The organism is Pseudomonas sp. RL_105y_Pfl2_101, assembly GCF_963970585.1.
Taxonomy (GTDB): Bacteria; Pseudomonadota; Gammaproteobacteria; order Pseudomonadales; family Pseudomonadaceae; genus Aquipseudomonas.
This window is the reverse complement of sequence record NZ_CAXAPG010000007.1, coordinates 57549-172891: the sequence shown is the minus strand read 5'-3', so window position 1 is coordinate 172891 and position 115343 is coordinate 57549. Positions and strand designations below refer to the sequence as shown.

Genomic DNA, 115343 nt, shown 5'->3' with positions numbered 1-115343 from the left:
AGCGCCATGGGCGCCGCGGCCAACGCCGCCATGGGCTCGTCGAACCCGGTGCATGCCGCGACCGGCGCCAAGGTGCTGGGCCGCGATGAAGAGCTGGACTTCGTTTTGCCCGGTGTTCTGCCAATCGACTGGCAACGCTTCTACAACAGCCGCGACGAACGACGTGGCGGGATGTTCGGCGCCGGCTGGAGCGTGGCCTACGAGGTGCAGGTGGAGATCCTGGCCCATCCCGAGGGTGGCGAGACCCTGCTCTACACCGACGAACAGGCCCGGCCCATCGACATGGGTTCGATCCCGTTGGGCGGCGCGGTGTTCAGTGCTGGCGAAGGCCTGGCCGTGCGACGTCATCTCAACGGGCAGTTGCTGATCGAAAGCGACGACGGCGTGTATCGCCCGTTCGAACCCACGCCGGACCACACATCCCTGCTGCGCCTGAGCCAACTCGGTGACCGCAACGACAATCGCATCTTCCTCGACTACGACGCCGCCGGACGGCTGATACGCCTGCGCGACACCTTCGATCTGGTGCAAGTCGAGCTGATCCGCGAGCGCGAACGCGTCACGCGGATAGAACGTCTCTACCCCGACCAACAACGCGAACTGCTGGTCAGCTATGCCTACGACACGGCGAACAACCTGAGCGAAGTACGCGACGCCACCGGCCAGGTGCAACGGCGTTTCAGCTACGACGCCGGCCAGCGAATGCTGGAGCACCAACTGCCCACCGGGCTGCGTTGCTTCTACGAATGGGCCTTGGTCGAAGACCAGGAATGGCGCGTGGTCCGGCACTGGACCGACGAGGGCGACACCTACCAGTTCGACTATGACCTCAAGGCCGGTGTAACCCGCATCACCGACAGTTTGCAGCGCGTCAGCACGCGCCACTGGAACAGCCAACACCAGATCACCCGATACAGCGACAACCTCGGCCAGACCTGGCTGTTCGAGTGGAACGACGAACGCCAACTGCTCAGCGCCACCGACCCACAGGGCGGGCGCTATGAATACAGCTATGACGAGGCCGGTAACCTGATCGGCGAAACCGATCCGTTGGGCCGCAGCGATTCCACCCTCTGGCTCGAACACTGGGCCCTGCCGCTGGTGGACACCGATGCCGCCGGCCACAGCTGGAAATACCGCTACGATCAACGCGGCAACTGCACCGCCGAAACCGATCCCCTGGGCCACGTCACCCGCTACCGCTACCGCTACGACACCCACGGTCAGGTCATCGAAATCATTGACGCCACCGGCAAGCTTAAAAAGCTGCGCTGGAATCCGTTCGGGCAGTTGGTGGAGCACACCGATTGTTCGGGTTACCCGACACGGTTCAGCTACGACCAGCGCGGCTACCTGCAGACCATCACCGACGCCCTCGGCGAGCGCACCCAGTTCAGCTACGACGCCCAAGGCCGTTTGCTCAGCAGCCAATTGCCGGATGGCCGCACCGAGCACTACCAGCGCGACCTCGCCGGGCAGTTGACCGGCTACACCGACCCGGCCGGGCACACCACGCTCTACCAGCACAACCGTCGCGGTCAGGTCCGCCAACGCACCGACGCCCACGGCCGGCAGGTGCAATTCGCGTACGACAGCTACGGGCGGCTGCAAGCGCTGGTCAATGAGAACGGTGAAAGTTATCGGTTTGCCTGGGATGCGGGTGATCGGTTGGCCGAACAGCGCAACCTTGATGGCAGCGCCAAAGGCTACACGTACGACGTCCTCAACAACGTAAAACGAGTCGAAACCATCGCAGCGCCGCGAGGTGATCATCAGCCCAGTGAAAGGACCATTGTTCATCATCTCGAACGTGATGCCATTGGCCGGCTGACCACCCGAATCACACCTGATGGACAGTCCCGGTACAGCTATAGCCCGTTGAATCAGTTAATCGAAGCCACCGTCATCGCTAACGACGGCAACGAACAACGACTGGGCTTTGCTTATGACGCGCTGGGTTATCTGATTGAGGAGCAGAGTTCAGCGGGCGTTCTGAAGCATCACTACGACGAACTCGGCAACCTGATCCAGACCCACCTACCCGACGGCCGTTGGGTCAGCCGCCTGTACTACGGCAGTGGTCATCTGCACCAAATCAACCTCGACGGCCACGTCATCAGCGACTTCGAACGCGACCGGCTGCATCGAGAGGTGCTGCGCACCCAAGGCCAAATCAGCACACGGAGTGAATATGACCGTAGCGGGCGCTTACGCAGCCGCCAACGCCGGCATACCAGCCAGCCGTCATTGATGCCTGCCGCAGATCAAACCCATTTTGAGTTTGATCCTGGCGACCACCTGGTGGCGCGCCTTGAACGGCAGCCAAAAGGTCAACAACGCCAATTGCTGCACTACGATGTGACCGGCCGCATCCTGGCAAGCCAGGGCACTCGACAAGGCCAGAATGAAACATTTTCCTTCGATGCCGCCGCCAATCTCCTCGACAGTTCACCTGGTACAGGTGGGCGGGTTACGCACAACCAACTCAAGCGCTATCAGGATAAGCACTATCGCTACGATGGTTTTGGCCGAATGATTGAAAAGCGCAGTGGGCGACATGGCCTGCAGCGCTTCAGTTACGACTCGGATCACCGGCTGGTTGAAGTTCGAACCCAGAAATCCGACGGTGAAAACGTCGTCAGGATGCGCTACGACCCGTTGGGTCGAAGGATTGAGAAAACCGAACATGACGACAACGGGCGTCTCATCGCCCGCACGCGTTTCGACTGGGATGGCCTGCAATTACTCAAGGAACATAAAAATAGCCTGACCAGCCTGTACCTCTATATTGGCGACAGTCACGAACCCTTGGCCCGGGTCGACGGCATCGGTGAACATCAACGCATCCGCTATTACCACAACGACCCCAATGGTCAGCCACAGGCCTTGACGGAAAGTGACGGCTATCCGCTATGGCACGCTCACTACCAGGTATGGGGCAATACCACTGATGAAGTCCGTGAGCCGTACTACATCGAAGAACAGAACCTGCGTTTTCAGGGGCAATACCTGGACCGGGAAACAGGCCTGCACTACAACACCTTCCGCTTCTATGATCCCGACATAGGCCGCTTTACCACGCCCGACCCCTTGGGCCTGGCCGCAAGCCTGAATCTTTATCGCTACGCACCGAATCCATTTACCTGGATCGACCCGCTGGGGCTTAAAGAGAATGAGATTATCCGGTACATGGGCGAGAGCGAAACCGTCTCGTCCAAGGCCGCCAACGGAGGCAAAGGTGGGCTTGTTCCGAATATCAGAGGTGAGAAAGCCGTCTGGGTGAATCAGGACAGCAATCCCGGCTTCAATCCGGGCAACGAAAAGTATCGGGTAGTCGCCACCGTCAATAATGAAGGGGTTAGCATGCTCAACGACCACAAGGATATTTCTACCGTTGACTATAAGGAGACGGGCCTTAAGGATGGCGTGCTATCCAAAACGAATGAGCCCAAGGCCAGAGGTATCGGTTTCCGGTTACTGGATAAATTCAATAAAACCATTACGTCATTTCGTGTCGAGAAGAAAGGCCCGAACGGAAAATGGAAGACCTGCGGATAAAGCCAGATGGACATATTCGATCTTCTCTCATACAAACTTGAAAATTTCCTGAACGTCCGGCCGTATCCGAAGGCGTTGGGTGCTGTTTTTTACGAAGAAGACGAGCCTTCGCTACTGAACGTCGTCGCGAAAAAACACAATGGCGCTCCCTTCAGCGTTAGCCGCTGGCGGGACTTGTTTTCCACCAGCGCTTTCGAAAAAGCCATGCTGAAGAACGGCTTCACGGAACCCGACTGCTACGCCCTCCTCCTGGTCCTGTCGCGCTTTGGCTACCTGCTTGAAATCGACAACCGTCAACGAACCAACAAGGATTACTTTATTTTCTTCTACCTGATCCAACTGATCAGCTTGAAGAACAGCACCCTGGATGCGGATGCGCGCCTCAGGAACTACATGCTTAGGTTCCTCCTCTTCGAATTGAGCATCGATGACGAGGCGTATCGTCGTTTCAGCATCGAGGGCAATCAGTTGATGATGGCGAGCGATGGGCTGGGGTCCGTGGCTTTTCTGGATGTGATTGATCTGGTTTACAAAGCGATCAAGGCCGACAGCAGGAAAGAGCATCAACTGCTGAGTACGTTGAAAACGTTTCAAACAAGCACAGTCAGATTACTCAGCGAGCCCGACGATACCCATTACCGCTTCGCGATCAATGATCGTCACAGCGAGCTTATGTACCCCGACGTTTTTTTGCCCACCTATGCTCAGGACAGGCAAAAAATATTTGATGCTTTGATCGACGCGGTCAATCCGCTTCAGTCAACGGCAAACCTGTTCGTCTCCAATATGGTGGTGATGAATTACGCCTTTCACGTCCTGAAAGACAAGCCTCACGAAATTCTAAAACTGAAAAAACACGTCCGTGATGAAGCGCTGTTCGGCCAATTGCTGGAGGTGATCATCATGCGTCGGATGGCAGTCAACAAAGCGCTGTTCGAAAAAATTCCCACGGGGCACGATCTGTCCTTGATCAAGGATGAGCAAACCGCGTTCTACAACATTTTGTACCGCCAGTAGAAACTTGATGCATTTGTGCGCCTGACGCTTCTCTTTGCAGGGCACAAAAATAATCAGAGCCGGGATTCGGCTGTGCTCAAGAAAACCCTGGCGGCTAGATCAAATTGGGAAACAAGCAGTTCGATCTGGCCTTGCGAACAAATGACCAGGCGCAGGTTAAGCGCAAATCCCCGTGGCGAGGGAACTTACTCCCGCTGGGCGGCTGAGCCGCCCCAAAAAGGCTGACGAATTCCTACAGAAAAACCGCTGCGCCACCGAGCGAGAGCAAGCTCCCTCGCCCCGAATCCAGGGCATTACGAAGACGTGTTTATTCTCCCTGCGCAACGCTTCCGCCAAGCTACGAATCCTTGCGCCATTGCCTACAACTACGCCAGAATCCGCCCGCTTGTGCGCCTTGCCCATGGGTTCTATCGTTTGCCTGCCACTGCCCATCAGTGGTCGGGTTTAGTAGCCCTGGTTGGAAATACATAATGGTTGCATGAGTCTCATCAGTCAGGCGTCGCCTGCATTTGATGGTGGCTGTGCGCATGGCGCCTTCGGGCGCGCCGGGTTTTTATGTATTTTCCACCGGTCTACTAACTTGCGCACAGCTGCCACCCCTTCGTTTAGTAGCGAGATGGTTGCGGCCTACTAGAAGGAAAAATGCATATGTTCAAGATAACTCCGAACCCTCCGGAAACTGACTCAACCTCTACCCATTCCGGTCGCAAAAACAAGCAGCACGACGAAACCACCAAACGCGTCTTGGATCACTACCTGCTACCCAAACCGGAAAAGTCCGAAGAAGCATCCAAACCAGACCAGCTCTTCACCGTGAAAAAAAACGCCGACAACGAATGCCTGCTCGCCAACCTCAGCGAAAACTTGGCCTCAGCCGACGCGATGATTAGCAACCTGGCCTTCGACTTGGAAGGCCCCCGCCGCCACATCGCCCTCGGCATCCAGCAACTGATCGAACTGAGTTCAATGCTGGCGAACCGAGTGCTGGATAACGTCGACCCGCGCTAACCGCGACACCACCAACCCGTGACGAGGAAGCCTGCTTCCGCTGGATGGCGAAGCCGCCCCAAAACAGGCCGGCGCATTCTCCAGATAAACCGCATCAGCCGGCTCACGACGGCTGCGCCGCCGAGCGGGAGCAAGCTCCCTCGCCACGGATCGCCTACACCTCAAAAGCAGGCGTGTAACCCGCCTTCACCGACCGGCAAGGCAACGCGCAAACCCTGAGCTTCGCCTACGACGCCACCGGCCAGTTGCTCGCCGAAAACAGCGCCGCCGGCAGCCTGCAACACCACTATGACGAACTTGGCAACCTGATCCAGACCCAGTTGCCCGACGGCCGCTGGATCAATCGCCTGCACTACGGCAGCGGGGCGCTGCAAAAAATCCGCTACTACCACAACGACCTCAACGGCCTGCCGGAACAACTCACCGAGGCCGACGGGCACAACGTGTGGCGGGCGACATATCGGGTGTGGGCACCGAGCCCAGAAGCGCAAATGATTGGAGCTACGATGTACGACCGCCGGGTGGCGAAGCCGCCAAAAATAGCGGCACAAAGCAACCAAACAGGCCTGTCGAACGAGTCGGCAGGCCCTTTGGTTTTTTCGCCAACGCCATGGAATGTCTATAGTCAATTGATCTTGGTCATGACTTGTTACATCTGCTACACCATTCGACCCTTCCCCCCAACGCGACCAAAGGTCGCACCCTTGAGCTAGACCTACAGGCGTATCATTGCGCCACTGCAATACCCTTTCTGACCGTGGTCGGCACGTACTGACCCCGGCACTTTTCCACTGCCGTGGGATGCATTTTGATGAGCAACCAGATTCCGGTACATGACGTCACCCCGCCTGCCAAGGACGCGAACCAAAGCGTCGATCTCTACGCTTCTCGGGAAAAAATCTACACCCGCGCCTTCACGGGCCTGTTCCGCAACTTGCGGATGGTCGGCGGTGGCATGTTGTTCCTGCTGTACTTCGGTACGGTCTGGTTGAATTGGGGTGGGCATCAGGCGGTCTGGTGGAACCTGCCCGAACGCAAATTCTTCATTTTCGGTGCGACCTTCTGGCCCCAGGACTTCATCCTCCTGTCAGGGCTGCTGATCATTGCCGCCTTTGGCCTGTTTTTCATCACGGTATACGCCGGACGGGTCTGGTGCGGCTACACCTGCCCACAAAGCGTATGGACGTGGATTTTCATGTGGTGTGAGAAAGTCACCGAAGGCGACCGCAACCAGCGCATCAAGCTCGACAAGGCGCCCATGAGCGGGAACAAGTTCCTGCGCAAGCTGGCCAAGCACAGCTTGTGGCTGCTGATCGGTTTCGTCACTGGCATGACCTTCGTCGGGTATTTCAGCCCCATCCGTGAACTGGTGTTCGAGTTCTTTACCGGCCAGGCCGATGGCTGGTCGTATTTCTGGGTCGGCTTCTTCACTCTCGCCACCTACGGCAACGCCGGCTGGCTGCGCGAGCAGGTGTGCATCTACATGTGCCCTTACGCACGTTTCCAGAGCGTGATGTTCGACAAGGACACCCTGATCGTTTCCTACGACCCGCGTCGCGGCGAAAGCCGTGGCCCACGCAAGAAGGGCGTTGACTACAAGGCCCTGGGCCTGGGGGACTGCATCGACTGCACCATGTGCGTCCAGGTCTGCCCCACCGGTATCGACATTCGCGACGGCCTGCAGATCGAATGCATCGGCTGCGCGGCGTGCATCGACGCCTGCGACAACATCATGGACAAGATGGATTACCCGCGCGGGCTGATCAGCTACACCACCGAACATAACCTCTCGGGACAGAAAACCCATAAACTGCGCCCACGCCTGATCGGTTATGCCCTGGTGCTGCTGGCAATGATCAGTCTGCTGGTGACCGCGTTCTTCATGCGTTCGCTGGTGGGTTTCGACGTCAGCAAGGACCGTGTGCTGTACCGCGAGAACGCCGAAGGCCGGATCGAGAACGTCTACAGCCTCAAGATCATGAACAAGGACCAGCGCGATCATACGTACGTACTGGAGGCCTCCGGCCTGCCGGACCTCAAGCTGCAGGGACGCCGGGAAATCAAGGTCGCGGCCGGTGAGATCTTCACCCAGCCGGTAGAACTGTCCAGTGCACCGGAGCAACTGCCGTCGAGCACCAACGAGGTGACCTTCATTCTCAAGGATGCCGATGACGACAGCGTTCATGTTGAAGCCAAGAGCCGGTTCATCGGCCCACAAATTCGTTGAGAGAACTGAACATGCCTGCAGCAACCGCCACCAGCCCCTGGTACAAGCACCTCTGGCCGTGGATCATCATTGGGATTTTGGCCTGCTCGGTCACACTGAGCCTGACCATGGTGACCATCGCCGTGAACAACCCGGACAATCTGGTCAACGACAACTATTACGAAGCCGGCAAAGGCATCAACCGCTCCCTGGAGCGCGAACTGCTGGGCCAGACCCTGCAATTGCATGCCAACGTGCAACTGGATGACGTCACCGGCGAAGTGAACCTGCGCCTGAGCGGCGACAGCCGGCCCCAGACCCTGGAACTGAACCTGATCTCACCCACCCAGCCGGAAAAGGATCGCAAGGTCGTCCTGACCCGCAACGACAGCGAACCGGGGCGTTACGTCGGCCAGTTGACGAACAAGATCGAAGGCCGGCGCTTTGTCGAATTGCTGGGGGTCGAGAACGACAAGACCTGGCGGTTGTTCGAAGAAGAGCAGATCAACCATGACCAGGCCGTCCTGCTCGGTGATGAACCGCTGCAAGGCGCTGAAGACCTGAAAAAATAAGCGGGTCAACAGCCCCTGTAGGAGCTGCCGAGCGAAGCGAGGCTGCGATCTTTCCCCGGACAATTGAGTCTCAAGCGAAAGATCAAAAGATCAAAAGATCAAAAGATCAAAAGATCAAAAGATCAAAAGATCGCAGCCTTCGGCAGCTCCCACAATCCGTATACCCCTTGCAAACCCACTATGCCAGGCCTTCATGCGACAACCATGACCACTCCACAGCCCTGCTACCACTGCGCCCTGCCCGTTCCTCCTGGCAGTCGCTTCACCGCCGTTGTCCTCGGTGAAACCCGCGAGCTGTGCTGCCCGGGCTGCCAGGCGGTGGCTGAAGCCATTGTCGCCGGCGGCCTGGAAAGTTATTACCAGCATCGCAGTGAAGCGTCGGCCAATCCCGAGTCCCTGCCCGTCCAATTGACCGATGAACTGGCCCTGTACGATCGCCCCGACGTGCAGCAATCATTCGTACGCCATGAAGGCGAATTGGCCGAAACCACCCTATTGATGGAAGGCATCAGTTGCGCCGCCTGCGGCTGGTTGATCGAAAAACAACTGCGCAGCCTGCCCGCCGTGGCCGAGGCGCGGCTGAACCTGTCCAATCACCGCCTGCATGTACGCTGGGCCGACGCTCAACTGCCGCTGAGCACGCTGCTCGCCGAATTGCGCCAGATCGGCTACGTAGCGCACCCGTACCAGGCCGACCAGGCCTGTGAACAACTCGCCGCACAAAACCGCCTGGCCCTGCGCCAATTGGGTGTAGCCGGTCTGCTCTGGTTCCAGGCGATGATGGCGACCATGGCCACCTGGCCGGAATTCAACATCGACCTGAGCCCGGAGATGCACACCATCCTGCGCTGGGTCGCGCTGTTCCTCACCACACCTATCGTGTTCTATAGCTGTGCGCCGTTCTTCAAGGGCGCGATGCGCGACCTGCGCACCCGGCACCTGACCATGGACGTTTCGGTGTCCCTGGCCATTGGCGGCGCCTATGTCGCCGGGATCTGGACTTCCATCACCGGCGTGGGTGAGCTGTACTTCGATGCCGTGGGCATGTTCGCCCTGTTCCTGCTGGCCGGCCGCTACCTGGAACGCCGGGCCCGGGAGCGCACGGCGGCCGCCACCGCCCAACTGGTCAATCTGTTGCCGGCCTCGTGCCTGCGCCTGGAGGATAACGGCCAGAGTGAACGCATCCTGCTCAGCGAATTGCGCACCGGTGACCGGGTACTGGTGCATCCCGGGGCGGTCCTGCCGGCCGACGGCAGGATCCTCGATGGCCAGTCCAGCATCGACGAATCGCTGCTGACCGGTGAATACCTGCCACAACCTCGGCAAGTGGGCGACGCGGTCACCGCCGGCACGCTGAACGTCGAAGGGGCCTTGACGGTTGAGGTGCTGGCTCTCGGGCAAGACACCCGATTGTCGGCCATCGTGCGGCTGCTGGAGCGGGCCCAGGCCGAGAAGCCACGACTGGCGGAAATCGCCGACCGCGCCGCCCAATGGTTCTTGCTGTTCTCCTTGGCCGCCGCTGCCGTCATCGGGCTGGTGTGGTGGCAACTGGACGCTTCGCGCGCGTTCTGGATCGTCCTGGCGATGCTGGTCGCCACCTGCCCTTGCGCGCTGTCCCTCGCCACGCCGACCGCCCTCACCGCCGCAACCGGCACCTTGCACAAGCTGGGCCTGCTGCTGACGCGCGGTCATGTGCTGGAAGGTCTGAATCAGATCGACACGGTCATTTTCGACAAGACCGGCACCCTCACCGAAGGCCGCCTGGCGTTGCGCGCCATTCGGCCATTGACGGCCCTCGACAGTGATCAATGCCTGGGCTTGGCCGCCGCCCTGGAGAACCGCTCGGAGCACCCCATCGCCCGCGCCTTCGGCCGCGCGCCATTGGCCGCCGAACAGGTGCAAAGCACCCCGGGACTGGGGCTGGAAGGCTTGGTGGCCGAACAGCGCCTGCGCATCGGCCAGGCCGGTTTTGTCTGCGAACTGAGTGGCGCCGCCGTACCGCAAATGCCGGACGAACCCGGGCAATGGCTATTGCTGGGCGATGAATCCGGGCCACTGGCCTGGTTCGTCCTCGATGACCGCTTGCGCGCCGATGCCCCGGCGCTGCTGGCGGCCTGCAAGGCACGGGGCTGGCGGACGCTGCTGTTGTCAGGTGACAGTTCGCCCATGGTTGCCAGTGTCGCCGCCGAACTGGGCATCGATGAAGCCCGCGGCGGTTTGCGCCCGGACGATAAACTGGCCGTGTTGCAACAGTTGCACCAGCAGGGCCGCAAGGTGCTGATGCTCGGCGACGGGGTGAACGACGTTCCGGTGCTGGCGGCCGCGGACATCAGTGTCGCCATGGGCTCGGCCACCGATCTGGCCAAGACCAGCGCCGATGCGGTGCTGCTGTCCAACCGCCTCGACGCCCTGATCCACGCCTTCAGCCTGGCTCGGCGCACCCGGCGGGTGATCATCGAGAACCTGGTGTGGGCAGCACTGTACAATGGCCTCATGTTGCCGTTCGCCGCCCTCGGCTGGATTACGCCGGTATGGGCCGCGATCGGCATGTCCATCAGTTCGCTGACCGTGGTGTTGAATGCGCTGAGGCTGACGCGTCAGCCCAAGGCGCAGGTTTTCGACGCCACGCCCGATACCCGCCCGCAACCGGCCTGAGCCGCGCGGGCATGGAGTTCCGACATGCCAGCTCTCTACGTGATGATCCCGGCCGCGCTGCTGATCGTGGCCATTGCCGTGTACATTTTCTTCTGGGCCGTGGACAGCGGCCAGTACGACGACCTCGACGGTCCGGCCCACAGCATTCTGTTCGACGATCAGGACCCGAACCACAAGGCCGCGGTGGACGAAGCCAGTGGCGAGGCCCGCAAGCCGGACGACAAGGCTCCGCCCCATGCTTGACCTGGCCCCCCTGCTGGTTTCGGCGGTCATCCTTGGCCTGCTCGGCGGCGGGCACTGCCTGGGCATGTGCGGCGGCCTGATGGGCGCCCTGACCCTGGCGATCCCAAAGGACCAGCGCAGTCGGCGCTTTCGGTTGCTGCTGGTATACAACCTGGGGCGGATCCTGAGCTACGCCGCCGCCGGGTTGTTGATTGGCCTCGCCGGTTGGGCCGTGTCCAACAGCCCGGCAGCAATGATCATGCGAGTTCTGGCCGGCTTGCTGTTGATCGCCATGGGCCTGTACCTGGCGGGCTGGTGGAGCGGCCTGACCCGCATCGAAGGTGTGGGGCGTGGCTTGTGGCGACACATCCAACCCGTCGCCAACCGTTTGCTGCCGGTGTCGAGCCTGCCTCGTGCCTTGCTGCTCGGCGCGCTATGGGGCTGGCTGCCGTGCGGCCTGGTCTACAGCACCCTGTTGTGGTCCGCCAGCCAGGGCAATGCACTGGACAGCGCGTTGCTGATGCTCGCCTTCGGCCTGGGCACTTGGCCGGTGCTGCTCGCCACGGGCCTGGCCGCCGAGCGCATCACTGCCCTGCTGCGCAAACGCAGCGTGCGCGTGACCGGTGGGTTGCTGGTGATTATTTTCGGGGTATGGACACTGCCGGGGCCACATCAGCATTGGCTTATGGGGCATTGATCGAGTCACCCCAATCGCGAGCAAGCTCGCACACACTTGATCGTGGGTGTACGCAACACTTTTGTCGGAGCGGGCCTGCTCGCGATTGGCCCTGACTCAACCCTCGCCCGTTGACGCAAATCAAAACGGCCGCGCCCACGCCCCCCTAGACTCGCCCCATGCCAGTCTATCCGGGGAATGCCCGCATGCTCGACACCATTTGTTGGGATTCAGATCTCATCCGCCGTTACGACCTGGCGGGACCACGCTACACCTCGTACCCCACTGCGGCGCAGTTCGGCAGCCAGGTGGGCACCTTTGACCTGCTCCATGCCCTGCGCGACAGCCGAAAGGCCCAGCGGCCGCTGTCGCTGTACGTGCACATACCGTTCTGCGCGAACATTTGCTACTACTGCGCCTGCAACAAGGTCATCACCAAGGACCGCGGCCGCGCCCACGCCTACCTGCAACGCCTGGAACAGGAAATCCAACTGATCGGCTGCCACCTGGACCCCACCCAGCGCGTAGAACAGTTGCACTTTGGCGGCGGCACCCCGACATTCCTCAGCCACGACGAACTGCGCCAATTGATGGCCAAGCTGCGCAAGCACCTGAACCTGCTGGACGACGATTCCGGCGACTACGGCATCGAAATCGACCCCCGGGAAGCCGACTGGTCGACCATGGGCCTGCTGCGGGAACTGGGCTTCAACCGGGTCAGTATCGGCCTGCAAGACCTTGACCCGGCGGTGCAACGGGCCGTCAATCGCCTGCAAAGCCTGGAAGAAACCCGTGCTGTGGTCGAAGCCGCCCGGACCTTGCAGTTCCGTTCGATCAACATCGACCTGATCTACGGCCTGCCCAAGCAGACCCCGGAAAACTTCGCCCGCACCGTCCAGGAAGTCATCCTCCTGCAACCGGACCGGGTCTCGGTGTTCAACTACGCCCATCTGCCGGAACGCTTCATGCCCCAGCGGCGCATCAACAGCCAGGAGTTGCCGACCCCGGAGCAGAAACTGGCAATGCTGCAAGGCACCATCGAACAACTGACCGCCGCCGGTTACCGCTATGTCGGCATGGACCACTTCGCCCTGCCCGACGACGAACTGGCAATCGCCCAGGAAGAGGCCACGTTGCAGCGCAATTTCCAGGGCTACACCACCCATGGCCATTGCGACCTGATCGGCCTTGGCGTGTCAGCCATCAGCCAGATCGGCGATTTGTACTGCCAGAACAGCAGTGACCTGAACCATTACCAGAACACTCTCGCCGACGGGCAACTGGCGACCAGTCGCGGGCTGATCTGCAACGCTGACGACAGGCTGCGGCGCGCGGTGATCCAGCAGTTGATCTGTCATTTCCACCTGCCTTTCGCCGAGATCGAGCAAACCTTCAACATCGATTTTCGCGGTTACTTCGCGCCGCAGTGGCCACAATTGCAGGCCATGGCTGCGGATGGGCTGATCGAACTGGATAACACCCACATCCGGGTATTGCCCGCCGGGCGCCTGCTGGTGCGATCGGTGTGCATGGTATTCGATGCTTATCTGGAGCAGCACAATCGCCAACGCTTCTCCCGAGTCATCTGAGCGCGACAATTTGACGACGAAACCACGCTGGCCGGACTGTCTGCTCTGGGGTACCCTTACGTCCTATGCGTGATTTCCCACAAGGATTTAAGAAATGTCCGAGCCAGTCAAACTGCGCGCCCACAACCAGGCCCATTGCAAGGATTGCAGCCTGGCCCCCCTCTGCCTGCCACTTTCGTTGAACCTAGAGGATATGGACGCGCTGGACGACATTGTCAAACGCGGCCGACCGTTAAAGAAAGGCGAGTTTCTGTTTCGCCAGGGCGATACCTTCGATTCGGTCTATGCGGTGCGCTCGGGCGCCTTGAAGACCTTCAACCTGAGCGACGGCGGCGAAGAACAGCTCACCGGCTTCCACCTGCCCAGCGAGCTGGTAGGCCTGTCCGGCATGGACACCGAATCCCATCCGGTCTCGGCCCAAGCGCTGGAAACCACCTCGGTGTGCGAAATTCCCTTCGATCACCTGGACGAACTGGCCATACAGCTGCCGCAACTGCGCCGCCAGTTGATGCGGGTCATGAGCCGGGAAATCCGTGACGATCAGCAAATGATGCTGCTGCTTTCGAAAAAAACCGCCGACGAACGTATCGCCACGTTCCTGGTCAACCTCTCGGCACGCTTTCGCGCCCGCGGGTTCTCGGCCAACCAGTTCCGCTTGAGCATGTCGCGCAACGAAATCGGCAACTACCTGGGCCTGGCGGTGGAAACCGTATCCAGGGTATTCACCCGTTTCCAACAGAACGAGTTGATTGCCGCCGAAGGCAAGGAAATTCACATTCTCGACCCGATCCAGCTCTGCGCCCTGGCCGGCGGCTCGATCGACGGCTGAGGCGCCTGCGCGGCTGAGAGATGTGCCCAGCCGCGCTATACTGCCGCGTTTGCAGCTCAGCCAGGACACCTCCACGATGGTTTTTGACTCCTTCGATATCAAATCCCTGATTCGCCCGGTGATCGATTTCCCCAAGCCCGGCGTGATCTTTCGCGACATTACCCCCCTGTTCCAATCCCCGACCGCCCTGCGGCTGGTCATGGACAGTTTCGCCCACCGGTATGTCGAGGCCGAGTTCACTCACATCGGCGCGATGGATGCGCGGGGTTTCCTGATTGGCTCGATCCTGGCCTATCAGTTGAACAAGCCGCTGATCTTGTTTCGCAAGCAAGGCAAGCTGCCGGCTGATGTACTGGCCGAGGGTTACCAGACCGAATACGGCGAAGCCTTCCTTGAAGTGCACGCCGACAGCTTGTGCGAGGGTGATTCGGTGGTGATGTTCGATGACCTGATCGCCACTGGCGGCACGCTGATCGCCGCTGCCAACCTGATCCGCCGCATGGGCGCCAAGGTCCATGAAGCCGCGGCGATCATCGACTTGCCGGAACTGCTCGGATCCCAGCGCCTGGAAGACATGGGGATTGCCACGTTCTGCCTGACGCAGTTCTCGCTCAGCGAAAAATAATCAACGAACGATAATCGAACCGAATGTGTGTGTGCGGGGTTGCTCGCGCCCACAGGGGGTTGTGTTGCTGTTACAACGCGATCGGCTTGCGCCCCGCAAACGAATGCGCCAGCGTCCCGCCATCCACCAACTCGAGCTCCCCACCCAGCGGTACGCCGTGGGCGATGCGCGAGGCGATCAGGCCTTTGTGGTTGAGCAGTTGGGCGATGTAATGGGCGGTGGCTTCGCCTTCGACCGTCGGGTTCGTAGCAAGGATGACTTCCGTAAACGTACCCGCTTCTTCGATCCGCGCAATCAACTGTGGAATGCCGATGGCTTCAGGCCCCAAGCCGTCGAGCGGTGACAAATGGCCCTTGAGCACGAAATAACGGCCACGAAAACCGGTCTGCTCGACCGCATACACATCCATCGGCCCTTCCACCACGCAGAGCAGGCTGTCGTCTCGACGCGGGTCGGCACATTGTGGGCAGAGGTCGTCTTCGGTGAGGGTGCGGCATAAACGGCAATGCCCTACGCCTTCCATGGCCTGGCTCAGGGCCTGGGCCAGACGCGAACCGCCGCTGCGATCACGCTCAAGCAATTGCAACGCCATGCGCTGGGCAGTTTTCTGACCCACGCCCGGCAACGTTCGCAGGGCATCGATCAGTTGGCGAATCAAAGGGCTGAAGCTCATGGAGGAAATGTCCGACATAACAACGAGACGCGGTTTATACCTGCGCCTCCGATTAGCGTCAAATACTCAATCCTGCGCGACCCGCACCACCAACTTGCCGAAGTTGCGCCCTTCCAACAGGCCGATAAACGCCTGTGGCGCATTCTCAAGGCCATCGACCACGTCCTCACGGAACTTGACCTTGCCATCACGCACCCAAGGGACCATGGCGCTGATGAACTCCGGCTGACGGTCACCGTAGTCATCAAACACGATAAACCCCTGGATCCGCACGCGCTTGTTCAGCAAGGTGCGCTGTAGTTGCGGCAAGCGATCCGGGCCGCTCGGTGCCTGATGATCGTTGTAGGAAGCGATCAGGCCACAGAGCGGGATCCGCGCCTTGGCGTTGAGCAATGGCACGACGGCATCGAACACCTTGCCCCCGACATTTTCGTAATAGATATCGATGCCCTTGTCGCAAGCCTGCGCCAGCGCCTGGGCAAAACTCGGGCTCTTGTGGTCGACACAGGCGTCGAATCCCAGCTCGTCGACCACGTACTGGCATTTCTCGCTGCCACCCGCGACGCCGACGACACGCAGGCCCTTGATCTTCGCCACCTGGCCGACCACCGAGCCCACCGCACCTGAGGCCGCCGCGACCACCAGGGTCTCCCCGGCCTTGGGTTGGCCAATGTCCATCAGCCCCATGTAAGCGGTCATGCCCGGCATGCCCAGCACGCCCAGGGCCATCGACGGGCTCGGCAGCCCCGAAGGGATGGGCATCACGTTGCGTCCGTCGCTGATGCTGTGGCTCTGCCAACCGGTGGCTCCCACCACCCGATCACCCTCCTGGAATTTCGGGTGCATCGAGCGTTCCACGCGGCTGACGGCGCCGCCGGTCATCACCTCGTCGATTTTTACCGGAGCAGCGTAGGAAGGCGCGTCACTCATTCGCCCGCGCATGTACGGATCCAGGGAAAGGAACTGCGTCTTGAGCAGGATCTGCCCTTGCGCCAGCTCCGGCAGCGTCACGTGCTCCAGACGAAAGTTGTCCGGGGTCGGGGCGCCGTGAGGACGGGAGGCCAGGACGATGCGCTGGTTGGAGGTCGATGCTTGTGACATGGAAGCGTCTCCTTGATCGTTGAGTAGCACGTATAGGGAGCAGACCATTGCCGAGGGGGCGGCGTTCGATGTGTGTTCAGCGGGTACTTGTGAGAGCAAGGCTTGCTCGCGATGCAGACACCTCGGTTCGCCGGAGCCGCACGTCATCGTTCATCGCGGGCAAGCCTGGCTCCCCCAGGTATGATTTCGGCCACCGCCCGCTCCAATGACAGAAACAAAAATGCCAGGCGCGATGCCTGGCATTGTGTGTAGCCCATCCCGACCAGGATGGCGAATCAGAACGGCAGTTTCATGCCCGGCGGCATTTGCATGCCGGCCGTCACGCCAGACATCTTGTCCTGGCTGTTGGCTTCGATCTTGCGCACCGCGTCATTGACGGCGGCGGCGAACAGCGCTTCGAGCATCTCCTTGTCGTCTTCGCTCAGGCCTTCGACCACGCTTGGGTCGATGCTGACGCGCTTGATGTCGTGGCGACCGGTCATGACCACGGTCACCATGTCGCCGCCGGACTTGCCGGTGACTTCGGCGTTGGCCAGTTCTTCCTGCATCTTGGCCATTTTTTCCTGCATCTGCTGCGCCTGCTTCATCAGGCCGGCCATGCCACCTTTCATCATGGAAATCACCTCGAAAGTACTTGGATAAACAACGCGCCCGGCCCGTTCGGCCCGGCGCCTTCAGTTATGAGCCCTGGATGACCGGGGCCTCGACAGGTTCAATAGTATCGTGACGGACCACGGCGCCGAACTGTTGCATCATCTGTTGGATGAATGGATCGCCGTGGATCGACTCCTCGGCTTCGCGCTGACGGTCGGCACGGCGCCGGGACGCGGCCTGGGCCGGGGTCTCCTGCTCGGGCTTGATCAGCTCGATGGTCAGCGTCAGGGTGCGTTGGTGATACTGGTTCAGCGCATCGTTTAGGCGACGTTGCTGGGTTGCGTTGAACAGGGCGCTGTGGGCCGGGTCCAGGTGCAGCAGCCAGTGGTCGCCTTCCACGGCGATCAGCGTGCAGTTGGCGGCGATGCTACCGGTCATGCCGCTGATCGGCAGTTTAGGAAACAGCTCCAGCCATTGCAGGGCCAGCCCGGTGGCCGGCATCGCCGCGGGTTCCGGCTCAGGCTCGGGGGCCGGCTCCGCGGCGTGCTCGCTGGCCAGTTCGTCCAGGTAGCTGTAGGCCGAATCCATGTCTGGCTCGATGTAATCCTCGTCCAGCGGCGGTTCGTCGTCCTGGTCGATGCCTGGCGTGGCGACATCGACGTCGGCCACGGTCGGTTCGGGCACCGCCGCGGCAACCCACTCCGGCGCATCGGGCACCACGCTGTCGGGCGCCGGCAAAGGCATCGGCGGCAACTCAGGCTGCTCGGCGATGGTCTCCAAGACCGGCTCCACGGCAGATTGCTGGGCAACCTCAGGCTCGACCGGATCGTTCCAGGGCAGATCGACGACGGCTTCGGCGACAGAGTCTGACAGCACCTCAACAACCGGTTCAGGTTCTGGCTCAGGGGCCGCAACAACAGGTGTCGGGGCCGGTGGCGCCACAGGTGCCGGTGCTACCGGAGCCGAAGCCACTGCCGGCGCAACGACTGGCGCGCCAGCCACTGGCTTGGCGGAATCAGCTGTGGCCTGGCTGATCCCCACTGGCTTTAGCGCTTGCCTCGGGGCGTCCGCCGTGTCGGCTGGCCGGAACGCCAGCATTCGCAGCAGGACCATTTCGAAGCCCCCGCGCGGATCTGGTGCCAGGGGCAGGTCGCGACGGCCAATCAGGCCCATCTGGTAATAGAACTGCACATCTTCGGCCGGCAACGCCTGGGCCAGGGCCAGTACGCGATCACGGTCGCCGTGGCCGTTGTCGACGCCATCAGGCAAGGCCTGGGCGATGGCGACCCGGTGCAGCACGTTGAGGATTTCCGAGAGCACGCCATTCCAGTCCGGGCCCTGCTCGGCCAGGTGGCGCACCGCTTCGAGCAACGCTTTCGCGTCGCCTTCGATCAGCGCATGCAAAACGTCATAAACCTGGCCGTGATCGAGGGTGCCGAGCATGGCCCGGACATCCGCAGCCATGACCTTGCCTTCACCGAAAGCGATGGCCTGGTCGGTCAGACTCATGGCGTCGCGCATCGAACCATCGGCGGCGCGGCCCAGCAGCCACAGCGCATCATCCTCGAAGGGCACGTTCTCTACGCCCAGTACGTGGGTCAGGTGCTCGACCACCCGCTCCGGCGTCATGTTCTTGAGGGAGAACTGCAGGCACCGCGACAAAATCGTTGCAGGAAGTTTCTGCGGGTCGGTGGTCGCCAGGATGAACTTGACGTAGGGTGGCGGTTCTTCGAGGGTCTTGAGCAGCGCATTGAAGGAATGGCTGGAGAGCATGTGCACTTCGTCGATCAGGTAGACCTTGAAGCGCCCACGGCTCGGCGCGTACTGCACGTTGTCGAGCAGCTCGCGGGTGTCTTCGACCTTGGTGCGGCTGGCGGCGTCGATCTCGATCAGGTCGACGAAACGGCCCTCGTCGATTTCCCGGCAGACCGAGCACTCGCCGCAAGGCGTGGAAGTGATGCCGGTTTCACAGTTCAGGCACTTGGCAATGATCCGCGCGATGGTGGTCTTGCCCACGCCACGGGTACCGGTGAACAGGTAGGCATGGTGCAGCCGCTGGCTGTCCAAGGCATTGATCAGAGCCTTGAGCACATGGGTCTGGCCGACCATTTCGCGGAACGAGCGCGGACGCCATTTACGTGCAAGAACCTGATAACTCATCGAAAACCGTCGCAACGAAGGAACATAAGCGGCTAATGCTAGCGGAGCAGGGGCGAAATTGCATCCGGTGTGCTCGTCTAATCTGACTAAGATTGGATCAGAAACCCGGTTGTCGACACGGTTTTGCACAGTCAGGAGAGTTTATGCGTTCAGCCATGGGGGCTTTGCTGTTGTTGGGTACCAGTTGCTTTGCCGAGCAAGCACCCTTGCGTTTCGCCGTTACCGACAGCTGGGCGATGCCCATGGTGCAGATCGAACGAGGGCGCCCGACCCAGGGCATCCTTCCCGATATAATGACCAGCCTGGCGACCCAGGTGGGGCTGCCGGCGCAATTCCATGTCCTGTCCCGCGCCCGCCTCGACGGCGCGATGAAACACGGCGAAATCGACATGCGTTGCTACGTCAGCCCCGACTGGCTGGAGGACAGTGGCGATTACCTCTGGAGCATCCCGTTGTTTTTCCAGCGCGACCTGCTCGTCGCCACGGCAAGCGCCCCTGCGGCGGTCACAATAGCCACGCTGCCGGAGCAGCCCATCGGCACGGTACTCGGCTATAGCTACCCGACCTTGCAACCCTGGTTCGACCGCAGCCGACTGCACCGCGACGATGCCCGCAGCCAGGAACAAGTGCTGGCGAAACTGCTGGCCGGACGTTATCGCTACGGGATCAGCAACCAATGGGCGCTGGACTGGTTCAATCAACGTCATACCGCTGATCGGCAGCTCCATGAAGTGGCAGTGCTTCAGGAACAGCAGTTGAGCTGTTATGTGCGCAACGACCCGAACATTCCAGCACAACGCATTCTGAGTACCTTGTTGGACATGAAAACATCCGGGGAAATCGACGCGATCATCCAGCTTTACACTGGCCGCAGTGACGCATCGCAGGCCAGGAGCGAGGCGCCCTCCCCCTGATCGCCGGGCCGCTGCTGCCATTGCGAAGGCGGGATGAACCCCTGCACCCAGCCGGGTATCTGTTCGGGTGGCATGGGCCGAGCGATGAAATAACCTTGTGCCACCTCGCAGCCCAGGCTCAACAGCAGTTGACCATGCTCAAGGCTATCCAACCCTTCGGCAACCACCTCACGGCCAAACGCCCGAGCCAGGCCGATCACCGCTTCGGTCAGTGCCAGGTCGTCGCGGTCGTGGAGAATGTCGCGGACAAAGGTCTTGTCGATCTTGATGGTTTGCGTGCGCAGATGCTTGAGATCGTTGAGCGAGCAGTAGCCCGTGCCGAAACCGCCCAGCGAAAACCCCACGCCCAGAGCATGGCAGGCCTGGAGGCAGGCGCTGACGTGGGCAAGGTTTTCCACCGCGACAGATTCGACAATCTGCAGATCCAACAGGCGTGGCGGTACCGCCGGATGCCGTTCCAGCACCTGTCGCAGCCGCTCGACAAAGTCCGCCCGCTGGAAATGCCGCGCCGAGATATTGATGCTCACCGGCCAACCCTGCCCCGCTTGCAGCCATTGCTGCAACTGGGTCAATACCTGCTCCATGACCCACTCGCCGATCTCGACGATCAGGTCGGTCTCTTCCACCAGCGGTAGGAACTCCCGAGGCGGTACCAGGCCGCGTTGCGGATGCTTCCAGCGCAGCAGCGCCTCAAGCCCAACCACGGTGCCATGACGCATATTGACCTTGGGCTGGAAATGCAGCCGCAGTTCATTATCGGCCAGCGCCTGGCGGACCCGCTCGACTGTCTGGTAAGTGGCGCGCACTTCCTTGTCCCGGGACACATCAAACAAGTGGAAACGATTGCGCCCGCTTTGCTTGGCCACGTACATCGCCTGGTCGGCGTGGCGCAACAACGTCTCAGCGTCTTCGTTATCCCACGGAAACAGTGTGACGCCAATACTGGCAAAGACCTTGATGTCCTTCCCGTCAATGCCATACGGCATGGAAACGGCGATCAACACCCGGTTCAAGGCGGCGTGCAACTCATCCTTCCCACGCACATGGCGCAGCACCAGCACGAACTCGTCCCCACCCAGCCGCGCCACCACATCCTCGCCACGCACGATACTGCGCAGGCGCCTGGCGACCTCCACCAGCAGCCGATCACCGCTGGCATGGCCATAACCGTCATTGACCGCCTTGAAGCCGTCGAGGTCGAGCATGCACACCGCCAGGGGCAGGTTCTCCGCCCGGGAAAACGCCAGGGCCTGATCCAACAGATCGGACAGATAAGTGCGGTTGGGCAATCCGGTCAGCACATCGTGACCTACCCGCCATTGCAGCGAATGCAGCAGGCGACGCTTCTCGCTGACGTCGAAACGAATCGCCAGGTAGCGTTCGATTTGCCCTGTCTCGTCATCAATCACCGGCACCAGGGTGGTGTCGACCCAGTGCAGCGTACCGTCCTTGGCCCGGTTGCAAATTTCCCCTTTCCAAACCTGGCCCAGGGCAATAGTGCGCCACATGCTGTTGAAGAATTCGTCAGGGTGCTCACCGGAATTGAGCAGCCGATGATTCACGCCCAGCAACTCATCGCGCCGGTAACCAAAAAGGCTGCAAAATTGATCGTTGACGTAGGTGATGCGCCCGCTCAGATCGGTTTCGGAAAAAATCGCGGCGGCGTCAACGGCTCTGCGGTACTTCTTATCCATCGAAGCAGTCATCCATGAGTCAGGCTCATTTGTCGCGCGCGGTTGCACCGCCTTCAAGACAGGCGAAAATCAACTAGGCTCAAACACTTTGAGAAAAGCTGGAGCGCGGGCTTCTGGCGGTGCTAAGGGAGGGCTTCAGCCCTTGCCTTGTATCACGGCAAGAAACGCAAGACCCGGTCTCTGTACACACTCCGGCGCCTGAAGCAGGTCACCAAATACCCGTGCCAAAGGCCGATTCTACGAAACACATCACACTTTGCAAAGCAAGGTGATGGATCACGCGGTTGCCTAATGCGAAAATCTATCGTTAAGTTCTTGATTCTAAATGGGAATTAAGCGATGCGAATTTCAAGTTTGGGTCCGGCCATCAGACGCTACCGCAAAGTAGCGGGGCTTACTCAGGCTGAACTTGGCGAAAAAACCGGTTTCGACCCCAAAACCATCAGCCGCTTCGAAACCGGCACCTACACCCCCAGCGTCGAAGCCTTGTTCCTGCTTGCCAATGTGCTGGATGTAGAGCTGAAAGCCTTTTTTGCCGACATGGGTAATGAGGACGAACAGCGAGCGTATCTGTTCGGCGTCATACACAAAGCCACCTCCAAGGACCTGGGAAAGCTGATCGCAGCGGTCGATCAGGCCTTGTCCAAGCCTTGATGCAGATGTGAAAGAGAAGCCGGGACTGTCGATGGGAGGCAGGCCGGGTTTCTCTTTGACTTCGGCCTGTCCTGCCTGGCCAAAACCTGAACAGCAGAACGCACTGATCGACTCGATCAGCAACACAAAAAGAAATTTTGAATTTGGCAGACCTTGCGAACGAAGGCCTGAGCGTTATGGAGGCAACCCCACCAGCCACACCCCGGCACACAATGTTCCCGCTGTGGCTGCTTCCTTCCGGATCTGACCAGGTTCACGGGTAATCGTTGCGGGGGGACCGATGGGGTCACCATAACGACGCCCGCCTGACGGCGAGCCGCGCCATTGTACCTATCTGGTGGGAAGTTACAACCGTTCGTGCCGGATTAAAAAACTGAAGGTGTTCAAGCACTTGCCGTGGGAACAAAGCTTGCTCGCGATGACGTCGGCCCATTAGCCATGGTTGCAAGCTGACCCACCGCTTGCTCGCGAAGGCGTCGGTACATTCAACATCAATGCTTGCACTAGTGTCCTGTGTCGCAAATACGTTCGTTTTTTGACGAATGGCTGTTGTCGTCTGGACGCGACGAGTCATGGCCCGCTATGGCGAGGAGCGGCACGCAGCATGACAACAACAGCCACGTCAAAAAGGAACAGCATTTGTGATACCGGACACTAGGCACTCACAACTAACCCTCCAAATAGCTATCAACATTAAACCTCAGCAACTGCCAATTTTATTATTTAACGACCATCAATCGTTTTTCTTTCGCCAGCAGATTGGTTTCCGGCAAAGGCAATAACGCCCACTAAAAATAGTGGACGTTATTGCTGAAATTTCTCTCAATCACGACGAGGTTTTACAGACGACTACCGGGCAGAACGGCCCATACTCGCCATTGAGCGCTTGAGCTCGAACTTGAACATTGAAATAAACCGGCCGGGCTGCCCCGCTGACGCCGATCTCATGTCGATACCAGCCACGGTGATCCGGCCGCACTCTGGTTGCAGGGACAAATTCTCCCTCACCACCCGCCACAGCCTGCACCCTGAAGGTGTGCGCGGCAATCTGGTCGGGGCGGATATTATCCGGGATCTGCCAAGCCAATATGATCGTGTATCGGCTTTGCCCGGCCTGGGAAAGCCTGCGTGGCGCGTTAGGCACTACCACCATTGCATCCATATCATTATTTTCCATCGTATCTTCCCTAATAAAAAAGCCATCATCCATGGCGGCTTTCATGCTAAAGGAAAATATGAACGACAGGTATAATCAAAACAAATGGTATCACTTAACTTTGCCAACCTCTCATGAAGAGCGGGCAATGCACTTGATACGTTCAATACCGACTTGGATGTTCAATCCATTCGCCGCGCGAGCAAAACTACAACAGCACCTCATCCGCCCGGCCACCCTCCTCCTGGATCACCAGATGAATGAAATGCAGCTTGGTAATAACGGCGGCCGGTACGACGAACGGGTAGAAATCCGGTTGACCCATGCTGCGGGACAGTTCGTTGAGCATGCCTGCCAGTTCGATCCAGGCGTTGACGAACGAGAGGAAGGCCGCACCGCCAGCGCGCTCGGAATCGTATAGGGTTTCGGGCGGGAACGGCTGGTAGTCGAAATCCATTTCCCGGGCGCTCATACCGAAACCCAGAGCAGTGTCCACCGCGTCCATCATGTGCAGGTAATGGGCCCAGGTTTCCGCCCAGTCCTCCCATGGGTGCATAGTGGCATAGGCGCTGACGTAGCAGGTTTGCCAGTCCTGCGGCGCGCCTTGCTGGTAGTGCCGTTCCAGGGCTTGAGCGTAGCTGGCGCGCTCATCGCCGAACAGCTCGCGAAACGCCTCGAGCCAATGGCTGTTGGCGACCAGCCGGTCCCAGTAGTAGTGCCCCACCTCATGCCGGAAATGCCCGAGCAAGGTGCGATACGGCTCACGCATCTGCTGGCGCATATTTTCGCGATGGGCGTCGTCAGCTTCCTTGATGTCGAGGGTGACCAGTCCACTAGCGTGACCGGTGGTGGGTGGCGTGCCGTCGGGATCGACACCGATGAAATCAAACGCCAAACCGATGCTTTCGTCGACGGTTTTCGGGATGACCGGCAGGCCAAAAGTAATCAACTGCCCGACCAGTCGACGCTTGGCGGTCTCGACCTTGCACCAGCGTTCGGGATTTTCCGGGATCGACAGGTCAGGAATGGTGCGATTCAGGCTACAAGCGATGCACAGGGTATCGCGCCCATTGTCCGGCAGCAGCCAATTGCAGGCCGCCGGGGTGTCAAGGTTGGCGCAACGGCGAAACAGCCCGGCTTGGGGATCGGCGTCCAGTGTCCAAGTCCCGGCTTGCTCGCCGGGTTGCAAGGAGCTCAGGCGACTCTGCTCGGGTTGATAACCCAGCGCCGCCAGGCAGGCCAGGCATTGGCTGTTGCGAAAGAACAATGACTGACCACAGCGGCACGGCCAGACTTTGCTGTTACGTGAACGATCCCCCAGGAACGGCGCGGCGATGCGTGAGCTCAGTTGTTCGAAGAAGCGGTACATGGCGATCTCTCCCTGGAGCCTGCAAGACTAGATCATCGCCAAGAGCCGATCGTTCCCCGCCCTGCGCCATAGCGCCCAATGAACCGCGGCGAGGGAGCAAGCGTCCTCGCCACAAGAGCATGAATGTCGCCCGAGGGAAAGCTCATGGTTAAACCGTGATGCCATGCTGACTCAGGAAGACAACAAACGCCTCTTCATCCAGCACCTTGAGGCCCAGCTCATTGGCCTTGGTCAATTTCGAACCAGCACCCGGCCCCGCCACCACGCAGTGGGTTTTCGCCGACACGGAACCGGCGACCTTGGCCCCCAGGCTCTCCAGCTTGTCCTTGGCGACGTCGCGACTCATCAACTCCAGCGAACCGGTCAGCACCCAGGTATGACCTGCCTCGGGCAAGCCTTCGACGACTTTCTTCTCGCTCTGCCAATGCATGCCAAAGTCGCGCAATTGTTGTTCCGCTGCCTCGGCCTGCTGACGATTGGCGGCAACGGCAAAGAACTCGCGCACGGCATTGGCCTGCTTTTCCGGCAACGCCTGGCGCATGTCCAGCCAGTCGGCGTTCATCACCGCCTCGAGTGAACCGAATTTATCTGCCAGTTTCTGCGCCCCTCCCGGGCCGACCGAAGGGATGTTCAGCTTGTCGAGAAAGCCGCCCAGGGTCGTGCTGGCGGAGAACTCGGCGCCCAGCTCGCCTTGGTCCTGGATCTCGAGACCGTGGCGCAGCAGGTCCTTGATCACTTGGCGGTTGTGTGGGTCTTCGAAGAAGCTGTGAATCTCGTGGGCCACTTCCAGGCCGACGTCAGGCAAGTAGGTGAGCACCTGGGGCAAGGCCGCCTGCACGCGTTCCAGGGAACCGAGGGAGCGAGCCAGGACCTTGGCGGTCTCCTCGCCCACGTCCGGGATGCCAAGGGCATAGATGAAGCGCGCCAGGCTCGGCTTTTTGCTGTCGACGATGGCGGCCAGCAGGTTCTTGCTCGACAGTTCGGCAAAGCCTTCCAGGTCGACCACCTGTTCGAAGGTCAAGGCATACAGATCGGCGGGCGACCCCACCAGGCCTTCATCCACCAGTTGCTCGACGCTCTTCTCGCCCAGGCCTTCGATGTCCATGGCCCGACGCGAGACGAAGTGAATGATCGCCTGCTTGAGTTGCGCGCCACAGGCCAGGCGACCGACGCAGCGATACACCGCACCTTCGCTGATGGTTTCACGGCCCTTGCTGCGCTTGATCAGTTGCGTGCGCTCGACGTGGGAACCACACACCGGACACTGCCGGGGGATCTCCACGAGGCGGGCATCGTCCGGGCGGCGCTCGGTGATCACTTGCACCACTTGCGGGATCACATCGCCGGCACGGCGGATGATCACGGTGTCGCCGATCATCAGACCCAGGCGCGCCACTTCGTCCATGTTGTGCAAGGTAGCGTTGGCCACGGTCACGCCAGCGACCTTGACCGGTTTGAGGCGCGCCACGGGCGTGACAGCGCCGGTGCGGCCGACCTGGAACTCGACGTCGAGCAACTCGGTGAGTTCTTCTGAGGCCGGGAATTTATGAGCGATGGCCCAACGCGGTTCCCGGGCACGGAAACCCAACTCGCGCTGTGAGGCGATGCTGTTGACCTTGAACACCACCCCATCAATTTCATAAGGCAACGCATTGCGCCGCTCGCCGATGTCGCGGTAGTAATCCTGGCATTCGTCAATACCGTGGGCCAGCTTCAATTCACGGCTGATGGGCAAGCCCCAGGCCTTGAGCTGCTTGAGATTGCCGATGTGGGTATCGGCAATGTCCACGGTCACCTGGCCGATACCATAGCAGCAGAACTCCAGCGGGCGGTTGGCGGTGATCTTGGAATCCAGCTGGCGCAGGCTCCCCGCCGCCGCGTTGCGCGGGTTGGCGAAGGTTTTGCCACCCACTTCCAACTGCGTAGCGTTGAGGCGCTCGAAGCCGGCCTTGGACATGTACACCTCGCCGCGCACCTCCAGCAGAGGCGGCCAGCCGCTGCCCTGCAACTTGAGGGGAATATTGCGCACGGTACGCACGTTGACACTGATGTCCTCGCCCGTGGTGCCATCACCACGCGTGGCACCACGCACCAGCATACCGTCCTGATACAACAGGCTGACCGCCAGGCCATCGAGCTTCGGTTCGCAGCTGTACTCCACCGCCGCACCACCGCCCAGCAAATCGCCCACGGGCAGGTCGAGGCCTTCGGTCACCCGCCGGTCGAATTCGCGCAGGGTGATTTCGTCGAAGGCGTTGCCCAGGCTGAGCATCGGGATCTCGTGGCGCACCTGGCTGAACGCCGACAGCGCCACGCTGCCGACCCGTTGGGTCGGGGAATCACGGGTCACCAGCTCCGGGTGCTGCTCCTCCAGGGCCTTGAGCTCGTGGAACAAGCGGTCGTACTCGGCATCCGGGATGCTCGGTTCGTCGAGGACGTGGTAGCGGTAGTTGTGCTGATCCAGCTCGGTGCGCAGCTGTTGAATACGGGTTTCGACGGCGTTCATGGGTGTTCTCTCATAAAGCAAAAGAGCAGCCTAGGCTGCTCATTCTCAATACTTCGATCGCATGTAGGCGCGTAGGAGCTGACGAGTGCAACGAGGCTGCGATCTTACCACTGACGATTGGGTCGTGAGCGAAAGATCAAAAGCTCGCAGCCTCGTTGCACTCGACAGCTCCTACAGGCCGGCGATCTTTGGCCTCAGCGCTTCTGGGTCAATGCCCTGCGCTCGAATTCGACAATGCGCTGGCGGTAGTGCTCGATCGTCTGGGCGGTCAGCACACTGCGCTGATCATCCTTGAGTTCGCCATTGAGCTCCTGGGACAACTTGCGAGCCGCGGCCACCATCACGTCGAAGGCTTGCTTGGGATGACGCGGGCCCGGCAGACCGAGGAAGAAACTCACCGCCGGCGTGCTGAAATGATCGATGTCGTCCAGGTCGAACACGCCAGGCTTGACGGCGTTGGCCATGGAAAACAGCACCTCGCCATTGCCGGCCATGCTCTCGTGACGATGGAAAATGTCCATCTCGCCAAAACGCAGGCCACTTTCCAGGATGTTCTGCAGCAACGCCGGCCCCTTGAAACCGGCCGGGTCGCGGCAGATCACGCTGATCACCAGCACTTCCTCAGCCTGGGCCTGGTCTTTGTCGGCGCTCGAGGTTTTGTTCTCGTCCGGGAAATCGTTGTCGCGGCTGCTGAAGCTCGGCCCACCGTCCAGGTCGAGGTTCAGGTTCAAATCACCCTGGGATGGCTCGCTATTGCGCTTGCCGCGCTTGGAACCCGACTCCCGTGGCTCACGGGCAGGCGCGCTCATCGACGGCAAGTCGTGTTCGTCCAGCTGCGGCTCCTTGTGGGTGTCCAGCACCCGCGGCGGGCCCAGCAGTTCGGCGCTGTCATCCTCATCGGGCAGGTTCGACAGGCTGCGATCCAGGCGAAACTTCAGTTTCCCCTTGCCGCCGCGCATACGACGCCAGCCGTCGAAAAGAATACCGGCAATGACAATGATGCCGATGACGATCAGCCACTCGCGCAGACCGATTTCCATGTAATCCCGTGCCTCTATAAAAATGCTGAAAAATAAGGGGCTTAGCTATTTGCAAACCGCTTTAAAACGTGGTGCCAACTCTATGTTCTGAATGGCATTTTGCCCACGCATACGAAAAATTGACATTAAACTAGCACGACCAAAGATAACTTTACACCGTCTGTCGCACAGGCTTGTGCCCAAACTGTGATTTGAACGACAGGCCCAGGGTAAAAAATACCTACAGCGTTCCAGGTAGAAACCCTACAAACCCTTTTTCAAGCATCCACCATGGCCATGGCCTCCTCCACATCCACCGCCACCAGCCGCGAACAGCCCGGCTCATGCATAGTCACGCCCATTAACTGATCGGCCATTTCCATGGCGATCTTGTTGTGGGTGATGTAGATGAACTGCACCGTTTCAGACATCTCCTTCACCAGCCGTGCGTAACGGCCTACGTTAGCGTCGTCCAGTGGCGCGTCGACTTCGTCGAGCATGCAGAACGGCGCCGGGTTCAATTTGAAGATGGCAAAGACCAGGGCCAGCGCGGTCAGTGCCTTTTCGCCACCGGAGAGCAAATGGATGGTGCTGTTCTTCTTGCCAGGAGGACGCGCCATGATTGTCACTCCTGTATCGAGTAAATCTTCGCCCGTCAGTTCCAAATAGGCGCTGCCACCACCGAAAACTTTTGGGAAAAGTGCCTGCAAACCGCCGTTGATCTGATCAAAGGTATCCTTGAAGCGGTTGCGGGTTTCCTTGTCGATCTTGCGAATGACGTTTTCCAGAGTCTCCAGCGCTTCCACCAGATCGTCGTTCTGGGCGTCCAGGTAGCGCTTGCGCTCGGACTGCTGCTGGTACTCGTCGATGGCCGCCAGGTTGATTGCCCCCAGGCGCTGGATGCGCTGGGCAATGCGCTCCAGTTCCTCCTCGGCGTCCTTCTCGTTCGCCCCTGTCACCAGGGTGGCGAGCACGCCGTCGAGGTCGTAGCCGTCTTCCAGCAGTTGGTCCTGCAAAGCTTTGCGCCGCACCGTCAGGGCTTGCCACTCCATGCGCTGCTGTTCCATCTGGCCGCGGATCAGTTGCGACTGCTGCTCGGCCTGGCTGCGGCGCTTTTCGGCATCGCGCAGTTCACGGTCGGCATCCTCCAGGGCGATCTGCGCCGTCTTGAGCTCTTCGTCGACGCTCATGCGCTTGTCGAGCAACTCTTCGAGCTTGAGGCGCAGCTCTTCCAGCGGCGCTTCGCCCTCCTCCAGATTGAGGCTCAACTGCTCGCGTTTTTCGGTCAGGCGTTCGGACTGCATTTCCAGCCGTTCCAATGCTTGGCGCGTGGAATCGTGCTGGGCCTTGAGCGAGCCCAAGCGCACCGCCAATTGATGAGCATGGTCCTTGTGCTGGCGTGCTTCCTGGCGCACTCGGTCCAGGCGTTCTCGCAAGCTGTCACGCTGGGCCAGCAGCAGCTCGCGCTGCTCGGTGTCCAGCGCCATGGCATCGAGGGCTTCTTGCAGTTGCAAGCGCGCCTCGCCGATCTGTTCGTGCTCCAGCGCCCGTTGCTCGCCCAGTTCGGTGATTTCTTCTTCCAGACGGGTGCGGCGCAGCGCCAGCTGTTCGACTTTAGCCTTGCCGGCCGACAACTGCGCCTTGAGCTCGCCTTGCTGGCGCGCTTCATCCTGCAGCAGCCGACGCAGGTGTTCGCGGCCGTTCTCCTGCTGACGCTGCTGCGCCCGCAGGTTTTGCAATTCGGTTTCCAGGGCTTCGACGCTGGCCTCGCGCTCTTCGCGCTCGGCACTCAGGCGCTGGATTTCCTGACCCCGAGCGAGCATGCCGCTCTCGGCTTCGCTGGCCCGGCGCACCCGCAGGAAATGCCGACCAACCCAATACCCGTCGCGGCTGATCAGGCTTTCGCCGGCCGCCAACTGCCCACGCAGGGCCAAGGCCTGCTCAAGGCTGTCCACCGGCTTGACCTGCCCCAGCCAGGGCGACAGGTCGACCTGGGCCTCGACCTTGTCCAGCAAACTGCCGGGGATTCGTACGCCGTCGCCAGCCGGGCTGAGCAGGCGCAGATCGCCCTGGGTGAAACCCGACAGGTCGAAGCCAGCGAAGTCATCCACCAGCACCGCTTGCAGGTCGGCACCCAGCACGGTTTCCACCGCCAGCTCCCAACCGGCATCGACCTTCAGGCCCTCGGCCAGTCGCGGACGCTCGGCCAAGTGCTGGTCGCGCAGCCATTCGGCGGTGCCGGTGCCCGGGTCCAGCGCGGCTTGCTGCAAGGCTTCCAGCGAGGCCAAGCGTCCATTGAGCCGCTGCAATTCGCCCTGGGCCTGTTGCTGGTTCTGCAAGGCCAGCAGCAAGGCCTGGCGCAGTTGCTCAAGCCGTTCGACCTGGGCGTCTTCACTGGCTTGCAAGTCTTCGAGGGTGGCTTCGCTGGCCGCCAGTTGCTCACTCAGATCCAGAATCGCCGCGTCTTCCGGATCCGCCGCGAGCAAGGCGCGCTCTTCAGACAGGCGGCGCTGACGGTCGGCCAGGCGCTCCATGCTGGTGTCCAACTGCTGGATGCGCGACTGCTGGACTTCAGCCTGACGCCGTGGCTCGGCCGAGGTCAGGTTGAAACTGTCCCACTGCTCTTGCCAGCCATGCATGGTCAGTTCGGCTTCTTCCAGGGCCGCGGCAGCCTCTTCGGCGGCGGCGCTGGTGATTTCCTGCTCCGGCGTGAGTCGGTCCAGCTCCTCGCCGAGGGTCAACAGCAAGGTGCGGTCGTGTCCCAGGTGTGATTCGGTTTCCAGGCGCGCCCGCTCAGCTTCCTTCAAGTCATCCTGCAACTGCCGCAGCCGTTGCTGACCGTGCTGGATGCTCTGCTCGACCCGGGCAATGTCCCCCCCCACGGAATAGAAGCGTCCCTGCACCAGATTGAAGCGCTCGGACAGGTCATGGTGCCCGTCGCGCAGGCGCTCAATGGCGGCATCGGCGTTGCGCTGCTCGGCCACCAGGGCTTCGAAGCTGACTTCCTGATTGCCGATGATCGCCTCACGCTGGCCGACCTGCTCGTTCAGCGCCTGCCAACGCAGGGCCGAAAGTTGGGCCTTGAGCTGGCGCTCCTCGCCCTTGTATTCCTGGTACTTCTTCGCGGCCTCGGCCTGACGATGCAAACGCTCGAGTTGGCGTTCGAGTTCTTCACGCAGGTCGGTCAGGCGCGCCAGGTTCTCGTGGGTGCGACGAATGCGGTTTTCAGTCTCGCGCCGCCGCTCCTTGTATTTGGAAATACCGGCGGCTTCTTCGATGAAGTTGCGCAGGTCTTCGGGCTTGGCCTCGATCAGCTTGGAGATCATGCCCTGTTCGATGATCGAGTAGCTGCGCGGGCCCAGGCCGGTGCCGAGGAAAATATCGGTGATGTCGCGACGCCGGCACTTGGCGCCGTTGAGGAAATAGCTGTTCTGGCTGTCGCGGGTCACTTTGCGACGAATGGAGATTTCCGCATAGGCCGCGTATTCACCCACCAGGGTGCCGTCGGAGTTATCGAACACCAGCTCGATGCTGGCCTGGCTCACCGGCTTGCGACTGGTGGAGCCGTTGAAGATGACATCGGTCATCGACTCGCCACGCAGGTTCTTGGCCGAACTTTCGCCCATTACCCAGCGCACGGCGTCGATGATGTTCGACTTGCCGCAACCATTGGGCCCGACCACCGCCGCCATATTACTGGGGAAGTTCACCGTGGTCGGGTCGACGAAGGATTTGAACCCCGCCAGCTTGATGCACTTGAGCCGCACGTCAGGCCGCCGTCAGGGCAGAAACCACCAGATCACAACTGCGCTGGGCGTAGGCCGTGAGCACGATGCGGATCTGCGGCAAATCACGGGCCAGCACGGCGGCGAGCAGGCGCTGGAACAGGTCGAGGAACTCGCTCATTTCCGCCTTGCGCTGATCCAGGGCCAGGAAATAGGCACGGCTCATGGCCGGTTGCAGGTTCTCGACGGTTTCCTGCAAATACGGGTTGTTGGCAAAGGGATAGGCAGCGCGCATCACGCTGAAGCTTTCATCGACAAAGGTGCGGATGTCCTGGCGCGCGTAGGCGTCGTTGAGACGCTGCTGGATCGCCACGAACGGCGCCATGTCGACCTGTTCTTTCCAGCCATGGGCTACGGCGTTGCCGAGCAGGATGTACAGCTCGCTCATCAGCGTGCAGAGGCTGCGCACCTTGTGTTCGGTGAGTTCGGTGACGTGGGCGCCGCGGCGCGGCAGGATCGCGATCAAGTGGCGTCGTTCCAGGATCAGCAAGGCCTCGCGGACCGAGCCGCGACTGACGTTGAGCGCCAGCGTGACCTTCTGCTCCTGGATGCGCTCTCCCGGTTTCATTTCGCCGCGAATGATGCGTTCGGCGAGGTGATGGGCGATTTGCTCGGCGAGGCTGTCCGGGGCCTTGAACGTCATGGTTGTCCTTCAAACTCTTCGATTTGCACAAGCGGCGCAGTGTAGCGCACTCGATACGTCATGGCGCAGGGCCTGTACCGGGTTTTTGGCACGATATAAGCAAAAATCCTATGGGAGCCAAGCTTGCTCGCGATAGTGGCATGGCAGCTTGCATCCATACTGAATGTATCGTCGTCATCGCGAGCAAGCTCGGCTCCCCCAGAGTTCTACAGTGTCCATAGACCGTTGCTCATCGATTGAGTGCGATTTCTTGACCCTTAAGTCAGAAAATCGTTGACCGAAAAGTCAGACCTGATAAATTCAGGCCCAAGTCGATACAACAATAATGAGTCTGCGAGGCCTTCCGTGATCCAGTTTTTACTCAACCAGGAACTCCGTAGCGAGCACGCCCTGGACCCGAACCTGACCGTGCTCAACTATTTGCGCGAACACGTTGGTAAGCCAGGCACCAAAGAAGGCTGCGCCAGCGGCGACTGTGGCGCGTGCACCGTGGTGGTGGGCGAATTGCACACGGACGCCGATGGCCGCGAGCGCATTCGCTATCGCAGCCTCAATTCGTGCCTGACCTTCGTCTCGTCCTTGCACGGCAAGCAACTGATCAGTGTCGAAGACCTCAAGCATCAGGACCAACTGCACAGCGTCCAGCAGGCGATGGTCGATTGCCACGGTTCACAATGCGGCTTCTGCACACCGGGCTTCGTCATGTCATTGTTCGCCCTGCAAAAGAACAGCGAACAACCCGACGCCCATAAAACCCACGAAGCCTTGGCCGGCAACCTCTGTCGCTGCACCGGCTACCGGCCGATCCTGGCCGCCGCCGAGCAGGCCTGCTGTGGGAAACAACCAGATCAGTTCGACGCCCGCGAGGCCGAAACCATCGCCCGCCTCAAAGCCATCGCCCCCACCGAGACCGGCGAGCTCAACAGCGGCGACAAACGCTGTCTGGTGCCGCTGACCGTGGCCGACCTGGCCGATCTTTACGATGCGTATCCCCAGGCGCGCTTGCTGGCCGGCGGTACGGATCTGGCCCTGGAAGTCACGCAATTTCACCGCACCCTGCCGGTGATGATCTACGTGGGCAACGTCGCCGAACTCCAGCGCATCGAACGCTTCGACGATCGCCTTGAGATCGGTGCCGCCGCCGCCCTCTCCGATTGCTACGAGGTCTTGAAAGCCGAGTACCCGGACTTTGGCGAATTGCTGCAGCGCTTCGCCTCGCTGCAGATCCGCAACCAGGGCACCCTGGGTGGCAACATCGGCAACGCCTCACCGATTGGCGACTCGCCACCCCTGCTGATCGCCCTCGGCGCGCAGATTGTGCTGTGCAAAGGCCAGACCCGCCGCACCCTGGCCCTGGAGGACTACTTCATCGACTACCGGGTCACCGCCCGCCAGGAAAGCGAATTCATCGAAAAGATCATCGTGCCGCGGGCCAGTGCCGAACAGGCGTTCCGCGCCTACAAGGTGTCCAAGCGTCTGGACGATGATATTTCCGCTGTATGCGCGGCGTTCAATCTGCGCATCGACAACGGCGTGGTCCGCGACGCCCGCGTGGCCTTCGGCGGCATGGCCGCGACCCCAAAACGCGCCAAGCATTGCGAAACGGTATTGATCGGTGCGCCGTGGACCGACAGCACCATTGAACGCGCCTGCGCGGCCCTGGCCGAGGATTTCACGCCGCTGTCGGACTTCCGCGCCAGCAAGGAGTACCGCCTGCTCAGCGCCCGCAACCTGTTGCGCAAATACTTCATCGAACTGCAAACGCCGCACATCGAGACTCGGGTGACCGCTTATGTCTAACCATCACACCGTAGAGAAGCCCCAAGCCGAACTCGCCGAACTGTTCGCCCGCGACCTGACCACCGGCGTGGGCCGCAGCGTCAAGCATGACAGCGCCGCCAAGCATGTGTCCGGCGAAGCACAGTACATTGATGACCGCCTGGAATTCCCGAACCAGTTGCACGTTTATGCCCGGCTATCGGACCGCGCCCACGCCCGGATCATCCGTATCGATACCGCGCCCTGCTACGCCTTCGAAGGCGTGCGCATCGCCATTACCCACCAAGACATCCCCGGCCTGAAGGACATCGGTCCACTGCTGCCCGGCGATCCGCTACTGGCCATCGATGACGTGCAGTTCGTCGGCCAACCGGTGCTGGCCGTCGCCGCCAAGGACTTGGACACCGCGCGCAAGGCGGCGATGGCAGCCATCGTCGAATACGAAGACCTGGAACCGGTGCTGGACGTGGTCGAGGCCCTGCGCAAGCGGCACTTCGTGCTCGACAGCCACACCCATCAGCGCGGCGATTCGGCCACGGCACTGGCGAGCGCCGAGCATCGCATCCAAGGCTCGCTGCACATCGGCGGCCAGGAACACTTTTACCTGGAAACCCAGATTTCCTCGGTGATGCCCACCGACGACGGCGGCATGCTCGTCTACTGCTCGACCCAGAACCCCACCGAAGTGCAAAAACTGGTGGCCGAGGTACTGGGCGTGTCGATGAACAAAGTCGTGGTGGACATGCGCCGCATGGGCGGCGGGTTTGGCGGCAAGGAAACCCAGGCCGCCAGTCCGGCGTGCCTGTGCGCCGTCATCGCGCACCTCACCGGCCAGCCGACCAAAATGCGCCTGCCCCGCGTGGAAGACATGCTGATGACCGGCAAACGCCACCCCTTCTACATCGAATACGACGTCGGCTTCGACAGCTGCGGGCGCCTGCACGGCATCGCCCTGGAACTGGCCGGCAACTGCGGTTGCTCGCCGGACCTGTCGGCCTCGATCGTCGACCGGGCAATGTTCCATGCCGACAATGCCTACTACCTGGGCGATGCAACCATCAACGGCCACCGCTGCAAGACCAACATTGCGTCGAACACCGCTTACCGGGGTTTCGGCGGGCCCCAAGGCATGGTCGCCATCGAAGAGGTGATGGATGCCATCGCCCGGCACCTGGGACTCGATCCGCTGGCCGTGCGCAAGGCCAACTACTACGGCAAGACCGAGCGTAACGTCACCCACTACTACCAGACCGTCGAGCACAACATGCTCGAGGAAATGACCGCCGAGCTTGAAGAAAGCAGCCAGTACGCCGAACGCCGCGAAGCGATCCGTCGCTACAACGCAGGCAGCCCGATCCTGAAAAAAGGCTTGGCGCTGACCCCGGTGAAATTCGGCATCTCCTTTACCGCCAGTTTCCTCAACCAGGCCGGCGCCTTGATTCACATCTACACCGACGGCAGCATCCACTTGAACCATGGCGGCACCGAAATGGGCCAGGGCTTGAACACCAAGGTTGCCCAAGTGGTGGCCGAGGTATTCCAAGTGGAAATGGACCGGGTACAGATCACCGCGACCAACACCGACAAGGTGCCGAACACTTCGCCCACCGCCGCCTCCAGCGGTGCCGACCTGAACGGCAAGGCCGCGCAGAACGCCGCCGAAACCATCAAGCGGCGCCTGGTGGAGTTCGCCGCGCGGCAGCACAAGGTCAGCGAAGAGGACGTCGAATTCCACAACGGCCATGTGCGGGTACGCGATCACATCCTGACGTTCGAGGCGCTGGTGCAGCAGGCGTATTTCGCCCAGGTCTCACTGTCGAGCACCGGCTTCTACAAGACCCCGAAAATCTACTACGACCGCAGCCAGGCCCGTGGTCGACCGTTCTACTACTACGCCTATGGCGCGGCGTGTGCCGAGGTGATCGTCGACACCCTCACCGGCGAGTACAAGATGCTGCGCACTGACATCCTCCACGACGTCGGCGCCTCGCTGAACCCGGCCATCGACATTGGCCAGGTCGAGGGCGGTTTCATCCAGGGCATGGGCTGGCTGACCATGGAAGAACTGGTGTGGAACGACAAGGGCAAGCTAGAGACCTGCGGCCCGGCCAGCTACAAGATCCCCGCCGTGGCCGACATGCCGCTGGACCTGCGGGTCAAGCTGGTGGAGAACCGCAAGAACCCCGAAGACACGGTGTTCCACTCCAAGGCCGTGGGCGAGCCGCCGTTCATGCTCGGCATCGCCGCGTGGTGCGCCATCAAGGACGCCGTGGCGAGCCTGGGGAATTACCAGCACCAACCGAACATTGACGCCCCGGCAACGCCGGAGCGGGTGTTGTGGGGGTGTGAGCAGATGCGGCAGTTGAAGACTGTGAAGCCTGCACAAGCCGCGGCCGAGCCGGTTTCGCTTTAGGCCGCAGTGCGGCCTTCGCGAGCAGGCTCGCGCCCACAGGGGAACGCAATCCAATGTGGGAGCGAGCCTGCTCGCGAAAGCGGCCGAACAGACAACAGAGATGTCGAGGTGAATATGTACAACTGGATCAGCGCCCTCGCCGACCTGCAAACCCGCGGTGAACCCTGCGTGCTGGTGACAATCATCGAAGAGCTCGGCTCCACCCCGCGCAACACCGGTTCGAAGATGGTCATCAGCGCCAGCCAGACGTTCGACACCATCGGTGGCGGGCACTTGGAATTCAAGGCAATGGAAATCGCCCGGCACATGCTCGCCAGCGGCCAGCAGAACACCCATCTGGAGCGCTTCAGTCTCGGTGCGAGCCTGGGCCAGTGCTGCGGCGGCGTGACCGTGTTGCTGTTCGAACCCATGGGCCTGGTTCAGGCGCAAATCGCCGTGTTCGGCGCCGGCCACGTCGGCCGCGCCCTAGTACCGCTGCTGGCGAGCCTGCCCTGCAAGGTGCGCTGGATCGACTCGCGGGAGGCGGAGTTCCCCGAACAGCTGCCCCATGGCGTGCGCAAGATCGTGACCGAAGAGCCCTTGGATGAAGTCGACGAATTGCCCATAGGCAGCTACTGCATCGTCATGACCCACAACCATCAGCTCGACCTGGAACTGAGCGCCGCGATCCTCAAGCGCAACGACTTTGCCTACTTCGGCCTGATCGGCTCGAAGACCAAGCGGGTCAAGTTCGAGCATCGCCTGCGTGATCGTGGTTTTGACAGCAGCACCTTGCAACGCATGCGTTGCCCGATGGGCATCGGCGAAGTCAAAGGCAAGTTGCCTGTGGAAATCGCCATCTCCATCGCCGGCGAAATCATCGCCACCTATAACGCCGATTTCGGCCAGCACACCGCCCGCGCCGAACCGATTGCCAAGCTGCTGCCGGCCTCGCGCCGTAGCCAGGCAAACCGTTGAACACTCGTTGAGAATGCCCATGCCCCTGACACGCAAAGCCTACCGCGCCGCCCTGCTCCACAGCCTCGCCGACCCGACCGAAGTCGGGATCGAGGCATCCTATGAATATTTCGAAGACGGCTTGCTGGTGGTGGAAAACGGCCAGATCAGCGCCATCGGCCACGCCCACGACCTGCTGCCGACCCTGGCAACTGACATCGCAGTCACTCATTACCCGGACGCGCTCATCACCCCTGGGTTGATCGACACCCACATCCACCTGCCACAGACCGGCATGGTCGGCGCCTATGGCGAGCAATTGCTGGACTGGCTCAACACCTACACCTTCCCCTGCGAAAGCCAGTTCGCCGACAAGGCCCACGCCGATGCCGTGGCCGACATTTTCGTCAAGGAACTGCTGCGCAACGGCACCACCACCGCGCTGGTCTTCGGCAGTGTGCACCCGCAATCGGTAAATTCGTTTTTTGAAGTGGCCCAGAAGCTCGACCTGCGGATGATCGCCGGCAAAGTGATGATGGACCGCAACGCCCCGGACTACCTGGTCGACACCGCCGAATCGAGCTACACCGAGAGCAAGGCGCTGATCGAGCGCTGGCACGGCAAGGGCCGCCTGCACTACGCCGTGACCCCGCGCTTCGCCCCCACCAGCACTCCGGAACAACTGGCCTTGGCCGGCCAGTTGCTGGGGGAATACCCCGACCTGTACCTGCAGACCCACATCAGCGAGAACCTGCAGGAAGTGCAGTGGGTCAAGGCGCTGTTCCCGGAGCGCAAGGGTTACCTGGACGTCTACGACCACTACCAGTTGCTCGGCGAGCGCTCAGTGTTCGCTCACGGCGTGCATTTATGTGACGACGAATGCGCCCGCCTGGCCGAGACCGGTTCGGCTATCGCCTTCTGCCCGACCTCAAACTTCTTCCTCGGCAGCGGCCTGTTCAACCTGCCGATGGCGGAGAAACATAAAGTGAACGTGGGGCTGGGCACCGATGTGGGTGGCGGCACCAGTTTTTCGCTGCTGCAAACCCTGAACGAAGCCTACAAGGTGATGCAGTTACAAGGCGCGCGGCTGAGCCCGTTCAAGTCGTTGTACCTGGCCACCCTCGGCGGCGCCCGGGCCCTGCGACTGGAGGACAAAATCGGGACGTTGCAGCCGGGTACCGACGCGGATTTCCTGGTGCTGGACTACAACGCCACACCGCTGCTGGGCTATCGCCTCAAGCAGGCCAAGGACATTGCCGAGCGGTTGTTCGTGTTGATGACGCTGGGGGATGACCGGACGGTGGCGCAGACGTATGCGGCCGGTCAGTTGGTGCATCAGCGATAAACTTCATTCGCCTGTCATGCCGCCAATCGCGAGCAGGCTCGCTCCCACAAGGGTTGTTGTGAACGACACAAATCCCCTGTGGGAGCGAGCCTGCTCGCGATGAAGGCGACTCGGTATGACTGATTCAACCCTCAGAGCTTAGCCGTCGACCGCCCAGGCTTCTTGCTCTGCAGCAGGTGCGAGAACACCGCATGCAAGTCATCCGAGGCACTTTCCTCGTCGAGGTTGAGCTTGCTGTCGATGTGGTCCATGTGATGCATCATCAAGTCCACCGCCAGCGTGGCATCGCGGGCCTCGATGGCGTCGATCAATTGGGTGTGTTCGTCATAGGAACAGTGGGAACGGTTGCCGCTTTCGTATTGAGCGATGATCAGCGACGTCTGGGACACCAGGCTGCGCTGGAAGCTGATCAACGGGGCGTTTTTCGCCGCTTCGGCCAGCTTGAGGTGGAACTCTCCCGACAAGCGGATGCCGGCGCCGCGGTCGCCACGGGAGAAACTGTCGCGCTCATCGCTGACCATCTGCCGCAGCTCAGTCAATTGTTCGGCAGTGGCATGCTGGACCGCCAATTCGGTGATCGCCCTTTCCACCAGGCGCCGGGCCATGAACACCTGGCGAGCCTCTTCGACACTCGGGCTCGCCACCACGGCACCGCGATTGGGTCGCAGCAACACTACGCCTTCGTGGGCCAGGCGCGACAGCGCCCGGCGAATGATCGTGCGGCTGACCCCGAAAATCTCCCCCAGTGCCTCTTCGCTCAACTTTGTACCGGGTGCCAGGCGTTGCTCGAGGATGGCCTCGAAGATATGCGCATAGACAATATCGTCCTGGGTTCCGCTGCGGCCGGCTTTACCAGTTCGCGGTTGTTTCTTGAGGGGCTGCAACTGTTCGTTCATGGGCACTCGAGTCGGGAGAACTGCGGCGAATTGACCGTGACTGTAATACGGCACAGCGGGTCGCTGGCAAGTATCGCGTAAAAAACAGCTCGATTGTACACAACCTCTGATGGCAACACGACTGTACGGCTGTTTGCGGGCATGGCTGTATTGCAATCGGCTACTGCGTTGAGTTTAGGCTTGAAACCCAAAACCTGCGGCGCGATCAAGCCCAGCCACTCTACAACAAGGACCACCGCCCACCATGACCGAAGTCACGACCACGCCACTTCGTCCATTGGCCGACACCTCGCCTTCAGCCATCGTCGCCGGGTTCATTGCGATGATGACCGGCTACACCAGTTCCCTGGTGCTGATGTTCCAGGCCGGGCAGGCAGCCGGGCTGACCAGCGGGCAGATTTCCTCGTGGATCTGGGCAATTTCCATCGGCATGGCGGTGTGTTCCATCGGGCTGTCGCTGCGCTATCGCACGCCGATCACCATCGCCTGGTCGACACCCGGCGCGGCGCTGCTGATCACCAGCCTGGGCGGCGTGAGTTATGGGGAGGCCATCGGCGCCTATATCACCTGCGCCATATTGGTGACGATCTGCGGTCTGACCGGCAGCTTCGAGCGCCTGGTCAAGCGTATTCCTGCCTCGCTGGCGGCGGCGTTGCTGGCGGGGATCCTGTTCAAGATCGGCAGCGAGATCTTCGTTGCCACCCAGCATCGCACCGGCCTGGTGCTGGGGATGTTTTTCACCTACCTGATCGTCAAGCGCCTGTCACCCCGTTACGCGGTTCTGGCGGCACTGTTGATCGGTACGGCGCTGTCGGGCCTGCTGGGGCTGTTGGACTTCAGCGGCTTTGCCCTGGAAGTCGCGACGCCGGTCTGGACCACGCCACACTTTTCCCTGGCGGCCACCATCAGCATCGGCATTCCGTTGTTCGTGGTGGCGATGACCTCGCAGAACATGCCCGGCATCGCCGTACTGCGGGCCGACGGCTACAACGTGCCGGCCTCGCCGCTGATCACCAGCACCGGCATCGCCTCGCTACTGCTGGCGCCGTTCGGCTCCCATGGCATCAACCTGGCGGCCATCAGCGCGGCCATCTGCACCGGGCCCCACGCCCACGAAGATCGCAACAAGCGCTACACGGCGGCGGCCTGGTGCGGGATCTTCTACGGGATTGCCGGGGTGTTCGGCGCGACGCTGGCAGCATTGTTCGCGGCGCTGCCCAAGGAACTGGTGCTGTCCATCGCGGCCCTGGCGCTGTTTGGGTCGATCATCAATGGCTTGAGCATCGCCATGAGCGAAGTCAAGGAACGGGAAGCTGCGTTGGTCACCTTCATGGTCACGGCGTCGGGGCTGACGCTGTTTTCCATCGGTTCGGCGTTCTGGGGGATTGTGGCGGGGGTGTTGACCTTGCTGATCCTGAACTGGCGTAGCGCCTAAAAAAGATCGCAGCCTTCGGCAGCGCCTACATTGGAATGCGTGCATCCTGCAGGAGCTGCCGAAGGCTGCGATCTTTTGACCGGCAACCCGAATAACGGGCTGCCAGTTTCAGACCATCAAGCGACCGGATTGATCGGCTTTTCCGGGTACCAGACGTCCATCAGCGGGCTGACTTCAACGCTGGTCAGCTCAGGACGCGCCTTGAGCCAGGCTTCAACAGCAGCACGTTGCTCCTGAGTGACCGAGCCACGCTTCTGCAGGCAAACCAGACCGTAGTCGTCGCCGCCGACGTAGCCCAGGCCGTTGGCTTCCATGGCTTCTTTCAAGAAAGCGTCGAGGAAAGCGTCAATAGCCTCATCGGCCAGATCTTCTTTGAAATCCAGGTTCAATTCGAAACCCAGCTCTTGAAATTCATCCACGCACAGTTTTTTGCGCAGACGCTGGGAACGGTTAGTCGCCATTGGAACAATCCTCATAAGTAATAACGGCCGGCACTTTACCAGTTTGGTGCGTCGATTGCCCGACTGATCGGGCGTATCGACCTACCGTCGGTAAAAAATAGCAGCTGAAGGGCTCAGGCACGGCCCAAGCCGTTGCGGCTTGGGGCATAATGCCGAGACTTTCATGACCGTTGAGGGCGTTCATTTTCATGCCCTCGTCTTTCCCCCTCGCCTGTAGGGTTTTATTTCAAATGATCAAATCTTTGCGTCCACTGCTTCTGGCCAGCCTTCTTCTTCCCCTGGCCCTCCCTGTTACCAGCCACGCCGCCACGATCAACACCGCCCTGTCGCCCAACGTGCAAAAGGCCCTCAAGGCCAGCAAGCTGCAGAATGACGCACTGTCGCTGGTAATGGTGCCGCTCAACGGTCCCGGCACCCCGACCCTGTACAACGCCGACGTCTCGGTCAATCCAGCGTCCACCATGAAACTGGTGACCACCTACGCAGCCCTGGAAATGCTCGGCCCCAATCACCAGTGGAAAACCGAGTTCTACACCGATGGCACCCTCAATGGCGGGATCCTCAACGGCAACCTGTATCTCAAGGGCGGCGGCGATCCCAAGCTGAACATGGAAAAACTCTGGCTGCTGATGCGCGACTTGCGGGCCAACGGCGTGCAGCAGGTTACCGGCGACCTGGTGCTGGACCGCAGCTTCTTCATCCAGCCGCAACTGCCCGCGTTCAACGACGACGGCAACGACGAAAACAAACCATTCCTGGTCAAGCCTGACTCGTTGCTGGTCAACCTCAAGGCCCTGCGCTTCGTCGCCCGCAACGACGGCGGCCGGGTGATGGTGTCGGTGGAGCCGCCGATTGCGAGCGTTCGCATCGACAACCAGGTCAAGGCCGTTAATTCCAAGCAATGCGCCGGCGGCGTGCGCTACAACCCGGTGTCCCAGGCGGACGGCAGCGTGACGGTGACCGTCGGCGGCCAACTCGCAGACGGTTGCAGCTCCCAGACCTACCTGTCGTTGCTGGACCATCCCACCTACACCGCAGGAGCGGTGCGGGCGATCTGGAAAGAGTTGGGCGGCAGCATTCAGGGCAAGGACCGCCTGGCCGCGACCCCGAGCAACGCCAAGGTACTGGCCCGGGCGTTCTCCCCGGACCTGGCGGAAATCATCCGCGACATCAACAAATACAGTAATAACACCATGGCCCGGCAGCTGTTCCTGAGCCTCGGTGAGCAGTTCCGTAACGAGGCCGACGGTGATGACGCCAAGGCGGCGCAACGAGTGGTGCGCCAGTGGTTGGCGAAGAAAGGCATCACCGCGCCGCACCTGGTGATGGAAAATGGCTCCGGCCTGTCCCGCGCCGAACGGGTCAGCGCCCGGGAAATGGCAGCAATGCTGCAGGCCGCCTGGCGCAGCCCGTACTCGGCGGAGTTCATCAGTTCGATGCCGATTGCCGGTACCGACGGCACCATGCGCAAACGCCTGAAGACCACCGCCATGGCCGGCGAAGCCCACGTCAAGACCGGGACCCTGAACACCGTCCGCGCCATCGCTGGCTACAGCCGTGACATCAATGGCAACACGTGGGCGGTGGTGGCGATTCTCAACGATCCGAAGCCTTGGGGCGCTTCGTCGGTGCTGGACCAGGTGCTGCTGGACCTGTACCGCCAGCCGAAACTGCCGCAGACGGCTTCGGTGCTCTAACCCCCACCAGAGATCAACTGTGGGAGCAAGCCCGCTCCCACACTTTACCCCCATATACCTAGCCAAAGTGGCTAGCCCAACTGCACCTCAACCCGATCCCGCCCGGCCTGCTTGGCCGCATACACGCCCGAGTCAGCCCTTAGCAGCAGTGCATCGGCGCCCTCCCCGGCGCGCCAGGTGGCGATACCGAAGCTGGCGGTGACAAACCCCACATCCTCGATGGGCGCCGCCCGCAAACCTTCCCACAGCTCCAATGCCAAGGTGTAGGCGCTATCGCTGTCGGTGTCCGGGCACAGCACCACGAACTCTTCGCCACCCAGCCGGCAGAACACATCGGTGCGACGCAACCGTTGGGCGACGCGCTGGCAGACCGCCTGCAACACCCGGTCACCCACTGCGTGGCCGTGCTGGTCGTTGATGCGCTTGAAATGATCGATGTCGAGCATGATGACCGCCAGCCCCCCGGAACCGCGCTCGACCCGAGCCATCTCCGAAGTCAGGCGATCCTGGAAATAGCGGCGGTTGCGAATGCCGGTCAGGGCATCGGTGACGGACAAGGCCCTCAGCTCTTCTTCCACCCGCTTGAGGTCGGAAATATCCGAGACATAGCCATGCCACAACACCCCGCCGCCGGGCAGCTCCTCGGGCGTGGCCTCGCCGCGTACCCAGCGCAGGCCGCGCAAGGGCAATTGCACCCGGTACTCTTCCCGCCACGGGCTCAAGGTATGGGCCGAAGCGCGAATCGAAGCGCGGACACGCGTGCTGTCCAGCGGGTGAATACGCGAGAACATCGCCTCGGCGTTCTGCACCAATACATCGGGTTCCAATTCATAGATGTCGCGAATACCGTCGCTGGCATAGATCACGCTGAAGCGACCATTGAAATCCATTCTGAACTGGTAGATCCCCCCAGGCACATGGGCGCTGAGCTTTTTCAGCAACAGGTCACGGGCTGCCAATGCTTCGTGGACGCGCTTGCGTTCGGTGATGTCGATGCAGATTGCCAGGTGCCCGACCCACAGCCCCTGGTCATCGAGCATCGGGGTGGCGAGCATGTTCACGGTCAGGTGGCTGCCATCGCGGCGCACCAAAGTCCACTCCCGCGCCTGTTGCCCACCCTGTTCGCCGCCCTCGAGCAGCATCGCATGGCACGTCGGAATCGGCTTGCCAAAGCGCGCACCGAGCTGCGCGGCGCGCGCCTGGAGTTCGCGTGGTACATGCAGGCCCTCCAGGGTCATGCTTTGCAGGACCTCGCAGCTCGGGTAGCCGAGCATCTGTTCGGCACCGACGTTGAAGGTGGTGATGACACCGCGCAGGTCGGTGGCGATGATCGCGACCTGGGTCGCGGCATCCAACACCCCGCGCAACTGGCCGTGGGTACCACGCAGCTCCTGTTCCCGGGCGCGCAGTTCACGGGTGCGTTGCTCTACCAGTTTCAAGGCCCGCTGCCGCTGGCTGACCAGTACATAGAGCAAGGCGCTGAGCAGCAGGCTGAGTAAGCCGCCGAGTATCACCAGGCTGGTGATCGAAGAATGATTGCTGGACAGGAACACCCGGCTAGGCCGCAACTCCACCCGGTAGGCGCGATCGGCCAGGCGCAACAGGCGAGTCGCCGAAAAATCGCTGCGACCCGGCGGGTTGTGGGATTCGAACAGCGTCTCCTGCGCGTGCTCGGTAGACAGGTCCATGACACGCATCGACAGATTGTCGTGACCGGACGACGGCAGCCCACTGCCCACCAGTTGGCGCATGCTGATGGCCGCCACCACGTATCCGAATGGTTCGTTGGCCGACTCCCGGATGACCGGCGCGACCAACAGTACCCCCCGGGTAAATACCGGGTCGACCCCCATCAGGTCCAATGGCTGCGAGACCACCGGCTCGCCTCGCCGGCGGGCCCGCTCAACGGCGGCACGACGCAAGGGTTCGGAAAGCAGGTCCAGGCCCAGTGGTGCCCCGTAAGGCGCCTGGCTCTGGATGTAGAGCAGCGGTGTGTATTCGTTCCGTTCGGCGGCCTGTTGCAGGCCACCGCCACCGTCCGCCTCACGGATCGTAAATTGCGTGGCGCCTTCGGCCCGCACTTGCTGTTCGAACGCACGCCGCTCGTCGCGCCGCACCCTGGGCGCCCAGGCGAAGGCCCGGGTACGGCGCAACAGCGCGTCGGCGTAGCCACTAAACTCGTTGCTGGAAACCTCTTCGGAGTTGGCAAAGAAACGCCTGAGGCTGTCGAGGCGTAGCTCCTGGTCCTGGAAATGTTCCTCGATGCGGCTGAAACGCTCCTCGGCTTGCAGCTCGAAGCGCAGGCGCAATTGCTGATTGGACAGGCTCATCATCGCCCAGGTCAGCAAGCCGGTCAGGACCGTACCGGCCAGCAGGACCAGCGAAGCCACCAGCCAGGCCGACACGTCTTCGCTGATAAAGCCCAGGATCCTGGGACGCACCTGATGCAATGCCATAAACACAACTCAGAAAGAAACCAGGCATAGATACAGCCCTGGATACAGCCTAAGTTATAGCTATTAGCCATCACTTTGGCCACCCCCAAAACGAGGCCAGAAGCCTTGAATTACAAGGCTTCGTGGATCCAATCAGCCCCGAATCAACGCGCCATGATCTTCCAGGCGCGGTGGATCTTGCCATTGCGGGCGAAATCCGGATCAATCGTCTTGGCGGTGATTTCTTCCACCGCATAGCGCTCGCCGAGGTTGTCCTCGAGCTGGAACTTGCGGAAGTTGTTGGAGAAATACAACACGCCACCCGGGGCCAGGCGCGCCATGGCCAGGTCCAGCAGCTGCACGTGGTCGCGCTGCACGTCGAACACGCCTTCCATGCGCTTGGAGTTGGAGAAGGTTGGCGGGTCGATGAAAATCAGGTCGTACTCGTCACGACTGGCTTCCAGCCAGGCCATCACGTCGCCCTGCTCCAGGCGGTTCTTGTCGGAAAAACCATTGAGCGACAGGTTGCGCCGCGCCCAGTCCAGGTAAGTCTTGGACAGGTCGACGCTGGTAGTACTGCGCGCCCCGCCCTTGGCCGCGTGAACACTGGCGGTCGCGGTATAGCAGAACAGGTTGAGGAAACGCTTGCCGGCCGCCTCTTTCTGGATCCGCAGGCGCATCGGCCGATGGTCGAGAAACAGCCCGGTGTCCAGGTAGTCGGTGAGGTTGACCAGCAGCTTCACACCCCCTTCGTTGACCTCGGTGAACTTGCCCTGGGCACTTTGACGCTCGTACTGCTTGGTGCCGCTCTGGCGCTCGCGACGCTTGATCACCACGCGGCTCTTGTCGATATTCAGTGCCTGGGGAATCGCCGCCAGGGCGTCGAACAGCCGGGCCGAGGCTTTCTCCGGGTCGATGGACTTCGGCGCGACGTATTCCTGGACATGAACCCAATCGTGGTAGAGGTCGATGGCCATCGAATATTCCGGCATGTCGGCATCGTAGACCCGGTAGCAGTCCACGCCTTCACGCTTGGCCCATTTGCTCAGCAGCTTGAGGTTTTTTTGCAGGCGATTGGCGAACATCTGCCCGCCTTCGCTCAACCGTGCCTGCTCGACCACAGGGGCCGGCGCCGGTGTTGGCTTGATCGGGTTGCCATTCTTGTTGTACTGGCGCTCTGGCGGTACTTGCGGGGCCTGATCGTAGGCGGCCTGTTCACGCTCGGCCTGACGCTGTTCCGGGGTGCGACGCTCACCGGTGACGAACTGGTCCGGCAACACCTTGATCAGCAGCAACTTGCACGGCAAGGCGCCGTTCCAGAACGAATACTGCTTGTGGCTGCGAATGCCCATGCGCTTGCCCAGGTCCGGCGCACCGGTGAACACCGCTGCCTCCCAGTTCAGGCACGCCTGGCGCAGGCGTTCGCCAAGGTTCTGGTAGAGGTAAAGCAGGCTGGCCTCATCGCCCAGGCGCTCACCGTATGGCGGGTTGCAGATCACCAAGCCCTTCTGGTTCTGGTCCGGCCGCGGTTCGAAGGTGGCGACTTCGCCCTGATAGATCTTGATCCACTCGCTCAGGCCGGCACGTTCGACGTTGTTACGACCCGGTTGGATCAGCCGTGGGTCAGCTTCGTAGCCGCGAATCCACAACGGTGGCTTGGCCAGGCCGGCGGCGGCGCGTTCACTGGCCTCTTCGTGGAGTTTCTTCCACAGCGCCGGCACATGGCCGAGCCAGGCGGTGAAGCCCCACTGCTGGCGGCGCAGGTTCGGCGCCATGTCGGCGGCGATCATCCCGGCTTCCACCAGGAACGTACCCACACCGCACATCGGGTCGGCCAGTGCCCCGCCTTCAGCAGCAATGCGCGGCCAACCGGCGCGGATCAGGATCGCGGCCGCGAGGTTTTCCTTCAGCGGCGCGGCACCTTGCTGCAGGCGATAACCGCGCTGGTGCAGGCTGTGGCCGGAGAGGTCGAGGGAGAGGATCGCTTCGCCGCGGTCCAGGCGCAGGTGGATGCGCAGGTCCGGGTTGAGCTTGTCGATGGACGGTCGCTCACCCGACGGCGTGCGCAGCTTGTCGACGATGGCGTCCTTGACTTTCAAGGCACCGAAATGGGTGTTGTCGATGCCCGAGCCGTGGCCACTGAACTCTACCGCCAGGGTGCCATCGGCCAGCATGTGGTCTTGCCAGTCAACATCCAGCACACCGTGGTAGAGGTCTTCGGCGTCCTTCATCGGGAAGCGCTTGAGCACCAGCAACACGCGGTTGGCCAGGCGCGACCACAGGCACAGGCGATACGCCGTTTCCATGTCGGCCATGCCGCGCACGGCCGAGGTGTGCTCGCGCGCCTCTTCAAGGCCAAGCCCGACGGCTTCCTCGATGAGCAGGCCTTCGAGGCCCTTGGGACAAGTGAGGAAGAGTTCGAAACGATCGGACATGGGATTTCCAGCGCCTTTGGCTAAGTGGACCGGGCAACGCATTGCCGGGCCGGGTTCAATCAGGTGCTTTTCTCAAGAGCACCCGCGTGGCACGAAAGTGTGCCGTGCCACCCTCGCCGCTCAGGTTAAAAGAGCTTAGATGCGAAGGCAGATAAAAAATTCTGTGCAACAAATTATGAAAACTCGACCCTTTCGTCGAATAGTACCCGAGTGCAACAGGAGGAGATTCTCATCCAAGCCAGACCTCCCCCTTTCGGCGCAGGGCCGATCATACAGGGGTCTAGCTCAAAAGCGGTCAACGAACATCAAGTTACTTATCGCCCTAACATCTTTATTGTTACGTGCTTATGACAAAACGATCATTCCATCCCTGTGACGCTTTGGTTAGAACTCAACACAGGTTGACGTCGCAACGGCGTCAACGCCTTGGCTCGTCACGCCGGCAACGAGCCACCAACGGCAGAATGATTCTGCCCCGGCCTCGATAGAGGTCGACGCTAAGTAACAGTCAACAAGTGAGGGCAACACCCTATGAGAAGACTTAAGCGTGATCCGTTGGAAAGAGCATTTTTACGCGGTTACCAATATGGCGTTGGTGGTAAATCCCGTGAGCTTTGCCCCTTTACTCTACCGTCGGTACGTCAAGCCTGGATCAATGGCTGGCGAGAAGGACGCGGCGACAACTGGGACGGTATGACCGGCACTGCGGGTATCCACAGACTCAACGAACTTCACGCCGTCGGCTGACACAGGGCTTAATACTCAAGAACTCGACAATTTGACACCCCTATCGATTTAACCACGCACGTCCCATCCGGACGGCGGGCTACGGCCCAGGGGGCTCCTTCGAGGAGCCCTTTTTAATGCCTGGGTTTCATGAACTTGGGCTGCAAACACTGTTGTGGCGACACCCTGTGGGAGCAAGGCTTGCCCGCGATGAAGACGACGCGGTCTACCTGGAACCGAGGCGCCTGCATCGCGAGCAAGCCGGCTTTGCTCCCACAACTTGTTCGCATCAATAGATGCCGACCGTTCCTGAATCAACCCAACGCCGCAATGGCATCCACCGATTCACGAATCAACGCCGGCCCCTTGTAGATAAAACCCGAATAAATCTGCACCAGGCTCGCCCCTGCGGTGATCTTCTCGGCGGCGTGGCGGCCTTCGGTAATCCCGCCCGCCGCAATGATCGGCAAACGCCCCGCCAATTCAGCGGCCAGCACCTTCACAGTGTGGGTGCTCTTGTCACGCACGGGCGCGCCAGACAAGCCGCCCGCCTCCTCACCGTGTTCCAGCCCTTCGACACCTTCGCGACCCAGGGTCGTGTTGGTGGCGATTACCGCGTCCATGCCCGTCTCGATCAAGGCCTGGGCCACCTGGGTGGTCTCTTCGTCGGTCATGTCCGGGGCGATCTTGATCGCCAGCGGCACGTGCCGGCCGTGAATTAACGCCAGTTCTGCGCGACGACGGGCCAGGTCGGCCAGCAGTTGCTTGAGCGAATCACCGAACTGCAGGCTGCGCAGCCCCGGGGTGTTGGGGGAGCTGACATTGACGGTCACGTAGCTGGCGTGGGCGTAGACCTTGTCCAGACAGATCAGGTAGTCGTCGACGGCGCGCTCCACCGGCGTGTCGAAGTTCTTGCCGATGTTGATGCCCAGCACGCCCTTGTATTTGGCCGCGGCCACGCGAGCCAGCAGATGATCGACGCCCAGGTTGTTGAAGCCCATGCGGTTGATGATCGCCTCGGCTTGCGGCAGGCGGAAAAGCCGTGGCTTGGGGTTGCCCGGCTGCGGTTGGGGGGTGACGGTGCCGATCTCCACGAAACCGAAACCCAACTGGGCGAACCCGTCGATGGCCGCGCCATTCTTGTCCAGGCCCGCCGCCAACCCGACCGGGTTGGGGAACTCCAGGCCCATGACCGTCACCGGCAATTTCGCCGGGGCCTTGCACAGCAACCCATTGAGGCCCAAACGTCCGCCCGCGCCGATCAGGTCCAGGGACAAGTCGTGGGAGGTTTCCGGGGAAAGTTTGAACAGCAGCTGACGGGCCAGGGTGTACATGGGTGGGTTTGACTCGTTCGAAGAAATGAGGCGCGGATTATAGCGGGGTGGAGGGATGGGAGCGAGCAGCCGATGGTTGTCGGCTCCTCGGTTTCGGTCAAGGAAGGGGCGTATCCAGGGCATAAGTGTTGCTAGTGTCTTTTGAGGTGCCATAGCTGAGAAAGACGTAAAGAAGCATCATCGTCGCAGCAAGACAACAGTTGACAATATGGCCTTGGTTATCGTCGCTGATCTCGGTTCCATTTAGCCATAACCTTACTGCGTCTCCGAACTGGTTGACAGCGAAACCAAACGAGAGACGTAGCCCCAAAAGGATCGCCCCATCCGCCAAATGGGTTCCAGTGGGCTGCCGGAGGCCAGCGCGCACCTTCAATTTCATTTGTTGCAAAGACTCCGGATCAGAAAATACCGAGTCCAGTCCTCGCGAGGGGGATAGCAAACATCTGGAGAAAATCGAGAAGGCCTTATCGCCTATCATTGCGAAACCGTTCAGCCCAGCCTGAATAGCATCCGCACCGAAATCGTAACTCAACTGCGCGGCCGCCCTGGCAGGACCGCTCCACGGCATAAGGCTAACCACTTCCCTCAACGCACCGAAGACTACTCCATGAAACGCAGCTGTAGCCACGTTTGACTTCAAATTCGGAAGTCCTGCGTTGTCAACTTTCAAATGACTGACGAGTTCAGCCGCAGCCCTGGCCCCGTTATAGGCAAGGCCGCCGACTGAGGGGAGTAGCTTCGAGGCCGTGCCCGTCACACTTGCCGCGATCGTACTTCCCATCACCGCGCTTGCCATGCAGAGACACGACACTATCGAAAGCGCGGTCGGTCGCTCCCCAGTTGCGTACCACTCGCCGATTTTTCCCGCCAACATTAGCGCAGGGCCCGTCATCGCCAGCGCAACAGCCGCCCACGCCTGAGAGGCCTCAGGTGTATCACCTTCGCCAATAGCATCCACAACCAGAGAGGCAATGTACTCGCGCAAAAGGGTAGCCAGCACAATGATTGTCCCTGTGTGCATGGCGATATTCAGCGCATTGAGCCCTGGCCCCTTGGCGGCTTCGAGTAATCCCAACCCTGCCTCAAGCACAGCCTTCAGTCGACCCTCTTGGGTTTCGGTGCCTGTGGCTCCTACATTTAAGGTGGCAAAAATCCCGTTTTTTTCATCTCCTTTGGGTATGTCACCGTTGTAGACGTATCGCTCAATTTGCACCACCGCATCCATGTCCGACTCCCCCAAGCCAGTCTTTAATTCCTCAACGTATTGATTTGTCGCGCGGTCCAAAAGCTCGAAACCGGCTGTAATTTCTCGATCTGTTCCTAGCGACTTCACGCTAAAATCCCCAATCACCAACTTCGAAGCATCAAGTGGACTGATCGTAGATTCTAAGGATGAAACGCTGCCGGACGCCGTGGAAGCTATTGAAGGGGTAAATGAAGTATCAACTCGCATATGTGTTTCTCCTTGTTATTTTTATAAGCGTTATTCTTAAGCGTCTCTCACCACTCACTCTTCTCCCAAGCCTCATCCTCCATCGGCTGGAACACCTCCCGCATAAAACCCTTGACGAAAACATCCATCGCAAATGCCAACCCATTGGCACCGCTGACCTCTTTATAAAGCTGCGACTTTTCCAACCCCTCGTCCTTCAATCGCACCAAAACCTGCAGCGTGATCGCCATCAACGCCTGGGCGGTGGGGTACGCAGCCGTTTCACCATCCGGTCCCCGCAGTGTGCGGAGGAATTCATGAATCGCCTTTTCCCCCTGCCCCTCCATCGCCAGTAGCAATTGATACAAGTGCTCGAACTCGGGATTGGGGCGTTTGCTTTCAGGTGTTTGCTCGCGGGCAGCCAGCAGCCGTGATTCCAGTGTCTGGACCGACTCATTCGCGTCGTGATCGAGCAGGCTGGAAACCGTCATGGATTCAATCTTCATGGCAAACCTCGGCTCCGTCGGTCGGCGCGGAATCGGCGAAGCCGGCGTACACGTCGGCAAGCGCCTGTCTTGAGGCCTGATCCAACAAACGCACCGTCTCCGGGAGATGGGCGAGGCTCGCCAGCAACCGGGGTTCCAGCCGTTCCCGGCTCGCCTCGACATCGAACTCCAGCAACTGATCCCCCACCCGCAAGACGTAGCGGTCCTGCGGGTGATATTCCAGGATCAGTTCGCCGGCCCAGCGCTTGCCCAGGCTTTCGCGCAGCTCAAGGCCGCGCGCACGACAATGCAGCGGCAGCAACAGGTGCAACACGGCGCCCGGGTCACCCGGTTGCCCGGCCAGCCAGCGCTCCAGTATTTCATCCAGCCACTCGGGGCGCCTCAAGGCTTGCCCGAGCAGTTCACCAGCGGCTTGGGCGAGAGCGTTGCGCAACTGCAAACCCAAGGTTTGCGTCTTCAGCAACGCATCGGCCAGATGCTCGCTCGCGCGCAGGATGCCTTCGGCGTAACCCTGCTGGAACGCGTGCGCATGCACCGCCTCGGCCTCACGGTGGGCCTGCTCCGTACAATCGCGTGCCCGGCGCTGCACTTCGAGCTGCAAAGCGTGACGACGACGCGCGGCAGCGATGTCTTCGCGGGCCAGGCGCACCTCTTCGCCAGCAGGCAGGTCAGTCAGGGTTCGGATGGAGTCGAGCATGCTGCACCGCCAAAAAAAACAGGATTGGATCGGGTTTCGTAACGGGCCATTGCCGATGCAAGCGGACGACCGACTCGCAGAACTGCAAGTCCAGGCGTTCGAGCAAAAGACCAGGGATGTGCTCGCTCCAGCTCCACAACGCATTGAGGCCGGCCGCTTCGACCTGCGCCATCGAAACCGGCGCGCATTCGGTCGGCAGGCAGCCTCGCGGGCCCAGGTTGAAGCTGGCGAATCGACGAACCGGCCCGGGCAGGCGCAGCAGCGCAGCGCCGCGCGCCAGGTCGGGCATCAAGCGATAGGCGCCCATCAACAGGGCGACGTAAGGTAATTGTCGCCAATGGCGCACCCATTGCTTCACCACGCCTGTCAGCGGCATCGAAGGCCACGGCATTTGCAGTCCCAGTCCCTCGAGCACGATGCGGTTAAGCAACGTGCGGGCCTCGTCCCCTTCGAATCCGGCCGGTATCACCAGACGCTGCGGGTGCAGATAAGCCAAGGGCTCGGCGAGGATGTGCTCCAGGCACTCAAGGTCCGACATGACGCGGCCTTGCCCCTGACTGGCGGTAGAACCAAGCGCCGCCTGCGGCCAACAGCAGCACCGCACTGATCGCCGCCAACCACCATGGCCACGGCGATTGCTCTCGCGCGGCAGCCACTGACGGCGCGACATGCTGGACCGGGGAACGCTTGGACAGCACTACCGAGACGTTCTCGTACTCCACGGTCGCGAAACTGTTCTTGAGGAAACGCTTGATATCGGTGATCAGCAATTGCGGTTCGGCATCGGGCTCATGCAACACCACCGCCGCGAGCTGGACAGGCGGCGACTTGCGCCCGCCCTCGCCGGCATCCAGGTCGTAGCTGACGTGGACCCGTGCCGACACCACGCCTTCGAGCACACTCAGCGACTGTTCGATGCGCTGCTCCAGCGCTGAATACAAGCGGGCCTTTTCAGCACGGGGCGAGGCCACCAGGGAATCGGACGGAAACATCTCGGCCACTTGCAGGCGTGGCCGGGATGGCAACGAATAGAGATTGAGCAGATCGACGGCAGCAGAAAAATCGAGGGCGTCGATTTTCACCGCATACCCGGTTTTGCCGGTGTCGACTTTCACCGCCGCGATGTTGTTGCGTTGCAGCACCGACAGCACTTCATTGGCCTGCTGCTGATCCAGCCCTTCCAGCAGGTTCGGCTGGCGGCACCCCACTAGCGCCAGGCACAACAGCAACGCCAGCACGCCGGTCTTCATGAGGCACGCAACAGCGTTTCTGCCGTGCCCACGGCTTTGCGCACCAGCACGTTGAGCAAGTTGATATCCACGTTGTACTGCCCTGTCAGCTCCTGCAACTGGGCCAATACTTCAGGGTCGGTGATATCCGGGCGCTGCAACAACTGATTGATCGACGAAGCGTCTTGCGCGCTGTCGACGGCGGAACCGGCAAACGCTTCGATCAAGCGCGATTCCAGGGAAACGATCGGGCCTTCCTGCGGACCGCGCAACTCAACAAAGGCGGAGCGGGCGATAAGCGACGGGGCAAGACTCTGGATGGACATACGATGCACTCATGAAAAAGGCCATCGTCACGAGCGATGACCAGTTGAAAGGAAAAGCGTCAGCGAGCCGCCTGGATGATCGCCATGTCGATGTCCTTGAAGCCCTTGATCGTGTTGGTCTGGGCGTTGCGGAACACCGTGTAGGAGGAAAACGCGGTCTGGTAGGCCGCCAACAGTCCGGGATCAGAGGCATCGCCTTGCAGCTTTATAAGCGCTTCGTCCAAAGCTTCTTTGAGTAGCTTTGCCCCTTCCTCGAACGCGGAGGCTTGGTCGCCGAGGAAGTCGTCGGGAAATTTGATGGGTAAACCGATATCAGCCATTGCTCACCTACGGTATCTGTTTGGAAAAATACCAAGACGAAGGACTCGTCTTGACGTAGCCCTGCGGGCCGGTTTGGAACGACTTGCCCTTGAGCGCATCGTTCTTGAGCTCGACCGTGAAGTGCACGTAGCGATCACCCCACTGCCGATAAAAATCTTCGACGTACTGGCGCGCAGCGGCCAGTTCGACGTCCTGCAGATTGCCGCCGATGGCGTACGAGACAGCATCCGTGTGTTCGACCCGGCTGAAGGTCAGTGCGAGACGCTGCAAGCCACCCTGCGCCAGATCGGCGAGCAGTGCGTCGTCCTGCATCTGCACCACGATGTCCCGGGCATACGGTGCCGCCGCGAGTAACGTATCGAGTAGCCTGGCCTGCTTGTCCGGCGTGAGCAGATTGCGTTGCGCGCTGAGCAGCAGCCGCGGCACCGAGGGGTCCTTGAGGTCGAGAAAATGCCAGGCCAGCTGCGGATCGTGATCGACCAACACTTGCTCCAGGCGACGCCGCTCCTGATCCGGCAACAGGACCTTGCCGTGCAGACTGGCATGGCGTGTCAGCACCTGTCGGCTCCAACCGGCATCGCGCTCGGAAGACACGAAGACATAAACCGCATTGTCACGACCGCGCAGCACCTGGACGGGCGCACTGGCGCCGGCGATCAACGCACGAATATCGGTTTCAGGCGACGGCCCCGGCATCGACCAGAGGCTGACCACGGTGACCAACGCAGCCAACGCCAGAGCACCGGCAATCCAGCGGGTCCAATGGACACGCCATCCGCTGAACGCGGCGGTATTGCACGGACTATCTGCCGGACCAAGACACTCGGGCGCCCAGGATTGATCTGCTGGGCGCAGAGCCACTTGCAACCCGCCGAGTTGCATACGGGCCTGGAAGACGCAGTGACGTACTTCGATCGAATCACCGAGCAAGCGCACCGGCACACCGTCCGGCGTGGCCTGGTCGGCCAGGACCTCGAAATTGCAGCCACCCTCCTCCAGGGGAACGAAAATCGCATCCACCGGCACGCTGGCAACACGTGCGCCGTCCCCCAACACCGCCGCGGCCCCGACGACGAACAGGGTGGTGCCCTGGCCAAGCGGGAATTCGCAGCCCTGCAACGGACCGTTGAGGATCCGCAGAACGCAGGGCTGTAGCGTGGGGGTCGTCGGGACTGTCACCGTCCAAACTCCAGGAAGGTCAAATGAGCGGGTAGGTTAGAAAAACCGGCCGCGGGATTCCTGATCCGATTCTGCCGATTACCCGTGGCAAAAGATCAGAATCCCTCATGACGCCGTTACTCTCGCCCCCGAGTGATCACCTGATAGCGCTGCCAGACCTTGCGCGCATAACGCAGCCGCGCGGCTTGGCGATGGGGCGAGTTGCCAGCGTTGTAGGCACCGACCGCCGTCCAGTTATAGCCATAGCGGGCGATAAAACCGGCCAGCACCGACGCCCCGACCTCCACCGACAGGCAAGGCTCATCCAGCAGGCGCTGCTCGGTAATGCCCTCGGCACTGAGGCGTGATAGATGAATGCTGTTGATCTGCATCAAGCCGATATCGCGAGTGCCGTTGCGGTTGTGGTTGATGGCATCGGAGCGCAGGCCCGATTCCACATCGGCAATCGCTTGCAGCAATTCGGGTTCGATGGCATGCATCTGTCCCGCCTTGTTCCAGCACCAGGCATGCGCCTGGGCCATGCCAAAACCCAGGCCAAGGTACACCGGCAGGCACAGCCAGGTTTTGCGGCGCCGCTTCATGCCAAGCGCCTCTCGCCGATCCATGTCAGCTGTTCGTGAATGCGCACGCGCAAGATCTGCGCCCGGACACAACCCGGATCATGCTCCAAGCACTGGTCGATCATCTGCGTTGCCTGCTCGTTGCGCCGCCAGAACCAGTGATGCCAGGCATGAAAGTACAACACGTCCGCCTGATCGGCCGACAACAGGCACTGGCGGAACAACACCTGGGCCGCCTGCTCGCAACCGCGCAAACTGGTGAGCAACGCCAGGCGCGTCAATGCCGGGAGGCTGCCAGGGTCCAGCGCCAAGGCACTGGACACCGCCGCATGTGCCTCCTCGATTGCACGTACCGGGTCACCCAGGCCCATCATCACCCGCCCCAGCCACACATCCGCCAAGCCACACCAGGGCGGCGCGTACCCGGCGTCGAGTTTCAAACACTGCCTGAACAGCACCTGGGCATCGCGCAGGCTTTGCACCGTGTGCTGCTGCACGCTGCACAACCCATTGAGATAGGCCACCGCCACCGGATAGGACCCGCAGCGATCGCCAACCGGACGCAACCCGGGTACGCGCAGGGCAACCAGGCAGGTCAATGCGCCCAACGCCTCCCCCGGATCCCAGGCGTCCAGCGTCTGGCCATGCAGCAACGCCTGGTCGCGTCCACGAATCAACTCGATCGACCAGTGTTGCAACCCGCCCGCACCGATAAAACGACCGTTCAGGCAGTAATCCGCCGACAACCGCCCAGCCAACGACCGCACATCGCCCGACGCCCCGCAGGCCGCGATCAGCCCCGAGGGAATGACATGCAACGCCTCACCGAACGCCGTGGTCAGTTGGCGGATCATCAGATCCTGCAGATCCAGCGCCGCGATCTCGTCCAGATTGCGCAAAGGCAACACCGCCAACGACGGCGCCACCGCCCTCGCCTGGCTCGGCACATCGAGCTCCACCACGGAACCGGTGAACCGATAACCCTGGCCGTAAACCGTCGCAATGTAGCCCTTGTGCTCCTTGAACAACTTGCGCAAGGCATAGATACAACGGGTTAACGACTCCTCCGCCGCGTCCATCCGCGGCCAGACATGATCAAGCAGATAATCCTTACTCACGACCGTACCCGCCGACTTCAGCAGCAGGCGCAGTACGTGCAGTTCTTTGGGTGGAACATGAACTCCTTGTCCATCTCGCATCAGCGTTCCATCGCTTTGCAGTAGCCAGTGGTCAAACACGAATGACTTGGCTGGGGTTTGATCAGTTGCACTGTCCATACGTTGAGACTTCTCTATAGAAAGTTACTGAAGCGCGATTGAGCCTGTGGCAGGCACAGGCTCGGGATGGCGAGCTGCGTGACTATAGGAAGATGCGTGGGGGGATTCCGTAGGATATTAAACTTATTATCGTAGGAAATTACGTCATACGTTGTGAGCAGCAAACAGCACAACAACACCGTCCAGCACACCCATGAAAAATATCGTCAATTCATCAAACTATACCGACACCGCTCTTCTAAGCACCTGATAGTTTAGTTCCGACCTAGCCAACTCTTTATTGAACCGCAAAATAACTCTCTCAATAACGCATGCGGCCACATTGTAAGACTCATCACTTGGGTGCGAATCAATCCAGCCATTGTCTTTAAATTTCAACATCAACTCATTCAGGCTCATTCGCTCGCCCTCAAATTCAACCGGGGTATTACGCTCCGCCTCAAAAAGCCTTTTCAGTGTTTGAACACGGCCTTCACTCCAGTAAGTATTGGGCACATCTGAGGGACCTTTCAGCTCTTTCTTGACTATCCTTTCGCTCAACAGAACTGTGTTTTCTTTATCCTTAATCAAGCCCAACTCTAGCCCCATCAACATGTCCTCCCCCCCCGCCACCATGTAAGGTGGATAAATTCCATCGTCCCATTTCGCACGGAAAGGTGCTTGGATAGATACGAATTGCTGAGCGGGCGAATTTAGATCGGACCGTTCCGGAGCACTCACCTCCGAAAAAGGCAACGGGGTCGGCTGGCGAGTAGGGTAACCGACACCATAGCCCACAATCGGTTTTTGGGTTAGCTGGTGCAACTGCTCAACTCTTTTCTCCACCAATGGGCTTGTGTGTCGGGTCTGCTCAGTTTTAACAACATCCTGATCGACCATAACAACTCGTCCCGGCCGATACGGTAATGTGTCGGCAAAGGCCAAGGCAGACGCTCGCGCAGCACCAAACCCTGTTAGCTGTCCACCGTCCCACCCTACAAGGTGCAAATTAGGATACTGTTGAAGCGTTTCCTTCATCGCAGAAGCATAGGAGGGATAATCCATTTTATGCACCAGCAAATAAACCGGCTCAGGACGATTAAAATTACTCTTCATGTTTTTTGGATGCCATGCCAAACTGTAATCCTCACCAAGCTCCGCCACCAGCTTATTTGCACTACCGCCACTTATTACAATTGTCGGAACCGTTCCCGTGTGTAGATGAGGCTCATGTAACTGAGGCCCTCTAAGAAAAGAAAACCAGCTGCCGTTACTCGGCACCGCCCGCTCCATGGACAGCTCCCGGCACGTATTGATTCGATTATCCAGTATCGCCTGCATACTCTTCATGGTGTTCAAATCTGGCTTTTCACCGACTGTCACTGGGGAATACTTACACGCCATCCTTGTTTTCGGATCCACCCAATCGGGATTACGCACGATGTTGATTGGAGCATTTTTTGCCACATTAACCGATTCATTAACAACACCTTCAACTTTCGACGCACTTCGCAGCCCGCCCTCCAACATCGCACCTAAAACCAATCGCCGCTCAGTGATAGCCTCAGCAAGCTCACTTCGAAATTCAGCAGCTTGTTTTTCGCTTATATTTTCTACAGAAACGCCCATTTTAATGGCAAGCATCAGTTTAAAAAAAGATTCTTCCCCCGAAGACTTCAGCTCCCCCCCATCGCTCTTAGCCAAATATTCGCCTTTCCCATCGTGACTTATTTCAATAGTCCGCATTGACCCATCACTGGAAAAAACATCAAACTCTATCCAACCTTTCTCCACACCATGGACAAACGCTGTATGTGGCCCTTCGCAAGCGTCGTGCTTCCAGGCCAAAGCGACGTCGCTTGGCCAGCCTTCACTATTGACAAGTGCTAAACTTATAACTTCCAGCGATTTACCATTCAGTACTGGAGACGAGTTCTCCTTCAACGCCTCGGCAACTGCGTTTACTCGATTGAGTATTGATGGGGATTGGTCATGCATGAAGACAGTAGAATCCAACGTCTCCTCGTTCCCCGCAGACATGCTTTTGTCGGCTTGTGATAACATCACATGATTGAACGCGTTCAAGTTTGGAAGAGAATGACTTCTAAGAAGCATAATATCTTTTCTCATATAAAAAAAACGTCAACGATTCCGCCACCCGCCTATCGTCTGGCATCATCACCCGAAAAGTGAAACTCAGTTAATTTGTTCGCACCCCCATACAAAACAACCAACCAAACCACTTAGTCACCTTTTACCAGTCCTTTTAACCGAGCAAAAGACATCCTTCACCGTCACCCACGCCTGAATATCAGACTCCGCTAACTCCATACAAAAGTCGTTATTCAACAATAAAACAATTTCAACCAACCCCATCGAATCAATGTATAAATCCTCTACCAATCGAGAGCCCTCCTCGACACTCACAGAGTCACACTCTAGAAAATCAGATAAAATTCTTATTACCGTCCGTTCGATTTCACATTCAGTAACCACCGTGCCCCTCACTTAACCCACTGCAACAACCAGGCAAACACTTCAAGCAAAGCGATCAATGTTATAACCCAAACAAAAAACATTCAGTCACGCCAATAGACCTACCGCTCAAAAATTCAACATCGCCCTCAACATATCCGCAAACTGATTCAAATGCGCCGACAACGTCTTATTAAAATTGTCGTGATAAGCATTGGCATTCGAATACTTTTGTGTGAGGGACTGCAATCTATTTTTCAGAAGCTCTTCCTGGGCGTTGAAGCCGGTTTGCCAGGCGTTGAATTTGGCGGTATCCCAGGTCACCGTGCCGCCGCCCGACGGCAGACTACTTTTCATCGTTGTCAGTGGCCCGGTGTCGATGACGACACACCAAGGACCGTTCGGGGCGGGGTTCTGCTTGAGGCAACTCGCAGGTAGGCCCAGTGCCTTGAGCCAGTTTTCCGCCTCTTCCTTAGTGGCACCTGTTTCAGGTGGTTTTGGAAAGAGGATGGCAGCGGAGTTGGGTAGGGAATATTTTGCGATCAGTCTATCCAATGCATTGCGCAACGCGCCCACATTCAACGTGACCTCCTTGCCGTCGTTCGCCCCTTCGATCCAGTCCTTCATCATCGCGGTGATTTCGCTGTTGAAGTCGGAAAAGAAGTCCGAATAAGCCGCAATGATGTGCTCGTAGCCGGCGAGGTAACCGTTCTTGATCAGGTCGATCAGTTCGAGCAGTTTTTCAAAGAAGTCATTCGATGAGTTGATCGTCGCATCCAAAGCCTCCGCGATCTCACGGGGCTTCTTCTCTTCCAGATGTTCCTGGAGGGCGCGAAGGATTTTGCTTTGTTCGTCATTGAGCTGCTGGCGCTGGCTTTCATCCAAGAGCCCTGTTTTCTGGCTGTGGGTTATCACCGCACCGCACTGGCGCACCTGCATGGCCCACATTTGCGCTCGGTCATGTTTGGAGTGGATCTGCTCGACAAACTCCGCAACGAGGTGTTGTGCTGTGGTCTCGGCGGCCGTGCCTTCCAGAGGCTTGGCAATGATCGACGGGGACCTGAGCAAATGGCCCAGGCTGCGATTCATTGCGTTCATGGACCGATCGAGTAGATTCGTCAGGGAACTGACCGTTTGAATCTCAGCGGGTACGTCCACAGGCGACGCGGTATCCGTGATGGCCTCTACGTTCGGCAGCAATACGATAGGCGAACGAATCGATTGGGTAATTTCCATAGACCTCTCTCCTTTACGCCGTCATGGCACGGATAACATCACTGCGCGATTGAAACAGCTGCATCACCATTTCCATCAGCTTCTGCAACAACGCCGCCTCGGCCGCGTCTTTCTGGCCGACCTCATCACTCAGGCTCTTCTGGCTGTTCTGCGCGCTTTGCATCAGCACTTCTTTTTCACGGGCGGCGTGCTCGGTCATGCGCACGATGTTCGCCACCACCTGGCTCATGCTCATCGACATGGCATTGAGCGCGCGGCCGATTTCCAGTTTCTTTTCGATACCCTTGCTGCCCATCTGGCTCAGCCAGTCGGACGTTTGACCGACCTTCTGGGCCTTGAGGATTTCCCCATCGAACCAGGCCTGTTCCTGGTTCGTCAGTGTCGAGCCCTTGGGTTTGAAGTCGACGGTGGTCGGGCGGGCAAAATCATCGAGGGTCTTGATCTTGTAAGTGGTGTCCGGGCTCCACTCATTGCGATTGCGCTCCAGCTTGAGGTCGCGTTCGAGGCTACCCGCGTCCATGGCGTTGCGTTTATGCAGGTCAATGTCCGCATGCTTCAACGCCTGGCCCTGGAAGGTCTTGACCATGGCGAACCCGGCGATGGCGCCGGACACCACCGCGGCGGTAATGGCGCTGTTCAGCGCCGCCTTGCCGGACTCGACAATGGCCGCGCCTTGGGACTTCGCCGCGTCGGCGGCCATGACGCTGAAGTGGCCGCGCAGTTGCGCATTGGCGACTCGTGCGATGTTCAAGGCGATGATCGCGGCCACCAGCACGTTGGCGTGTTTCTCCCAGGCGCCCGGGTCGAAAACCAGATCGTTGCGCACATCATCGCCGACCATGGACTTGGCTTCAGAGAAGTCCTCCCGATCCGCTTCGGTGGGCTGATAGGCATTGATCCGGCTTTCCAGCTCCGCAGCAGAAGGGGCCGCGAAGGGGCCGTTCTGGAGTATCTGCTTTGCAGCGATCTGGTCGAGGATCGACGCCCCCTCAAGAGACTTGCGCTTTGAAAATTGCTCTTGGGCAATCAACTCGCCCAGCCCGGCGTCATTGATCCGGTCATGGTCAATGACAGGGGATGCGATTGTGGTTGGAACGTGAATAGTGGTCATCGTGGATACCTGTTGTCCGTGATTTCAAACATGCCGAACCATTTGCAGGCTGACGGAATGGCTGCGTTGCATATCGGCAAACACATGCTCGATTTGCCGGGTTCGCTCCTGCATCGCCTGCCCATAGTTCTCGACCACCTGGGTCAGGTAGGCGCTGATTTCCTCGCTGATGGCCATGCGTACCCGCACATCGGCCAGGTGCACGGCCGCCTGGGCTTGGTGCTGGCCGCTTTTGATTTGCAGCCCGCCCTGCACCGCCACGTTGCCAAACTCGGTGACGGCCTGGGCGATCTCCAGGTTGGCGGCGTAACGCGCCAGCAATACCGGATCAGCACCATTGGTGATGAACCCGCGCAACTGGGTGAGCATCTGGGTCAAGGTGTTGCCGACCGAGGTCGCCACCTGCTTCATCGCTTGCATCGCGGCGGGCGCGGCCTGGGCGACTACCGACGCCAGTTTCGAGGCGACGGCACTGACCATCGGCCCGATGACCTGCACCCCGACCACGGCTACCAGCGCAACAGCGGCCAGCGTCGAAGCGATGCCTTGGATCATCCCCGCGATCTGCGCGATTTCCTTGGCCTTGTCCTCATCCACGCCCAGGCCGATGAGCAACTTGGTGTAGAGCTCGGTGAACAGCTTGATGGCTTCTTGCATGACGATGGTCAGCGGCTTCATGGCTTCGGCCATGAACGACACGCCGGTCTTGTCCTGGATCACCGAGTCGGCAATCATCACCGCCGCGCCGACCACGCCCACGGCGATGAGCACCGGATTGGCGGTCAGGACCCCGGCGGCGATGGTCGCGACCGTCAGGATCGCCCCGACGATCTTGCCGATGCAGCCCATGGTTTTTTGCAGGGCCTCGGCCTTGCGCACTTCCTCCAGGTATTTTTCCGACTCACGCTCCATGTGTGCCTGGAGCCTGGCCTGCAACTCCTGGAACAGCTCCTGGTTGAGCTCTTCCTTGTTCTGCGCCGACTCGCCAAGCAGTTCGATGATTTTCAAGCGGTTCAACAACGCCAGCGCACTGCTGCTGAGGGCCTTCTCATCGGTTGGCTTGGGGGTCGAGCTGTTCACGCTGGATGAGACCACTTTCGCGAATACCGTGCCCACAGCCTTGGCGCAGGCGGTGGCGACCTCGATCAGCTTCAGATGCGCATCGGTCGCCACATTGAAGGCTTGGGTATGGTTCGCCACTTCGCCTTTTAGCTGGTCGCGACGGGCCAGCTCCTGTGCATATTCAGGCGATTGAGGGTCCAGTTGCGCCAGCCGCGCCTCGCTTTCATCCAGCAGTCCCTGGAAGTGCAAGACCCGATCGCGCAGTTGTTCGAGGTGTTCCTGGCTGCTGCCGACATTGCCCTCGGCCGCCGTCATGGCCTCGACGGCAGCGGTGTATTCAGCCGAGAGGTTTTCATGGGCCTGTTGCTTGGCGCCAGCCATGCTCTGCAGCATCGCCAGGCGATTTTTCAGTTTCTTGACGTCGACCTCGCCGATCAGCTCGCTGATCATCGCCATCAATAACGTGAACAGATCGCCGCTGGTTTCCTGTTTATTGCCATCGGCCCGCGGTGCTGGCGGGTGCAATGCGGGCCGGCCGGTACTGGCGGTGGACGGGCCGTCGTGACCTTCGTATTTCACCGACATCAGGTCCGCCAGCGCTTTCTGGCCGGCCTCCTGAAAATCCGCGGTCCTGGCGGCCTTGCTGGCCGCCGCGCCGTATTTTTCAAAGGCCTCGCTGCGGCTCATCGCGCCGTGAAGCGCCGGGTTGAAAGCAGTCCTTATTTCACTCATGTTCACTCCTCCGAACAGTGCTGTTCCATGTGGGCCAAGGTGTCGAGATACACCTTGGCTTGCTCGCGCAGATCGTCTTCCGTGGCTTGCTCGAGCACGTACTCGAAACACAACCGGGCCTTGCCGACCTTGCCCAGGGCCAAGTGACATTGGCCGGTGTACAACATCGGTCGGTAGTCGTTCTTGCCTTGGGCGAAAGCGATGGCATACAGGTCGATTGCTTTCTGGTGGTTTTGCTTGAGCTGGTGCACCGCAGCCAGTCCCATCCAGTAATGGCTGTTGTAGAAGTCGTAGATGCACAGAAAGTGAAAGAACTTCTCGGCATCGTCCAGCCGCCCTTGCTCGTAGAACTGGAAGGCGAAGGCATAGAGACTGCCCATGTGCTCGTCACTGAGGCCTTGCACGTCTTTCAACGCGGCACCACCAAGCACTGCATCGACGACGTCCAGGGCCACCTGCTCGTCTTGTTTGTTATCGCGACTCATCAGCCACACTCCTGAAAAAACGTCAGCGTCGCTGACCGGTGCATTGGGCCAAAATGCCGGCGAGGCCGCTGCCAAATTGCGCTCATGCCACTAAAAACCCAGGCCGACGAGACCGCTCTTGTAGCGAGGGGATTTATCTGTGGGAGCAAGGCTTGCCCGCGATAAAGTCGATGCGGTCTGCGCAAGTACGAGGCGGCTGCATCGCGGGCAAGCCTTGCTCCCACAGGTTCCCATCACAAAGGGCTGTGCCTGGCTTTGCTTGACTTCACGCCTGTTCAACCTGCTCAAGCCAGATCAGCAACCGCAGTACCTCCTCGATTTCCTGCACCTGGAGAAAGCTGTAGCGCTGGTGGGTCTTGAAGATGCGGCGGGCCAAGGCGATGTCGTTGATCACCGGCACCCCCACTTCCTTGGCGTACGCCCGAACCGCCAGGGCGCGCTGGTTGGTTTCCATCAGGGAGATAAACGGCAGCAACGTGATCTCCGGGCGGAAATACACGCCGATGGCAATGTGGGTGGGGTTGGCGATGATCATGCGCGAGCTGCGCACATCGGATTTGACCTGCTCCGACAACAGCTCCATGTGCAAGTCGCGGCGGCGCCCCTTGATCTGTGGGTTACCGTCCTGCTCCTTGTGTTCGCGCTTGACCGAATCCTTGTCCATCATCTGGTCTTTCATGAACAACCAGTATTCGCTGAGGGCATCGAGCACAACGATCAGCAGGACGCAAGCCAGGAACGCCAGCACCAGCACCAGCAACAAATGCCCCCAGATCGCGAACAGCCCCGGCGCCTGGGCGAACAATTGGGCGAACAGCAATTGGCGCTGGGTGATCCAGACGATCCACAGCGCCATGGCGAAACTGCCCAGGTACAACAACGCCTTGAAGGTGTCCTTGACCGTGCGCAGGCTGAACAGTTTTTTGAACCCGTTGATCGGGTTCAACGCCCCTAGGTTCAACTTCAACGCTTCACTGGCCAAGGCAAACCCGCTTTGCAGCAACGCCGGCAAGGCACTGGTCAGCACGCACACCAGCAACAACGGCAGCAGCGCCTTGAGGCCGACCAACACCAGCATCGTCGAGTAGGCTTGAAGCTCAGTGTCAAAGTCGCTGGCGATGATGCGCCGGTAGACCTCCATGATCTCGATCAACGAGCTGTTGAAGACCATGTAGGTGATACCGCACAGGGTCAGGCAGGTGACGACCAGGTCCTTGGCCTTGAACGTCTGCCCTTTGCGCGCGGCATCCCTGAGGCGCTTGGCGGTGGGCTTTTCAGTCTTCGAGGCGCTGGATGACATCTCCGCCCTCCCCGCCATCCAGATACCGCGCCAAGCCGTCGGACAGCACGCCCATGCGCAGCACTTCGTCCGGCAGATGCACGCCGAAATACAGCATCAAGACCACCAGCGCCACCAGGCTCTTGACCGTCAGCGACACCGAGAAAGCATTCATCTGCGGCGCATACCGCGAGAGCAACCCAAGCAGCGCCTCGCTGACCAGCAAGGTCGCCACCACCGGCGCACTGATGACCAGGGTCTTGCTCACCAGTGCATCGAGCAATGAATAGAGTGCAGGCAGGTGCAGCTCACAACTGCTCGCTGGCGCGCAAAGGCGATAACTGTGGCCGACGGTTTCGAGCATCAACAACAGGCCGCCACCTTCGAGATAAACCGCCGCGGCAAACAACTGGAGAAAATTCGCCAACTCCGAGGTGTCGACACCGTTGGCCGGGTCCACCGTGCTGCTGAGCATGGCCCCGCGCTGGTTGTCGATCAGGTTGCCCATGGCATGCAGCACCCAGAACGGCCAGCCCAGCAGCACGCCCAGCAGCACACCAATACCCACCTCTCGCAGCACCAGACCGAGGAACGCCACGCTGTCGAGGGCTGGCGTAGGCACGCCGACGTAGCGCCAGAAGCCCAGCGCCACCAGCACGATCACCGCCTGGCGCGTGACACCGGTCAGCACGCTGCTATTGAGAAACGGCAACATGAAGAAAATCGGCGCCAGACGCGCCACGCCCAACACCGCCGCAGCGAACCAGGCGTACAGCTCGAAGAACAACGTCAACGACATCGGCCTAACTCAACGCCAGGCGAATGACTTCACGACTGAAATCCAGCAAGGTTTCGCCGTACCAGCCCGAGAGCAGGAACAGGCACGCCGCCACCGCCAACAGCTTGAAGCCAAACGGCAGCGTCTGCTCCTGCAACTGCGTCACGGTCTGGATCAACCCGACCACCAGGCCGACCACCGTGGCGACGATGATCGGCCAGGCCACCATCAGCAAAATCAGGTACAAGGTTTTGTTGCCGGCATAGACCAGATCGTTCATCGGTGCACCTACGCCAGCAAGGTCAGGTATTGCTTGACCAGCCCGGTCGACAGCAACGCCCAGCCGTCCAGTGCGACAAACAACACCAGTTTGATCGGCACGGAAATAATCACCGGGCTCATCATCATCATGCCCAGCGCCAGCAGGATGCTGGAGATCACCAGGTCGACGATCACAAAAGGCAGGTACAGATAGAAGCCGATCTTGAAGGCACTCTTGATTTCACTCAGCGCATAGGCCGGCAGCAGCGAAAACAGCGAAGGCTCGACCTCGTCATCGACAGGCAGGCCTGGGTCGGCTTCATCCTGGATTGCCTGTGCCCGCTCGAAAAACTGCGCCAGCTCCGGGTCGGTGTATCTGCGCAGGTAATCCTTGTAGCTGCCCAGACCGTTCTCGGCAAAATCCACCACCGAGGCGATGTCGGTAAAGGCCACCGCCTCGGTCTTGTAGTAGTCATGGCCCTGCTTCATCACCGGCGTCATGACGAAAATCGCCAGCATCAGGGCAATCGCATTGAGCGCCATGTTCGACGGCACCTGCTGCAGGCCCAGCGCGTTGCGCACGATGACGAAGACGATGGAAAACTTGATATAGCAGGTGCCTGCCGCCACCAGGAACGGCAGCAGCGAAGCGAACGCCAGCAGCGCGATCAGCGAGACGTCATTCATCGGCGCTGGCCCGATAGACCTGGAGCAATTCGACACCCAACTGGCCGTCCAACTGCACCAGTTCGCCCAGGGCCACCGGCTTGCCGTTGGCGCGTACCTCGATGTGCCGTGCCGCGTCCTCGGCCAACGGGATCAGTTGTCCCTCGATGATGCGCGACAGCGTCGCCAAGTCGGTTTCATGGGTGGCGAGCAGGAACTCCAGGCGCACCGGGAGCGCTCCCAAGTCGACCTTTGCGTCGGCATCCGGCGGGTTATCCGGATTGGCATCGGTCACGGTCGGCTGCATCTGTAGGCCCTCCTGGGCAAAAGTGAAAGTGCCAAGGCAACGGTTGGCCAGGCAGTACCGTTGAGTGCGCTGGACGATGCGCAATACATCGCCCTTACGCAGGCGTAGCCGGCCGGGCTGACTCACCTGGCTGACGCCGAGGATCAGTTCCAGGCGCAACGGCAACTCGTCCAGCCACGCCCCAACGCCCAAGCGCTCGCTCACAGCGGGCGCCGTGGGCAATTGCAGCAACCACATGCGGCCCCGAGGGGTTTGCAGCCATGGCAACTGGCAGGTGGGCAATCGCGCCGAGACGACGCACTCGATATCGGACAGTGCCCGGTCGTGCAGTTCGTCCAGCTCCAACAGCAGGGGGCGCGGCGCCGCGCGAAACAATCCGAGGACATTCGCCAACGAGGTTTCCAGCTTCAACATGGACTGCAATTGTGGAAACACTCGATACAGCCAGTCATGGGCCGCGATCAGCCCTTGCCAGTCGCCGCCGTCGCCCTGGGCGCGAAAGCGTAAGTAGTCACAGTGCCCGGGTACCCGACCCAAGCCCGCCTCACGACTGGCACGCCGCCAGCGCTGAATCGCCTGGGCCTGGGCATGGGCCAAAGGCTCGACCCGGCGTAGCTGCAACGCGCTCATGCCGGCCGCTCAGTCTGTTCGTCCGGTTCCTCATCCGGCGCCTGATGCGAATCCTGGCGCGGCTGCTCGCCGCCACTGTCGGACAACTGCCAGGCCGGTTCCCGGGCGAGCTCGAAAGGCGCCTTGAGTTGTTCGAACACCAAGGCATTGCTGGGGTTGAGCGTCAGGCTCCGGGTGAATTCTTCGGCCCCCCGCGTAATCGTGATCTGCCCACTGGCCGCGCCTTTATTGAACGGTACTTGCAGCACGCCCCGGCCCGTGTCCGGCAGCGTCTCGACCGTGACCTCAAGCACAGGCGGCAGTACCGGTGAAGGGAGGGCCGCTGGCGCAACGGCCGGCATCTGGCGCGCGCCTTGAACGCTCAACGGCGCCTGGGGCAGCGGTTGTTCATCTAGACGGGGGGCGGTGAAAGGCTCCACCTCCGGCGGCTCGACTGGCGTCGGCCCCATGGTTTTATCGATGCCCGAAACCACAGGTTCCAGGCGTTGCGGCAACGAGTGCTGTGCCAATTTTCCGAGCTGCGGGTGAAGCGGTGGAAAAGCCACGGTTTCACGGGCCGCCAAGCGTTTTCCATCGGACTCAACCGCCAGCGTCTCCTGGACAACCGACCGTGCCTCATCGCCCTCAACCGCCAGCACGCCCTGACCGACACTCAGCGCCTGCCGGGCCAGCGCCCGGGCGGCTTCGCTCATGGGTCGCTGAGGAGGCAGGATCAGCGACGCCATCAGCTGCAATACGCCTTGCGGTAGTTCATCCTCTTGCACCGGGACAAGTGGGTCCAGCCATTGATCCAGCGAACCTTCGTCGACGGGTTCCAGTGCCTGGACCGGTCGGGGGGAAACTGCATGGACCGGATTCATCGTCGTACCCCAATCATCTCTTCCAGCTCCCGCTCTTCCCGGCGCACCGCCTCTAACCGTTGCACACGCAACAGCTGCTGGACGGAGCGCTCATACGTGTCGTGTTTACGCCGCAGCCCAAGCAATTGCTCGCGCTGCACCTGCAACTGCTGCTCGACCTGCCGACGTTGCTGATCCACCCGGTCACGCTCGACTCGCAGCAGATCGATGCGCCGACGGATAACCGCCTGGGTTCGCAACAGCGCCAACAACTGGCCGTGATCCAGCACACAGTCATTCGCCCGATGGCTGATCAACAAACGTTGCAACGCAGTCTCTTGCTCCTCGAAGCCAGACTGTTCCTGGAGCAGCGGCTCCAATTGGCGCTGGACACGCAACACCGCCTGTTCGCCGCGTTGCCGACGAAACTGACTGAAGGCCAGCAGACGCCGTCGCTCAAGCAATGATTTCATGCAGGCTCCGTAAAGTTTCATCCGCTTCGCTACGTTGATCCGTTGGCTGGCGCAACCATTGGTCGAGGGCATCGCGACGTTGCAGCGCGCGGTCATTGGCGGCGTCCGCGCCTGGGCTGTATTCGCCCATGTCGAGAAACACCTGCAATTGTTCAATCCGCGCCAGGGTGTCGCGGGTCGCAGCCGCCAGTTGCCGAACCTCGGGCGAAGTGACCTGCGTCGCCACCCGGCTGACGCTGCGCAAGACATCGATGGCCGGGTAATGCCCCTTGGCGGCCAGGGCCCGGCTGAGGTAGACGTGGCCGTCGAGAATGGAGCGAATCTCCTCGGCGATCGGGTCCGGCTCGTCGTCACTTTCCAGCAGCACGGTGTACCAGGCCGTGATGCTCCCTGACGCCGTCACGCCGGGACGCTCCAGCAAGCGCGGCAAAGCGTCGAATACCGAGGCCGGATAACCGCGCCGCGCCGGCGCTTCACCGGCCGCCAAGGCCAGGTCGCGGCGAGCGCGGGCGTAGCGCGTCAACGAGTCCAGCAACAACACTACGCGCCGGCCCTGGTCGCGAAAGTACTCGGCGATGGTGGTGGCCTGCAGCGCCGAGTTGCAACGATCCACCGAGGAAAAATCCGACGTGGCGTACACCACCACGCAACGGTTGCACTTGGCTGATTGGCGCAAATGCTCGATGAACTCGGTCACTTCGCGCCCGCGCTCGCCAATCAGCCCGATGACAAAAACCTCCGCGTCCGTGTGTTCGATCAGCATGTTGATCAAGGTGGTTTTACCGGAGCCGGCGGCGGCAAAAATGCCGATGCGCTGGCCGACACCGCAGGTCAGTAAACCGTCGATGACACGAATGCCGGTGCGCAACGGCTCCACCACCGGCCGCCGCTGCTGGTACGACGGCGGGTCGGCATCCACCGCGCAGTCGCGCTGGGCGACCGCCGTCGACGGCGCCAGGCGCTCGACGATCACGCCCTGGGGATCGACCACACTGCCGAGCAAGGCGTCGCTGCAGGTCAGTTGCAGGGTCGAGCCGGTGGGCACGATCATCGACTCCCGGGACAAGCCTTTCGCCTCGCCCAGCAAACTGAGCAGCACCGCGCCGGGCTTGAAGCCGATGACCTGCGCCCGGGCGGCGACCTGGGGCGAACGCCAATGCCGGCGCACCTCACAGATTTCGCCCACCACCACCTCGCTCAGTGCGGCTTCGATCAATGGGCCGCTCAAACGCAGGGGATGAGCCGCCAGTCTTTCCAGACGCAGGCTCATCGACGTAGGCTTCGCAGCAGCGTTTCGGTGGCCAGTACCAAGGTGTCCAACATGGGCAGATCTCCTCAAAGCGTCTTGATGACATTGACCGAGACCGTCTCGGAAACCTCGCCGAACGACATCACGTCCAGCTCCCGAAAACGCCCCTCGATCAATTTCTTGATGTAGCGCCGCACATCGACCGAACACAGCAGCACCATGTCCTTGTGGGCGATGTGCACGCTGTCCAGGCCGACACTGAGGCGGTCCATCAGTTCTTCCGATTCGGCCGGTTCCAGGTTGAGGAAACTGCCGCCCGAGGTTTGCCGGATGCCCCGGCGCACCACGTCTTCGAACTCCGCCGACAACAGCAGCACGCGCAGGTCGTTGCCCTGGGCAAACTTGTTGCTGATGTAGCGGGACATGGCGCCACGAACGTGCTCGACCAGCGCCAGCACATCTTTTTCCCGGGAGGCCCAATGGGCGAGAGTCTCGAGGATGAGTTTCATGTTGCGCACGGAGATGCGTTCGCCGATCAAGCGTTGCAGCACTTCAGCGATCTTTTGCACCGTGACGTGGCGATAGACTTCCTTGAGCAAGTCCGGATAACGCGCTTCCATTTCGTCGAGCAGTTGCTTGGTTTCCTGCACGCCGAAAAACTCCTGGATGTTGCGCGCCAGCAGCGTGACCAGGCAGCGATAGCACTCTTCGTCGGCAGGTCGCAGGTGATAGCCCAACTGCTGCACGCGCTCGCGGTCGGCGGCGGTGACCCAGACGCCGCCCAAGCGATTGCTGTCGTTGCCGCGCACCAGGGCGAAACCCAGCGACTCCAACTCGGGGGAGTAATCCAGCAGGCGCCAGTGATCGAAATGAATATCGAACTGCTCGGCGCGCACTTCATTGATCAGCACCGCCACTTGATGGACCGGCAGCGCATCGCTGGCCCGCAACCGCGGTTCGGGAATGCGCAGCCCGTAATCGACGAAGAACTGGCTACGAAAGCGCGCCGCCCAACGCTCCTTCTCCAACGCTTGCAGGCGCGCTGGGGGCACCAGCAGCATCAGGGCGATGGTTTCGGTGGCAACGTTGTCGACGTCATCGAGCAATCCCGACTCACCCTGCCCCGCGCCTGGCTCGGCAGGTTCGCTGCGGCTTTCGCCCGGGCCGGCCTGGCGCGAGGCGCGGCGATGGCGCACAAACACCACCAACCCCAGCACACTGGCAATCGAGAGGAAGGTCAGCAGCGGAAAACCGGGCAACAGGCCCACGCCCACCGCCAGCAACGCGGTGACACCGAGCACGAACGGGTTGCCCAGCATCTGGGCAAGCATGTTGCGCCCCAGGTTGCTGTCATCACCGTTGACCCGGGTGACAATGAAGCCGGCGCCGATGGCGATCAGCAGCGCGGGGATCTGCGCGACCAGGCCATCGCCGATGGTCAACAGCGTGTAGGTGGACAAGGCCGTGGACATGTCCATGCCCAATTGCCCCATGCCGATGGCCATGCCGCCGATGAAGTTGACGAAGATAATGATGATGCCGGCGATGGCATCGCCCTTGATGAATTTCATCGCCCCGTCGAAAGAACCGTACAACTGGCTTTCACGCTCCAGCACGCTGCGTTTTTCCCGCGCCTGGGCCGCATCGATGGCACCGGCCTTGAGGTCGCCGTCGATACTCATCTGCTTGCCGGGCATGCCGTCCAGGGAAAAGCGCGCCGCCACTTCGGCGACCCGTTCCGAGCCTTTGGTGATCACGATGAACTGGACAATGGTGACGATGGAAAAAATGACGAAACCCACCACCAGGCTTTCGCCGATCACGAAGTCACCGAACGATGCGATGATCTCGCCGGCATCAGCCTGGCTGAGAATCAGCCGGCTGGTGCTGATCGACAGCGCCAGGCGGAACAAGGTCGTCAACAGCAGCAGCGCCGGGAACGTCGAGTAGCTGAGGATACGTTCGATGTAGAACGAGCCCATGAACACCAGCAACGAGATGACGATGTTCAAGCCGATGAGAAAATCCACCAGCACCGTCGGCAGGGGAATGATCAGCATGGCGATGATCATCACCATCAAGGTGAGGATCAGCAGCTCCGGGCGCGCGCTGACATTGCGCAGGAACACGTTGAGCATTCAGGCCTGGCTCCGGGACAAGATCATGGGCGGCCACCGGGCAGTCGCTGCTCGATGAGTTCGTGGGCATAGGCGACGTCGGCCAGGCGGGTGAACTGGATGGCCAGGCGTTGTGGCGCCTCTTCATCGGCAAACAGCGGCGTCGGCAATTGCAGGCTGAGCCGACGCACGGCCTGTAACACTGTCGAACGCTCCCGGTGGGCACTGAGCAACACACCTTCTCCCAACGCCCCAAGCAACAACTGGTCGAGGTCATCGGGATAGGTCAACACGCCGAACAGGAACACCAGCCAATCGGCCTCATGGGGGTTGTGCCGACAGAGCAGTGCATCGCCGAGCACGGCGCCGATAAACAGCGCATCGGCCGAGCGCAGGCGCTTGAGGTCGGTGACCCGGCTCAACAATTGGCCGAACTCGACGCGCGAGCAACTGGGGTCCTGGGCGCCGATATCGGTGAGCAGCGCCGCTTCGATAAAGGCCAGCACATTCGTGCGCTGTGCCGGACCGTACAGGGCAATCCAGTCCTGGTAGCAACTGAGCGAGCCTTCGTCGGACTCGAGGAAATCCCGGTAGGTCTCGCGCAGCAGACCGGCCCGCACCGCCATGCTCCTGCCGAACAACCTGGCCTTGAGCGCCGCGTTGATCCCGGCGTTCATGCGCTTGGGCGAGCCTTGGGCAACCACCGTCTGCAAGAGTGTTTCCAGGCGCTGGCGGGTGCGGCTTTCCAGGTTGCGGCGGCGCAACAACGCCCGCAGCACCAACGCCAGGTCGCTGTCATCGGGGAACAGGCTGCGCGCCATTTGCAGCAACCAGGCCACGGGCTTGTCCGCCAGCCGCGCCAAGCTCAGCACCTGTCGTGCCTTGGGCACGGTGTCGTCCTCGAGCACGCGCTCGAAGGTGTCGGTCAGTGTCTCGGACTTGAGCTCGAACAAGCGTCGGCCACGGAACTGCGTCAGCGCCGCCGACAGCTCGTCGCTGATCTGCACGATGCGCTGCGCCACCGCCGCCGTTGCGCTGTCGTCCAGCGCCGCCTCGGCGTCGACTTGCGGTTGCGGATGCTCGGCGGCCTTCTCGGCATTCAACCGCGCCTGGGCGGCCCGGCCACCGCTGGAAACCGGTGGCAGGATCATTGCTCTGACATCCGGAAATACATTCGACGTACACGCTCGTGCTGCTCGGGGCTCAGCAACGGCATACCCGACTCCACGGGTTCAAGAGCGTCGCGGATCTCCTTGGGCTGGATCAAGAACACCCGCACTGTGTTCGCCGAGCGGCTCTGGCGATAGCTGAACAAGCGGCCTATCCACGGAATCGATCCCAACACCGGCACGCGTCCGATCTGCTCACCATGGTCATCACGGGTGAAGCCGCCCACCAGCAGGCTCTTGCCCTGGGGCACCCGCGCCACGGTACTGATGCGGGTACGACCGACCGTCGGCAACGCACTCTGTTGCTCACCCCGGCCGGGGTTCTCGACTTCGTTGCCGTCCTCGATGTTGAGCGACATCTCGATCTCGTCCGCCTGGGCGAAACGCGGCAGTACGCTGACCAGCGTGCCGTAGGTGATGTGCTGCAGGTCAACGCTGCGCTCCCCCACCAGCGGGGCGTAGAACGTGCGGTTGTTGTCGAAGATCGCCGGCACGTTCTCTTGCGTCAGGATCACCGGTCGCGAGACCACGTTCGCCCGGTGGGTGCGCTCCAGCGCCATGACCTGGGTCACGAACGAGGCGCCGTCGAGGGTGGTGGCCGAACCGGCGTTGAGCGAGGCGCTGAATTGCCCGCCCGATTTCACCGCACCCTGCCAGTTGATACCCAACTGATTGAGTTCGTCCTTGTGCAGGTCGATGATCCACAGCGACAACTCGACATGGCGTTTCGGCGTGTCCAGGGCATTGACCAGGTTCTCGATAAAGCGCACCTGCTCGGGCAGCCCCTTGACCAGCAGGCTGTTGGTGTCCGGGTAGGCCACCACACGAATGTTGCCGGCGGCCACCTCGCGCGCAATGATTCGCGGTGCCGTCGGGTCCTGGTCCGAAGAGCTGTTCGCCAGGCCTTCGAGGGGAAACACCGGCATCGCGCCTCGTGGCTGCTGGGTGGAAGGTTGGGCCACCGTTGGCTCGACCTGCTGCTTCTCGCCGCGCAACAGCGCTTCGATCACGGTGGCCAGCCCGGGGATGGTCACCTTGTCGTCACGCAGCTCATATTTACGGTCGCTGACGAAGGTGTTGCGCACATGGATGACGCCAATCTGCTGCTTGCCCAGCAACAGTTCCGAGCGCTGGTTGTCCATCAACCCGGCCGCTTGCACCACCAGGTCGACATACATCGGCGGGCCCGACACATGGAAGGTCCGCAAACCGTCGTGGCGCAGCGGATAACGCGCATCGTGCAAGCCCGAACGCCCCAGGAACGCCTGGAGCTTGGCGACGGTCAGGGTCTGCAGCGACATCATCGCGCTCTTGATTTCCGAGGCGTCATACAAATAGATCGCCTGGCCATCGCTGTACCAGATCAACCCCATCTGTGCGCTGACTCGCTCGAACGTCCGTTGCGGCGTGCGCAGGTCGAACGTACCGCCAATGCGCTTGGCCGCCGCGGCCTTGCTGACGATCACCGGCTTGCCCAATGACCCGGACAGTTCGCTGAAAAAGGTCCGCGCGCTCTGTTCCCGGGCCTCGAAGGTGTAGACATCGGCCGCGACGACAACGGGTGCGAACAGCCACCCGCTGCTCAAGCAGAGGCAAAACAGGACCGGGGATAACAAACGAGGGGGCATCGGTTCACTTGCCTGGCAGGTAGGTGATATCGGCCAGACTGCTGGGTGCGAAACCCACCAGCTCGCGGATTTCCTTGGAGAAGTGGGACGAGGAGGCGAAGCCGAACTCCAGCGCGACATCGGTCAGCGAGCCGCCCTGAAGGCTCATGTTCAACAGCGCCTGGGCCGTGCGCCAGCCGCGCAAGGCCGGTTTGGCGGCAGAGCCCAGGGCTTGGCGACAGAGCCTGCGAAAGTGCGAAACCGATACGCCGTAGCGTTGCGCCAGCGTGTTCAGTTTTTCGCTGTGGGTGCCTTGCTCCAGAAGGAAACGCACGAGCCCGTAGCTCTCGTGATGACGCAGCAGGTGGGCGACCGCGTGATAGGCCGGCGTGCCGCTCATCGCTTGGCCGATGTACCAGCGTTCGAGCCGTTGCGGCGAGCGGACGGTTTCCCCCGCCACCGGCAACAGGGCCCATGGCTCCGCGTGCAGCCGTTGCCCGGCATCCACCAGGGCATCGCTCATGTCCAGGAACGCCTGCAGCTTGACCAGCGTCGCTTCGCAAACCGGCGTGACATGCAACTCGCCGCCACTCAAGCGCAGCGAATCGCTCTGCACCACCACCCCCTCCCAACCGACGGGCAGGCAGTGGCTGCGGCCCAACCGCCCGGCGCTCAGTTGAACCGGGGCCCGGGCCACGCGCAGGTGCAGCACGCGTTCACCCAGATCGGGCAATGCCGTGGCGCGAATTGTTGTGTCCTGCATACGGTCCCCTTTGCTGCCTGGCGTTGGAAGGACCGACAGGATGAAAGACACGACGCCTGGAATCTTGATGGAAAGGTGATGAGGGCCGGCTGGCATATGCCTTGCACCATTACTGCTCATCGGCGCCGGTGCCAAAGGCCAAATGAGTGCCAGACTGATTAAGTGGAAGGTGAAGCGCGATGAATGAAGTTCCAGCCAACCCCCTGGCCTGGGTCAACGGCAGCGATGCCCCGGAAAAGAGCGCGGTCAATCTCGGGTTCATGGCCTTGAGCGACTGTGCCCCCGTGGTGGTGGCCGCCACCCAGGGCTTCGCCCAGCCCTACGGCCTGACCCTAAACCTCAAGCGCCAAGCCTCCTGGGCCAACCTGCGCGACAAGCTGGTCAGCGGTGAAATCGATGCCGCCCACAGCCTGTATGGGCTGATCTATGCGGTGCACCTGGGCATCGGCGGGGTCGCACCGACCGACATGGCCGTGCTGATGGGGCTGAACCAGAACGGCCAGAGCATCAACCTGTCCCATGGCTTGCAGGCCCAAGGCGTGACCAGTCCTGAAGCACTGGAACGGCACGTGCACCAAACTCGCCCGAAACTGACCTTCGCCCAGACTTTCCCCACCGGCACCCACGCCATGTGGCTCTATTACTGGCTTGCCGCCCAAGGCATCCACCCGTTGTCGGACGTCGACAGCGTGGTGGTGCCGCCGCCGCAGATGATTGCGCACCTGAAAGCCGGGCGCATCGACGGTTTTTGCGTCGGCGAGCCCTGGTGCGCCAGCGCGGTGAAGCAGAACCTCGGTTTTACCCTGGCGGCCACCCAGACCATCTGGCCCGACCACCCGGAAAAAGTCCTGGGCTGCACCCGTGCGTTCGTCGAGCAATACCCCAATACCGCCCGGGCCTTGGTGATGGCGATCCTCGAAGCCAGCCGCTTCATCGAACAAAGCAGCGAAAACCGTCGCAGCACCGCACAACTGTTGACTGCACCCGAATACCTCGACGCCCCGCTGGACTGCATCGAGCCGCGCCTGCTGGGCATCTATGCCGACGGCTTGGGCAACAGTTGGCAGGATCCCCACGCCATGCGCTTTCATGGCAACGGCGAGGTGAACCTGCCGTACCTGTCCGACGGCATGTGGTTCATGACCCAGTTCCGGCGTTGGGGCCTGCTGCGCGAAGACCCGGATTACCGGGTCGTGGCCCGCGAAGTCCAGCAGCTCAAGCTGTACCGTGAAGCCTGCGCGGCGCTGGATATCGCCTCCCCGCGCCAGGACATGCGCAGCAGCCAACTGATCGACGGCACCACCTGGGACGGCTCGGATCCGGCCGGATACGCTCGCAGCTTCAAACTGCACGCCTTGAGCGATGCGGCTCCCCTTCTCGCCAGCCGCTGACAGGAGCCACGACCATGCTGCGTATCCTGCTGATCAACGACACCGCGAAAAAAGTTGGTCGCCTCAAGGCAGCCCTGATTGAAGCCGGGTTCGAAGTCATCGACGAATCCGGCCTGACCATCGACCTGCCCGCGCGCGTCGAAACGGTGCGTCCGGACGTGATCCTGATCGATACCGAGTCACCCGGGCGCGATGTGATGGAGCAAGTGGTGCTGGTCAGTCGCGACCAGCCACGACCGATCGTCATGTTTACCGACGAGCACGACCCCAATGTGATGCGCCAGGCGATCAAGTCGGGCGTCAGCGCCTACATCGTCGAAGGCATCCACGCCGCGCGCCTGCAACCGATCCTCGACGTGGCCATGGCCCGCTTCGAAAGCGACCAGGCCCTGCGCGCCCAACTCCTGGCCCGAGACCAGCAACTGGCCGAACGCAAGCGCATCGAACTGGCCAAGGGCATGCTGATGAAGATGAAGGAGTGCAACGAAGAACAGGCCTACACCCTGATGCGCCGCCAGGCCATGAGCCGCCAGCAGAAACTGATCCAGGTGGCGGAGCAGATCATTGCCATGAATGAGCTGCTGGGCTGAAAGCCTTGTAGCGCCTGCCTTGCCCCCATCGCGATCAGGCTCGCTCCCACAGGTTCGGAGAACACCTCTGATCCCATCGTGGGAGCGAGCTTGCTCGCGATAGCGGTTTTGCATCCAACATCAATATCGACTGATCCACCGTCATCGCGAGCAGGCTCGCTCCCACATGGGCTCCGGGGTGAACTCCATATTAGTGACCCCCACCGATCCATTGTGGGAGCGAGCCTGCTCGCGATAGGCCTCCCCCCAATCGCCCAGGTTGGCACAGATCTCGCTTAAGCAAACCCACAGGTAACCAACGGCGGTTGCCCCACCTACGACAAAGACGTCGCACACCCTTCTTGCCTCTCTGGCGATCCGGGTTGCGGCGTTTTTTTGTTTTGGCCCTTCGGGACCGGTGGTGCGACCACAGACGGCGCACTGCTCAAAGCACTGACTCATTTCTCGAGACTTTTACAGCTGAGGTGCGCGATGAATTCAAGCTTCTGGAAATCCGGCCATACCCCGACACTGTTCGCGGCCTTCCTCTACTTCGACCTGAGCTTCATGGTCTGGTACCTGCTCGGCCCACTGGCGGTACAGATCTCTGCCGACCTGCACCTGACCACCCAGCAACGCGGCCTGATGGTCGCGACGCCGATCCTGGCCGGCGCCGTGCTGCGCCTGTTCATGGGCCTGCTGGCCGACCGGATCTCACCAAAAACCGCCGGCATGGTGGGCCAGGTGATCGTGATCAGTGCGCTGTTTTGCGCCTGGAAACTGGGCATCCACAGCTACGAACAAGCGTTGCTGCTGGGCCTGTTCCTGGGCGTGGCCGGTGCTTCGTTCGCCGTGGCCCTGCCGCTGGCGTCCCAGTGGTATCCGCCACAGCATCAAGGCAAGGCGATGGGCATCGCCGGTGCCGGTAACTCGGGCACCGTGCTCGCGGCGCTGATAGCACCGGTCATGGCCGTGGCCTTCGGCTGGACCAATGTGTTCGGCTTCGCGCTGATCCCCCTGGTGCTGACCTTGGTGCTCTTCGCCTGGCTGGCCAAGAACGCCCCCGAGCGGCCAAAAACCAAATCCATCGCCGACTACCTCAAGGCCCTGGGCGACCGTGACAGCTGGTGGTTCATGTTCTTCTACAGCGTGACCTTCGGCGGTTTCATCGGCCTGGCCAGCGCCCTGCCCGGCTACTTCAACGACCAATACGGCCTGAGCCCGGTCACCGCCGGCTACTACACCGCCGCCTGCGTCTTCGGTGGCAGCCTGATGCGTCCATTGGGCGGCGCCCTGGCGGACCGCTTCGGCGGCATCCGCACCTTGCTGGGCATGTACACCGTAGCAGCCGTCTGCATCGCCGCGGTGGGCTTCAACCTGCCGAGCTCCTATGCGGCCCTGGCCCTGTTCGTCTGCACCATGCTCGGTTTGGGGGCGGGCAACGGCGCGGTGTTCCAACTGGTGCCACAACGCTTCCGTCGCGAGATCGGCGTAATGACCGGGCTGATCGGCATGGCCGGTGGCATCGGCGGCTTCGTCCTGGCAGCGGGCATGGGCGCGATCAAGCAGAGCACCGGCAGCTATCAACTGGCACTGTGGTTGTTCGCCAGCCTCGGTGTCCTGGCCTGGTTCGGCCTGCACGGCGTCAAGCGTCGCTGGAGAACCACCTGGGGTTCGGCAGCTGTCACCGCTGCTCGGGTATAACCTCTAACCATGAGCCTGCAACTGAGTTTCGCCGAAGCCAGTGCCATCGGCCCGCGGGAAGAAAACCAGGACGCCCTGCGCCTGGTCACCCCCGCCCCGGCCCTGGCCGCCAGCAAGGGTTACCTGTTCGCCATCGCCGACGGCGTGAGCCAATGCGCCGATGGCGGACTGGCCGCCCGTTCGACCTTGCAGGCGTTGGCCCTGGACTACTACTCCACGCCGCAAACCTGGGGCGTGGCCCAGGCGCTGGACCGGCTGTTGCTGGCCCAGAATCGCTGGCTGCAAGCCAACGGTGGCGGGCAACCGCTGCTCACCACCGTCAGCGCCCTGGTCCTGCGGGGCCGGCGCTTCACCCTCGCGCATGTCGGCGATTGCCGGGTCTACCGCTGGCATGCCGATCATCTGCAACGGGTCAGTGAAGATCACGTCTGGGAACAGCAAGGCATGCAACATGTGCTCAAGCGCGCCCTGGGGCTGGATCAACACCTGATCCTCGACTTCCTCGACGGTGAACTGCGCACCGACGAAACCTTCGTGCTGCTCAGCGACGGCGTCTGGGCGGTCCTGGGGGACACGGCCATCGCCGGCATCCTGCGCGACCAGACGGACCTGGACCTTGCGGCCCAGACCCTGGTCAACGCCGCGCACCTGGCCGGCAGCCAGGACAACGCCAGTGCCTTGCTGGTGCGGGTCGATGCCGTGGGCGAAGCCAGCATCGGTGATGCCCTGATCCAGTTGCAGCAATGGCCCCTGCCACCTGCGCTGAAACCGGGCCAGGTGTTCGAGGGCTGGCAGATTGAAAGCCTGCTCGGCCACAGCCAACAATCGTTGCTCTACCGGGTACACGATGGCCAGGGGCAGCCCTGGCTGCTAAAAACCCTGCCCGTGCATCTACGGGACGACACACGGGCCGCACAGGCCTTGCTCTCGGAAGAATGGTTTCTCAAACGCGTCGCCGGGCGGCAGTTCCCCGAGGTCCATGGCGTTCCCCAGCGCCAGCATTTGTACTACGTGATGCGGGAATATCCGGGGGCAACCCTGGCCGAGCGGTTCAACCAGGGCGGGCCACTACCTCTGGCCCAGTGGCTGGACCTGGCGCAGCGACTGGTGCGGGCGGTGGGCCTGCTGCATCGACGGCAGATCTACCACCGCGACATCAAGCCGGAAAACCTGCACTTGGGCGCCGACGGCGAATTGCGCTTGCTGGACTTTGGGCTGGCGTACTGCCCGGGCCTGTCCGAGGACCAGGCCAACGTCTTGCCCGGCACCCCCAGCTACATCGCCCCGGAAGCTTTCGGCGGCACCGCGCCAACGGCGCAACAGGATTTGTATGCCGTCGGCGTGACCTTGTACTTCCTGCTGAGCGGGCACTATCCCTACGGCGAAATCGAAGCCTTCCAACGCCCGCGCTTTGGCGTGCCAGTCAATGCCAGCCGCTATCGGCCGGACCTGCCCGAATGGCTCGGACAAAGCCTGGAACGCGCCGTCGCGGCCGATCCGGAGCAGCGTTTTGAGACGGCCGAGGAATGGTTGTTGTTGCTGGAACAGGGCGAGCGCCGCAGCTTGAGCGTCAGGCCCAGGCCGTTGCTGGAAAGGGAGCCACTGAAGGTCTGGCGGACGTTGGCGCTGGTGTCGTTGGTGGTGAATATTGTGCTGTTGTTCCTGGTGTTTCATCGCTGAAATCCGGTTGCTCGCGATGGCGGCCCGCCCGCCACTACAAGGCTATCGGCTGCCACGCGCCATTACCGGGCAACACGCTTTGATTCGGTGCAATAAATCCTTCCCCGACTCGCTCAACCGGCCCGCTGTTCAATAAATCCGCACCCTCGAGACAGTTGGCACAACCACTGCATAATCCCTTTCAACAGACATAAGGCAACGCCTCCAACGATGAAGGCGGTGCTTCCCGAGAGAACGGGACCAGGACAAAGGCGTCCTCGCTAGCTTGCTAGCGGGACGCCTTTTTTTGTTTTCGTAAAAATGACCGAGCCAGTCCGATCGCTGTGATGACACGGACATGCGCTTGCGGAGAACCCTGATGAAGAAACTCAAACTGGTGATGATCGGCAACGGCATGGCCGGGGTTCGAACCCTCGAGGAACTGCTCAAGCTGAGCAACGAGCTGTACGACATCACAGTGTTCGGCGCCGAGCCCCACACCAACTACAACCGCATCCTGCTCTCGCCGGTGCTGGCCGGTGAGCAGACGTTCGAAGAGATCGTGCTCAACGACCTGAGCTGGTACCAGGACAACAACATCAAGTTGCTGCTCAACCGTAAGGTGGTGGAAATCGACCGGGTCAAGCGCCGGGTCATCGCCGAAGACGGCAGCGAAGCCGAATACGACCGCCTGCTCATCGCCACCGGCTCCACACCCTTCATCCTGCCGATTCCTGGCAACACCCTGGACGGCGTGATCGGCTACCGCGACATCGCCGACACCCAGGCGATGATCAACACCGCCAAGACTCACAAGCATGCGGTGGTGATCGGCGGTGGCTTGCTCGGCCTGGAAGCAGCCAACGGCTTGAAACTGCGGGGCATGGACGTGACCGTGGTGCACCTGGGCGAATGGCTGCTGGAGCGGCAACTGGACAAAACCAGCGGCCAACTGCTGCAGGCCGCCCTGGAGAATCGTGGCCTGAAATTCCGCCTCTGCGAACAAACCCAGGCCCTGCACGATGCCGGCAATGGCCGGGTCGGCTCGGTCCAGTTCAAGAACGGCGACATTATCCCCGCCAATCTGGTGGTGATGGCCGCCGGCATCCGTCCCAATACCGAACTGGCGGAAAAATCCGGCATCCCGTGCAACCGCGGGATCCTGGTCAACGACACGATGCAAACCTACGACCCGCGCATCTACGCCATCGGTGAATGCGCCAGCCACCGCGGCACCGCCTACGGCCTGGTGGCGCCGTTGTTCGAACAGGCCAAGGTCTGCGCCAACCACCTCGCGCAACTGGGCTTCGCCACTTACAAGGGGTCGGTCACCTCGACCAAATTGAAAGTCACCGGCATCGACCTGTTCTCCGCTGGCGACTTCATGGGCGGCGAAGGCACCGAGACCATCACCCTTTCCGACCCCATCGGCGGCGTCTACAAAAAACTGGTGATCAAGGATGACGTGCTGGTCGGCGCCTGCCTGTACGGCGACACCGCAGACGGCGGCTGGTATTTCCGCCAGATCCGTGAAAACCACGGCATCAGCGAAATCCGCGATCACCTGATGTTTGGAGAAAACGCCCTCGGCGACGTAGGCCACCAGGGCCAGGACAAAGCCATGAGCATGGCCGACACCGCCGAAGTCTGCGGCTGCAACGGCGTGTGCAAAGGCACCATCGTCAAGGCGATCCAGGAACACGGGCTGTTCAGCGTCGATGACGTGAAAAAACACACCAAAGCCGCCAGCTCCTGCGGCTCCTGCGCCGGCCTGGTGGAGCAGATCCTGATCAACACCGTCGGCGGCGCGGCGGACGTCAAGCCGAAAAGCGAAAAAGCCATCTGCGGTTGCAGCGACCTCAACCATGGCCAGATCCGCCAGGCGATCCGCGACCAGCATTTGCTGACCATCGCCGGGACCATGAGCTACCTGAACTGGCGCACCCCCAACGGCTGCGCCACCTGCCGCCCGGCGTTGAACTACTACCTGATTTCCACCTGGCCCGGCGAAGCCCACGACGACCCGCAGTCGCGCCTGATCAACGAACGCGCCCACGCCAACATCCAGAAAGACGGCACCTACTCCGTGGTCCCGCGGATGTGGGGTGGCGTGACCAACCCTTCGGAACTGCGCCGCATCGCCGACGTGGCCGACAAATACAACGTACCCATGGTCAAGGTCACCGGCGGCCAACGCATCGATTTACTGGGGATCAAGAAGCAGGACCTGCCCGGCGTGTGGAAAGACCTCGACATGCCGTCCGGCCACGCCTACGGCAAGTCCATCCGCACGGTGAAGACCTGCGTGGGCAGCGAGTTCTGTCGCTTCGGCACGCAGAACTCCACCCAATTGGGCATCGAGCTGGAGCACGACCTGTTCAACATGTGGTCGCCGCACAAAGTGAAACTGGCCGTCTCCGGTTGCCCACGCAACTGCTCGGAAGCCGGCATCAAGGACGTCGGCATTATTGGCGTCGACTCCGGCTGGGAGATGTACATCGGTGGCAACGGCGGGATCAAAACCGAGGTCGCCGAGTTTTTCGTCAAGCTCAAGACTGCCGAAGAAGTGCGTGAATACAACGGCGCCTTCCTGCAGTTGTACCGCGAGGAAGCCTTCTACCTCGAACGCACCGTGCATTACATGCAGCGGGTCGGCATGGAGCACATCAAGAAAACCGTGCTGGAAGATTCGCAACGACGCAAAGCGCTCCATGAGCGGTTGAAGTTTTCCCTGTCGCTGGAGCAAGACCCCTGGAAACAACGCCTGGAACAGCCTCAGTTGAAGAAAGAGTTTGAGGTCATCCCCGTGAAAAACCTGGAGGTGCCGGCATGAACTGGCTGGATATCTGCGCACTGGAAGACATCAATATCCTCGGTTCGCGCATCATCAATGGCCCGAAAGGCGATATCGCGGTTTTTCGTACCAGCGACGATGAAGTGTTCGCACTCGATGATCGTTGCCCGCACAAGGGTGGCCCATTGTCCCAAGGGTTGGTCTACGGCAAGCGCGTGGCCTGCCCGCTGCACAACTGGCAGATCGACCTGGAAACCGGCCAGGCCCAGGCCCCGGACGTGGGCTGCGCCCATCATCATTCGGCCCGGGTCGAGAACGGCCGGGTGCAACTGGCACTGCGGGACGCAAGCTGATGAACCGCCAGACCACTGCCTCGACCTGCTGTTATTGCGGGGTCGGTTGCGGCGTCCTGATCGAGCATGACGGCGAGCGTATCCTCGGTGTCAGCGGCGATCCTGCCCATCCGGCCAACTTTGGCAAACTGTGCAGCAAGGGCTCCACCCTGCACCTGACCGGCGACCTCGCCGCGCGCGCCCTCTACCCCGAACTGCGCCTGGGCAAAGGCCTGGCCCGGGGCCGCACAGACTGGGACAGCGCCCTGGATCACGCTACCAGTGTCTTCGCCGAGACCATCGCCGAGCACGGCCCCGACAGCGTGGCGTTCTACATCTCCGGCCAATTGCTGACCGAGGATTACTACGCCTTCAACAAGCTCGCCCGAGCATTGGTGGGCACCAACAACATCGACAGCAATTCGCGGCTGTGCATGTCCTCCGCCGTGGTGGGCTACAAGCGCAGCCTCGGCGCCGATGCTCCACCTTGCAGTTACGAAGACCTGGAGTTGAGCGACTGCGTGATGATCGTCGGCAGTAACATGGCCTACGCCCATCCCATCCTCTTTCGCCGCCTCGAAGAGGCCAAATCCCGCCGGCCGCAGATGAAAGTCATCGTCATCGACCCCCGGCGCACCGACACTTGCGACCTGGCAGACCTGCACCTGGCGATCCTGCCGGGCACCGACGTCGCCTTGTTCCATGGGATTTTGCACCTGCTGCTGTGGGAAGACTGGGTCGACCGCGACTTCATCAAGGCCCACACCGAAGGCTTGGCGGAGTTGAAGAACCTGGTGCGCGATTACACCCCGAGCATGGTCGCCCAGCTGTGCGGCATCCGTGTTGAACAACTGCATCAGTGCGCCGAATGGGTCGGCACGTCGCCGAGCTTCCTGTCGTTGTGGTGCATGGGTTTGAACCAGTCCACCGCCGGTAGCGCGAAAAACAGCGCCCTGATCAACCTGCACCTGGCCACCGGGCAGATCGGCCGGCCCGGTGCGGGACCGTTCTCGCTGACCGGTCAACCCAACGCCATGGGCGGACGGGAAACCGGCAGCCTGTCGAACCTGCTGCCGGGCCATCGCGAAGCCGCCAACCCGGAGCATCGTGCCGAAGTCGCCCACTACTGGGGCGTCGAGCAACTGCCCGCCACCACTGGCTTGAGCGCCATCGAGCTGTTCGAGCAGGTTCGCAGCGGCAAGATCAAGGCCTTGTGGGTCGCCTGCACCAACCCTGCCCAATCGATGCCGGACCAGACCGCAGTACGTGAAGCCCTGCAAACCTGCCCGTTCGTGGTGTTGCAGGAAGCTTTCCGGACCACCGAAACCGCCGCATTTGCCGACCTGCTGCTGCCAGCAGCCAGTTGGGGCGAGAAAGAAGGTTCGGTGACCAACTCTGAACGGCGCATTTCCCACGTCCGTCGGGCCATTGGCGCACCGGGTGAAGCACGGCCGGACTGGGCAATCACCGTGGATTTCGCACAACGCCTGGAAAAGCGCCTGCGCCCGGGTCAATCCAGCCTGTTCGCCTTTGAAACCCCGGCCCAGTTGTTCGATGAATACAAACAGCTGACTCGTGGCCGCGACCTGGACCTGTCCGGCATCAGTCATGCCCTGATCGACCAACTCGGCCCTCAGCAATGGCCGTTCCCGGACGGCGCCACGGTCGGGACCGCGCGCCTGTACATGGACCGGATTTTTCCTACTGACAGCGGCCGGGCGCGTTTTGTGGCCGACCCCTATCGCGCCGCCAAGGAACTGCGTGACGCCCGCTACCCATTGACCCTGAACACCGGCCGCTTACGGGACCAATGGCACGGCATGAGCCGTACCGGTACCGCCGCGCAGTTGTTTGGTCATGTGAACGAAGCGGTACTCAGCCTGCATCCCGACGAACTGCTCCGGCATCGCCTGCAAGCGGGCGACCTGGTCAACCTCAAGAGCCGTCGCGCCAGCGTGATCGTGGCCGTCGACAGCGACGACAGCGTGCGCCCCGGCCAGGCGTTCCTGCCCATGCACTGGGGCGACCGGTTCCTCAAGGGGGGGGTCAATGCCCTGACGCAACCGGCCTTCGACCCCTTGTCGAAACAGCCGGAACTCAAGCACAGCGGTGTGCGCCTGGAACCGGTGGACCTGCCTTGGCAGCTTTTCGCCTTGATTGAAGGCGATGTTCAACAGCATTTGGAGACTCTACGCCCCCTGTGCGAGAGGTTTTCCTACGTCAGCCTGAGCCTGACTGGCCGTGAGCGGCCCGCGTTGCTGATTCGCGCAGCCAGTGCCATCGCGCCCGATCCGCAACTGCTCCAGGCCATCGACGAACAATTGAGCCTGATCGAGGGTCCGGTGTTGGCTTATGACGATCCGCGTCGCTCTATCGGTAAACGGGTGCGCATCGAAAACGGCCGCATCACCGCCATTCGCCTGGCCGGCGAAACCCTGGCCCGGCACTGGCTGCAGAACCTGTGGCTGGAAGGTCGTGCCGATGAACAACTGCGGCGCTGGCTGCTGGCGCCTTTGAGCGCGCCGCCGGGCAATGTCGGCGCCGCAACGGGTGGCAGTAAAACGCTGTGCAACTGCATGAACGTGAGCCAGCGTGCGATCTGCGCCGGCATTGAGCGGGGCCTGGACTTGCAGGGGCTCAAACAGGAGTTGGGCTGTGGCACGCAATGCGGTTCCTGCGTACCGGAAATCAAGCGTCTGCTGGTTGCCACTGCGCAACCGCTGGCGGCTATCTCGTGAGGAAAAACACTATGAACGCAAAAGTCTGGCTGGTGGGCGCAGGTCCCGGTGATCCTGAATTGCTGACCCTCAAAGCCGTGCGCGTCCTGGGCGAGGCCGACGTGGTGTTGATCGATGATCTGGTCAACGCCGCGGTGCTGGAGCATTGCCCCGATGCGCGCATCATTGCCGTGGGCAAGCGCGGCGGCTGCCGCTCCACGCCCCAGGCCTTCATCCATCGCCTGATGCTGCGTTATGCCCGCCAGGGCAAATGCGTGGTGCGTCTCAAGGGCGGCGACCCCTGCATCTTCGGCCGCGGCGGTGAAGAAGCGCAGTGGCTGCGCGAGCACGGTGTCGAAGTGGAGATGGTCAATGGCATCACCGCCGGCCTCGCGGGGGCGACCCAGTGCGATATTCCACTGACCCTGCGCGGGATTGCCCGGGGCGTGACGCTGGTGACGGCCCACACCCAGGACGGCAGCAGCCTGAACTGGCAAGCCCTGGCGCAAAGCGGAACCACCCTGGTGGTGTACATGGGCGTGGCGAAGCTGAGCGAGATTCGTGAGCAATTGCTGGCCGGCGGCCTGGCGGCGGACACACCCGTGGCCATGATCGAAAACGCCTCCCTGCCCCACCAGCGTGACTGCCGCAGCGACCTGGCCTCGATGGAAGCCGATGCCAGCACCTTTCAACTCAAGAGCCCGGCGATCCTGGTGATTGGCGCAGTGGCTGGCGCGGCTGAACTCGCCGCCTCCCCGCCGGCCTGGGCCCAGGTTTCAGCCCTCTGACATACACCCCCTACCAATGTGTGCGAGTACGACTGGGAGAGACAGGTCGGCTGGAAGGCCGCCTCGCGAGCAAGCTTTGCTCCCACAGATCGGATGGGTGTACGATCGGGAGAGCCAGGTCGGCTATAAGGCCGCCTCGCGGTGGACGTTGATCTGGGGCGCCCCGTTAACCACGCTGGCCGAACGCAGGTATTGCGTAGTGGGCATCCCGGCATGGATGCCGGGATAGCCGCGCTGGGCCATGGATGGCCCTTCGCGGCGGCCCACGGAGCAATGCCTGCGTTCGGGCATGCCGAGCCTAGGCGAGGCACCGAGTGGTGGGGCAGAAGCGTTTTGCTTACTTTTGCGCTTCTCAAAAGTGAGCCGCCGTCAGGGCGGAACCCTAAGTGGCCGTTACCGCGAAAATGGATATGTACCCGGTCAACAAAACCCTGGCCGGCTGCGAGGCCGCCATCGCGAGCAAGCTCGCTCCCACAGGTTCAGTGTTCCAGCCCTGAGTCATAAATCCCAGGCAAAGAAAAGCCCGGCCTAGGCCGGGCTCTTCCAAAGCTGTGGGCTAATTACTTAGCTTGAGCTTCAACCTGCGCTTCTACGCGACGGTTAACTGCACGACCAGCTTCAGTGGCGTTGTCAGCAACTGGGCGGGATTCGCCGTAGCCAACAGACTGAACGCGGGACGATTCAACACCGTACTGGTTGGTCAGAACTTGCTTAACGGCGTTTGCACGACGCTCAGACAGCTTCTGGTTGTAAGCGTCAGGACCGACGGAGTCAGTGTGACCTTCAACAGTGGTGCTGGTGGATGGATACTGATTCATGAAGTCAGCCAGGTTCTTGATGTCGCCGTAGCTGTTTGGCTTGACAACCGACTTGTCGAAGTCGAACTTCACGTCCAGCTCAACACGTACGACTTCAGCAACAGCTGGGCAGCCATCAGCATCAACGGTTACGTTGGCTGGGGTGTCAGGGCACTTGTCGACGTTGTCGCACACGCCATCGTTGTCGCTGTCGGAGCAGACTTCAGCCGGTGCTGGAACTGGAGCAGCAGCAGGCTTGGAGCCGCCACCGAAGTTCACACCGATACCGACGCTTGGAGCCCACTCGGTGTCGCCCTGGTCGATGTTGTACTGAGCTTCAACGCCGGCACGGGCGTAGAAGTTCTCGGTGAAGTACAGCTTGGCGCCGCCACCAACGTTTGCGAAGGTGGAACGGTTGCGACCGTTGCTGCCATTCTGGTCGATGCTCTGGTCGGAGAAACCGGCAGAGACGTAAGGACGCAGCATGTCGCCTGGGTTGTTGAAGTGGTACAGGGCGTCCAGAGCAGTGTTCGCGCCTTTGACGTTGGTGCCGTCGTCAGTACGGGCGTTGTGCACTTCGTCGTAGGCCAGACGCAGTTCAACGTCGTCAGTCAGGAAGTAACCAACCGAACCGCCGAACAGGTTGCCGTTGTTCTTGAAGTTACGAGCACTGTCAAATTGTTCTTTCTTGGCAAAACCTTCGATTTCAACTGCGCCTTGGCCTTGTGCCAGAGCGCCAAACGAAGTGGCAGCAATCAAAGAACCAATGGCAAAGCCCAAGGTGTTTTTCAGTTTCATCCGTTAAATCCCCATCTGGTGATTGTGAAGCAGTCCCGCAAACCGGGGGACAACTCGGCGGCAAGTCTATCAGAACCTGCCTACACGTAAGAGATATTTGCGCCGAACTAAGTTTCAGCAATACCTGCAAATTTCTCACGCAATTTGTCTAGAGCACGCTTGTAACGCATTTTTGTCGCGCTCAAACCCATATGCATTATGTCTGCGATCTCCTGGAATTCCAGCTCTGCGACAAATCGTAGCACCAGAATTTCCCGATCGATCGGGTTCACATAAACCAGCCAGCGATCAAGTCCACCCTTTTCCTCGGGCTTGGGCGCCTTATCTTCCGACGCTTCCTCGAGAGGGTCCAGGCTCAGCGCGTCCATCAAGCGACGCTTTCGCCGTTCCTTGCGATACTGCGTGATGCATTCGTTGTAGGTGATGCTATAAAGCCATGTCTTGAACTTCGATTTCCCCTCGAAGTTCTTCAGGCCATACAGCACCTTCAACATCACCTCCTGACAGACATCGTCAGCATCACGATCGTTCCCGAGATAACGCGCACAAACGTTAAATAAAGTTCTCTGGTAACGACGCATCAACTCTTCATAGGCACGCGTTACGTGAAACAGCTCCGTATGCGCGCGCGCGACCAACTCCTCATCGGAGAGATCACGGGGGTCGTAGCGCGTGGATAGCGATTGGGGTTTGTTCAAAACAAGTCGGGCCGACAGTCAAGGTCAATGTGCGCCGCAGCCTGCCGTATCGGGCATTTTGCGGCGGCATACATTAGCAGGGTTTGCCGGGTTAGCGGCTACTCACATGCTGCTCCAGCAGGATCCGATTGGAAAGCGACACCAACTCGCCCTCCTCGGTCAGCAATGTGGTCTTCACCGTGCCGATCTCTTCGATCTGGCCTTCGACCTCGCCAACACGCACTTGTTGCCCAACCTCGTACAATTCACGCACATAAATTCCCGCCAGAATCTGACCGGCGATTTCACGACTTCCCAATCCCATTGCCAGCGCAACCGCCAGACCAACGGTAATCAATACGATCACGATCACGTGGTTGAGCAGGTCGGTCTTGACCTCCAACTGGCTGATCGCCACCGAAATACTGATGATGATCACCAGGCCTTGGGCAATTCGCCCCACGCCAGCGGCATAGTCCAGCCCTACGCCTTCGGCCGCACCGCGCACCAGCCCGTTGGCCAGTTGCGCCAGCAGAACGCCGACCAACAACACCAGCGCAGCACCAAAAACCTTCGGCAAATACAGCGCAAGCATATCGAGCGTAGCCGAAACTCGCTCAAGGCCAAGGGATTCTGCAGCGGAAACCAGGAAAATCAGCAGTACGAACCAATACACGATCTTACCGACCAGGGTCGAGATCGGTACCTGGATGCCACCACGGGACAACAGCTTGGTCAGGCCCGTACCGCCCATCAGGCGATCAAGGCCCAGCTTGGCGAGCAGCTTGGACAGCAGCGTGTCCAGCAGCTTGGCCACGACAAAACCCAGCAACAGCACGACCAGCGCACCGAAAAGGTTCGGGATGAAGTTAGCGATTTTGGTCCATAACGCAGTCATTGCCGTGACGAGGCTCTGGGTCCAGAGATCAAGTTCCATATTCAATCAGCCTTATCAGCGGTGCGAGTAACAGGTTTACGGCGGGAAACCGGCGAGACATGGGCCGATCCGTTATTCAAGGCGATCATCAGCGCGGGCAACCAGCGGCCCAGCAGGCTGAACAGATCGCCTGCGCCGACCTGGCGGTTGGCGGTTTTCAGTACACGTCCCAGGCACGCATCGTCGTCCCGGCTGGACGGCGAAGCCTTGAGCATGTCGCGCAAAGACTGTTCGAACGGATCGTGCATACGCACCTCTCGTGATGTCTGTGGAAGACGCGATCAAATTTCGTCGGGTCACATGAAGCCCCATCACACCCAGCGCAAGCGGCGGAACAACCACCACTGCCCCAACGCCACGCAGATCATCAGCAGGCAGGCGACCATGAACCCGTAAGGGCTTGCGGAAAACGGAATGCCACCGACATTGATACCCAGAAGGCCGGTGAGAAAACTCATCGGCAGGAAGATCCCGGTGATGATACCGAAGCGGTACATGATGCGGTTCATGCGCACCGAAAGGCGCCGGTCTTCGGCCTCCAGCACAAGCCCCACACGCTCTCGGGTCAATTCCAGCTCCTCGAGGTAACGGGTCAGGCTGTTGTTCAATTCGTTCCAGTAATCGCCGTCATCGTCGCAAAACCATGGCAACTTAAGCCGCGTCATCTGGCCGAAGATGTCCCGCTGAGGGGCCAGGAATCGCTTGAGTCCGGCGGCCCGTCGACGGATGTGCAAAATGGCGTCGTGCTCGGGAGTATACCGTTCGTCGGTATCGAGTTTTTCTTCCTCGCCATCGACGTTTTCGCAGAGGCAGGTGACCAGTTCCTGCACTTTATTGGTGAGGTATTGCGCCATGTAGAGGATGAGTTCGGACGCCGTCGTCGGCCCCTTGCCCTCGGCCAGTTGCGCCAACAGTTCATCGGTGGCGCGCAACGGACGCAGGCGCAGGGAGATCACCCGCTGGGCGGACGCAAAGATCCGTACCGACACCATGTCTTCAGGCTCGGCGCCCGGGTTGAGATTGATCCCCCGAAGGAACAGCAGCAGCTCGGCATTGGGCAACGGCAGCAGCCGAGGCCGGGTGTTCTCTTCGAGCAGCAGATCGCAGTTGAATTCACTCAAGCCGCTGGATTTGCGCAGCCAGGTGTGGGTTTGCGGATGACTGCGATCCCAGTGCAGCCACAGGCTTTCATGGGCCTGCAGCTGCAAATCGTCGAGTTCGGTCCGGGTTATGGAACGCGCGCCACCTTTACCGTCCAGCACCAGGGCATGCACCAGCCCCCATTGCGCGTTTTCTTCCTCGAACATCCTCATCCCTTATGGCTTTGGTGCTTTATTCAGGCATTTTCAGCGGGCTTGGCGAAACGATCACGCCGTTATTGTCCGCATAGACATACTCGCCCGGGCGAAACGTCACACCGGCAAAGGTCACCGCCACATTGAGTTCGCCGACGCCGCGCCGGTCAGTCTTCATCGGGTGACTGGCCAGGGCTTGGACCCCGAGGTCCGTCTGGGCGATGATGTCGACGTCGCGGATGCAACCGTAGATCACCAGTCCTTCCCAGCCGTTTTTCGCGGCTTTTTCCGCCAGCATGTCCCCTAGCAGCGCCCGACGCAGGGAACCGCCACCGTCGACCACCAGCACCTTGCCGTTGCCCTGGAGCTCAACCTGCTCCTTGACCCGCGAGTTGTCCTCGAAGCACTTGATGGTCACGATTTCGCCGCCGAAGGAGTCGCGGCCGCCGAAATTGCTAAACATCGGCTCCAACACCTGCACCAGTTCCGGGTAGGCATCGCACAGGTCGGGCGTGAGGTAATGGTTCATCGAACAACTCCTGAAAGGCTGGAACGTCAGACTGAATGAGTAACCGTTTGTGACTGGAACCGCTTGAAGCGTCATATCTTAGCCGCAAGCAGACCAGAGCGAAATGCCCCTGTCAGAGGCTTTCGTTCAAACCGCCTCGGCCAGCGCGGGTGGGCTTTCCAGCAACGGCGCCTGCTGATCTTGCAGCCAACGCGCCACCAGAGGCCAGACCTCAGCCTGTGCGTCTTTGCTGACCAGCATCTCGACGTGGCCGAAATTGCCTTTGAAACCCTGCTCCTGGCCCAGGCAGACAAACTGCTTGTGCTCGGAACCGATCTGTTCGAAGAGCTTGCGGCACGCCCAGGTCGGGTCCTGGTGATCGCCCGCGGCACTCACCGCCAGCACCGGCAACTGGACATCGGCCAACCCGGCCCACCAGTTTTTCTCGGCATCGCCGAAACGTCCGAACAGCCCGTACCAACGCATGCTTTCCAGGGCCAGGCCGATGGGTTCGTCCTCGGGGCCGCGCTTGAGCCTTGAGCCGGACAATTGGGCAAAGCGCTTGAGGATGAAGCGGCTGCTCCACTCCACTGGCGGAATTTTCAGCGGCCAGTAGGTGCGGCTGACCTGGGTGCCGAAAAACGCCGCCGAAGCCACCGCAGGTTCGCCCAGGTAGTGACCGCCCAAGGCTGCCGCCAGGGTAATGCCCCCCAGGGAGTGACCGATCCAGTGGGGCACTTGCCCACTCTGCTCACGCACGAAGGCGCCAATGGCCGGCAAGTCGTAACGGGCGTAGTCGGCCACACGATTGTTGCGATAGGCCTGGTTGCGCTGGGACAGCCCATGGCCGCGCATCTCGGGAATCCAGACGTCGAACCCCAGGCGTGTCAGGTACGCCCCCAGGCCCAGGCCCTTGGGCGAATACCAAAAGCGCCGATTGGAAAAACTGCCGTGCAACAAGATCACCGGGACCCCACGGTTTTTGCAGGCGTCGGCCATGCCCAGCCGGGTGACGGCCAGCTCGACGCTGGCGTCCGGGCTGTTGCCGGGTTTCAAGCGATAGACGTCTTCGCTCAGATCACCGCGCCGCTCGGCGCTGATCAAGGCGACAGGAAAGAGGTTGCTGCTGCTTTGCATAATCTTCTTGCACAAAAAAGGGCGGCATCCTTGTGGAGCCCGCCCTACTTCAATCAAAAGGGACCCGGCTAATGCCAGTCGGGCCCCTTCACTCGATCAGACCGCCGCCTGACCCTCAGCCAGGAAGAACCAGGTTTCCAGTACGGAGTCCGGGTTCAACGAAACGCTTTCGATGCCCTGTTCCATCAGCCATTTGGCCAGGTCCGGGTGATCCGAAGGGCCCTGGCCGCAGATGCCGATGTATTTGCCAGCCTTGTTGCAAGCGGCAATGGCATTGGCCAGCAGCTTCTTGACCGCCGGGTTCCGCTCGTCGAACAGGTGCGCGATGATCCCGGAGTCACGGTCCAGGCCCAGGGTCAGCTGGGTCAGGTCGTTGGAGCCGATGGAGAAACCGTCGAAGAACTCGAGGAACTCTTCAGCCAGGATCGCGTTGGACGGCAGCTCGCACATCATGATCACGCGCAAGCCATTGTCGCCACGGGCCAGGCCGTTTTCCGCCAGCAGGTCGACGACCTGGCTCGCTTCGCCCAGGGTCCGGACGAACGGTACCATGATCTCGACGTTGGTCAGGCCCATCTCGTTGCGCACGCGTTTGAGGGCGCGGCATTCAAGTTCGAAGCAGTCGCGGAACGACTCACTGATGTAACGCGAAGCGCCACGGAAGCCCAGCATCGGGTTTTCTTCTTCCGGCTCGTAGAGCTTGCCGCCGATCAGGTTGGCGTATTCGTTGGACTTGAAGTCCGACAGGCGCACGATGACCTTTTTCGGCCAGAACGCCGCCGCCAGGGTGCTGATGCCTTCCACCAGCTTCTCGACGTAGAAACCGACCGGATCGTTGTAACCGGCAATGCGCTTGTCGACGCTGCTCTTGATTTCCTGCGGCAGGCCGTCGTAGTTCAGCAGCGCCTTGGGGTGCACGCCGATCATGCGGTTGATGATGAATTCCAGGCGGGCCAAGCCCACGCCAGCGTTCGGCAGTTGCGCGAAGTCGAAGGCGCGGTCCGGATTGCCGACGTTCATCATGATCTTGAACGGCAGCTCCGGCATGGCGTCCACGGAGTTCTTCTTGATGTCGAAGCCCAGTTCGCCCTCGAAGATGTAGCCGGTATCGCCTTCGGCACAGGACACGGTCACACCCTGGCCGTCCTTGAGCAGTTGGGTGGCGTTGCCGCAACCCACTACCGCTGGAATACCCAGCTCACGGGCAATGATCGCCGCGTGGCAGGTACGCCCGCCACGGTTGGTGACGATGGCGCTGGCGCGCTTCATCACCGGTTCCCAGTCCGGGTCGGTCATGTCGGAGACCAGTACGTCGCCGGCCTGGACCTTGTCCATTTCCGAGACGTCCTTGATGATCCGCACCTTGCCGGCGCCGATGCGCTGGCCGATGGCACGGCCTTCCACCAGCACGGTGCCGGTTTCCTTGAGCAGGTAGCGCTCCATGACGTTGGCGTGGGTGCGGCTCTTCACGGTTTCCGGGCGGGCCTGCACGATGTACAGCTTGCCGTCATCACCGTCCTTGGCCCACTCGATGTCCATCGGGCACTTGTAGTGCTGCTCGATGATCATCGCCTGCTTGGCCAGCTCGCTGACTTCGGCGTCGGTCAGGCAGAAACGCGCGCGCTCGGCATTGTCCACGTCGACGGTCTTCACCGAACGACCGGCCTTGGCTTCGTCGCCGTAGATCATCTTGATGGCCTTGCTGCCCAGGTTACGGCGCAGGATGGCCGGACGACCGGCTTGCAACGTGCCTTTGTGGACGTAGAACTCATCCGGGTTCACCGCGCCCTGCACGACGGTTTCACCCAGGCCGTAGGCGCCGGTGATGAACACCACGTCACGGAAGCCCGACTCGGTATCGAGGGTGAACATCACGCCGGCAGTGCCGGTTTCGGAGCGGACCATGCGCTGCACACCGGCGGACAGGGCAACCAGCTTGTGGTCGAAGCCCTGGTGCACGCGGTAGGAAATGGCACGGTCATTGAAAAGGGAGGCGAAGACTTCCTTGGCGGCACGGATGACGTTTTCCACGCCACGGATGTTCAGGAAGGTTTCCTGCTGGCCGGCGAAGGAGGCATCCGGCAGGTCTTCGGCGGTGGCCGAGGAACGCACGGCAACGGCGATATCCGGATTGCCTTCGGACAGCTTGGCGAACGCGGTGCGGATCTCGGCGTTCAGTTTCTCGGGGAACTCGGCCTCCATGATCCATTGGCGGATCTGGGCCCCGGTCTTGGCCAGGGCATTGACGTCATCGACGTCCAGGGCATCGAGCGCATCGTGGATCTGCTTGTTCAGGCCGCTCAGTTCCAGGAAATCACGATAAGCCTGGGCGGTCGTGGCGAAGCCACCTGGCACCGATACGCCAGCACCGGCGAGGTTGCTGATCATCTCGCCCAGGGATGCGTTCTTGCCCCCCACATGCTCCACATCATGGACGCCGAGCTTATCGAGGGAAACTACGTACTCTACCAAGGTGATCTCTCCACTAACTGTGTTGGAAAAGCTCAAGGCACCGGTGGCTCCAAGGGAGCGATGACCGGCGATATGGCCTGGACCTGGAAAATAAGTGAGAATGCGGGCCACTGGCGGCCGACAAATCGCGCCTATCATATCCAAGAATCGTCACTAGCTCACTAGCTTAAGGCCCAAGGCGCAAATGAAACGATCTGCTTTCTTTATCTCCGACGGCACCGGCATCACGGCCGAAACGCTAGGCCAAAGCCTGTTGGCGCAATTCGAAAACATTACCTTCGCCAAGTTCATACGTCCGTACATCGACAACGTCGACAAGGCGCGGGCCATGGTACAACAAATCAATAAAGCCGCCGAAACCGACGGTTTCCGCCCGATTATCTTCGATACCATCGTCAATCAGGACATCCGTGAGATTCTCGCAACGTCCAATGGTTTCATGATCGACATTTTTTCCACGTTCCTGGCGCCCCTGGAGCAGGAACTGAGCGAGCACTCGTCCTACTCGGTCGGCAAGTCCCACTCCATTGGCCACAACTCCAACTACATGGAGCGGATCGAGGCGGTCAACTTCGCGCTGGACAACGATGACGGGGCCCGCACGCATTATTACGACAAGGCCGACCTGATCCTAGTGGGGGTGTCGCGCTGTGGTAAGACGCCGACGTGCCTGTACATGGCGATGCAATTTGGCATCCGTGCGGCCAACTATCCGCTGACCGAAGAAGACATGGAGCGCCTGCAACTGCCCAGTGCCCTGCGCGCCCACCAGCACAAGCTGTTCGGCCTGACCATCGACCCGGATCGCCTCACCGCGATCCGCAACGAGCGCAAGCCCAACAGCCGATATTCGAGCTATGCCCAATGCGAGTTCGAAGTGCGCGAGGTGGAAAACCTGTTCCGGCGGGAGAACATTCCCCATATCAACTCCACGCATTTTTCCGTGGAAGAGATTTCGGCGAAGATCCTGGTGGAGAAAGGGGTGGAGCGGCGGTTCAAGTAAACCCGCAACACCATAAAGCCCTGCGGGAGCGAGCCTGCTCGCGATAGCGACGGTCAGTAACATGAATGTTGGCTGACACTCCGCTATCGCGAGCAGACTCGCCCCCACAAAGGTTGAGGCGTTCTTACAACCGTTGTATCAATGAGCCACAGCCGCCTGCGCTTCCATCTTCTTGCGCAAGCTCAGCGGGCGCATGTCGGTCCAGACTTCTTCGATGTAGGCCAGGCACTCCTTCTTGAGCCCGCTTTTGCCGACAGTGCGCCAGCCCTCGGGGACGGCCTTGTAGTCTGGCCAGATCGAATATTGCTCTTCGTGGTTGACCACGACCTGAAAGACGATGTCCTCGCGGTCGAATACTGAAGTCATGGGTGTCTCTCCATCTTTGCTCGAGGTTCGCTGCGGCGCATGCGCAGCCAGGGTATGAAAGGAACGAGCGGGGCCGAGTGAAAATTAGGTCTCGACGAGCGCCGCCTGCATCGCTCGCCCGAAAATCTCGGCAACCCGGTCGATTTGCGCCTTTGTGATGATCAGTGGTGGCAGGAACCGCACCACGCCGCCCTGTCGGCCACCCAGTTCCAGGATCAGCCCGCGCTTGAGGCATTCACGTTGCAGCCGTGGCGCCAGCCGTGCATGTACCGGCGGATGGCCCAGGGCGTCGGGCTTGCCCGCCGGGTCCACCAGTTCGACGCCGAGCATCAACCCGCGACCGCGGATATCGCCCAGTTGTGGGAAGTCTCGCTGCAGGATGCGCAGGTGCTCACTCAAGCGTTCGCCCATGGCGGCGGCGTGGGCCGGCAGATCGTGCTCCTGCAGATAGCGCATCACCGCGGAACCGGCGGCCATGGCCATCTGATTGCCGCGGAAGGTCCCGGCGTGAGCACCCGGCAGCCAGGTGTCGAGCCAGTCGCGATAGACCACCACCGCCAGCGGCAGGCTGCCACCAATGGCCTTGGACAGCACGACCACGTCCGGGATGATCCCGGCGTGCTCGAACGCAAACATCTTGCCGGTACGGCCAAAGCCGCTCTGGATTTCGTCGACGATCAACGCCACCCCCGCCTGCTCAGTGATCCGCCGCAAGCCGCGTAGCCAGTCCAGATCGGCGGGAATGACCCCGCCCTCGCCCTGCACCACTTCGACGATGACGGCGGCCGGCAATTGCACGCCAGCCTCGGGGTCATTCAACAGGTTTTCCAGGTAATGCAGATTGGCCTTCACGCCCGCCACACCGCCCAGTCCGAACGGGCAGCGGTAATCGTAGGGGTATGGCATGAACTGCACACCGCTGCTGAGCAAGGCACCCAAGGGCTTCTTCGGCCCCAAGCTGCCCATCAGGCTCAACGCCCCCTGGCTCATGCCGTGATAACCGCCCTGGAACGACAGCACGGTGCTACGTCCGGTGGCGGTGCGCACCAGCTTGAGGGCGGCCTCCACCGCATCGGTACCGGTGGGGCCGCAGAACTGGATCTTCGCCTCGGCGACCAACTCTGCCGGCAACAGACCGAACAGGTCCTGGACGAAACGGTCCTTGACCGGCGTGGTCAGGTCCAGGGTATGCAGCGGCAGCTCATCGACCAGCACCTGCTGGATCGCTTCGATCACCACCGGGTGGTTATGCCCCAGCGCCAGAGTGCCGGCGCCGGCCAGGCAGTCAATGAAGGTGCGGCCCTCGACGTCCTCGATATACAGCCCCTTGGCACGCTTGAGGACCAAGGGAATCCGCCGTGGATAGCTGCGGGCATTGGACTCCTGCCGACTCTGGCGGGCCAGCAGCGGCGACTCATTGAACTGGTAGAGCGTCTCGGCCGGCGCAGGGCTGACCCGGGCCGGCTGTGCTTCGATAAGACTGTTGGCGACTGACATCCCTCGACCCCGCAATACGCTGAAGTAATGACACACCGCACAGGTGCGCCTCCGGTCGGAGCGCATGTGCGGGTTTCCTGTTGTGGAAACGCATCAGCAACGCAGGGATTTACTCTCGGGCAGCACTTTCCCGGTCGACGCGATCAGCGGCCTGTTCGTGAGGCCTATGGGAGCCTTCCCGCAGGCCATGCCTGAAGTGGATCAGGCCGGTAATACCTGCACCGGCACCGTCAACTCGACCCGCAGCCCATCCGGGAGACTGTCGAAATGCAGGCCGCAGCCGCAACGCTGGACGATGGCCTGAACGATCGCCAGCCCCAATCCGCAGCCGGTGCTCTGGCCGTTACGCCAGAAGCGCTGAGTCAGGTGCTGGATGTCGTCGGCGGCGATGCCGGGGCCGTGGTCACGGACCTGAAAACGCACACGCTGGCCGACCATCTCCAGGCTCAGCTCCACATCGGTATCGTCCGGGGTATGGCGCAGGGCGTTATCCAGCAGGTTGCGCAAGGCGGCGATGGAAAGCACTGCCGGCATTTGCACCGAGGCGTCGGACAACCCTGGGGACAGGTGCAACCTGACGCGCCGCGAATCACTGCTGGCGGCATCCTGTATTGCCAACCGGGCGACCTGCTCGGCGTTGCATTGCACGCCATCGTCGAACGACAGGCTGCCTTCGACCCGAGCCAGCAGTAGCAACTGTTCGAGTGTGCGGTGCATGCGGTCGGCGCCCTCCTCGGCCCGGGCCAGGGACTGGTCGCGGGCGGCACCCTCGGTCATGCGCGCCACTTGCAGGTGCGTCTTGATGGCAGTCAGCGGGCTGCGCAACTCGTGGGCGGCGTCGCCGGTCAGCCGTCGCTCGCGCTCGATGGTCTTGCCGATGCGCTGGAATAACTGGTTCTGGGTCTCCAGCAGCGGTCGCAATTCGCTGGGCAATGGATGGATCTGCAAGGGCTCCAGGGAATCGGCATTGCGCCGCATCAACGCATCGCGAATACGATTGAGCGGTGCCAGGCCCTGGCCGATGCCCAGCCACAACAGGCACAGGCAACCGAGCAGCGCCACGCCCACCGGCACCGAAGCGGCCAGTAGTATCGACATGTTCAAGGCTTCGCGCTCGATCTGGCGGTCGGCGGTGGTGATGCGCAAGTCCCCCCTGGCCAGGGTGAAGCTGCGCCAGGGCGAGCCGTCGATCATCTGATCGTGAAAGCCCATTTTCTCGGCTTCCAGGGTTTGTTCTGGAGTGCCGTGGCTGCGTGCCAGAATCTCGCCGCGCAAGGAACTGACCTGACAGGCCATGCCGCCGGGAATGCTCAATTGCTCGGCGCTCAAATGCGTGCCGTCGCCCTTGCTGGACAACGGTGGCATCTGTTCCAGCAGTCCGGCGACCATCCGCGCCGAAGCCACCAGGCGCTGGTCGAGGGAAAACATCATCTGGTTGCGCAGATCACTGAGCATCCACGCCGCGGCCAAGGCCCAGATCAGGGCAAAGGCCGCGCCGAGGGTCAGGCTCAAACGCAGTCGCAGGCTCATCACTTGGAAGGTTCTCCACCTTCGGCCGGCCCCAGGCGATAGCCCAGGCCACGTACAGTCTCGACAATCCCGTTACCCAGCTTACGCCGCAGGTGATGGATATGGACGTTGAGGGCGTTGCTTTCCAATTCGTCGTTGAACCCGTAGACGCTGTCCTTGAGTTGCTCGGTGGACAGTACCCGGCCGCGACTGTGCAACAGTGCCTGCAACAGCGATTGCTCGCGCCGGGACAGATCCACCGGCTGGCCGTCCAGGGTGGTTTCCCGACTGCTGGGGTCGTAAGTCAGGCGACCGTGCTCGATCAGGTTGACACTGCGCCCCGCCACGCGCCGCAGCAACGTGTGCAGGCGCGCCGCAAGCTCGCGCAGGTCGAAGGGTTTGAGCAGGTAGTCATCGGCGCCGGCCTGCAAGCCGTCGACCCGGTCGGTCACCGAGTCCCGGGCGGTGAGGATCAGCACCGGCGTCTCCAACCCCTGCTGACGCAGTTGCCTGAGCAGCTTGAGACCATCCTCATCAGGCAATCCCAAGTCCAGCACCATGACGTCGAATTCCGCCACGCCGACCATCGCCCGCGCCGCCGATGCGGTGGCCACGTGCTCGACAGTCAGGCCCTGCGCCGTAAGGCCGGCAACGATCCCGCTGGCAATCAACTCATCGTCTTCGCAGACCAAAACGCGCATGAACGCTCCAAGAGTAAAAACCCGAGTAAATCAAGTGAACATTAAGGCTCAATTATGGCAACCCGAACAAGCGATGAACGTGAGGAAAAAACTGAAAACTTTGGAAATATATGGATGGTTCGCCATACATATATACCGCACCCGACCGGACCGTCACCTTTACCTTGATACCCGCTGAACACATATTTCCTTCTATTCACGCAGGTATCCAACATGTATTCACATCAAGACGCACTCACCACTTTTGCCAATTTTGTCGACTCGATCCAGCGCATGATCGATAGGGTAAAAACGCAACGAGCCACGGCAACGACCGAAGGGCTGCAGTTGTACAATCTGGGGGAATTCAATCGTGCAAAACCTCTTCTGTTGATTGGGGCCACGGACAGCGACAAGGACGCGCAGTACGCCCTGGCGGAATCCATTCGGCGCAGCGCTGCCGGCATGACCGAAGAGGCTCGCCGCTGGTATCAAAAGGCTGCCGACCAGGATCATGTCTATGCCTTGTTGCGACTGGGGGATGGACCATCACTCAAAAAAGCCAAGACCCTGATCGATGCCAACGTCGATAGCGCGATGGGCTGTTTGCAGGATTATGAACTGAACAAGAACATCGAATCGCTGAGAAAATCCGAGCAGGCCGGCTCGGCCGAAGCGAAATATATTCTGGCCGGCTTATATGGCTCCAACGAAAATCTCGTGCCGGCCGGTCTCACACCTTCCAAAGAAATCAAAAGGCTATACTTGGAAGCGGCGACGGCAGGCCTGCCGAAAGCAATGTCTGCGTATTCCAACCTGATCTCCGTGCGTAACGATAAGCCGATCAAGCGCCTCTGGCTGGAAAAAAGACTGGAATTAAATGACGTCAGTGCCTTGATCAGCTACGCCCTCGCGCTCTCGACGGAATACGACATGGACGAAGACGAGCGAGAATACGGCTATGAAGAAGACCTTGTCACAGCCTATGCCCTGTTGTGGCTGGTGGTTGACACGACCAGGGAATTCAGGCGTCACACCGAGTCAGCCCGCAATCTCAGAGCCCTTGAGAGTGAGCTGACAGCCGCACAGATCGCGCAAGCCAAGCAACAGGCCCAAACGTGGAAACTGAGCCACCCTCCGATGTCTGAATACCGGTTAACCTATAGCGACGTCATCTGACTTCCCGATTGACTCAGGGGCCCATCGCTTAGCCGACAAGTTCTCCAGATTGGCGTTAACTTCAAGTTAATCGCCTGTCGCCATTGTGCACCCCACTTGCTTCGTTCTAAGGCGTTACCCATGCATCGATTGCTTTTGCTGTGGCTGTTCCTGATCTCGGGCCTGGCCCAGGCCGCCAATCCCTTCGAAACCAAACCCGATTTCCTGCCGGTGGAAAAGGCGTTCGTATTTACCTCCGAACGCCTGGACTCCGGTGAAACCCAGCTGTTCTGGCAGATCGCCGATGGGTACTACCTGTATCAGCAGCGGCTCAAGTTCGATGGCCTGGCCGAGGCGCAAAAACCGCAGCTGCCGGAGGGTGACGCCCACAGCGACGAGTTTTTCGGCGACCAGCAGGTCTATCGCCAGGCGCTGGAGCTGAAGATACCCGCCGGTGCCACGGGCAAGATCAAGGTCGGCTTCCAGGGCTGCGCCGACGCCGGCCTGTGCTATCCACCCCAGACCCAAGTGGTCGACCTGGGTGGCAGCGCACCGGTGGCGGCCAGCGGCGAGGCGCCGGACCAGGCCCTGGCCAGCGGCCTGCAACAACGGGCCTTGGGCTGGAGCCTGCTGGTGTTCTTCGGCTTGGGCCTGCTGCTGGCGTTCACACCGTGTTCGCTGCCGATGCTGCCGATTTTGGCGGGATTGGTGGTGGGCAGCGGCGCCGGGCCGAGACGCGGCCTGGCCTTGGCCGGCAGCTACGTGATCAGCATGGCCCTGGTGTACGCCGCCATGGGCGTGCTCGCCGCGCTGCTGGGCGCCAACCTCCAGGCGCTGCTGCAACAACCGTGGCTGCTGGGCAGCTTCGCGGCCGTATTCGTGTTGCTGGCACTGCCCATGTTCGGTTTCTTCGAATTGCAATTGCCGGCCGCCCTGCGTGACCGCCTGGAAAACGCCGGGCGCCAGCGCCGCGGTGGCAGCCTGGTGGGCGCCGGCATTCTCGGGGCACTGTCCGGCCTGTTGGTGGGCCCTTGCATGACCGCGCCGCTGGCCGGCGCACTGCTGTACATCGCCCAGAGCGGCAATGCGCTGCACGGCGGGCTGATCCTGTTCACCATGGGCATCGGCATGGGCCTGCCACTGTTGCTGCTGGTGACCGTGGGCAATCGCTTCCTGCCCAAGCCCGGCGCCTGGATGAACCTGCTCAAGGGCGTGTTCGGCTTCCTGTTCCTGGGCACCGCGCTGCTGATGATTCGCCCGATCATCGACGGTTCGTTGTGGGTCGGCCTGTGGGGCATGCTGTTGTTGATTGCCGCCTACAGCGCCTGGCGCCAGACCGAAGGGTTCGGCCGCATCGCCTATGTCTGCGGCAGCGCCTCGTTGCTGTTCGGCCTGTGGGGCAGCCTGCTGGTGATTGGCGCGGCGGGCGGTGGCGATGATTTCTTCCAGCCGCTGAAGGTCTACGCCGGCAGCGAGGGCAGTGCGACCGTCAGCGCCCATGACGCGTTCGTCACGGTCAGCGAGCCCGCCGCCCTGCAGCGGGAACTGGACGCCGCCAAGGCCCAGGGCCAGTGGGTGCTGCTGGACTACTACGCCGACTGGTGCGTGTCCTGCAAGATCATGGAAAAACAGGTCTTCGGCCGCAGCGAAGTGCTGGACGCCCTGAAAGGCGTACGCCTGCTGCGCCTGGATGTCACCACCGACAGCCCCGCCAGCCGCGAGCTGCTGGGCCGTTACCAGGTGCCGGGGCCGCCGAGCCTGCTGTGGATCGGCGCCGACGGTGAAGAGCGCCGCAGCCAGCGGATCACCGGCGAAGTCGACGCCAAGGCGTTCCTCGAACGCTGGAACCTCGCCCGGGACGCCCGCTGATGCTGACGTTTACCTTGGGCACCTTTGCCATCGCCCTTAACCACCTGTTGCTTATCAGCGCCCTGGCCCTGGCAACCTTCGTCGGCTGGCGGGTGGCCAAGCGGGAAGGCGAAAACCCCGAGTCAGTGCTGTTCGTGCTGTTTCTACTGGGTCTGCTGGCCGCACGGATCGGCTTCGTCGCCGCCTATTGGCAACATTATCGGGACGACCCGTGGCAGATCGTCGACCTGCGCGACGGTGGCTTCCTGGCCTGGCCGGGCATCGTGGCGCTGCTGATTGGCGCCTTGTTGTGGGCCCGGCGCCGTCCACCCCTGCGCCGGCCATTGGGCTTCGGCGTCGTCAGCGGCTTGCTGTTCTGGCTGGTGGCGACCCTGTCGTTGACGATTTATGAACAAGGCACCCGGCTGCCGGACATCAACCTGCGCACCGCCGACGGCGAGACCGTGAAGCTCACCGACTACCAGGGCGGCCCCCTGGTGATCAATCTATGGGCCACCTGGTGCCCGCCCTGCCGGCGTGAAATGCCGGTGCTCGAAGAAGCCCAGCAACAGCGTCCAGACCTGACCTTCCTGTTCGTCAATCAGGCCGAAAGCATGCAAAGCGTCAGCACCTACCTCGCCACTCAAGGCCTGAGCCTGGACAACGTGTTGTTCGATGGCAGTGGCCGCCTCGGCCAGGCCGTCGGCTCCATGGCCCTGCCAACCACCCTGTTCTACAGCGCCGACGGTCGCCTGCTGGGCAGCCATCTGGGGGAATTGTCGGAAGCGAGCCTGGCTCATGCCCTGGAAAACTTCGAAACGCCGGACTCGCCCACGATGCCCCACTCCGCCACAAGGAAATCACCATGCCCCGCCTCCGCCACCTGCTGACCCTGGCCGTCGCCGCCGCACTGTCGCAAGCCCCGCTGCTCCAGGCCGAAGAATTGCCCGCGGCCATCAAGAAGATCGAAGCCAAGGGCGCAAAAATCATCGGCACCTTCGACGCGCCGGACGGCTTGCGTGGTTACGCGGCGCAATACCAGAACCGAGGCATGGCGCTGTACCTGACCCCGGATGGGCAGCACGTCCTGCTGGGCAACCTGTACGACGCCGACGGCAAGGACCTGAGCGCCGAGCCACTGCAAAAACTGGTTTATGCACCGATGGCCAAGGCCGTCTGGGCGAAGATGGAGGCCAGCAGCTGGATCGCCGACGGCAACAAGGACGCACCGCGCACGGTGTACCTGTTCAGCGATCCGAACTGCCCGTACTGCAACATGTTCTGGGAACAGGCTCGGCCCTGGGTCAAGGCCGGCAAGGTGCAGTTGCGTCACATCATGGTGGGCATCATCCGCGAAGACAGCCCGGGTAAATCCGCCGCCTTGCTGGCGGCCAAGGACCCGGAAAAAGCCCTGGCCGAGCATGAAAAGGCCGGCAAGGGCAGCCCGCTCAAACCGCTCAAGGCCATACCGCCGGTCATCCAGGCAAAACTGGACGCCAACCAGCAGTTGATGGACGAGCTGGAACTGTCCGCCACTCCGGCGATTTTCTATCTGGATGAAAAAGGCGACTTGCAACAGCAGCAAGGCGCGCCGTCGCCGGACAAACTGGTGAAGATTCTCGGACCGAAGTAATCCAACGTCCAAAACTGCTCTTGCTCGCGCTGGGGTGCGCCTGTAGGAGCTGTGTAGGAGCTGACGAGTGCAACGAGGCTGCGATCTTGTCCCAAACAGTTGAGTCTCAAACGAAAGATCAAGATTAAAAGATCGCAGGCTTCGCCAGCTCCTACAGAGCACAGCGGGAGCAAGCTCCCTCGCCACGGTTAGCCAGCAGTCAGAGCTTGCGCGCCAGGAACTCCAGCAACGCCCCGTTCACGAATTCCGGATTCTCCAGGTTGGAGATGTGCCCCGCCTGCGGAATCACCACATGGGGACACCCGATCAGCTCGGCCATTTCCAGGGACTCGGACGGTGGACGCGGTTTGTCCTGGTCGCCAAACATCACCGTCGTGCGCTTGGCGTCCAGTTCATGCAGGCGGGGCAGGATGCTGTCCCGACCGAAAATGATCCGCCCCAACGGCACGATGCTGTCGCGCAGGCGCTCGGTCGGCAGCGCGGCCAATGTGGCGCGCAACTGCTGGTAGAACGCCGACTGCGGGTCGATACCTGGCCGGAAGAAAATCGGCACGATGATGTCCAGCAAGGGTTCGGGAATACTGCCGCCGGCCTCGATCTTGTCGAACAACGAGAAGTAGTACTGGCGGGTCGGTTCCGGCTCGACGCCGACGTAGGTGTCCATCAACACCAGCGATTGCACGCGCTCAGGCGCCGCCAGTGCCAACCGAGCGCCCCACATTCCGCCCACCGAAAGTCCGACCAGATTGAAGCAGTCGATGTCCAGGTGATCCATCAATGCCAATGCCTGACGAGCCAGGTCGTCCAGGGAGGTCATGCCCTCAGGCAAACACCCGGACTGGCCGTGTCCCCACAAGTCCAGGGCGATGACCCGATAATGCTGGGACAACACCTCGATCTGCGGCGTCCACATGCTGTGGTCCCACAGATAGCTGCTGCCCAACAGCAGCACCGGACCCTGGCCTTGGTCCAGGTAGTGAAGCGGTTGTCCGTCAATGATTGCAAAGGGCATGGATGACCTCCTTGTTTGAGTCTGGAAAAAGCCCTGGGGAGACTGAGCTGAGCGGGCTGGGCCGTCAACCTCTGAGCCAGCAGTGCCTGTAGCGCCCCCCATCGTGGGCAAGCCTTGCTCCCACAGGGTTGATGCTCGAACACAAATACTCTGTTCACAGCTGATCCCTGTGGGAGCAAGGCTTGCCCGCGATGAGGCCGTTACGCGCGCCGCAAAGCTACAGGCCTTCCAACTCCGCCATCAGGTCATTCAACCGATCCACCTTCTCCTCGGTGATTTCGCTGGCCGCCAGCCCATCGATGTAGTCGGCCAGTTCCTGCACCGTGCTGCATTCGAACATCGCCCGTAGCGGCACGTTGCGTTGCAGGGTCTTTTGCACCCGTGAGGCGATTTGCGTTGCCAGCAAGGAATGCCCGCCCAATTCGAAGAAGTTGTCCCGCATCCCCACCCGCTCGACTTTCAGCACCTGGGCCCAGATATCTGCCAGGGTCTGCTCCAGCGCATTGCCGGGGGCTTGGTAGTCCTGGCGGTGCAACTGGCCGATCTCCAGGGCCGGCAAGGCCTTGCGATCGAGCTTGCCGTTGGCGTTGAGGGGCAGGCGCTCGAGCCACAGCCAGTGCAGCGGCACCATGTATTCCGGCAGTTCCGCCCGCAGGCGCTGCTTGATGCGCTCCAGGCGTTCGGCAGGCTTGAGCGCCGAGTCGGTGGCAACGAGGTAGCCCACCAGATGCTTGCCATTGGCGCCTTCCTGCACGCCCACCGCCCCATCGCGCACTTCCGGCTGTTCATGCAAGCGGGCTTCGATTTCCCCCAGCTCGATGCGGTAGCCGCGGATCTTCACCTGATGGTCGAGGCGTCCGACGTACTCCAAGACCCCGTCGCTGCGCCGCCGTGCCAGGTCACCGGTGCGGTACAGTCGCTCCCCAGGCGCTCCGAACGGATTCGGCACAAAGACCGGGGCGGTGCGCAACGGATCGCCGACATAACCGCGCCCAACCCCGGTGCCCGCCACGCACAACTCACCCACCGCGCCCAACGGCACCAGGTCCAGCGCGCCGTCGAGCAGGTACAGACGATTGTTGTCGGTGGGCGTGCCGATCGGCAGATACGTACCCCGGGTCGAGGCCAGGTCGACACGGAAGAACGCCACGTCGTCGGAGCATTCCGCCGGGCCGTAGGCATTGACCAGAACGGTGTCCGGGTAACGCAACAACCACTGGTGCGCCAGCTCCGGCGGCATCGCTTCGCCGGTGGGCAGCATCCAGCGCAAGCCGTCCAGACCAACGCGTTCCTGGGCAAGCATGCCCTGAATCAGCGACGGCACACTTTCCAGCACGCTAATGCCCTGCTGCTGTACATGCTCCAGCAGCCCTTGCGGGTCGTGGGCAATGGCATTGGGCACGATATCGACCCGGGCACCGAACAACGGCGCGGCCAGGAACTGCCAGACCGAAATATCGAAACTCTGGGACGCCGTCTGGGCGATCACATCCGCCTCGCTCAGCGCCAGGTACGGCACCTTGCTCAGCTGATTGTTGAGCATGCCCCGCTGCTCCACCATCACGCCTTTGGGCAGGCCGGTGGAGCCGGAGGTGTAGATCACGTAGGCCAGGTTATCCGGCCCGCTGTAGACGCCTGGGTTTACCAGCGAAAGAGCGCTGGCCTGGACGCTTTCCCACACCAGCAACTTCGGCCGCCCGGAGCAGGCGAACTCGTCCAGCAAGGCCTGCGCCTGGGCCTGGCAGGCCTGGGTGCAAACCAGCAACGGCGTGCAGCTCAATCCGATGATGCGGCTCAGGCGCTGGCTCGGCAGGCCTGGGTCCAGCGGCAGGTAGCCGGCACCAGCCTTGAAGCTACCGATGATCATGCCCAGCAGCTCGGCATCTCGTTCGGCCAGCAGCGCCACTGGCTGATCCAGGCCGACACCGGCAGCGATCAGGGCGTGACCGAGGCGGTTGCTGCGCGCATTCAGCTCGGCGTAGCTGTAGCTCGCGTCCAGGCAACTGACCGCAGGGCGGTGCGGATGGGCCGCGACCCGCGCCTCGAAGAGCTCGACGTAGCTTTGCTCCAGCGGATAGGCATGCTCGCTCTGGTTGCAGCCCTCGATCAGGAAGTCCTGTTCTTCGGCACCGATCAGCGGCAGCTCGCTCATGTCGCCGTGCAAGCCCTCCATCAACGCCAGCAGCAACCGCTTGAACTCGCCCAGCAGCCCCTGGATGGTGCTTTCATCGAAGTAGCGCTGGTCGTAGGAAAGGTGCAGCCCCAGGTCATCCCCCGGATAGCAGACCGCCGTCAGCGGGAAATTGGTGTGGGTCCGGCCCGAGTCCGACGTGGCGTTGAGGCTTTGGGCGCGGTCCAGCACCGAGACCTCCACCGGCGCGTTCTCGAACACGAACAAACTGTCGAACAGCGGCTGGCCCTTGGGCAGTTCGCTGACCTCCTGGATGCTCACCAGCGGCAGGTATTCGTACTCGCGCAATTGCATGTTGCTGTCCAGCAAATCCCTGAGCCACTGGCGCACGCTGCAGCGCTGATGGTCCTCAGGCATCTGCACGCGCAAGGCGATGCTGTTGATGAACAGCCCCACGGTGCGTTGCATCTGCGGCAGCGCCACCGGGCGCCCGGCCACAGTGACGCCGAACAGCACGTCGCGGTCGCCGCTGACTCGCCGCAGCACCAACGCCCACGCCGCCTGGGCGAAGGTGTTGACCGTCAGTTGATGGGCCTGGGCCAATTCCCGCAGCCGCGCACCGTCCCGGGCATCGAGACGGGTGTAGCAGTCGCCGACGCTCATGCCGCCGCTGTCACCGGCGTGCTCGCGCAGGAACGGCCGGTCGCCAGGGATCGGCGTGGTCCGCTCGAAGCCTTGCAGGTTGCGTTGCCACCACTGCCGGGCTTCGGCCAGGCTCTGGTGCTGCAACCAGCCGATGTAGTCGCGATAGCGCGGTGGCACGCTCAACTGCGGTTCGCGGTTTTCACCCTGGGCGGTGTAGATCTCGAAGAAGTCTTCCATCAGCAGCGAACGACACCACGCATCGATGAGGATGTGGTGGTTACTCATCATGAACCAGTAGCGTGCCGCGCCGACCCGAATCAGTCGCAGGTGAAACGGCGCCTGGTTCAACAGATCGAAACCGTCCTCGCGCTCGTTCTTGAGCAGCGCCTGGAGCGTGGCTTCCTGGGCGTCTTCGGGCACCGAAGACCAGTCGAGGTAGTCCACCGGCGTGCTGCCGGGCCTATGGATAATTTGCAGCATCTGTTCGCCGACGTTCCAGCAGAACGACGCGCGCAAAGCTTCGTGGCGGGCGATGACCGCTTGCCAGGCCTGGGCAAAACGCTGCGGATCCAGTTCGCTGTTGATGCGGTAGCGATCCTGCATGTAGTACAGGCCCGTGCCCGGCTCCAGCAAGGTGTGCAGGAGCATGCCCTCCTGCATCGGCGTCAGCGGGTAGACGTCTTCGATCTGTCCGGCCGCTACCGGCAGGCTGTCGAGTTGGCCCTGGGTCAACTTCGCCAGGGGAAAATCCGATGGCGTGAGGCCGCCCGCCTCGTCTGTCAGGCAGTGTTCGATCAGGCGTTGCAATTCATCGAGGTAAGCATCGGCCAGGATGGCGATAGCCTGACGATCATGACGTTCGCGGCTGAACGTCCAGCGCAGCAACAATTCGCCACCGCTGACCTGGCTGTCGACGCTCAGCTCATTGGGCAGCGGCGCATCGGGATCGTGGATCGCACCCAGCGGCGCATCCAGCGGATGGAACAACGCATCATGCCCCAGGGTCTGGTCGAGCTGCCCCAGGTAGTTGAAGGTGATCGCCGCGTGCGGCAGACCGGCCATCGTCTGGCGAGTCGTCGCGTCCGCCAGGTAGTGCAATACGCCATGGCCGAGGCCCTTGTGAGGCACCGCGCGCAATTGTTCCTTGATGGCCTTGATCGACGCTGCGAAGCCTTCGGTTGCTGGACTCAGGCGCACGGGATAGACGCTGGTGAACCAGCCGACGGTGCGAGTCAGGTCGATGTCGTCGAACAGCGCTTCGCGGCCGTGGCCTTCAAGCTGGACCAGGGCCGAGGCATGGCCGCTCCAACGGCACAGCACCCGGGCCAGCGCGGTGAGCAGCAGGTCGTTGACCTGGGTGCGGTAGGCGCTCGGCGCCTGTTGCAACAGTTGCCGGGTGCGCTCGGCGTCCAGACGCACGCTGACGGTTTCAGCATGACGTTCCTGCAGCCCACCCTCGGGATTCGCGCAGGGCAGTTGCACCTGCGCGCCGCTCAACTGCGCTTGCCACCACTCCAGTTCTTCGCGCAGGGATTCGCTACCGGCGTAGGCCTGCAAGCGCGCAGCCCAGTCCCGCAAGGGGCTGGTCTTGGCCGGCAACTGCACCTCCTGCCCGGCAGTGAGCTGGCGGTAGACGGTTTGCAGATCGTCCATCAGCACCCGCCACGACACACCATCGACCACCAGGTGATGGATGACGATCAGCAACCGTTGCTGACCGTCGGCGGTCTCCGCCAGCACTGCTCGCAGTAAGGGTCCGCTTGGCAGACTCAGGCTGCGCTGCGTCTGGGCAAACAACGCTTCGCAATCCTGGGTGGTGTCCACGAACACGTGCTGCAACAGCGCAACGTCAGACAATGGCTGGTGCTCGGCGCGCCAATGCCCGGCGTTTTCACCAAAGCCCAGGCGCAAGGCATCGTGGTGCTGGAAGACACTGCGCAGTGCCTGTTCCAGAGGTTGCGGCGCCAGGGCCGTGGTCGGCTCCAGCACCAGCGCCTGATTCCAGTGATGCCGTTTGGGGATCTGGCGCTCGAAGAACCAGTGCTGGATCGGCGTCAACCCGGACTCACCCTGCAACAGGCCCTGCTCGGCGTGCACCTGCTGGCTGCGCGTGGCAACGGCGGCCAGGGTCTGGACGGTCTGGTGCTGGAACAGGTCGCGGGGCGTGAAATGAACGCCCTGCTGCCGGGCGCGGCTGACCACCTGGATGGACAGGATCGAATCGCCGCCCAGCTCGAAGAAGTTATCGTTAAGGCCCACTTGCCCGACGTTCAGCACCTCGCACCAGATCGCCGCCAGGGTCTGCTCCAAGGCATTGCTCGGCGCCACGTAGTGCTGGCGATTGAGTCCAGGATCGGGCAGCGGCAAGGCGCGGCGGTCGAGTTTACCGTTGGCGGTCAGTGGCATGCTTGCCAGCAGGATCAAATGCGTGGGCACCATGTAGTCCGGCACCTGGGCCTTAAGATGGTTTTTCAAGGCTTCGCGCAGGAGCGCTTGTTGCTCGCCGTCCTGGCTGGCGACGTCGCTCACCAGGTAACCGGCCAGTTGCTTGCCGCCAGGCGTGTCGAGGGCCAATACCACGGCCTCGCGCACCGCCTCATGCTCCAGCAGGCGGGTTTCGATTTCGCCCAGTTCGATGCGAAAGCCGCGGATTTTCACCTGATGGTCGAGCCGTCCCAGGTATTCCACCAGACCGTCGGCACGCTGGCGCACCAGGTCGCCGGTGCGATAGAGGCGTCCGCCCTTGCTGGCAAACGGGTCGGCGACGAAGCGCTCGGCGGTCATGCCCGGACGCTGGTGATAACCCTGGGCCAGACCGGCGCCGCCCACATACAACTCACCTGTGGCGCCTTGCGGCACCAACGCCAGGTCGGCGTCGAGGACGTACGCCACGCGGGCGCCAATCACGCTGCCAATCGGCACACTGGTCGCACCCTCTTCCAATCGCTCCGGAGCCAGGCTCGCCAACGGCATAACCACGGTTTCGGTCGGGCCATAGGCGTTGAAGAACAGGCGCGGGCTGAACGCGGCGCGAATGCGCTGCAAATGCTCGCCGGTCAGGGCTTCGCCGCCGGTGATGCACATGCGCACCGGCAGGGTCTGGCCCTGGGTCGCCAACCACTGCGCCAACTGGCTGCCATAGCTGGGGGTGAAACCAAGGATGTTGATGCGATGCTGGCGAATCAGCCCGCAGATTTCCTCGGCGTCCCATTGGCCCTGGGCCCGCAGCACCACGTGGGCGCCACTGAGCAACGGTACCAGCAGGCGTTCGGTGGCCGCGTCGAAGTTGATGGAATAAAAATGCAGCTCGCAATCGTCCGGGCGCATGCCGAAACGCTGGATCACTGCCTGACAATGCATGGCGATTTCACCGTGAGACACCACCACGCCCTTGGGCTTGCCGGTGGAGCCCGAGGTGTAGATC

At 61.2% G+C, this 115343-nt stretch carries 91 protein-coding genes, 1 other RNA gene and 2 pseudogenes (2 of these 94 cut by a window edge); 34 read left to right on the top strand and 60 right to left on the bottom strand.

The annotated features are described in order from the left end of the window. The 12 genes and pseudogenes from AACY31_RS11155 to AACY31_RS11100 all read left to right on the top strand — a co-directional run. Positions 1-3169: pseudogene (locus AACY31_RS11155) on the top strand (RHS repeat-associated core domain-containing protein); its annotated part reaches 793 nt to the left of the window's first position; the annotation flags it as partial. Positions 3170-3564: 395 nt separating this feature from the next. Then, positions 3565-4575 carry a hypothetical protein gene (locus tag AACY31_RS11150; RefSeq protein ID WP_339476801.1) on the top strand — a complete coding sequence of 337 codons (1011 nt, stop codon included), beginning with the start codon at positions 3565-3567 and terminating at the stop codon, positions 4573-4575. Between the two features lie 648 nt (positions 4576-5223). Further along, on the top strand, positions 5224-5583 hold the full coding sequence (locus AACY31_RS11145) for a DUF6124 family protein (RefSeq protein ID WP_339476798.1): 360 nt from the start codon (positions 5224-5226) through the stop codon (positions 5581-5583). Positions 5584-5768: 185 nt separating this feature from the next. Beyond that, a pseudogene (locus AACY31_RS28900) lies at positions 5769-6053 on the top strand (RHS domain-containing protein); the annotation flags it as partial. A 341-nt stretch (positions 6054-6394) separates the two neighbouring features. Then, on the top strand, positions 6395-7810 hold the full coding sequence (gene ccoG, locus AACY31_RS11135; protein ID WP_339476793.1) for a cytochrome c oxidase accessory protein CcoG: 1416 nt from the start codon (positions 6395-6397) through the stop codon (positions 7808-7810). A gap of 11 nt (positions 7811-7821) precedes the next feature. Then, a complete protein-coding gene (locus AACY31_RS11130; RefSeq protein WP_339476791.1) occupies positions 7822-8361 on the top strand; it encodes a FixH family protein in 540 nt (179 codons plus the stop codon). Between the two features lie 204 nt (positions 8362-8565). Then, positions 8566-11016 carry a heavy metal translocating P-type ATPase gene (locus AACY31_RS11125; RefSeq protein ID WP_339476788.1) on the top strand — a complete coding sequence of 817 codons (2451 nt, stop codon included), beginning with the start codon at positions 8566-8568 and terminating at the stop codon, positions 11014-11016. 24 nt (positions 11017-11040) lie between these two features. Continuing rightward, on the top strand, positions 11041-11259 hold the full coding sequence (ccoS, locus tag AACY31_RS11120; RefSeq protein WP_003183505.1) for a cbb3-type cytochrome oxidase assembly protein CcoS: 219 nt from the start codon (positions 11041-11043) through the stop codon (positions 11257-11259). Further along, on the top strand, positions 11252-11935 hold the full coding sequence (locus tag AACY31_RS11115) for a sulfite exporter TauE/SafE family protein (protein ID WP_339504466.1): 684 nt from the start codon (positions 11252-11254) through the stop codon (positions 11933-11935). Before ccoS ends, AACY31_RS11115 begins: the two co-directional genes overlap by 8 nt. Before the next feature lie 185 nt (positions 11936-12120). Further along, positions 12121-13503: an oxygen-independent coproporphyrinogen III oxidase gene (hemN, locus tag AACY31_RS11110; RefSeq protein ID WP_339491294.1), complete on the top strand. Its 1383-nt coding sequence runs from the start codon at positions 12121-12123 to the stop codon at positions 13501-13503. Between the two features lie 94 nt (positions 13504-13597). After that, the gene (gene fnr, locus AACY31_RS11105) at positions 13598-14332 is read left to right on the top strand and encodes a fumarate/nitrate reduction transcriptional regulator Fnr (RefSeq protein ID WP_339476781.1); all 735 of its coding nucleotides are present in this window, start codon (positions 13598-13600) and stop codon (positions 14330-14332) included. A 76-nt stretch (positions 14333-14408) separates the two neighbouring features. Next, on the top strand, positions 14409-14957 hold the full coding sequence (locus AACY31_RS11100) for an adenine phosphoribosyltransferase (protein ID WP_122567915.1): 549 nt from the start codon (positions 14409-14411) through the stop codon (positions 14955-14957). A 70-nt stretch (positions 14958-15027) separates the two neighbouring features. Here the strand turns inward: AACY31_RS11100 and recR are convergent, their stop codons facing one another. From recR to dnaX, 4 genes are all read right to left on the bottom strand, one after another. Next, positions 15028-15630, bottom strand: coding sequence for a recombination mediator RecR (recR, locus tag AACY31_RS11095; protein ID WP_339491295.1), 603 nt, complete (start codon positions 15628-15630; stop codon positions 15028-15030). Between the two features lie 66 nt (positions 15631-15696). After that, positions 15697-16731, bottom strand: a complete 1035-nt coding sequence (locus AACY31_RS11090; protein WP_339504464.1) for an NADP-dependent oxidoreductase — start codon at positions 16729-16731, stop codon at positions 15697-15699. Positions 16732-17006: 275 nt separating this feature from the next. Further along, on the bottom strand, positions 17007-17345 hold the full coding sequence (locus AACY31_RS11085) for a YbaB/EbfC family nucleoid-associated protein (RefSeq protein ID WP_339477066.1): 339 nt from the start codon (positions 17343-17345) through the stop codon (positions 17007-17009). Positions 17346-17409: 64 nt separating this feature from the next. Next, on the bottom strand, positions 17410-19485 hold the full coding sequence (gene dnaX, locus AACY31_RS11080; RefSeq protein ID WP_339476770.1) for a DNA polymerase III subunit gamma/tau: 2076 nt from the start codon (positions 19483-19485) through the stop codon (positions 17410-17412). Between the two features lie 143 nt (positions 19486-19628). Here dnaX and AACY31_RS11075 point away from each other — a divergent pair, with 143 nt between their 5' ends. After that, positions 19629-20399: a substrate-binding periplasmic protein gene (locus AACY31_RS11075; RefSeq protein WP_339476767.1), complete on the top strand. Its 771-nt coding sequence runs from the start codon at positions 19629-19631 to the stop codon at positions 20397-20399. Here the strand turns inward: AACY31_RS11075 and AACY31_RS11070 are convergent. Then, positions 20345-22093, bottom strand: coding sequence for a putative bifunctional diguanylate cyclase/phosphodiesterase (locus tag AACY31_RS11070; RefSeq protein WP_339504462.1), 1749 nt, complete (start codon positions 22091-22093; stop codon positions 20345-20347). The two genes, AACY31_RS11075 and AACY31_RS11070, sit on opposite strands and share 55 nt — an antisense overlap. Positions 22094-22432: 339 nt before the next feature. Here AACY31_RS11070 and AACY31_RS11065 point away from each other — a divergent pair, with 339 nt between their 5' ends. Next, positions 22433-22747, top strand: coding sequence for a helix-turn-helix domain-containing protein (locus AACY31_RS11065; protein WP_339476763.1), 315 nt, complete (start codon positions 22433-22435; stop codon positions 22745-22747). 186 nt (positions 22748-22933) lie between these two features. Here the strand turns inward: AACY31_RS11065 and ffs are convergent. From ffs to AACY31_RS11030, 7 genes are all read right to left on the bottom strand, one after another. Further along, positions 22934-23030: signal recognition particle sRNA small type (ffs, locus tag AACY31_RS11060), an RNA gene on the bottom strand. Between the two features lie 543 nt (positions 23031-23573). Beyond that, a complete protein-coding gene (locus tag AACY31_RS11055; RefSeq protein ID WP_339476761.1) occupies positions 23574-23957 on the bottom strand; it encodes a hypothetical protein in 384 nt (127 codons plus the stop codon). Between the two features lie 154 nt (positions 23958-24111). Beyond that, entirely contained in the window at positions 24112-25272 is a 1161-nt protein-coding gene (locus AACY31_RS11050) for a zinc-binding metallopeptidase family protein (protein WP_339476758.1), read from the bottom strand. 148 nt (positions 25273-25420) lie between these two features. Next, positions 25421-27778: an NAD-dependent DNA ligase LigA gene (gene ligA / locus AACY31_RS11045; RefSeq protein ID WP_339476755.1), complete on the bottom strand. Its 2358-nt coding sequence runs from the start codon at positions 27776-27778 to the stop codon at positions 25421-25423. A 194-nt stretch (positions 27779-27972) separates the two neighbouring features. Beyond that, on the bottom strand, positions 27973-28818 hold the full coding sequence (gene zipA / locus AACY31_RS11040; protein ID WP_339476753.1) for a cell division protein ZipA: 846 nt from the start codon (positions 28816-28818) through the stop codon (positions 27973-27975). A 257-nt stretch (positions 28819-29075) separates the two neighbouring features. Next, positions 29076-32564: a chromosome segregation protein SMC gene (gene smc / locus AACY31_RS11035; protein ID WP_339476750.1), complete on the bottom strand. Its 3489-nt coding sequence runs from the start codon at positions 32562-32564 to the stop codon at positions 29076-29078. Between the two features lies 1 nt (position 32565). After that, entirely contained in the window at positions 32566-33225 is a 660-nt protein-coding gene (locus AACY31_RS11030; RefSeq protein ID WP_339476747.1) for a GntR family transcriptional regulator, read from the bottom strand. A 345-nt stretch (positions 33226-33570) separates the two neighbouring features. Between AACY31_RS11030 and xdhA the strand changes: the two genes are divergently transcribed. The 4 genes from xdhA (at position 33571) to guaD (ending at position 39698) form a co-directional block, all read left to right on the top strand. Beyond that, positions 33571-35025, top strand: coding sequence for a xanthine dehydrogenase small subunit (gene xdhA / locus AACY31_RS11025; RefSeq protein ID WP_339476744.1), 1455 nt, complete (start codon positions 33571-33573; stop codon positions 35023-35025). Continuing rightward, complete coding sequence (gene xdhB / locus AACY31_RS11020) at positions 35018-37417, top strand: xanthine dehydrogenase molybdopterin binding subunit (protein ID WP_339504460.1); 2400 nt, start codon at positions 35018-35020, stop codon at positions 37415-37417. The genes xdhA and xdhB overlap by 8 nt, the downstream gene beginning before the upstream one ends. Positions 37418-37531: 114 nt before the next feature. After that, positions 37532-38374 (top strand): xanthine dehydrogenase accessory protein XdhC, encoded by an 843-nt coding sequence (xdhC, locus tag AACY31_RS11015; RefSeq protein WP_339504458.1) that lies wholly within the window; start codon positions 37532-37534, stop codon positions 38372-38374. Positions 38375-38393: 19 nt separating this feature from the next. Continuing rightward, complete coding sequence (gene guaD, locus AACY31_RS11010) at positions 38394-39698, top strand: guanine deaminase (RefSeq protein ID WP_339476737.1); 1305 nt, start codon at positions 38394-38396, stop codon at positions 39696-39698. Between the two features lie 131 nt (positions 39699-39829). Here guaD and AACY31_RS11005 read toward each other — a convergent pair whose 3' ends face one another. Next, on the bottom strand, positions 39830-40594 hold the full coding sequence (locus tag AACY31_RS11005; protein ID WP_339476735.1) for a GntR family transcriptional regulator: 765 nt from the start codon (positions 40592-40594) through the stop codon (positions 39830-39832). 244 nt (positions 40595-40838) lie between these two features. On the opposite strand from AACY31_RS11005, the gene AACY31_RS11000 reads away from it, so the two are divergent. Continuing rightward, entirely contained in the window at positions 40839-42029 is a 1191-nt protein-coding gene (locus AACY31_RS11000) for a benzoate/H(+) symporter BenE family transporter (protein ID WP_339504456.1), read from the top strand. Positions 42030-42145: 116 nt separating this feature from the next. Here the strand turns inward: AACY31_RS11000 and AACY31_RS10995 are convergent, their stop codons facing one another. Then, on the bottom strand, positions 42146-42490 hold the full coding sequence (locus AACY31_RS10995) for a YggL family protein (protein ID WP_025212695.1): 345 nt from the start codon (positions 42488-42490) through the stop codon (positions 42146-42148). 230 nt (positions 42491-42720) lie between these two features. Here AACY31_RS10995 and dacB point away from each other — a divergent pair, with 230 nt between their 5' ends. Further along, on the top strand, positions 42721-44187 hold the full coding sequence (dacB, locus tag AACY31_RS10990) for a D-alanyl-D-alanine carboxypeptidase/D-alanyl-D-alanine endopeptidase (RefSeq protein WP_339476731.1): 1467 nt from the start codon (positions 42721-42723) through the stop codon (positions 44185-44187). A 71-nt stretch (positions 44188-44258) separates the two neighbouring features. On the opposite strand, the gene AACY31_RS10985 is transcribed toward dacB, so the two are convergent. Continuing rightward, on the bottom strand, positions 44259-46643 hold the full coding sequence (locus AACY31_RS10985) for a sensor domain-containing diguanylate cyclase (protein ID WP_339476729.1): 2385 nt from the start codon (positions 46641-46643) through the stop codon (positions 44259-44261). Between the two features lie 143 nt (positions 46644-46786). Beyond that, on the bottom strand, positions 46787-49057 hold the full coding sequence (gene rlmKL, locus AACY31_RS10980; RefSeq protein ID WP_339476727.1) for a bifunctional 23S rRNA (guanine(2069)-N(7))-methyltransferase RlmK/23S rRNA (guanine(2445)-N(2))-methyltransferase RlmL: 2271 nt from the start codon (positions 49055-49057) through the stop codon (positions 46787-46789). Positions 49058-49588: 531 nt separating this feature from the next. Between rlmKL and rmf the strand changes: the two genes are divergently transcribed. Then, on the top strand, positions 49589-49804 hold the full coding sequence (gene rmf, locus AACY31_RS10975) for a ribosome modulation factor (RefSeq protein ID WP_003223300.1): 216 nt from the start codon (positions 49589-49591) through the stop codon (positions 49802-49804). Positions 49805-50097: 293 nt separating this feature from the next. Here the strand turns inward: rmf and AACY31_RS10970 are convergent, their stop codons facing one another. From AACY31_RS10970 to AACY31_RS10835, 29 genes are all read right to left on the bottom strand, one after another. Beyond that, on the bottom strand, positions 50098-51117 hold the full coding sequence (locus AACY31_RS10970) for a quinone-dependent dihydroorotate dehydrogenase (RefSeq protein WP_339504454.1): 1020 nt from the start codon (positions 51115-51117) through the stop codon (positions 50098-50100). Positions 51118-51214: 97 nt separating this feature from the next. Beyond that, positions 51215-52570 carry a hypothetical protein gene (locus tag AACY31_RS10965; protein WP_339504452.1) on the bottom strand — a complete coding sequence of 452 codons (1356 nt, stop codon included), beginning with the start codon at positions 52568-52570 and terminating at the stop codon, positions 51215-51217. A 47-nt stretch (positions 52571-52617) separates the two neighbouring features. Next, positions 52618-53055 carry a hypothetical protein gene (locus tag AACY31_RS10960; RefSeq protein WP_445261534.1) on the bottom strand — a complete coding sequence of 146 codons (438 nt, stop codon included), beginning with the start codon at positions 53053-53055 and terminating at the stop codon, positions 52618-52620. Continuing rightward, positions 53045-53752, bottom strand: coding sequence for an oxygen-regulated invasion protein OrgB (locus AACY31_RS10955; RefSeq protein ID WP_339504450.1), 708 nt, complete (start codon positions 53750-53752; stop codon positions 53045-53047). The genes AACY31_RS10960 and AACY31_RS10955 overlap by 11 nt, the downstream gene beginning before the upstream one ends. Then, positions 53724-54290 carry a secretion system protein gene (locus AACY31_RS10950; protein WP_339504448.1) on the bottom strand — a complete coding sequence of 189 codons (567 nt, stop codon included), beginning with the start codon at positions 54288-54290 and terminating at the stop codon, positions 53724-53726. The genes AACY31_RS10955 and AACY31_RS10950 overlap by 29 nt, the downstream gene beginning before the upstream one ends. Beyond that, a complete protein-coding gene (locus AACY31_RS10945; protein WP_339504446.1) occupies positions 54277-55002 on the bottom strand; it encodes an EscJ/YscJ/HrcJ family type III secretion inner membrane ring protein in 726 nt (241 codons plus the stop codon). The genes AACY31_RS10950 and AACY31_RS10945 overlap by 14 nt, the downstream gene beginning before the upstream one ends. Beyond that, the gene (gene sctI / locus AACY31_RS10940; protein ID WP_339476710.1) at positions 54999-55307 is read right to left on the bottom strand and encodes a type III secretion system inner rod subunit SctI; all 309 of its coding nucleotides are present in this window, start codon (positions 55305-55307) and stop codon (positions 54999-55001) included. The genes AACY31_RS10945 and sctI overlap by 4 nt, the downstream gene beginning before the upstream one ends. Before the next feature lie 59 nt (positions 55308-55366). Next, a complete protein-coding gene (sctF, locus tag AACY31_RS10935) occupies positions 55367-55627 on the bottom strand; it encodes a type III secretion system needle filament subunit SctF (RefSeq protein ID WP_339476707.1) in 261 nt (86 codons plus the stop codon). 7 nt (positions 55628-55634) lie between these two features. Further along, positions 55635-56807, bottom strand: a complete 1173-nt coding sequence (locus AACY31_RS10930) for a PrgH/EprH family type III secretion apparatus protein (RefSeq protein ID WP_339504444.1) — start codon at positions 56805-56807, stop codon at positions 55635-55637. A gap of 116 nt (positions 56808-56923) precedes the next feature. After that, positions 56924-57388, bottom strand: a complete 465-nt coding sequence (locus AACY31_RS10925; RefSeq protein ID WP_339491305.1) for a transglycosylase SLT domain-containing protein — start codon at positions 57386-57388, stop codon at positions 56924-56926. Continuing rightward, positions 57385-58566, bottom strand: coding sequence for a winged helix-turn-helix domain-containing protein (locus AACY31_RS10920; RefSeq protein ID WP_339504442.1), 1182 nt, complete (start codon positions 58564-58566; stop codon positions 57385-57387). The genes AACY31_RS10925 and AACY31_RS10920 overlap by 4 nt, the downstream gene beginning before the upstream one ends. Before the next feature lie 297 nt (positions 58567-58863). Further along, a complete protein-coding gene (locus AACY31_RS10915; RefSeq protein WP_339504440.1) occupies positions 58864-60753 on the bottom strand; it encodes a hypothetical protein in 1890 nt (629 codons plus the stop codon). 117 nt (positions 60754-60870) lie between these two features. Next, on the bottom strand, positions 60871-61119 hold the full coding sequence (locus AACY31_RS28895; protein WP_445261533.1) for a phosphopantetheine-binding protein: 249 nt from the start codon (positions 61117-61119) through the stop codon (positions 60871-60873). A gap of 108 nt (positions 61120-61227) precedes the next feature. After that, complete coding sequence (locus AACY31_RS10910; RefSeq protein WP_339504438.1) at positions 61228-62334, bottom strand: IpaD/SipD/SspD family type III secretion system needle tip protein; 1107 nt, start codon at positions 62332-62334, stop codon at positions 61228-61230. A gap of 13 nt (positions 62335-62347) precedes the next feature. Beyond that, positions 62348-63445 (bottom strand): cell invasion protein, encoded by a 1098-nt coding sequence (locus AACY31_RS10905; RefSeq protein WP_339504436.1) that lies wholly within the window; start codon positions 63443-63445, stop codon positions 62348-62350. Positions 63446-63469: 24 nt separating this feature from the next. Further along, positions 63470-65239, bottom strand: a complete 1770-nt coding sequence (gene sctE / locus AACY31_RS10900) for a type III secretion system translocon subunit SctE (protein ID WP_339504434.1) — start codon at positions 65237-65239, stop codon at positions 63470-63472. Between the two features lie 2 nt (positions 65240-65241). Next, positions 65242-65724 carry a type III secretion system translocator chaperone SicA gene (gene sicA / locus AACY31_RS10895; RefSeq protein WP_339504432.1) on the bottom strand — a complete coding sequence of 161 codons (483 nt, stop codon included), beginning with the start codon at positions 65722-65724 and terminating at the stop codon, positions 65242-65244. A gap of 265 nt (positions 65725-65989) precedes the next feature. Continuing rightward, positions 65990-67024: an EscU/YscU/HrcU family type III secretion system export apparatus switch protein gene (locus AACY31_RS10890; protein WP_339504430.1), complete on the bottom strand. Its 1035-nt coding sequence runs from the start codon at positions 67022-67024 to the stop codon at positions 65990-65992. Further along, entirely contained in the window at positions 66999-67802 is an 804-nt protein-coding gene (gene sctT / locus AACY31_RS10885; protein ID WP_339504428.1) for a type III secretion system export apparatus subunit SctT, read from the bottom strand. The genes AACY31_RS10890 and sctT overlap by 26 nt, the downstream gene beginning before the upstream one ends. Before the next feature lie 4 nt (positions 67803-67806). Next, the gene (locus tag AACY31_RS10880; protein ID WP_014337351.1) at positions 67807-68061 is read right to left on the bottom strand and encodes an EscS/YscS/HrcS family type III secretion system export apparatus protein; all 255 of its coding nucleotides are present in this window, start codon (positions 68059-68061) and stop codon (positions 67807-67809) included. An 8-nt stretch (positions 68062-68069) separates the two neighbouring features. After that, on the bottom strand, positions 68070-68729 hold the full coding sequence (locus tag AACY31_RS10875; protein WP_339476679.1) for an EscR/YscR/HrcR family type III secretion system export apparatus protein: 660 nt from the start codon (positions 68727-68729) through the stop codon (positions 68070-68072). After that, on the bottom strand, positions 68722-69645 hold the full coding sequence (locus AACY31_RS10870) for a FliM/FliN family flagellar motor switch protein (RefSeq protein ID WP_339504426.1): 924 nt from the start codon (positions 69643-69645) through the stop codon (positions 68722-68724). Before AACY31_RS10870 ends, AACY31_RS10875 begins: the two co-directional genes overlap by 8 nt. Then, complete coding sequence (locus AACY31_RS10865; protein WP_339476675.1) at positions 69642-70505, bottom strand: SpaN/EivJ family type III secretion system needle length determinant; 864 nt, start codon at positions 70503-70505, stop codon at positions 69642-69644. Before AACY31_RS10865 ends, AACY31_RS10870 begins: the two co-directional genes overlap by 4 nt. After that, positions 70502-70957, bottom strand: a complete 456-nt coding sequence (locus AACY31_RS10860; RefSeq protein WP_339504425.1) for a type III secretion protein — start codon at positions 70955-70957, stop codon at positions 70502-70504. Before AACY31_RS10860 ends, AACY31_RS10865 begins: the two co-directional genes overlap by 4 nt. Beyond that, positions 70941-72227 (bottom strand): type III secretion system ATPase SctN, encoded by a 1287-nt coding sequence (gene sctN / locus AACY31_RS10855; RefSeq protein WP_339504423.1) that lies wholly within the window; start codon positions 72225-72227, stop codon positions 70941-70943. Before sctN ends, AACY31_RS10860 begins: the two co-directional genes overlap by 17 nt. Before the next feature lie 65 nt (positions 72228-72292). Next, the gene (locus AACY31_RS10850) at positions 72293-74344 is read right to left on the bottom strand and encodes an EscV/YscV/HrcV family type III secretion system export apparatus protein (protein WP_339504421.1); all 2052 of its coding nucleotides are present in this window, start codon (positions 74342-74344) and stop codon (positions 72293-72295) included. A gap of 23 nt (positions 74345-74367) precedes the next feature. Beyond that, entirely contained in the window at positions 74368-75474 is a 1107-nt protein-coding gene (sctW, locus tag AACY31_RS10845; protein ID WP_339504420.1) for a type III secretion system gatekeeper subunit SctW, read from the bottom strand. Further along, complete coding sequence (gene sctC, locus AACY31_RS10840) at positions 75471-77120, bottom strand: type III secretion system outer membrane ring subunit SctC (protein ID WP_339504419.1); 1650 nt, start codon at positions 77118-77120, stop codon at positions 75471-75473. Before sctC ends, sctW begins: the two co-directional genes overlap by 4 nt. Before the next feature lie 4 nt (positions 77121-77124). Further along, a complete protein-coding gene (locus AACY31_RS10835; RefSeq protein WP_339504418.1) occupies positions 77125-77862 on the bottom strand; it encodes a helix-turn-helix domain-containing protein in 738 nt (245 codons plus the stop codon). Between the two features lie 179 nt (positions 77863-78041). Here AACY31_RS10835 and AACY31_RS10830 point away from each other — a divergent pair, with 179 nt between their 5' ends. From AACY31_RS10830 to cobA, 8 genes are all read left to right on the top strand, one after another. Then, positions 78042-79253: a CmpA/NrtA family ABC transporter substrate-binding protein gene (locus AACY31_RS10830; RefSeq protein WP_339476655.1), complete on the top strand. Its 1212-nt coding sequence runs from the start codon at positions 78042-78044 to the stop codon at positions 79251-79253. A 14-nt stretch (positions 79254-79267) separates the two neighbouring features. Next, positions 79268-79843 (top strand): ANTAR domain-containing response regulator, encoded by a 576-nt coding sequence (locus tag AACY31_RS10825; RefSeq protein WP_003199539.1) that lies wholly within the window; start codon positions 79268-79270, stop codon positions 79841-79843. A 471-nt stretch (positions 79844-80314) separates the two neighbouring features. Continuing rightward, a complete protein-coding gene (locus AACY31_RS10820) occupies positions 80315-81526 on the top strand; it encodes a nitrate/nitrite transporter (protein WP_339476653.1) in 1212 nt (403 codons plus the stop codon). A 9-nt stretch (positions 81527-81535) separates the two neighbouring features. After that, the gene (locus tag AACY31_RS10815; RefSeq protein WP_339476651.1) at positions 81536-83206 is read left to right on the top strand and encodes a bifunctional protein-serine/threonine kinase/phosphatase; all 1671 of its coding nucleotides are present in this window, start codon (positions 81536-81538) and stop codon (positions 83204-83206) included. A 358-nt stretch (positions 83207-83564) separates the two neighbouring features. After that, positions 83565-86018: a nitrite reductase large subunit NirB gene (nirB, locus tag AACY31_RS10810; RefSeq protein WP_339504417.1), complete on the top strand. Its 2454-nt coding sequence runs from the start codon at positions 83565-83567 to the stop codon at positions 86016-86018. Next, positions 86015-86332: a nitrite reductase small subunit NirD gene (gene nirD, locus AACY31_RS10805; RefSeq protein ID WP_339476646.1), complete on the top strand. Its 318-nt coding sequence runs from the start codon at positions 86015-86017 to the stop codon at positions 86330-86332. The genes nirB and nirD overlap by 4 nt, the downstream gene beginning before the upstream one ends. Further along, complete coding sequence (locus AACY31_RS10800) at positions 86332-89049, top strand: nitrate reductase (protein ID WP_339476643.1); 2718 nt, start codon at positions 86332-86334, stop codon at positions 89047-89049. The genes nirD and AACY31_RS10800 overlap by 1 nt, the downstream gene beginning before the upstream one ends. Before the next feature lie 11 nt (positions 89050-89060). After that, positions 89061-89816 carry a uroporphyrinogen-III C-methyltransferase gene (cobA, locus tag AACY31_RS10795; RefSeq protein ID WP_339476641.1) on the top strand — a complete coding sequence of 252 codons (756 nt, stop codon included), beginning with the start codon at positions 89061-89063 and terminating at the stop codon, positions 89814-89816. 123 nt (positions 89817-89939) lie between these two features. Here the strand turns inward: cobA and AACY31_RS10790 are convergent, their stop codons facing one another. The 9 genes from AACY31_RS10790 to ppsA all read right to left on the bottom strand — a co-directional run bounded on the left by AACY31_RS10790 (position 89940) and on the right by ppsA (position 98437). Continuing rightward, the gene (locus tag AACY31_RS10790) at positions 89940-90107 is read right to left on the bottom strand and encodes a nucleoid-structuring protein H-NS (RefSeq protein WP_339477076.1); all 168 of its coding nucleotides are present in this window, start codon (positions 90105-90107) and stop codon (positions 89940-89942) included. A 269-nt stretch (positions 90108-90376) separates the two neighbouring features. Beyond that, positions 90377-91411, bottom strand: coding sequence for an OmpA family protein (locus AACY31_RS10785; RefSeq protein ID WP_339476639.1), 1035 nt, complete (start codon positions 91409-91411; stop codon positions 90377-90379). 107 nt (positions 91412-91518) lie between these two features. Then, positions 91519-92109, bottom strand: coding sequence for an RNA polymerase sigma factor SigX (sigX, locus tag AACY31_RS10780; RefSeq protein ID WP_003183614.1), 591 nt, complete (start codon positions 92107-92109; stop codon positions 91519-91521). A 91-nt stretch (positions 92110-92200) separates the two neighbouring features. Next, a complete protein-coding gene (locus AACY31_RS10775; RefSeq protein WP_339476635.1) occupies positions 92201-93025 on the bottom strand; it encodes a mechanosensitive ion channel family protein in 825 nt (274 codons plus the stop codon). Positions 93026-93027: 2 nt separating this feature from the next. Then, on the bottom strand, positions 93028-93273 hold the full coding sequence (locus AACY31_RS10770) for a hypothetical protein (protein ID WP_014337331.1): 246 nt from the start codon (positions 93271-93273) through the stop codon (positions 93028-93030). Between the two features lie 63 nt (positions 93274-93336). Further along, positions 93337-94332, bottom strand: coding sequence for a zinc transporter ZntB (locus AACY31_RS10765; RefSeq protein ID WP_339491321.1), 996 nt, complete (start codon positions 94330-94332; stop codon positions 93337-93339). A 25-nt stretch (positions 94333-94357) separates the two neighbouring features. Then, a complete protein-coding gene (rraA, locus tag AACY31_RS10760; RefSeq protein ID WP_339476632.1) occupies positions 94358-94849 on the bottom strand; it encodes a ribonuclease E activity regulator RraA in 492 nt (163 codons plus the stop codon). Between the two features lie 126 nt (positions 94850-94975). Continuing rightward, a complete protein-coding gene (locus AACY31_RS10755; RefSeq protein ID WP_339476630.1) occupies positions 94976-95965 on the bottom strand; it encodes an alpha/beta fold hydrolase in 990 nt (329 codons plus the stop codon). A 96-nt stretch (positions 95966-96061) separates the two neighbouring features. Further along, positions 96062-98437 (bottom strand): phosphoenolpyruvate synthase, encoded by a 2376-nt coding sequence (gene ppsA, locus AACY31_RS10750; protein ID WP_339476629.1) that lies wholly within the window; start codon positions 98435-98437, stop codon positions 96062-96064. A 184-nt stretch (positions 98438-98621) separates the two neighbouring features. Between ppsA and ppsR the strand changes: the two genes are divergently transcribed. After that, positions 98622-99440 (top strand): posphoenolpyruvate synthetase regulatory kinase/phosphorylase PpsR, encoded by an 819-nt coding sequence (gene ppsR, locus AACY31_RS10745; RefSeq protein WP_339476626.1) that lies wholly within the window; start codon positions 98622-98624, stop codon positions 99438-99440. A gap of 138 nt (positions 99441-99578) precedes the next feature. Here the strand turns inward: ppsR and AACY31_RS10740 are convergent, their stop codons facing one another. The 4 genes from AACY31_RS10740 to AACY31_RS10725 form a co-directional block, all read right to left on the bottom strand. Next, positions 99579-99806 (bottom strand): MbtH family protein, encoded by a 228-nt coding sequence (locus tag AACY31_RS10740; protein ID WP_339476623.1) that lies wholly within the window; start codon positions 99804-99806, stop codon positions 99579-99581. Positions 99807-99890: 84 nt separating this feature from the next. Continuing rightward, positions 99891-101303, bottom strand: coding sequence for an aspartate aminotransferase family protein (locus AACY31_RS10735; RefSeq protein ID WP_339477060.1), 1413 nt, complete (start codon positions 101301-101303; stop codon positions 99891-99893). A gap of 201 nt (positions 101304-101504) precedes the next feature. After that, on the bottom strand, positions 101505-102836 hold the full coding sequence (locus AACY31_RS10730; RefSeq protein ID WP_339476620.1) for an ATP-binding protein: 1332 nt from the start codon (positions 102834-102836) through the stop codon (positions 101505-101507). Then, positions 102833-103513, bottom strand: a complete 681-nt coding sequence (locus AACY31_RS10725) for a response regulator (protein WP_339476619.1) — start codon at positions 103511-103513, stop codon at positions 102833-102835. Before AACY31_RS10725 ends, AACY31_RS10730 begins: the two co-directional genes overlap by 4 nt. 213 nt (positions 103514-103726) lie before the next feature. On the opposite strand from AACY31_RS10725, the gene AACY31_RS10720 reads away from it, so the two are divergent. The 4 genes from AACY31_RS10720 to dsbG all read left to right on the top strand — a co-directional run bounded on the left by AACY31_RS10720 (position 103727) and on the right by dsbG (position 108131). Continuing rightward, a complete protein-coding gene (locus AACY31_RS10720) occupies positions 103727-104671 on the top strand; it encodes a tetratricopeptide repeat protein (protein WP_339476618.1) in 945 nt (314 codons plus the stop codon). A gap of 120 nt (positions 104672-104791) precedes the next feature. Further along, entirely contained in the window at positions 104792-106519 is a 1728-nt protein-coding gene (gene dsbD, locus AACY31_RS10715; RefSeq protein ID WP_339476615.1) for a protein-disulfide reductase DsbD, read from the top strand. Further along, on the top strand, positions 106519-107388 hold the full coding sequence (locus tag AACY31_RS10710; protein WP_339476614.1) for a TlpA disulfide reductase family protein: 870 nt from the start codon (positions 106519-106521) through the stop codon (positions 107386-107388). Before dsbD ends, AACY31_RS10710 begins: the two co-directional genes overlap by 1 nt. Continuing rightward, entirely contained in the window at positions 107364-108131 is a 768-nt protein-coding gene (gene dsbG / locus AACY31_RS10705; protein ID WP_339504414.1) for a thiol:disulfide interchange protein DsbG, read from the top strand. The genes AACY31_RS10710 and dsbG overlap by 25 nt, the downstream gene beginning before the upstream one ends. Positions 108132-108330: 199 nt before the next feature. Here dsbG and AACY31_RS10700 read toward each other — a convergent pair whose 3' ends face one another. Both AACY31_RS10700 and AACY31_RS10695 read right to left on the bottom strand, forming a co-directional pair. Beyond that, positions 108331-109143 (bottom strand): alpha/beta fold hydrolase, encoded by an 813-nt coding sequence (locus AACY31_RS10700; RefSeq protein WP_339491328.1) that lies wholly within the window; start codon positions 109141-109143, stop codon positions 108331-108333. Positions 109144-109360: 217 nt separating this feature from the next. Next, positions 109361-115343, bottom strand: partial view of a non-ribosomal peptide synthetase gene (locus AACY31_RS10695; RefSeq protein WP_339504412.1) — the 3' portion only. The gene runs 7004 nt beyond the window's last position; 5983 of the gene's 12987 nt are visible here — the last part of the coding sequence; its start codon lies off the right edge, out of view; it ends in the stop codon at positions 109361-109363.

Excerpts from the sequence above, each read along its gene's own strand:
- AACY31_RS11150 (WP_339476801.1), top strand. The coding sequence starts at position 3,565 with ATGGACATATTCGATCTTCTCTCATACAAACTTGAAAATTTCCTGAAC.
- AACY31_RS11145 (WP_339476798.1), top strand. The coding sequence starts at position 5,224 with ATGTTCAAGATAACTCCGAACCCTCCGGAAACTGACTCAACCTCTACC.
- ccoG (WP_339476793.1), top strand. The coding sequence starts at position 6,395 with ATGAGCAACCAGATTCCGGTACATGACGTCACCCCGCCTGCCAAGGAC.
- AACY31_RS11130 (WP_339476791.1), top strand. The coding sequence starts at position 7,822 with ATGCCTGCAGCAACCGCCACCAGCCCCTGGTACAAGCACCTCTGGCCG.
- AACY31_RS11125 (WP_339476788.1), top strand. The coding sequence starts at position 8,566 with ATGACCACTCCACAGCCCTGCTACCACTGCGCCCTGCCCGTTCCTCCT.
- ccoS (WP_003183505.1), top strand. The coding sequence starts at position 11,041 with ATGCCAGCTCTCTACGTGATGATCCCGGCCGCGCTGCTGATCGTGGCC.
- AACY31_RS11115 (WP_339504466.1), top strand. The coding sequence starts at position 11,252 with ATGCTTGACCTGGCCCCCCTGCTGGTTTCGGCGGTCATCCTTGGCCTG.
- hemN (WP_339491294.1), top strand. The coding sequence starts at position 12,121 with ATGCTCGACACCATTTGTTGGGATTCAGATCTCATCCGCCGTTACGAC.
- fnr (WP_339476781.1), top strand. The coding sequence starts at position 13,598 with ATGTCCGAGCCAGTCAAACTGCGCGCCCACAACCAGGCCCATTGCAAG.
- AACY31_RS11100 (WP_122567915.1), top strand. The coding sequence starts at position 14,409 with ATGGTTTTTGACTCCTTCGATATCAAATCCCTGATTCGCCCGGTGATC.
- recR (WP_339491295.1), bottom strand. The coding sequence starts at position 15,630 with ATGAGCTTCAGCCCTTTGATTCGCCAACTGATCGATGCCCTGCGAACG.
- AACY31_RS11090 (WP_339504464.1), bottom strand. The coding sequence starts at position 16,731 with ATGTCACAAGCATCGACCTCCAACCAGCGCATCGTCCTGGCCTCCCGT.
- AACY31_RS11085 (WP_339477066.1), bottom strand. The coding sequence starts at position 17,345 with ATGATGAAAGGTGGCATGGCCGGCCTGATGAAGCAGGCGCAGCAGATG.
- dnaX (WP_339476770.1), bottom strand. The coding sequence starts at position 19,485 with ATGAGTTATCAGGTTCTTGCACGTAAATGGCGTCCGCGCTCGTTCCGC.
- AACY31_RS11075 (WP_339476767.1), top strand. The coding sequence starts at position 19,629 with ATGCGTTCAGCCATGGGGGCTTTGCTGTTGTTGGGTACCAGTTGCTTT.
- AACY31_RS11070 (WP_339504462.1), bottom strand. The coding sequence starts at position 22,093 with ATGGATAAGAAGTACCGCAGAGCCGTTGACGCCGCCGCGATTTTTTCC.
- AACY31_RS11065 (WP_339476763.1), top strand. The coding sequence starts at position 22,433 with ATGCGAATTTCAAGTTTGGGTCCGGCCATCAGACGCTACCGCAAAGTA.
- AACY31_RS11055 (WP_339476761.1), bottom strand. The coding sequence starts at position 23,957 with ATGGATGATGGCTTTTTTATTAGGGAAGATACGATGGAAAATAATGAT.
- AACY31_RS11050 (WP_339476758.1), bottom strand. The coding sequence starts at position 25,272 with ATGTACCGCTTCTTCGAACAACTGAGCTCACGCATCGCCGCGCCGTTC.
- ligA (WP_339476755.1), bottom strand. The coding sequence starts at position 27,778 with ATGAACGCCGTCGAAACCCGTATTCAACAGCTGCGCACCGAGCTGGAT.
- zipA (WP_339476753.1), bottom strand. The coding sequence starts at position 28,818 with ATGGAAATCGGTCTGCGCGAGTGGCTGATCGTCATCGGCATCATTGTC.
- AACY31_RS11030 (WP_339476747.1), bottom strand. The coding sequence starts at position 33,225 with ATGACGTTCAAGGCCCCGGACAGCCTCGCCGAGCAAATCGCCCATCAC.
- xdhB (WP_339504460.1), top strand. The coding sequence starts at position 35,018 with ATGTCTAACCATCACACCGTAGAGAAGCCCCAAGCCGAACTCGCCGAA.
- xdhC (WP_339504458.1), top strand. The coding sequence starts at position 37,532 with ATGTACAACTGGATCAGCGCCCTCGCCGACCTGCAAACCCGCGGTGAA.
- guaD (WP_339476737.1), top strand. The coding sequence starts at position 38,394 with ATGCCCCTGACACGCAAAGCCTACCGCGCCGCCCTGCTCCACAGCCTC.
- AACY31_RS11005 (WP_339476735.1), bottom strand. The coding sequence starts at position 40,594 with ATGAACGAACAGTTGCAGCCCCTCAAGAAACAACCGCGAACTGGTAAA.
- AACY31_RS11000 (WP_339504456.1), top strand. The coding sequence starts at position 40,839 with ATGACCGAAGTCACGACCACGCCACTTCGTCCATTGGCCGACACCTCG.
- AACY31_RS10995 (WP_025212695.1), bottom strand. The coding sequence starts at position 42,490 with ATGGCGACTAACCGTTCCCAGCGTCTGCGCAAAAAACTGTGCGTGGAT.
- dacB (WP_339476731.1), top strand. The coding sequence starts at position 42,721 with ATGATCAAATCTTTGCGTCCACTGCTTCTGGCCAGCCTTCTTCTTCCC.
- AACY31_RS10985 (WP_339476729.1), bottom strand. The coding sequence starts at position 46,643 with ATGGCATTGCATCAGGTGCGTCCCAGGATCCTGGGCTTTATCAGCGAA.
- rlmKL (WP_339476727.1), bottom strand. The coding sequence starts at position 49,057 with ATGTCCGATCGTTTCGAACTCTTCCTCACTTGTCCCAAGGGCCTCGAA.
- rmf (WP_003223300.1), top strand. The coding sequence starts at position 49,589 with ATGAGAAGACTTAAGCGTGATCCGTTGGAAAGAGCATTTTTACGCGGT.
- AACY31_RS10970 (WP_339504454.1), bottom strand. The coding sequence starts at position 51,117 with ATGTACACCCTGGCCCGTCAGCTGCTGTTCAAACTTTCCCCGGAAACC.
- AACY31_RS10965 (WP_339504452.1), bottom strand. The coding sequence starts at position 52,570 with ATGCGAGTTGATACTTCATTTACCCCTTCAATAGCTTCCACGGCGTCC.
- AACY31_RS10960 (WP_445261534.1), bottom strand. The coding sequence starts at position 53,055 with ATGAAGATTGAATCCATGACGGTTTCCAGCCTGCTCGATCACGACGCG.
- AACY31_RS10955 (WP_339504450.1), bottom strand. The coding sequence starts at position 53,752 with ATGCTCGACTCCATCCGAACCCTGACTGACCTGCCTGCTGGCGAAGAG.
- AACY31_RS10950 (WP_339504448.1), bottom strand. The coding sequence starts at position 54,290 with ATGTCGGACCTTGAGTGCCTGGAGCACATCCTCGCCGAGCCCTTGGCT.
- AACY31_RS10945 (WP_339504446.1), bottom strand. The coding sequence starts at position 55,002 with ATGAAGACCGGCGTGCTGGCGTTGCTGTTGTGCCTGGCGCTAGTGGGG.
- sctI (WP_339476710.1), bottom strand. The coding sequence starts at position 55,307 with ATGTCCATCCAGAGTCTTGCCCCGTCGCTTATCGCCCGCTCCGCCTTT.
- sctF (WP_339476707.1), bottom strand. The coding sequence starts at position 55,627 with ATGGCTGATATCGGTTTACCCATCAAATTTCCCGACGACTTCCTCGGC.
- AACY31_RS10925 (WP_339491305.1), bottom strand. The coding sequence starts at position 57,388 with ATGAAGCGGCGCCGCAAAACCTGGCTGTGCCTGCCGGTGTACCTTGGC.
- AACY31_RS10920 (WP_339504442.1), bottom strand. The coding sequence starts at position 58,566 with ATGCGAGATGGACAAGGAGTTCATGTTCCACCCAAAGAACTGCACGTA.
- AACY31_RS10915 (WP_339504440.1), bottom strand. The coding sequence starts at position 60,753 with ATGAGAAAAGATATTATGCTTCTTAGAAGTCATTCTCTTCCAAACTTG.
- AACY31_RS10910 (WP_339504438.1), bottom strand. The coding sequence starts at position 62,334 with ATGGAAATTACCCAATCGATTCGTTCGCCTATCGTATTGCTGCCGAAC.
- AACY31_RS10905 (WP_339504436.1), bottom strand. The coding sequence starts at position 63,445 with ATGACCACTATTCACGTTCCAACCACAATCGCATCCCCTGTCATTGAC.
- sctE (WP_339504434.1), bottom strand. The coding sequence starts at position 65,239 with ATGAGTGAAATAAGGACTGCTTTCAACCCGGCGCTTCACGGCGCGATG.
- sicA (WP_339504432.1), bottom strand. The coding sequence starts at position 65,724 with ATGAGTCGCGATAACAAACAAGACGAGCAGGTGGCCCTGGACGTCGTC.
- AACY31_RS10890 (WP_339504430.1), bottom strand. The coding sequence starts at position 67,024 with ATGTCATCCAGCGCCTCGAAGACTGAAAAGCCCACCGCCAAGCGCCTC.
- sctT (WP_339504428.1), bottom strand. The coding sequence starts at position 67,802 with ATGTCGTTGACGTTGTTCTTCGAGCTGTACGCCTGGTTCGCTGCGGCG.
- AACY31_RS10880 (WP_014337351.1), bottom strand. The coding sequence starts at position 68,061 with ATGAACGATCTGGTCTATGCCGGCAACAAAACCTTGTACCTGATTTTG.
- AACY31_RS10875 (WP_339476679.1), bottom strand. The coding sequence starts at position 68,729 with ATGAATGACGTCTCGCTGATCGCGCTGCTGGCGTTCGCTTCGCTGCTG.
- AACY31_RS10870 (WP_339504426.1), bottom strand. The coding sequence starts at position 69,645 with ATGAGCGCGTTGCAGCTACGCCGGGTCGAGCCTTTGGCCCATGCCCAG.
- AACY31_RS10865 (WP_339476675.1), bottom strand. The coding sequence starts at position 70,505 with ATGAATCCGGTCCATGCAGTTTCCCCCCGACCGGTCCAGGCACTGGAA.
- AACY31_RS10860 (WP_339504425.1), bottom strand. The coding sequence starts at position 70,957 with ATGAAATCATTGCTTGAGCGACGGCGTCTGCTGGCCTTCAGTCAGTTT.
- sctN (WP_339504423.1), bottom strand. The coding sequence starts at position 72,227 with ATGAGCCTGCGTCTGGAAAGACTGGCGGCTCATCCCCTGCGTTTGAGC.
- AACY31_RS10850 (WP_339504421.1), bottom strand. The coding sequence starts at position 74,344 with ATGCTCAACGTGTTCCTGCGCAATGTCAGCGCGCGCCCGGAGCTGCTG.
- sctW (WP_339504420.1), bottom strand. The coding sequence starts at position 75,474 with ATGATCCTGCCACCGGTTTCCAGCGGTGGCCGGGCCGCCCAGGCGCGG.
- sctC (WP_339504419.1), bottom strand. The coding sequence starts at position 77,120 with ATGCCCCCTCGTTTGTTATCCCCGGTCCTGTTTTGCCTCTGCTTGAGC.
- AACY31_RS10835 (WP_339504418.1), bottom strand. The coding sequence starts at position 77,862 with ATGCAGGACACAACAATTCGCGCCACGGCATTGCCCGATCTGGGTGAA.
- AACY31_RS10830 (WP_339476655.1), top strand. The coding sequence starts at position 78,042 with ATGAATGAAGTTCCAGCCAACCCCCTGGCCTGGGTCAACGGCAGCGAT.
- AACY31_RS10825 (WP_003199539.1), top strand. The coding sequence starts at position 79,268 with ATGCTGCGTATCCTGCTGATCAACGACACCGCGAAAAAAGTTGGTCGC.
- AACY31_RS10820 (WP_339476653.1), top strand. The coding sequence starts at position 80,315 with ATGAATTCAAGCTTCTGGAAATCCGGCCATACCCCGACACTGTTCGCG.
- AACY31_RS10815 (WP_339476651.1), top strand. The coding sequence starts at position 81,536 with ATGAGCCTGCAACTGAGTTTCGCCGAAGCCAGTGCCATCGGCCCGCGG.
- nirB (WP_339504417.1), top strand. The coding sequence starts at position 83,565 with ATGAAGAAACTCAAACTGGTGATGATCGGCAACGGCATGGCCGGGGTT.
- nirD (WP_339476646.1), top strand. The coding sequence starts at position 86,015 with ATGAACTGGCTGGATATCTGCGCACTGGAAGACATCAATATCCTCGGT.
- AACY31_RS10800 (WP_339476643.1), top strand. The coding sequence starts at position 86,332 with ATGAACCGCCAGACCACTGCCTCGACCTGCTGTTATTGCGGGGTCGGT.
- cobA (WP_339476641.1), top strand. The coding sequence starts at position 89,061 with ATGAACGCAAAAGTCTGGCTGGTGGGCGCAGGTCCCGGTGATCCTGAA.
- AACY31_RS10790 (WP_339477076.1), bottom strand. The coding sequence starts at position 90,107 with ATGCCCGAACGCAGGCATTGCTCCGTGGGCCGCCGCGAAGGGCCATCC.
- AACY31_RS10785 (WP_339476639.1), bottom strand. The coding sequence starts at position 91,411 with ATGAAACTGAAAAACACCTTGGGCTTTGCCATTGGTTCTTTGATTGCT.
- AACY31_RS10775 (WP_339476635.1), bottom strand. The coding sequence starts at position 93,025 with ATGGAACTTGATCTCTGGACCCAGAGCCTCGTCACGGCAATGACTGCG.
- AACY31_RS10770 (WP_014337331.1), bottom strand. The coding sequence starts at position 93,273 with ATGCACGATCCGTTCGAACAGTCTTTGCGCGACATGCTCAAGGCTTCG.
- AACY31_RS10765 (WP_339491321.1), bottom strand. The coding sequence starts at position 94,332 with ATGTTCGAGGAAGAAAACGCGCAATGGGGGCTGGTGCATGCCCTGGTG.
- rraA (WP_339476632.1), bottom strand. The coding sequence starts at position 94,849 with ATGAACCATTACCTCACGCCCGACCTGTGCGATGCCTACCCGGAACTG.
- AACY31_RS10755 (WP_339476630.1), bottom strand. The coding sequence starts at position 95,965 with ATGCAAAGCAGCAGCAACCTCTTTCCTGTCGCCTTGATCAGCGCCGAG.
- ppsR (WP_339476626.1), top strand. The coding sequence starts at position 98,622 with ATGAAACGATCTGCTTTCTTTATCTCCGACGGCACCGGCATCACGGCC.
- AACY31_RS10740 (WP_339476623.1), bottom strand. The coding sequence starts at position 99,806 with ATGACTTCAGTATTCGACCGCGAGGACATCGTCTTTCAGGTCGTGGTC.
- AACY31_RS10735 (WP_339477060.1), bottom strand. The coding sequence starts at position 101,303 with ATGTCAGTCGCCAACAGTCTTATCGAAGCACAGCCGGCCCGGGTCAGC.
- AACY31_RS10725 (WP_339476619.1), bottom strand. The coding sequence starts at position 103,513 with ATGCGCGTTTTGGTCTGCGAAGACGATGAGTTGATTGCCAGCGGGATC.
- AACY31_RS10720 (WP_339476618.1), top strand. The coding sequence starts at position 103,727 with ATGTATTCACATCAAGACGCACTCACCACTTTTGCCAATTTTGTCGAC.
- dsbD (WP_339476615.1), top strand. The coding sequence starts at position 104,792 with ATGCATCGATTGCTTTTGCTGTGGCTGTTCCTGATCTCGGGCCTGGCC.
- AACY31_RS10710 (WP_339476614.1), top strand. The coding sequence starts at position 106,519 with ATGCTGACGTTTACCTTGGGCACCTTTGCCATCGCCCTTAACCACCTG.
- dsbG (WP_339504414.1), top strand. The coding sequence starts at position 107,364 with ATGCCCCGCCTCCGCCACCTGCTGACCCTGGCCGTCGCCGCCGCACTG.
- AACY31_RS10700 (WP_339491328.1), bottom strand. The coding sequence starts at position 109,143 with ATGCCCTTTGCAATCATTGACGGACAACCGCTTCACTACCTGGACCAA.